The 110,861-nt window shown below is 67.9% G+C and carries 109 protein-coding genes, 1 tRNA gene and 1 riboswitch (2 of these 111 running past the window's edge); of the genes, 66 read left to right on the top strand and 44 right to left on the bottom strand.

Annotation, left to right across the window (positions count from 1 at the left end; genetic code table 11):
• Window positions 1-607 carry the 3' portion of a class I SAM-dependent methyltransferase gene (locus QTI20_RS05655; protein WP_286550983.1) on the top strand. The gene continues 353 nt to the left of window position 1, outside the view, so only the last 607 of its 960 coding nucleotides appear in the window; its start codon lies beyond the left edge, outside the window; it ends in the stop codon at window positions 605-607.
• A gap of 69 nt (window positions 608-676) precedes the next feature.
• Here the strand turns inward: QTI20_RS05655 and QTI20_RS05660 are convergent, their stop codons facing one another.
• Window positions 677-1,237 carry a C40 family peptidase gene (locus QTI20_RS05660; protein WP_219216609.1) on the bottom strand — a complete coding sequence of 187 codons (561 nt, stop codon included), beginning with the start codon at window positions 1,235-1,237 and terminating at the stop codon, window positions 677-679.
• 202 nt (window positions 1,238-1,439) lie between these two features.
• On the opposite strand from QTI20_RS05660, the gene QTI20_RS05665 reads away from it, so the two are divergent.
• The gene (locus QTI20_RS05665; protein ID WP_286549451.1) at window positions 1,440-2,567 is read left to right on the top strand and encodes a PQQ-dependent sugar dehydrogenase; all 1,128 of its coding nucleotides are present in this window, start codon (window positions 1,440-1,442) and stop codon (window positions 2,565-2,567) included.
• A 9-nt stretch (window positions 2,568-2,576) separates the two neighbouring features.
• On the opposite strand, the gene QTI20_RS05670 is transcribed toward QTI20_RS05665, so the two are convergent.
• Window positions 2,577-3,344, bottom strand: a complete 768-nt coding sequence (locus QTI20_RS05670; RefSeq protein ID WP_286549449.1) for an alpha/beta fold hydrolase — start codon at window positions 3,342-3,344, stop codon at window positions 2,577-2,579.
• A gap of 100 nt (window positions 3,345-3,444) precedes the next feature.
• Between QTI20_RS05670 and QTI20_RS05675 the strand changes: the two genes are divergently transcribed.
• From QTI20_RS05675 to QTI20_RS05710, 8 genes are all read left to right on the top strand, one after another.
• A complete protein-coding gene (locus tag QTI20_RS05675; protein ID WP_183027582.1) occupies window positions 3,445-4,050 on the top strand; it encodes an isochorismatase family protein in 606 nt (201 codons plus the stop codon).
• Between the two features lie 102 nt (window positions 4,051-4,152).
• Complete coding sequence (locus QTI20_RS05680; protein ID WP_286549445.1) at window positions 4,153-6,060, top strand: propionate--CoA ligase; 1,908 nt, start codon at window positions 4,153-4,155, stop codon at window positions 6,058-6,060.
• A 167-nt stretch (window positions 6,061-6,227) separates the two neighbouring features.
• Window positions 6,228-9,104: a 2-oxoglutarate dehydrogenase E1 component gene (locus QTI20_RS05685; RefSeq protein ID WP_286549444.1), complete on the top strand. Its 2,877-nt coding sequence runs from the start codon at window positions 6,228-6,230 to the stop codon at window positions 9,102-9,104.
• 54 nt (window positions 9,105-9,158) lie between these two features.
• Complete coding sequence (odhB, locus tag QTI20_RS05690) at window positions 9,159-10,421, top strand: 2-oxoglutarate dehydrogenase complex dihydrolipoyllysine-residue succinyltransferase (RefSeq protein WP_286549442.1); 1,263 nt, start codon at window positions 9,159-9,161, stop codon at window positions 10,419-10,421.
• Window positions 10,422-10,431: 10 nt separating this feature from the next.
• Entirely contained in the window at window positions 10,432-10,932 is a 501-nt protein-coding gene (locus QTI20_RS05695) for a hypothetical protein (RefSeq protein ID WP_286549440.1), read from the top strand.
• 3 nt (window positions 10,933-10,935) lie between these two features.
• Complete coding sequence (lpdA, locus tag QTI20_RS05700) at window positions 10,936-12,363, top strand: dihydrolipoyl dehydrogenase (protein WP_286549438.1); 1,428 nt, start codon at window positions 10,936-10,938, stop codon at window positions 12,361-12,363.
• Window positions 12,360-13,457 (top strand): cell division protein ZapE, encoded by a 1,098-nt coding sequence (gene zapE / locus QTI20_RS05705; protein WP_286549436.1) that lies wholly within the window; start codon window positions 12,360-12,362, stop codon window positions 13,455-13,457. Before lpdA ends, zapE begins: the two co-directional genes overlap by 4 nt.
• Window positions 13,454-14,101 (top strand): hypothetical protein, encoded by a 648-nt coding sequence (locus tag QTI20_RS05710; protein ID WP_286549434.1) that lies wholly within the window; start codon window positions 13,454-13,456, stop codon window positions 14,099-14,101. Before zapE ends, QTI20_RS05710 begins: the two co-directional genes overlap by 4 nt.
• Window positions 14,102-14,152: 51 nt before the next feature.
• Here the strand turns inward: QTI20_RS05710 and ilvD are convergent, their stop codons facing one another.
• Window positions 14,153-15,847: a dihydroxy-acid dehydratase gene (ilvD, locus tag QTI20_RS05715; RefSeq protein ID WP_286549432.1), complete on the bottom strand. Its 1,695-nt coding sequence runs from the start codon at window positions 15,845-15,847 to the stop codon at window positions 14,153-14,155.
• A 111-nt stretch (window positions 15,848-15,958) separates the two neighbouring features.
• Here ilvD and QTI20_RS05720 point away from each other — a divergent pair, with 111 nt between their 5' ends.
• Window positions 15,959-16,900, top strand: coding sequence for a LysR family transcriptional regulator (locus tag QTI20_RS05720; protein ID WP_286549431.1), 942 nt, complete (start codon window positions 15,959-15,961; stop codon window positions 16,898-16,900).
• Window positions 16,901-16,909: 9 nt separating this feature from the next.
• Here the strand turns inward: QTI20_RS05720 and QTI20_RS05725 are convergent, their stop codons facing one another.
• Entirely contained in the window at window positions 16,910-18,082 is a 1,173-nt protein-coding gene (locus tag QTI20_RS05725; RefSeq protein ID WP_286549428.1) for an MFS transporter, read from the bottom strand.
• Window positions 18,083-18,093: 11 nt separating this feature from the next.
• Window positions 18,094-19,104, bottom strand: coding sequence for a GlxA family transcriptional regulator (locus QTI20_RS05730; protein WP_286549426.1), 1,011 nt, complete (start codon window positions 19,102-19,104; stop codon window positions 18,094-18,096).
• A 132-nt stretch (window positions 19,105-19,236) separates the two neighbouring features.
• On the opposite strand from QTI20_RS05730, the gene lgt reads away from it, so the two are divergent.
• On the top strand, window positions 19,237-20,052 hold the full coding sequence (gene lgt / locus QTI20_RS05735; RefSeq protein ID WP_286549424.1) for a prolipoprotein diacylglyceryl transferase: 816 nt from the start codon (window positions 19,237-19,239) through the stop codon (window positions 20,050-20,052).
• A gap of 4 nt (window positions 20,053-20,056) precedes the next feature.
• On the opposite strand, the gene QTI20_RS05740 is transcribed toward lgt, so the two are convergent.
• Complete coding sequence (locus QTI20_RS05740) at window positions 20,057-20,965, bottom strand: pseudouridine synthase (RefSeq protein ID WP_286549422.1); 909 nt, start codon at window positions 20,963-20,965, stop codon at window positions 20,057-20,059.
• A 180-nt stretch (window positions 20,966-21,145) separates the two neighbouring features.
• Between QTI20_RS05740 and QTI20_RS05745 the strand changes: the two genes are divergently transcribed.
• The 5 genes from QTI20_RS05745 (at window position 21,146) to QTI20_RS05765 (ending at window position 26,711) form a co-directional block, all read left to right on the top strand.
• Entirely contained in the window at window positions 21,146-21,814 is a 669-nt protein-coding gene (locus tag QTI20_RS05745; protein WP_286549421.1) for a GntR family transcriptional regulator, read from the top strand.
• A complete protein-coding gene (locus QTI20_RS05750) occupies window positions 21,811-23,289 on the top strand; it encodes a malonyl-CoA decarboxylase (protein WP_286549417.1) in 1,479 nt (492 codons plus the stop codon). Before QTI20_RS05745 ends, QTI20_RS05750 begins: the two co-directional genes overlap by 4 nt.
• Window positions 23,290-23,374: 85 nt before the next feature.
• Window positions 23,375-24,361, top strand: a complete 987-nt coding sequence (locus QTI20_RS05755) for a Bug family tripartite tricarboxylate transporter substrate binding protein (protein ID WP_286549416.1) — start codon at window positions 23,375-23,377, stop codon at window positions 24,359-24,361.
• Between the two features lie 11 nt (window positions 24,362-24,372).
• On the top strand, window positions 24,373-25,167 hold the full coding sequence (locus QTI20_RS05760; RefSeq protein ID WP_286549414.1) for an enoyl-CoA hydratase/isomerase family protein: 795 nt from the start codon (window positions 24,373-24,375) through the stop codon (window positions 25,165-25,167).
• Window positions 25,164-26,711, top strand: coding sequence for a malonate--CoA ligase (locus tag QTI20_RS05765; protein ID WP_286549412.1), 1,548 nt, complete (start codon window positions 25,164-25,166; stop codon window positions 26,709-26,711). The genes QTI20_RS05760 and QTI20_RS05765 overlap by 4 nt, the downstream gene beginning before the upstream one ends.
• Window positions 26,712-26,714: 3 nt before the next feature.
• On the opposite strand, the gene QTI20_RS05770 is transcribed toward QTI20_RS05765, so the two are convergent.
• Together QTI20_RS05770 and QTI20_RS05775 are read right to left on the bottom strand one after the other, a co-directional pair.
• Window positions 26,715-27,827 carry a catalase family protein gene (locus QTI20_RS05770; RefSeq protein ID WP_286549410.1) on the bottom strand — a complete coding sequence of 371 codons (1,113 nt, stop codon included), beginning with the start codon at window positions 27,825-27,827 and terminating at the stop codon, window positions 26,715-26,717.
• Window positions 27,824-30,175 (bottom strand): FdhF/YdeP family oxidoreductase, encoded by a 2,352-nt coding sequence (locus tag QTI20_RS05775; protein ID WP_286549409.1) that lies wholly within the window; start codon window positions 30,173-30,175, stop codon window positions 27,824-27,826. The genes QTI20_RS05770 and QTI20_RS05775 overlap by 4 nt, the downstream gene beginning before the upstream one ends.
• 116 nt (window positions 30,176-30,291) lie before the next feature.
• Between QTI20_RS05775 and QTI20_RS05780 the strand changes: the two genes are divergently transcribed.
• Entirely contained in the window at window positions 30,292-30,609 is a 318-nt protein-coding gene (locus QTI20_RS05780) for a YnfA family protein (RefSeq protein WP_286549407.1), read from the top strand.
• A gap of 9 nt (window positions 30,610-30,618) precedes the next feature.
• Here the strand turns inward: QTI20_RS05780 and QTI20_RS05785 are convergent, their stop codons facing one another.
• The 11 genes from QTI20_RS05785 to ribD form a co-directional block, all read right to left on the bottom strand.
• A complete protein-coding gene (locus QTI20_RS05785) occupies window positions 30,619-31,044 on the bottom strand; it encodes a universal stress protein (protein WP_286549406.1) in 426 nt (141 codons plus the stop codon).
• Window positions 31,045-31,226: 182 nt separating this feature from the next.
• Window positions 31,227-32,222: a cell envelope integrity protein TolA gene (gene tolA / locus QTI20_RS05790; protein WP_286549404.1), complete on the bottom strand. Its 996-nt coding sequence runs from the start codon at window positions 32,220-32,222 to the stop codon at window positions 31,227-31,229.
• 3 nt (window positions 32,223-32,225) lie between these two features.
• Window positions 32,226-32,663, bottom strand: coding sequence for an ExbD/TolR family protein (locus tag QTI20_RS05795; protein WP_286549399.1), 438 nt, complete (start codon window positions 32,661-32,663; stop codon window positions 32,226-32,228).
• Window positions 32,664-32,688: 25 nt separating this feature from the next.
• Window positions 32,689-33,390: a protein TolQ gene (gene tolQ / locus QTI20_RS05800; RefSeq protein ID WP_219216662.1), complete on the bottom strand. Its 702-nt coding sequence runs from the start codon at window positions 33,388-33,390 to the stop codon at window positions 32,689-32,691.
• Window positions 33,387-33,824 carry a tol-pal system-associated acyl-CoA thioesterase gene (gene ybgC, locus QTI20_RS05805; protein ID WP_286549393.1) on the bottom strand — a complete coding sequence of 146 codons (438 nt, stop codon included), beginning with the start codon at window positions 33,822-33,824 and terminating at the stop codon, window positions 33,387-33,389. Before ybgC ends, tolQ begins: the two co-directional genes overlap by 4 nt.
• On the bottom strand, window positions 33,821-35,005 hold the full coding sequence (locus tag QTI20_RS05810; RefSeq protein WP_286549389.1) for a pyridoxal phosphate-dependent aminotransferase: 1,185 nt from the start codon (window positions 35,003-35,005) through the stop codon (window positions 33,821-33,823). Before QTI20_RS05810 ends, ybgC begins: the two co-directional genes overlap by 4 nt.
• A complete protein-coding gene (gene nusB / locus QTI20_RS05815) occupies window positions 35,002-35,538 on the bottom strand; it encodes a transcription antitermination factor NusB (RefSeq protein ID WP_286549386.1) in 537 nt (178 codons plus the stop codon). The genes QTI20_RS05810 and nusB overlap by 4 nt, the downstream gene beginning before the upstream one ends.
• Complete coding sequence (gene ribH / locus QTI20_RS05820; protein ID WP_286549383.1) at window positions 35,535-36,002, bottom strand: 6,7-dimethyl-8-ribityllumazine synthase; 468 nt, start codon at window positions 36,000-36,002, stop codon at window positions 35,535-35,537. The genes nusB and ribH overlap by 4 nt, the downstream gene beginning before the upstream one ends.
• A gap of 3 nt (window positions 36,003-36,005) precedes the next feature.
• A complete protein-coding gene (gene ribBA / locus QTI20_RS05825; RefSeq protein ID WP_286549381.1) occupies window positions 36,006-37,160 on the bottom strand; it encodes a bifunctional 3,4-dihydroxy-2-butanone-4-phosphate synthase/GTP cyclohydrolase II in 1,155 nt (384 codons plus the stop codon).
• 12 nt (window positions 37,161-37,172) lie between these two features.
• Window positions 37,173-37,814 carry a riboflavin synthase gene (locus tag QTI20_RS05830; protein WP_286549378.1) on the bottom strand — a complete coding sequence of 214 codons (642 nt, stop codon included), beginning with the start codon at window positions 37,812-37,814 and terminating at the stop codon, window positions 37,173-37,175.
• Window positions 37,815-37,878: 64 nt separating this feature from the next.
• Complete coding sequence (ribD, locus tag QTI20_RS05835; RefSeq protein WP_286549373.1) at window positions 37,879-39,009, bottom strand: bifunctional diaminohydroxyphosphoribosylaminopyrimidine deaminase/5-amino-6-(5-phosphoribosylamino)uracil reductase RibD; 1,131 nt, start codon at window positions 39,007-39,009, stop codon at window positions 37,879-37,881.
• A 171-nt stretch (window positions 39,010-39,180) separates the two neighbouring features.
• Between ribD and pilV the strand changes: the two genes are divergently transcribed.
• Genes pilV through QTI20_RS05865 form a run of 6 tightly spaced genes read left to right on the top strand, consistent with a single transcriptional unit; the run spans window position 39,181 to window position 46,223 of the window.
• The gene (gene pilV / locus QTI20_RS05840; protein ID WP_286549370.1) at window positions 39,181-39,765 is read left to right on the top strand and encodes a type IV pilus modification protein PilV; all 585 of its coding nucleotides are present in this window, start codon (window positions 39,181-39,183) and stop codon (window positions 39,763-39,765) included.
• Window positions 39,746-40,675 (top strand): PilW family protein, encoded by a 930-nt coding sequence (locus QTI20_RS05845; RefSeq protein WP_286549369.1) that lies wholly within the window; start codon window positions 39,746-39,748, stop codon window positions 40,673-40,675. The genes pilV and QTI20_RS05845 overlap by 20 nt, the downstream gene beginning before the upstream one ends.
• A complete protein-coding gene (locus QTI20_RS05850; protein WP_286549367.1) occupies window positions 40,672-41,304 on the top strand; it encodes a pilus assembly protein in 633 nt (210 codons plus the stop codon). Before QTI20_RS05845 ends, QTI20_RS05850 begins: the two co-directional genes overlap by 4 nt.
• Before the next feature lie 13 nt (window positions 41,305-41,317).
• Window positions 41,318-45,268: a pilus assembly protein gene (locus QTI20_RS05855; RefSeq protein ID WP_286549365.1), complete on the top strand. Its 3,951-nt coding sequence runs from the start codon at window positions 41,318-41,320 to the stop codon at window positions 45,266-45,268.
• Complete coding sequence (locus QTI20_RS05860; protein ID WP_286549363.1) at window positions 45,265-45,693, top strand: type IV pilin protein; 429 nt, start codon at window positions 45,265-45,267, stop codon at window positions 45,691-45,693. The genes QTI20_RS05855 and QTI20_RS05860 overlap by 4 nt, the downstream gene beginning before the upstream one ends.
• Window positions 45,690-46,223, top strand: a complete 534-nt coding sequence (locus tag QTI20_RS05865; protein ID WP_286549361.1) for a GspH/FimT family pseudopilin — start codon at window positions 45,690-45,692, stop codon at window positions 46,221-46,223. Before QTI20_RS05860 ends, QTI20_RS05865 begins: the two co-directional genes overlap by 4 nt.
• A gap of 10 nt (window positions 46,224-46,233) precedes the next feature.
• Here the strand turns inward: QTI20_RS05865 and nrdR are convergent, their stop codons facing one another.
• The 3 genes from nrdR to QTI20_RS05880 form a co-directional block, all read right to left on the bottom strand.
• A complete protein-coding gene (nrdR, locus tag QTI20_RS05870; protein WP_183025625.1) occupies window positions 46,234-46,677 on the bottom strand; it encodes a transcriptional regulator NrdR in 444 nt (147 codons plus the stop codon).
• A 26-nt stretch (window positions 46,678-46,703) separates the two neighbouring features.
• Window positions 46,704-47,948, bottom strand: a complete 1,245-nt coding sequence (gene glyA / locus QTI20_RS05875) for a serine hydroxymethyltransferase (protein ID WP_286549359.1) — start codon at window positions 47,946-47,948, stop codon at window positions 46,704-46,706.
• A gap of 52 nt (window positions 47,949-48,000) precedes the next feature.
• Window positions 48,001-48,126, bottom strand: a riboswitch (ZMP/ZTP riboswitch).
• A 41-nt stretch (window positions 48,127-48,167) separates the two neighbouring features.
• Window positions 48,168-49,007, bottom strand: coding sequence for a lytic transglycosylase domain-containing protein (locus QTI20_RS05880; RefSeq protein ID WP_183025627.1), 840 nt, complete (start codon window positions 49,005-49,007; stop codon window positions 48,168-48,170).
• 669 nt (window positions 49,008-49,676) lie between these two features.
• On the opposite strand from QTI20_RS05880, the gene QTI20_RS05885 reads away from it, so the two are divergent.
• A complete protein-coding gene (locus tag QTI20_RS05885; protein ID WP_286549355.1) occupies window positions 49,677-53,411 on the top strand; it encodes a DUF748 domain-containing protein in 3,735 nt (1,244 codons plus the stop codon).
• Between the two features lie 94 nt (window positions 53,412-53,505).
• A complete protein-coding gene (locus tag QTI20_RS05890) occupies window positions 53,506-56,361 on the top strand; it encodes a DUF349 domain-containing protein (protein WP_286549353.1) in 2,856 nt (951 codons plus the stop codon).
• A 56-nt stretch (window positions 56,362-56,417) separates the two neighbouring features.
• Here QTI20_RS05890 and QTI20_RS05895 read toward each other — a convergent pair whose 3' ends face one another.
• The 5 genes from QTI20_RS05895 to QTI20_RS05915 all read right to left on the bottom strand — a co-directional run bounded on the left by QTI20_RS05895 (window position 56,418) and on the right by QTI20_RS05915 (window position 59,802).
• A complete protein-coding gene (locus QTI20_RS05895) occupies window positions 56,418-57,209 on the bottom strand; it encodes a M90 family metallopeptidase (RefSeq protein WP_286549351.1) in 792 nt (263 codons plus the stop codon).
• A gap of 10 nt (window positions 57,210-57,219) precedes the next feature.
• A complete protein-coding gene (locus QTI20_RS05900; RefSeq protein ID WP_286549350.1) occupies window positions 57,220-57,990 on the bottom strand; it encodes a UDP-2,3-diacylglucosamine diphosphatase in 771 nt (256 codons plus the stop codon).
• A 19-nt stretch (window positions 57,991-58,009) separates the two neighbouring features.
• The gene (locus tag QTI20_RS05905) at window positions 58,010-58,522 is read right to left on the bottom strand and encodes a peptidylprolyl isomerase (RefSeq protein ID WP_286549348.1); all 513 of its coding nucleotides are present in this window, start codon (window positions 58,520-58,522) and stop codon (window positions 58,010-58,012) included.
• A 20-nt stretch (window positions 58,523-58,542) separates the two neighbouring features.
• Complete coding sequence (locus QTI20_RS05910; RefSeq protein WP_183025632.1) at window positions 58,543-59,103, bottom strand: peptidylprolyl isomerase; 561 nt, start codon at window positions 59,101-59,103, stop codon at window positions 58,543-58,545.
• 87 nt (window positions 59,104-59,190) lie between these two features.
• Window positions 59,191-59,802 (bottom strand): tetratricopeptide repeat protein, encoded by a 612-nt coding sequence (locus tag QTI20_RS05915; protein WP_183025633.1) that lies wholly within the window; start codon window positions 59,800-59,802, stop codon window positions 59,191-59,193.
• Between the two features lie 209 nt (window positions 59,803-60,011).
• Between QTI20_RS05915 and cysS the strand changes: the two genes are divergently transcribed.
• The 7 genes from cysS (at window position 60,012) to QTI20_RS05950 (ending at window position 66,984) form a co-directional block, all read left to right on the top strand.
• The gene (gene cysS / locus QTI20_RS05920) at window positions 60,012-61,388 is read left to right on the top strand and encodes a cysteine--tRNA ligase (RefSeq protein ID WP_286574158.1); all 1,377 of its coding nucleotides are present in this window, start codon (window positions 60,012-60,014) and stop codon (window positions 61,386-61,388) included.
• Window positions 61,389-61,402: 14 nt separating this feature from the next.
• On the top strand, window positions 61,403-62,053 hold the full coding sequence (locus QTI20_RS05925; protein WP_183025635.1) for a DNA-3-methyladenine glycosylase family protein: 651 nt from the start codon (window positions 61,403-61,405) through the stop codon (window positions 62,051-62,053).
• A 137-nt stretch (window positions 62,054-62,190) separates the two neighbouring features.
• Window positions 62,191-63,171 (top strand): acetyl-CoA carboxylase carboxyltransferase subunit alpha, encoded by a 981-nt coding sequence (locus QTI20_RS05930; RefSeq protein WP_183025636.1) that lies wholly within the window; start codon window positions 62,191-62,193, stop codon window positions 63,169-63,171.
• 35 nt (window positions 63,172-63,206) lie between these two features.
• Entirely contained in the window at window positions 63,207-64,178 is a 972-nt protein-coding gene (gene tilS, locus QTI20_RS05935) for a tRNA lysidine(34) synthetase TilS (protein WP_286549341.1), read from the top strand.
• A gap of 77 nt (window positions 64,179-64,255) precedes the next feature.
• Window positions 64,256-65,524 (top strand): aspartate kinase, encoded by a 1,269-nt coding sequence (locus QTI20_RS05940; RefSeq protein WP_286549339.1) that lies wholly within the window; start codon window positions 64,256-64,258, stop codon window positions 65,522-65,524.
• A 37-nt stretch (window positions 65,525-65,561) separates the two neighbouring features.
• Window positions 65,562-65,654: transfer RNA gene (locus tag QTI20_RS05945), tRNA-Ser, on the top strand.
• 163 nt (window positions 65,655-65,817) lie between these two features.
• Window positions 65,818-66,984 (top strand): tyrosine-type recombinase/integrase, encoded by a 1,167-nt coding sequence (locus QTI20_RS05950; protein WP_286549337.1) that lies wholly within the window; start codon window positions 65,818-65,820, stop codon window positions 66,982-66,984.
• A gap of 147 nt (window positions 66,985-67,131) precedes the next feature.
• Here QTI20_RS05950 and QTI20_RS05955 read toward each other — a convergent pair whose 3' ends face one another.
• From QTI20_RS05955 to QTI20_RS06030, 16 genes are all read right to left on the bottom strand, one after another.
• Window positions 67,132-67,632, bottom strand: coding sequence for a hypothetical protein (locus tag QTI20_RS05955; protein ID WP_286549335.1), 501 nt, complete (start codon window positions 67,630-67,632; stop codon window positions 67,132-67,134).
• The gene (locus tag QTI20_RS05960) at window positions 67,629-67,976 is read right to left on the bottom strand and encodes a hypothetical protein (RefSeq protein WP_286549333.1); all 348 of its coding nucleotides are present in this window, start codon (window positions 67,974-67,976) and stop codon (window positions 67,629-67,631) included. Before QTI20_RS05960 ends, QTI20_RS05955 begins: the two co-directional genes overlap by 4 nt.
• Complete coding sequence (locus tag QTI20_RS05965) at window positions 67,973-68,170, bottom strand: hypothetical protein (protein WP_286549332.1); 198 nt, start codon at window positions 68,168-68,170, stop codon at window positions 67,973-67,975. Before QTI20_RS05965 ends, QTI20_RS05960 begins: the two co-directional genes overlap by 4 nt.
• The gene (locus QTI20_RS05970) at window positions 68,167-69,111 is read right to left on the bottom strand and encodes a hypothetical protein (RefSeq protein WP_286549330.1); all 945 of its coding nucleotides are present in this window, start codon (window positions 69,109-69,111) and stop codon (window positions 68,167-68,169) included. Before QTI20_RS05970 ends, QTI20_RS05965 begins: the two co-directional genes overlap by 4 nt.
• Entirely contained in the window at window positions 69,108-69,617 is a 510-nt protein-coding gene (locus QTI20_RS05975) for a hypothetical protein (protein WP_286549328.1), read from the bottom strand. The genes QTI20_RS05970 and QTI20_RS05975 overlap by 4 nt, the downstream gene beginning before the upstream one ends.
• Window positions 69,614-71,713, bottom strand: coding sequence for a ParB/RepB/Spo0J family partition protein (locus tag QTI20_RS05980; RefSeq protein WP_286549327.1), 2,100 nt, complete (start codon window positions 71,711-71,713; stop codon window positions 69,614-69,616). Before QTI20_RS05980 ends, QTI20_RS05975 begins: the two co-directional genes overlap by 4 nt.
• 15 nt (window positions 71,714-71,728) lie before the next feature.
• Complete coding sequence (locus QTI20_RS05985; protein ID WP_286549325.1) at window positions 71,729-72,487, bottom strand: hypothetical protein; 759 nt, start codon at window positions 72,485-72,487, stop codon at window positions 71,729-71,731.
• A complete protein-coding gene (locus tag QTI20_RS05990) occupies window positions 72,484-72,867 on the bottom strand; it encodes a hypothetical protein (RefSeq protein WP_286549323.1) in 384 nt (127 codons plus the stop codon). Before QTI20_RS05990 ends, QTI20_RS05985 begins: the two co-directional genes overlap by 4 nt.
• Window positions 72,864-73,331, bottom strand: coding sequence for a hypothetical protein (locus QTI20_RS05995; protein WP_286549322.1), 468 nt, complete (start codon window positions 73,329-73,331; stop codon window positions 72,864-72,866). Before QTI20_RS05995 ends, QTI20_RS05990 begins: the two co-directional genes overlap by 4 nt.
• Before the next feature lie 8 nt (window positions 73,332-73,339).
• Window positions 73,340-73,687, bottom strand: coding sequence for a hypothetical protein (locus tag QTI20_RS06000; RefSeq protein ID WP_286549319.1), 348 nt, complete (start codon window positions 73,685-73,687; stop codon window positions 73,340-73,342).
• 41 nt (window positions 73,688-73,728) lie between these two features.
• A complete protein-coding gene (locus tag QTI20_RS06005) occupies window positions 73,729-73,977 on the bottom strand; it encodes a hypothetical protein (RefSeq protein ID WP_286549317.1) in 249 nt (82 codons plus the stop codon).
• Window positions 73,974-74,189, bottom strand: coding sequence for a hypothetical protein (locus QTI20_RS06010; RefSeq protein WP_286549316.1), 216 nt, complete (start codon window positions 74,187-74,189; stop codon window positions 73,974-73,976). The genes QTI20_RS06005 and QTI20_RS06010 overlap by 4 nt, the downstream gene beginning before the upstream one ends.
• Window positions 74,186-74,542 (bottom strand): hypothetical protein, encoded by a 357-nt coding sequence (locus QTI20_RS06015; RefSeq protein WP_286549315.1) that lies wholly within the window; start codon window positions 74,540-74,542, stop codon window positions 74,186-74,188. Before QTI20_RS06015 ends, QTI20_RS06010 begins: the two co-directional genes overlap by 4 nt.
• On the bottom strand, window positions 74,539-74,937 hold the full coding sequence (locus QTI20_RS06020; protein WP_286549314.1) for a P-loop NTPase family protein: 399 nt from the start codon (window positions 74,935-74,937) through the stop codon (window positions 74,539-74,541). Before QTI20_RS06020 ends, QTI20_RS06015 begins: the two co-directional genes overlap by 4 nt.
• On the bottom strand, window positions 74,934-75,353 hold the full coding sequence (locus QTI20_RS06025; RefSeq protein ID WP_286549313.1) for a hypothetical protein: 420 nt from the start codon (window positions 75,351-75,353) through the stop codon (window positions 74,934-74,936). Before QTI20_RS06025 ends, QTI20_RS06020 begins: the two co-directional genes overlap by 4 nt.
• Before the next feature lie 80 nt (window positions 75,354-75,433).
• Window positions 75,434-75,919 carry a hypothetical protein gene (locus QTI20_RS06030; protein ID WP_286574159.1) on the bottom strand — a complete coding sequence of 162 codons (486 nt, stop codon included), beginning with the start codon at window positions 75,917-75,919 and terminating at the stop codon, window positions 75,434-75,436.
• Between QTI20_RS06030 and QTI20_RS06035 the strand changes: the two genes are divergently transcribed.
• From QTI20_RS06035 to QTI20_RS06175, 29 genes are all read left to right on the top strand, one after another.
• Window positions 75,918-76,211 (top strand): transcriptional regulator, encoded by a 294-nt coding sequence (locus tag QTI20_RS06035; RefSeq protein WP_286549308.1) that lies wholly within the window; start codon window positions 75,918-75,920, stop codon window positions 76,209-76,211. The genes QTI20_RS06030 and QTI20_RS06035 overlap by 2 nt on opposite strands.
• 122 nt (window positions 76,212-76,333) lie before the next feature.
• Complete coding sequence (locus tag QTI20_RS06040; protein WP_286549307.1) at window positions 76,334-76,813, top strand: phage regulatory CII family protein; 480 nt, start codon at window positions 76,334-76,336, stop codon at window positions 76,811-76,813.
• 70 nt (window positions 76,814-76,883) lie between these two features.
• Window positions 76,884-79,274, top strand: a complete 2,391-nt coding sequence (locus QTI20_RS06045; protein WP_286549306.1) for a VapE domain-containing protein — start codon at window positions 76,884-76,886, stop codon at window positions 79,272-79,274.
• A gap of 361 nt (window positions 79,275-79,635) precedes the next feature.
• Complete coding sequence (locus tag QTI20_RS06050; RefSeq protein ID WP_286549305.1) at window positions 79,636-79,947, top strand: hypothetical protein; 312 nt, start codon at window positions 79,636-79,638, stop codon at window positions 79,945-79,947.
• The gene (locus QTI20_RS06055) at window positions 79,937-80,731 is read left to right on the top strand and encodes a hypothetical protein (RefSeq protein ID WP_286549302.1); all 795 of its coding nucleotides are present in this window, start codon (window positions 79,937-79,939) and stop codon (window positions 80,729-80,731) included. Before QTI20_RS06050 ends, QTI20_RS06055 begins: the two co-directional genes overlap by 11 nt.
• 403 nt (window positions 80,732-81,134) lie before the next feature.
• Window positions 81,135-81,644, top strand: a complete 510-nt coding sequence (locus QTI20_RS06060; protein ID WP_286549301.1) for a terminase small subunit — start codon at window positions 81,135-81,137, stop codon at window positions 81,642-81,644.
• Window positions 81,641-83,791, top strand: coding sequence for a phage terminase large subunit family protein (locus tag QTI20_RS06065; RefSeq protein ID WP_286549300.1), 2,151 nt, complete (start codon window positions 81,641-81,643; stop codon window positions 83,789-83,791). The genes QTI20_RS06060 and QTI20_RS06065 overlap by 4 nt, the downstream gene beginning before the upstream one ends.
• Entirely contained in the window at window positions 83,788-84,156 is a 369-nt protein-coding gene (locus QTI20_RS06070; protein WP_286549299.1) for a Mor transcription activator family protein, read from the top strand. Before QTI20_RS06065 ends, QTI20_RS06070 begins: the two co-directional genes overlap by 4 nt.
• 30 nt (window positions 84,157-84,186) lie before the next feature.
• The gene (locus tag QTI20_RS06075; protein WP_286549297.1) at window positions 84,187-84,414 is read left to right on the top strand and encodes a DUF6148 family protein; all 228 of its coding nucleotides are present in this window, start codon (window positions 84,187-84,189) and stop codon (window positions 84,412-84,414) included.
• Window positions 84,415-84,416: 2 nt separating this feature from the next.
• A complete protein-coding gene (locus QTI20_RS06080) occupies window positions 84,417-85,940 on the top strand; it encodes a phage portal protein (protein ID WP_286549296.1) in 1,524 nt (507 codons plus the stop codon).
• A gap of 71 nt (window positions 85,941-86,011) precedes the next feature.
• Window positions 86,012-88,102, top strand: a complete 2,091-nt coding sequence (locus tag QTI20_RS06085; protein ID WP_286549295.1) for a ClpP-like prohead protease/major capsid protein fusion protein — start codon at window positions 86,012-86,014, stop codon at window positions 88,100-88,102.
• Between the two features lie 65 nt (window positions 88,103-88,167).
• Window positions 88,168-88,491, top strand: coding sequence for a DUF2190 family protein (locus QTI20_RS06090; RefSeq protein WP_286549292.1), 324 nt, complete (start codon window positions 88,168-88,170; stop codon window positions 88,489-88,491).
• Window positions 88,492-88,498: 7 nt separating this feature from the next.
• A complete protein-coding gene (locus QTI20_RS06095) occupies window positions 88,499-88,816 on the top strand; it encodes a hypothetical protein (protein ID WP_286549290.1) in 318 nt (105 codons plus the stop codon).
• An 11-nt stretch (window positions 88,817-88,827) separates the two neighbouring features.
• Window positions 88,828-89,265 (top strand): hypothetical protein, encoded by a 438-nt coding sequence (locus QTI20_RS06100; protein WP_286549288.1) that lies wholly within the window; start codon window positions 88,828-88,830, stop codon window positions 89,263-89,265.
• A gap of 12 nt (window positions 89,266-89,277) precedes the next feature.
• Window positions 89,278-89,922, top strand: coding sequence for a phage tail tube protein (locus QTI20_RS06105; RefSeq protein WP_286549286.1), 645 nt, complete (start codon window positions 89,278-89,280; stop codon window positions 89,920-89,922).
• Window positions 89,923-89,924: 2 nt separating this feature from the next.
• Window positions 89,925-90,293 (top strand): hypothetical protein, encoded by a 369-nt coding sequence (locus tag QTI20_RS06110; RefSeq protein ID WP_286549284.1) that lies wholly within the window; start codon window positions 89,925-89,927, stop codon window positions 90,291-90,293.
• A gap of 345 nt (window positions 90,294-90,638) precedes the next feature.
• Window positions 90,639-92,786: a hypothetical protein gene (locus QTI20_RS06115; RefSeq protein ID WP_286549282.1), complete on the top strand. Its 2,148-nt coding sequence runs from the start codon at window positions 90,639-90,641 to the stop codon at window positions 92,784-92,786.
• Window positions 92,783-93,406, top strand: a complete 624-nt coding sequence (locus tag QTI20_RS06120; RefSeq protein ID WP_286549280.1) for a hypothetical protein — start codon at window positions 92,783-92,785, stop codon at window positions 93,404-93,406. The genes QTI20_RS06115 and QTI20_RS06120 overlap by 4 nt, the downstream gene beginning before the upstream one ends.
• Complete coding sequence (locus QTI20_RS06125) at window positions 93,403-94,017, top strand: hypothetical protein (RefSeq protein ID WP_286549279.1); 615 nt, start codon at window positions 93,403-93,405, stop codon at window positions 94,015-94,017. The genes QTI20_RS06120 and QTI20_RS06125 overlap by 4 nt, the downstream gene beginning before the upstream one ends.
• Window positions 94,014-94,433: a DUF6950 family protein gene (locus QTI20_RS06130; RefSeq protein ID WP_286549278.1), complete on the top strand. Its 420-nt coding sequence runs from the start codon at window positions 94,014-94,016 to the stop codon at window positions 94,431-94,433. Before QTI20_RS06125 ends, QTI20_RS06130 begins: the two co-directional genes overlap by 4 nt.
• Complete coding sequence (locus tag QTI20_RS06135; RefSeq protein ID WP_286549276.1) at window positions 94,421-98,143, top strand: phage tail tip fiber protein; 3,723 nt, start codon at window positions 94,421-94,423, stop codon at window positions 98,141-98,143. The genes QTI20_RS06130 and QTI20_RS06135 overlap by 13 nt, the downstream gene beginning before the upstream one ends.
• Complete coding sequence (locus tag QTI20_RS06140; protein ID WP_286549273.1) at window positions 98,143-98,739, top strand: hypothetical protein; 597 nt, start codon at window positions 98,143-98,145, stop codon at window positions 98,737-98,739. Before QTI20_RS06135 ends, QTI20_RS06140 begins: the two co-directional genes overlap by 1 nt.
• Window positions 98,740-98,742: 3 nt before the next feature.
• On the top strand, window positions 98,743-99,072 hold the full coding sequence (locus QTI20_RS06145) for a hypothetical protein (protein WP_286549271.1): 330 nt from the start codon (window positions 98,743-98,745) through the stop codon (window positions 99,070-99,072).
• A complete protein-coding gene (locus QTI20_RS06150; RefSeq protein WP_286549270.1) occupies window positions 99,069-103,163 on the top strand; it encodes an SGNH/GDSL hydrolase family protein in 4,095 nt (1,364 codons plus the stop codon). Before QTI20_RS06145 ends, QTI20_RS06150 begins: the two co-directional genes overlap by 4 nt.
• Window positions 103,164-103,305: 142 nt before the next feature.
• On the top strand, window positions 103,306-103,731 hold the full coding sequence (locus QTI20_RS06155; RefSeq protein ID WP_286549268.1) for a hypothetical protein: 426 nt from the start codon (window positions 103,306-103,308) through the stop codon (window positions 103,729-103,731).
• A complete protein-coding gene (locus tag QTI20_RS06160) occupies window positions 103,728-104,177 on the top strand; it encodes a hypothetical protein (RefSeq protein ID WP_183025681.1) in 450 nt (149 codons plus the stop codon). The genes QTI20_RS06155 and QTI20_RS06160 overlap by 4 nt, the downstream gene beginning before the upstream one ends.
• Window positions 104,174-104,638 carry a D-Ala-D-Ala carboxypeptidase family metallohydrolase gene (locus QTI20_RS06165; RefSeq protein ID WP_286549265.1) on the top strand — a complete coding sequence of 155 codons (465 nt, stop codon included), beginning with the start codon at window positions 104,174-104,176 and terminating at the stop codon, window positions 104,636-104,638. The genes QTI20_RS06160 and QTI20_RS06165 overlap by 4 nt, the downstream gene beginning before the upstream one ends.
• Window positions 104,635-104,976 carry a hypothetical protein gene (locus tag QTI20_RS06170; RefSeq protein WP_286549263.1) on the top strand — a complete coding sequence of 114 codons (342 nt, stop codon included), beginning with the start codon at window positions 104,635-104,637 and terminating at the stop codon, window positions 104,974-104,976. Before QTI20_RS06165 ends, QTI20_RS06170 begins: the two co-directional genes overlap by 4 nt.
• Window positions 104,973-105,329, top strand: coding sequence for a hypothetical protein (locus QTI20_RS06175; protein ID WP_353507259.1), 357 nt, complete (start codon window positions 104,973-104,975; stop codon window positions 105,327-105,329). Before QTI20_RS06170 ends, QTI20_RS06175 begins: the two co-directional genes overlap by 4 nt.
• Before the next feature lie 665 nt (window positions 105,330-105,994).
• On the opposite strand, the gene QTI20_RS06180 is transcribed toward QTI20_RS06175, so the two are convergent.
• The gene (locus QTI20_RS06180; protein WP_286549262.1) at window positions 105,995-106,486 is read right to left on the bottom strand and encodes a hypothetical protein; all 492 of its coding nucleotides are present in this window, start codon (window positions 106,484-106,486) and stop codon (window positions 105,995-105,997) included.
• A gap of 37 nt (window positions 106,487-106,523) precedes the next feature.
• On the opposite strand from QTI20_RS06180, the gene QTI20_RS06185 reads away from it, so the two are divergent.
• The 4 genes from QTI20_RS06185 to QTI20_RS06200 form a co-directional block, all read left to right on the top strand.
• Window positions 106,524-107,309 carry a hypothetical protein gene (locus QTI20_RS06185; RefSeq protein WP_286549260.1) on the top strand — a complete coding sequence of 262 codons (786 nt, stop codon included), beginning with the start codon at window positions 106,524-106,526 and terminating at the stop codon, window positions 107,307-107,309.
• Between the two features lie 498 nt (window positions 107,310-107,807).
• On the top strand, window positions 107,808-109,397 hold the full coding sequence (locus QTI20_RS06190) for an ABC transporter substrate-binding protein (protein ID WP_286549259.1): 1,590 nt from the start codon (window positions 107,808-107,810) through the stop codon (window positions 109,395-109,397).
• A complete protein-coding gene (locus tag QTI20_RS06195) occupies window positions 109,394-110,380 on the top strand; it encodes an ABC transporter permease (protein ID WP_286549257.1) in 987 nt (328 codons plus the stop codon). Before QTI20_RS06190 ends, QTI20_RS06195 begins: the two co-directional genes overlap by 4 nt.
• Window positions 110,377-110,861, top strand: partial view of an ABC transporter permease gene (locus QTI20_RS06200; protein ID WP_286549255.1) — the 5' portion only. The gene runs 352 nt beyond the window's last position; the window shows 485 of its 837 coding nt (coding positions 1-485); the start codon lies at window positions 110,377-110,379; its stop codon lies off the right edge, out of view. Before QTI20_RS06195 ends, QTI20_RS06200 begins: the two co-directional genes overlap by 4 nt.

Below are 110,861 nucleotides of genomic sequence, written 5' to 3' on the forward strand. Positions count from 1 at the left end.
GAACCACGGCCTGTTCCTGGACATGGCCGCGGGCCGCCAGTGGACACGCGCGCATGTCGCGCAGCGCGCGGCCGCCAACGCCGCGGCACGCGCGGCGGGCGGCTGGGCGCCGAGCCTGAAGGTGCTCAACCTCTTCGCCTACACCTGCGCCTTCTCGGTGGTCGCGCTGCAGGCCGGCGCGGACCAGGTGCTGAACATGGACATGAGCAGCCGCGCGCTGGCCGTCGGCCAGCAGAACCACCGGCTCAATGGCGTGCTGAAGGGGGCGAGCTTCCTCGGCCACGACATCTTCAAGAGCTGGGGCCGCATCGGCCGCGCCGGGCCCTACGACCTGGTGATCGCCGATCCGCCGAGCTACCAGAAGGGCAGCTTCGTCGCCACCAAGGACTACGCCCGGCTGCTGCGGCGTCTGCCGGAGCTGCTCGCGCCCGAGGGCCGTGTGCTGCTGTGCCTCAACGCGCCGGAACTGGGACCGGACTTCCTGCAGGCGCAGGTGGAGGCCTCGGCGCCGTCGCTGGCCTTCGTCGAGCGGCTGGCCAATCCCCCGGCGTTCGCCGATGCGGCGCCCGATCGGGCGCTCAAGGTGCTGCTCTACCGCGCGGGCTGAGCCCGTCGCCCCATGAAAAAACCCGCCGGCGGCGGGTTCCTTCATGGGAGAGCGGTGGGGGCGCCGGCCTTACTTGCCGGAAATGGCCGCCGTGGTCTCGGTTTGCGCTTCCTGGACCCGGCGGGCGCCGTCGAAGCGGCGTTGCCAGTAGCTGCCGTTCATGTCCTCGACCCGGACCTGGGCGCCGCTGCGCGGCGAATGGATGAACTTGCCTTCGCCGACATAGATGCCCACATGGCTGAAGGCGCGGCGCATGGTGTTGAAGAACACCAGGTCGCCGGGCTTGAGTTCGCTGCGGTCGATCTTCTCGGTGGCGGCGGCCTGTTCCTCGGCGCGGCGCGGCAGCAGGTGGCCGACGGTCTGGTTGTACATCGCGCGCACGAAGCCGCTGCAGTCGAAGCCGGTCTCGGCCGAGTTGCCGCCGCGGCGGTAGGGCACGCCCAGGAAGCCCACGGCCGTGACCACCAGGTCGGAGGTGCGGTCGACGACCGTCTGGCTGACGTGCTGGATGTGGCCCATCAGGCCCTTGTCCGTCAGCATGCGCTCCATGTCGTCCGAGCGGTCCTGCGGTGGGGCGGCGTGGGCCGCACTGGCCAACAGGAGGGAGGCGAGTAGGAGTGGAATTCGCATGGGCTCGTAGGATGGGGATGACAGCATGCGCCGTCAAATTCAGACGAAGTCGCGATTCTGCATGCAAATGGCTGTGGCGATTGGGGTTTTCGGCTTTTTTGGCCGACAAAAATGTAACGATGGACGCTCGGCGCGCCCTTGTGCGGTCGGCAGTACCTCTAAGGTTTTCGTATCTATGCGCAGCGCCCTCAAGGAGTCCCCGATGCATCCGAAGCAAAAAATTCCGGTCCTGAGCCTGCTGCCCGGCCTGCTGGCGCTGGCCGCCACCGGGGCCCTGGCCCAGTCCGAGGTCCGGGCGGAGCGCGTGGCCGCGGGCCTGCAGAACCCCTGGGCCGTGGCCTTCCTGCCCGAGGGGCGCTTTCTCGTCACCGAAAAGGCCGGGCGGATGCGCGTGGTCGGCGCCGACGGCCAGGTCGGCGCGCCGCTGGCCGGCCTGCCCGCCATCGCGGCCGGCGGGCAGGGCGGCCTGCTCGACGTGGTGACCGACAGCGGCTTCGCCGGCAACCGCACCGTCTATTTCTGCTTCTCCGAGCCCGAAGTCGGCGGCTCGGCCAACAGCACAGCGGTGGCTCGCGCGCAGCTGTCGGCCGACGGCGCCCGGCTCGAGGGCACGAAGGTGATCTTCAGCCAGCGGCCCAAGGTGGCGAGCAGCGCCCATTTCGGCTGCCGCATCGTCGAGGCCCGCGACGGCACGCTGTTCGTCACGCTGGGCGACCGCTTCAGCCGCAAGGAGGACGCGCAGAAACTGGACAACCACCTGGGCAAGGTGGTCCGGATCCAGAAGGACGGCATGGTGCCGCGCGACAACCCCTTCGTGAGCCGCGCGGGCGCGCTGCCCGAGATCTGGAGCTACGGCCACCGCAACGGCCAGGGTGCCACGCTGGCGCCCGACGGCCGCTTCTGGATGCACGAGCACGGCCCGCAGGGCGGCGACGAGATCAACGTGCCGCAGGCTGGCAGGAACCACGGCTGGCCCGTGATCACCTACGGCGAGAACTACGGCGGCGGCAAGATCGGCGACGGGCTGACGGCCAAGGAAGGCATGGAGCAGCCGCTGCACTACTGGGTGCCCTCGATCGCGCCCTCGGGCATGGCCTTCCTCACCAGCGACCGTTACGGCGCGGCGTGGAAGGGCAACCTGTTCGTCGGCTCGCTCAAGTTCGGCTACCTCGACCGCATCGAGCTCAAGGACGGCAAGGTGGTGGCCGAGCACAAGCTGCTGGAGGAAGGCCGGGCGCGCATCCGCGACGTGCGCCAGGGTCCCGACGGCTGGCTCTATGTGCTGACCGACGAGGCCGACGGCAAGCTGCTGCGCCTGCGGCCGCGCTGAGCCCCGGGCTCAGGGGGCGCAGCGCGGCAGCGGCAGGGCCGGCAGCAGCGCGGTCCAGAGCCGGCGCCACGGCGCCCAGTCGTGGCCCCCCTCGGTGGTGAGCACATGGTCGGCCGGCAGCACCTCGGCCAGCAGGCCGTCGGGGGCCGCGAAGCGGTCGGCCCGGCCGTAGCCCAGCCACAGCGGCGGCAGCGTATTCGTTGCGGGCGATGCGTAGCCCTGGAGCGCCGTCCACAAGGCCGTTTCGCGCCGCAGGCGGTCGTTGCCCGGCGGCACCGGCGCCGGCTGCCAGTGGCGCAGGCCGCCGGCCTTCGCCACCTCCTCGGCCATCGCCGGCTCGCCCAGGTAGGGCGCGAGCGCCACCAGGCCGGCGATCTCGCCGGGCCGTTCCTGGGCATAGACCAGTCCGCCGAAACCGCCCAGCGAGATGCCGACGAGCCAGATCGCGCGATAGCCGCGGGCCCGGGCCGGCGCGATCACGTCCTGCCGCAGGCGTTCGACGAAGGTGCCTTTCTCGTAATAGCCCAGGTGCGCATCGACGCGCAGCACGTCGACCGCGAGCCGCTGGTCCTGCACCGCGCGCACGAAGCCCTCGCGCTGGAACTCGTCGGGGTGCGAGTACACGCCGGGCAGCAGCACGAGCAGCGTGTCGGGGCGCAGCGCGCAGTTGCTGGGGTCGCTCAGGGTGTAGAGCGGCGCATCGGCCGAGCGCAGGCTGGCGCAACCGGCCAGCAGGCCGAGGGCGAGGATCGTGGCGAGCGGGCGGAAGCGCTTCATGGAGGATGGCGCGGGGGTCTGTCGACACCCCCCGCGATACGGTCTAATTCTGCGCTGCACGGGCCGAAGTCGCCCGTCCTGTTTTTCCGAAGGATTCCCCATGCTGCTCGACGTCTCCCTTTCCCAACTCGTGCTGGTCGACTACCAGGCGCGCCTGATGCCCGCGATCTTCGAGGCCGATGCCACGGCCGCCAATGCGGTGCGCCTGGGCAAGATCGCGCAACTGCTCGAGGTGCCGGTGTTCGGCACCGAGCAGAACCCGTCGAAGCTGGGCGAAAACCTGCCCGAGATCCGCGCGCTGTGCCAGCGCACGCTGGCCAAGATGCACTTCAGCGGCGTGGAGGAGGGCCTGGGCGAATGGCTGCGGCCACCGGCCAAGCCGCCGCAAGGCAACGCGCGCAGCCTGCCCAAGCACCTGCAGAAGCCCGCGGGCGGCGCCCAGGAAGAGCGCAACACCATCGTGATCGCCGGCTGCGAGGCGCACGTGTGCCTGCTGCAGACCGCGCTCGACCTGCTCGAGGACGAGTTCGAGGTCTGGGTCGTGACCGATGCCTGCAGCTCGCGCACCGAGCGCAACCGCGACGCGGCCTTCGACCGGCTGGCCGGCGCCGGCGCCGAGCTCGTGACCACCGAGATGGTGGGCTTCGAATGGCTGCGCACGGCCGAGCATCCGGCCTTCCGCGACTACCAGGCGCTGATCCGCTGAGCGGGAAGCGGGCAGGGCGGGTGTCAGGCTGCCGAAAGCCCGCCGAACCATGATGAATTCGGCCCCGCGCCATAAGCGGGGCGTCTCAGGAGACATACCGACATGCGTTCGTACAGCGACTTCTATTGCCGGTCCGTCGACGACAGCGAGGCCTTCTGGGCCGAGCAGGCGCGGCTGATCGACTGGCAGACCCCACCGCAACAGATCCTCGATGCGAGCCGTCCGCCCTTCGCGCGCTGGTTCGTGGGCGGCACCACCAACCTGTGCCACAACGCGATCGACCGCCACCTCGACGCGCGCGGCGACCAGCCGGCGCTGATCTGCGTCTCGACCGAGACCGGCCTGGAGCGCAGCTACAGCTTCCGCGAGCTGCACGCCGAGGTGCAGCGCACCGCGGCCAGCCTGCTGGCGCTGGGCGTCAAGCGCGGCGACCGCGTGCTGATCTACATGCCCATGATCGCCGAGGCCACCTTCGCGATGCTGGCCTGCGCGCGCATCGGCGCGGTCCATTGCGTGGTGTTCGGCGGCTTCGCCAGCGGCTCGCTGGCCTCGCGCATCGAGGATGCCGAGCCGACCGTGATCGTGAGCGCCGACGCGGGCTCGCGCGGCGGCAAGGTGCTGGCGTACAAGCCGCTGCTCGACGAGGCGATCCGGCTGTCGAAGCACAAGCCCGCGGCCGTGCTGCTGGCCGACCGCGGCCTGGCCGCCATGGACCTGGTGGCCGGCCGCGACCACCTGATGCGTGACCTGGCAACGCAGCACCGCGACGCGCTCGTGCCCTGCGCCTGGCTCGAGTCGACCGAGATCAGCTACACCATCTACACCAGCGGCACCACCGGCAAGCCCAAGGGCGTGCAGCGCGACACCGGCGGCTATGCGGTCGCGCTGGCCGCCAGCATGCCGCACATCTTCGACGCCCGGGCGGGCGAGACCTACTTCTGCACCAGCGACATCGGCTGGGTGGTGGGCCACAGCTACATCGTCTACGGCCCGCTGATCGCGGGCATGGCCACCATCCTCTACGAAGGCCTGCCCACGCAGGGCCTGGACCGCCAGCCCGACGGCGGCATCTGGTGGCAGCTGGTCGAGAAGTACAAGGTGACGGTGATGTTCAGCGCGCCGACCGCGGTGCGCGTGCTCAAGAAGCAGGACCCGGCGCTGCTGAAGAAATACGACCTGTCGAGCCTGCGCGCGCTGTTCCTGGCCGGCGAGCCGCTCGACGAGCCCACCGGCCGCTGGATCGGCGAGGGCCTGGGCGTGCCGATCATCGACAACTACTGGCAGACCGAATCCGGCTGGCCGATCATCACCATCGCCAACGGCGTCGAGAAGAAGCCCGGCAAGCTGGGCAGCCCGGGCGTGCCCATGTACGGCTGGCGGGTGAAGATCCTCGACGAGTCGACCGGCGAGGAACTGACCGCGCCCAACGAGAAGGGCGTGGTGGTGATCGAGGGACCGACGCCGCCCGGCTTCATGCAGACCATCTGGCGCGACGACGCGCGCTTCGTCAACACCTACTGGAAGACCGTGCCCGGCAAGACGGTCTATTCGACCTTCGACTGGGGCATCCGCGACGCCGACGGCTATTTCTTCATCCTCGGGCGCACCGACGACGTGATCAACGTCGCGGGCCACCGGCTCGGCACGCGCGAGATCGAGGAGGCGATCTCGGGCCATGCCAACGTCGCCGAGGTGGCGGTGGTCGGCGTGGCCGATGCGCTCAAGGGCCAGGTCGCGGTCGCCTTCGTGGTGCCGCGCAATGCGGATGGCGTCGACGGCGCGGGCGCGCTGGCCCTCGAGGGGCAGATCATGCAGCGCGTGGCCGAGCAGCTGGGCGCGCTGGCCCGGCCGGCGCGGGTGCACTTCGTGACCGGCCTGCCCAAGACGCGCAGCGGCAAGCTGCTGCGGCGCGCGATCCAGGCCGTTTGCGAGGGGCGCGACGCGGGCGACCTCACGACCATCGACGATCCCGCCACGTTGCAGCGCATCCGTCAACTGCTGCACCCCTAGAAGGGTTGCTCGGAGGCCACGGCTGTCATGAGGCTGACGTGGCACAATGCCAAGGTACTCAGGCCCTTCCCTAGCCACAGTCGCATCCGCCAATCGGTTCAGCCGTGTAGCGGAAGGTTTCTTAAACCAGCTAATGCTTCCTTCAGGGAAGCGAAAGTCAGCGGAATATGAGCGATTCCTCGACGTCCAACGTCTACCAAGCCTATCAAGGCAACACCTACCTCTTCGGCGGCAACGCGCCCTATGTCGAGGAGATGTACGAAAACTACCTCGCCAACCCCGGCAGCGTGCCCGACAACTGGCGCTCCTACTTCGACGCGCTGCAGCATGTGCCGGCCGCCGACGGCAGCAGCGCCCGCGACGTGGCGCACCAGCCCGTCATCAACGCCTTCGCCGAGCGCGCCAAGCAGGGCACGACCAAGGTCGTGCACGCCAGCGGCGCCGATTCCGAGCTGGGCCGCCAGCGCACCGCCGTCCAGCAGCTGATCGCCGCCTACCGCAACGTCGGCGCCCGCTGGGCCAATCTCGATCCGCTCAAGCGCACCGAGCGTCCCGCCATTCCTGAACTCGAGCCCTCGTTCTACGGCCTGCGCGATGCCGACCTCGAGACCGTGTTCAACACGAGCAACACCTTCTTCGGCAAGGACACCATGTCCTTGCGCGACCTGCTCAACGCGCTCAACGAAACGTACTGCGGCACCATCGGCGCCGAGTACATGTACACCACCGACCAGAACCACAAGCGCTGGTGGCAGCAGAAGCTCGAGAGCGCCCGGACCAACCCCAAGCTCAGCGGCGAACAGAAGAAGCACGTGCTCGAACGCCTGACGGCCGCCGAAGGCCTCGAGCGCTTCCTGCACACCAAGTACGTCGGCCAGAAGCGCTTCTCGCTCGAAGGCGGCGAAAGCTTCATCGTGGCGATGGACGAGCTGATCCAGGAAGCCGGCGCCAAGGGCGTGCAGGAAATCGTGATCGGCATGGCCCACCGCGGCCGCCTCAACGTGCTGGTCAACTCGCTGGGCAAGATGCCCGCCGACCTGTTCGCCGAGTTCGACCACACCGCGCCCGAAGACCTGCCCAGCGGCGACGTCAAGTACCACCAGGGCTTCAGCTCCGACGTGACCACGCGCGGCGGCCCGGTGCACCTGAGCCTGGCGTTCAACCCCTCCCACCTCGAGATCGTGAACCCGGTGGTCGAAGGGTCGGTGCGCGCCCGCATGGACCGCCGCGGCGATCCCCTGGGCAAGCAGGTGCTGCCGATCATCGTGCACGGTGACGCGGCCTTCGCCGGCCAGGGCGTCGTGATGGAAACGCTGGCGCTGGCCGAAACCCGCGGCTATTCCACGGGCGGCACGGTGCACATCGTGATCAACAACCAGATCGGCTTCACCACCAGCGACCCGCGCGACAGCCGCTCGACGCTGTACTGCTCGGACATCGTCAAGATGATCGAGGCCCCGGTGCTGCACGTGAACGGCGACGATCCCGAAGCCGTGGTGCTCGCCACCCAGCTCGCGCTCGAGTTCCGCATGGAATTCCAGAAGGACGTGGTGGTCGACATCATCTGCTTCCGCAAGCTGGGCCACAACGAGCAGGACACGCCGTCGCTCACGCAGCCGCTGATGTACAAGAAGATCGCGGCCCACCCCGGCACGCGCAAGCTGTACGCCGACAAGCTGGCCGCGCAAGGCCTGGGTGACACGCTGGGCGACGACATGGTCAAGGCGCAGCGCGCCGCCTTCGATGCCGGCAAGAACACCTCGGACCCGGTGCTGACCAACTTCAAGAGCAAGTACGCGGTCGACTGGAGCCCCTTCCTCAACAAGAAGTGGACCGATGCCGGCGACACCGCCATCCCCACCTCCGAGTGGAAGCGCCTGGCCGAACGCGTGACCTTCGTGCCCGAAGGCTTCACCGTGCACCCGCTGGTGAAGAAGGTGCTGGACGACCGCGCCGCCATGGGCCGCGGCGACGTCAACGTCGACTGGGGCATGGGCGAGCACATGGCCTTCGCCTCGCTGGTGGCCAGCGGCTACCCGGTGCGCCTGTCGGGCGAGGACTCGGGCCGCGGCACGTTCACGCACCGCCACGCCGTGCTGCACGACCAGAACCGCGAGAAGTTCGACACCGGCACCTACACGCCGCTGCAGAACGTGGCCGACAACCAGGCCCCGTTCGTGGTCATCGACTCGATCCTGTCCGAAGAAGCCGTGCTGGCCTTCGAATACGGCTACGCCTCGAACGACCCGAACACGCTGGTGATCTGGGAAGCCCAGTTCGGCGACTTCGTCAACGGCGCGCAGGTCGTGATCGACCAGTTCATCGCCTCGGGCGAAGTGAAGTGGGGCCGCATCAACGGCCTGACGCTGATGCTGCCGCACGGCTACGAAGGCCAGGGCCCCGAGCACAGCTCGGCGCGCCTGGAGCGCTTCATGCAGCTGTCGGCCGACACCAACATGCAGGTGGTGCAGCCCACCACGGCCAGCCAGATCTTCCACATCCTGCGCCGCCAGATGGTGCGCAACCTGCGCAAGCCGCTGATCATCCTCACGCCCAAGTCGCTGCTGCGCAACAAGGACGCGACCTCGCCGATCTCCGAGTTCACCAAGGGCGCGTTCCAGACGGTCATCCCCGACCACAAGGAACTCAAGGCCGACAAGGTCAAGCGCCTCGTGGCCTGCTCGGGCAAGGTCTACTACGACCTGGTGAAGAAGCGCGAGGAACGCGGCCAGGACGACACGGCCATCATCCGCGTCGAACAGCTCTATCCCTTCCCGCACAAGGCCTTCGCGGCCGAGATCAAGAAGTACCCGAACCTGGTCGACGTGGTCTGGTGCCAGGACGAGCCGCAGAACCAGGGCGCCTGGTTCTTCGTGCAACACTACATCCACGAGAACATGGCCGACGGCCAGAAGCTCGGCTACTCGGGCCGTGCCGCCTCGGCGTCGCCCGCGGTCGGCTACTCGCACCTGCACCAGGAGCAGCAGAAGGCCCTGGTCGAAGGCGCGTTCGGCAAGCTCAAGGGTTTTGTCCTCACGAAGTGAGCGCGCTCCTTCCTATCCATCCCACAAAAAGTACAAGTCGGAGCACTCTCCAAAATGTCTATCGTTGAAGTCAAAGTCCCCCAGTTGTCCGAATCCGTGGCCGAGGCCACCATGCTCACCTGGAAGAAGAAGCCGGGCGAGGCCGTCGCCGTCGATGAAATCCTGATCGAGATCGAGACCGACAAGGTGGTGCTGGAGGTGCCCGCACCCTCGGCCGGCGTGCTGTCCGAGATCATCCAGGGCGACGGCGCCACCGTCGTGGCCGACCAGCTGATCGCCAAGATCGACACCGAAGGCAAGGCCGGCGCGGCTGCACCCGCACCCGCCGCTGCGTCCGCACCCGCTGCCGCGGCACCCGCACCGGCGCAAGCCGCCGCGGCCGCCACCGGCGGTGCCAAGTCCGACGTCGCGATGCCCGCCGCCGCCAAGCTGCTGGCCGACAACAACCTGACCACCGGCGACGTGGCCGGCTCGGGCAAGGACGGCCGCGTGACCAAGGGCGACGTGCTCGGCGCCGTGGCCTCGGGCACGACCGCCAAGGCCCCGGCCGCCGCGCCGGCCGCCAAGCCCGCGCTGCAGCAGGTCGCCGCACCCGCGAGCCCCAAGGACCTGGGCGAGCGCCCCGAGCAGCGCGTGCCGATGAGCCGCCTGCGCGCGCGCATCGCCGAGCGTCTGCTGCAGTCGCAGTCGACCAACGCCATCCTGACCACCTTCAACGAAGTCAACATGGCCCCGGTCATGGAGATGCGCAAGAAGTTCCAGGACGCGTTCACCAAGGAACACGGCGTGAAGATCGGCTTCATGAGCTTCTTCGTGAAGGCCGCGGTGCATGCGCTCAAGAAGTACCCGGTGATCAACGCTTCGGTCGACGGCAACGACATCGTCTACCACGGCTACTTCGACATCGGCATCGCGGTCGGTTCGCCGCGCGGCCTGGTGGTGCCGATCCTGCGCAACGCCGACCAGATGAGCTTCGCCGAGATCGAGAAGAAGATCGCCGAGTTCGGCCAGAAGGCCAAGGACGGCAAGCTGGGCATCGAAGAGATGACCGGCGGCACCTTCTCCATCAGCAACGGCGGCACCTTCGGCTCGATGCTGTCGACGCCCATCATCAACCCGCCGCAGTCGGCGATCCTGGGCGTGCACGCGACCAAGGACCGCGCGGTGGTGGAGAACGGCCAGATCGTGATCCGCCCGATGAACTACCTGGCCATGAGCTACGACCACCGGATCATCGACGGCCGCGAAGCCGTGCTGGGCCTGGTCGCGATGAAGGAAGCGCTGGAAGATCCTTCGCGCCTGCTGTTCGACATCTGATTCGAACGCAATGCGCCGCCTGGCCGTTGTCATGCTCTGCGCGATCGGCGCCTCGGCTTCGGCCGGGGCGGTGGAGCGCGATGCGTGGAGCGGCCTCTACCGGCACGAATGGGTGGCCGACACGAAGGCCGCGCGCGAGCGCCCCGGGGCCGAGCCGTCGCAGCTGACGATCGCCCGTGCCCCCGATGCCGACCCCGCCGGGCTGGCCGAGCGCTACCAGGCGGACCTGGCCCGCTGGACCCTGGCCCAGGGCAGCGGCGGCGGCGAGAAGAGCGAGCCGCTGCGCCGCTTCCTGCCGCGTGAGTACGCCGAGTGGGGCTGGACGGCCCTGCACGAGGCCGGCCGCATGGAATGCCTGGACGGCGGCCATCTCTTCCTTTGCAAGACCGCACCCGACAGCACGGTTGCCTTCGGCCCCGAAGGCCCGAAGCAGGAAACCCTGCGCGTCAAGACGGGTGTCTTTGGAATCGCCCTGCATGCGGGCGCATTCGAACTCAAGAAACTGGACTGAAACATGAGCAAGCAATTCGACGTCATCGTCATCGGTGGTGGCCCCGGCGGCTACATCGCCGCCATCCGCGCGGCCCAACTGGGCTTCAACGTGGCCTGCGTCGACGAATGGAAGAACGCCAAGGGCGGCCCCGCGCTGGGCGGCACCTGCACCAACGTCGGCTGCATCCCCTCGAAGGCGCTGCTGCAGTCGTCGGAGCACTACGAGCACGCCGGCAAGCACTTCGCCGACCACGGCATCAACGTCAAGGGCCTGGAGCTCGACGTCGCCAAGATGCTGGCCCGCAAGGACCAGGTCGTGAAGCAGAACAACGACGGCATCACCTACCTGTTCAAGAAGAACAAGATCACCTCCTTCCATGGCCGCGCCTCCTTCGTGAAGGCGGCCGAGGGCGGCTACGAGATCAAGGTCGCGGGCGCGGCCGAGGAATCCATCGTCGGCAAGCACATCGTCGTGGCCACGGGCTCCAACGCCCGCGCGCTGCCCGGCACGCCCTTCGATGAGGAGAACATCCTGTCGAACGACGGCGCGCTGCGCGTCGGCGACGTGCCGAAGAAGCTCGCGCTGATCGGCTCGGGCGTGATCGGCCTGGAAATGGGCTCGGTCTGGCGCCGCCTCGGCTCGGACGTCACGGTGCTCGAAGGCCTGCCGACCTTCCTGGGCGCGGTCGACGAGCAGATCGCCAAGGAAGCCAAGAAGGCCTTCGACAAGCAGGGCCTGAAGATCGAACTCGGCGTCAAGGTCGGCGAGATCAAGTCGGGCAAGAAGGGTGTGAACGTCGCCTACACCAATGCCAAGGGCGAAGCGGTGTCGCTCGACGTCGACAAGCTGATCGTCTCGATCGGCCGCGTGCCCAACACCATCGGCCTGAACGCCGAAGCCGTGGGCCTGGCGCTGGACGAGCGCGGCGCGATCAACGTCGACGACGAGTGCAAGACCAACCTGCCCAACATCTGGGCGATCGGCGACGTGGTGCGCGGCCCGATGCTGGCGCACAAGGCGGAGGAAGAGGGCGTGGCGGTGGCCGAGCGCATCGCGGGCCAGCACGGGCACGTCAACTTCAACACCATCCCCTGGGTCATCTACACCTCGCCCGAGATCGCCTGGGTGGGCCAGACCGAGCAGCAGCTCAAGGCCTCGGGCCGCGCCTACAAGGCCGGCACCTTCCCCTTCCTGGCCAACGGCCGCGCGCGCGCGCTGGGCGACACCACCGGCATGGTCAAGTTCCTCGCCGATGCCGCCACCGACGAGATCCTGGGCGTGCACATGGTCGGCCCGCAGGTCAGCGAGCTGATCTCCGAAGCCGTGGTGGCGATGGAGTTCAAGGCCAGCGCCGAGGACATCGCCCGCATCTGCCACGCCCATCCCTCGCTGTCCGAAGCGACCAAGGAAGCGGCATTGGCGGTCGACAAGCGCACGCTGAACTTTTGAGCGTCAAGAAAGCCTACGAGGCCGAGCTCGCCGCTCGCGGCTTCCAGAGCGACCCCGCGCAGCTGCGCGCGGTGGACGCGCTGGAGCGCTGCGCCAGCGAGTGGGCCGATTACAAGGCGCAGCGCTCCAACGCGCTGAAGAAGCTGATCAACCGGCCGGAGGTGCCGCGCGGCGTCTACATGTACGGTGGCGTGGGCCGCGGCAAGAGCTTCCTCATGGATTGCTTCTTCAACGCGGTGCCGATCAAGCGCAAGACGCGGCTGCACTTCCACGAGTTCATGCGCGAGGTGCACCGCGAGCTGGCCGACCTGCAGGGCACGGTCAATCCGCTCGACGAACTCGGCCGGCGCATGTCCAAGCGCTTCAAGCTGATCTGCTTCGACGAGTTCCATGTGGCGGACATCACCGACGCCATGATCCTGCACCGGCTGCTGGCCGCGCTGTTCGACAACGGTGTGGGCTTCGTGACCACCTCCAACTTCAAGCCGGACGACCTGTATCCGGACGGGCTGCATCGCGACCGCATCCTGCCCGCGATCGCGCTGCTCAACGAGAAGCTGGAAGTCATCAGCGTGGACAACGGCACCGACTACCGGCACCGCACGCTGGAGCAGCTGCGGCTCTACCTCACGCCCAACGGGCCCGAGGCCGACGCCGAGATGACGCAGGCCTTCGACCGGCTGGCCGAGACCGCCGACGAAGACCCGGTGCTTCACATCGAGGCGCGCGAGATCCGTGCGCGGCGCAAGGCCGGCGGCGTGGTCTGGTTCGATTTCAGGACGCTGTGCGGCGGTCCGCGTTCGCAGAACGACTACCTCGAGATCGCGACCCAGTTCCATACCGTGCTGCTGTCCGACGTGCCGCAGATGACGGTGGCGCGGGCCTCTGAAGCACGCCGTTTCACCTGGCTGGTCGACGTGTTCTACGATCGGCGGGTCAAGTTCATCCTGTCGGCGGCGGTGGAGCCGGAGGCGTTGTACACCGAGGGCCCGCTGGCCCACGAGTTTCCGCGCACCGTTTCCCGGCTCACCGAGATGCACTCCGCCGAATTCCTCGCGCTCGAAAGGCGCGTGGTGGACACCCGACTCACATGAAGCTCCGTACCCTGTTCCTGTCGCTGCTGTTGGCCCTGGGCGCGCTGCCCGGCATGGCCCAGACCACCGCGGCCGACGGCAACGTGGACCTGGCGGCCGAGCGGGCCCGCCTGACGGCGGAGCGTGCGGCGATCGAGGCACGCGCGCAGAAGGAGCAGGCCGCCTGCTATCAGAGGTTCGCGGTCGAGGACTGCCTGATCGACAGCCGCCGCAAGCGCCGCACGCAGGAAGACGACATCAAGCGCCAGGAGGCGGCGCTCAGCGACATCGATCGCAAGCGCCGCGCCGCGGCCCAGCTCAGGCGCCTCGAAGAGGCCGGCCCGCGTCCACAGGACGATCCGGCCCAGCGCGAGCGCGCGCAGGCGGCACAGCAGGGGCGCGAACAGCGTGCCGCCGATCACGCCAAGACCCGCGACGAGGCGGCCGCGCAGGCCGAAGCCAATCGCCAGCGATTCGAGGCCAAGCAGCGCGCCCAGGCCGAGGAGCAGGCCAAGGCCGCCCGTGTGCAGGCCGCGGCACCGGAAGCCCGCGCGCGTTACGAGCGCAAGCTCGAGAAGGCCAAGGAACACCGCGAGGCCCGCGAGCGCAGCAATGCCGAGCGCGTCAAGCCGCGTTCCCCCTCGCTGCCCACGCCGCCGCCCTGATCAGGGCGACCCGCGGCGGGGGCCGGCAGCCAGGCTGCCGGCCAGAGCGGATCAGTACTTGTCCAGCACCGCGCCCGAGCTCGCGCTCGAGGCGTTGAAGGCGAACTTGGCCTGCACGCCGCGCGTGTAGCGCGGGGCCGGTGCCTTCCAGCCTTCGCGGCGCTTGGCGATCTCGGCTTCGGGCACGTTGAGCTCGAGCTTGAGTTCGTGCGCGTCGATGGTGATCGAGTCGCCCTCGTTGACGAAGGCGATGGTGCCGCCCGCATAGGCTTCGGGCGCCACGTGGCCCACCACCATGCCCCAGGTGCCGCCCGAGAAGCGGCCGTCGGTGATCAGGCCCACGCTCTCGCCCAGGCCGGCGCCGATCAGCGCACCCGTGGGCGCCAGCATCTCGGGCATGCCCGGACCGCCCTTGGGGCCCAGGTAGCGCAGCACCATCACGTCGCCGGCCACGATCTTGCCGGCCAGGATGGCTTCCAGCGCCGACTGCTCGTCGTCGAACACGCGCGCCGGGCCGGTGATGACCGGGTTCTTGAGGCCGGTGATCTTGGCGACCGCGCCTTCGGGCGAGAGGTTGCCCTTCAGGATGGCCAGGTGGCCTTCGCTGTACATCGGCTTGTCGATCGGCCGGATCACGTCCTGGTCGGCGCGCGGCACGTCGGGCACGTCCTTGAGGACCTCCTCGATGGTCTGGCCGCTGATGGTGATGCAGTCGCCGTGCAGCAGGCCGGCCTTGAGCAGCACCTTCATGACCTGCGGGATGCCGCCGGCCTGGTGCAGGTCGACCGCCAGGTACTTGCCCGAGGGCTTGAGGTCGCAGATCACCGGCACCTTCTTGCGCATGCGCTCGAAGTCGTCGATGGTCCAGTCGACGCCGGCCGTGTGGGCGATCGCGAGGAAGTGCAGCACCGCGTTGGTCGAGCCGCCGGTGGCCATGATCACGGCCACCGCGTTCTCGATCGCCTTCTTGGTCACGATGTCGCGCGGCTTCAGGTCCTTCTTGATGGCTTCGATCAGCACCTTGGCCGATTCCTTGGCCGAGTTCTGCTTCTCGTCGTGCGGGTTCGCCATGGTCGAGGAGTAGGGCAGCGACATGCCCAGGGCCTCGAAGGCGCTGGACATGGTGTTGGCCGTGTACATGCCGCCGCAGGAGCCGGTGCCGGGGATGGCGCGCTTCTCGATCTGCAGCAGGTCCTCGTCGCTCATGTTGCCGGCGGCGTTCTGGCCCACGGCCTCGAACACGCTCACGATGTTCAGGTCCTGGCCCTTGTACTTGCCGGGCAGGATGGTGCCGCCGTAGACATAGATGGCCGGCACGTTCGCGCGCAGCATGCCCATCATGCCGCCGGGCATGTTCTTGTCGCAGCCGCCGACCACCAGCACGCCGTCCATCCACTGGCCGCCGACGCAGGTCTCGATGCAGTCGGAGATGACCTCGCGGCTCACCAGCGAGAACTTCATGCCTTCGGTGCCCATGGCCATGCCGTCGGAGATCGTGGGCGTGCCGAAGACCTGGGCGTTGCCGCCGGCTTCCTCGATGCCTTCGATGGCCGCGTCGGCCAGCTTCTGCAGGCCCGAGTTGCAGGGCGTGATGGTGCTGTGGCCGTTGGCCACGCCGACCATCGGCTTCTTGAAGTCGGCTTCCTCGTAGCCCATCGCGTAGAACATCGAGCGGTTGGGCGCGCGCGACTTGCCTTCGACGATGTTGGCGCTGCGGCGGTTGATCTGGAGCGGTTTGTCGGCCATGGGTCTCTTCTCGTGGGTTGTCTTGTGGGGGGGGGGGCTCGAGGCCAAGTATCCGCGCTTTGACTGATTGGTTCCAATCCATTTTTGGAGCTTGATTGATATGCTCGGCATATGAATGAAGCCTTGATCGACCTGCGTGCCTGGCGCCAGTTCGTCGCCGTGGCCGAAGAACTGCATTTCGGCCGCGCGGCCCAGCGCCTGCACATGACCCAGCCGCCCGTGACCCAGGCCATCGCCCAGCTCGAGAAGACGCTGGGCATCGTGCTGTTCGACCGCACCCGGCGGCGCGTGGCGCTCACGCCCGCGGGCGAGGCGCTGCTGCCCGACGTGCGCGACATGCTCGAGCGCGCGCAGGCGCTTCCGGCCCGTGCGCGCGCCGCGGCCGCGGGCGAGGTGGGTCGGGTGCGGCTGGCCTTCGTCTCGACCATCGGCTTCGAGCGGCTGCCGGTATGGGTGCGCGAGTTCCGCGCGCTGTGCCCCGAAGTGGCGCTGGAGCTGGTCGAGGCCACCGGCGACGTGCAGCTCGAGGCCTTCGCGCGCGGCGAGCTCGATGCCGGCCTGATGCTGCATTCGCCCGGCTTCGCGCCGCCCGGCCTCGAGCGGCTGGTGGTCGCGCGCGAGCCGTTGGTGCTGGCGCTGCCGGCCCGGCATGCGCTGGCGCAGGTTTCGGCCCCCACGCTGGCCGAGGTGCTGGCCGAGCCGCTGGTGATCTTCCCGCGCCGCATCGTGCCCTCGCTGCACGACGCGATCTACGGGCTCTACCACGCGGTCGGCCGCACGCCCGTGGTGGCGCAGGAGGCGATCCAGATGCAGACCATCGTCAACCTGGTCTGGGGCGAACTGGGCGTGGCGTGGGTGCCGCAGAGCGTGCGGCAGTTCCGGCGCGAGGGCGTGGTGTACCGCGCGGCCGCCGAGTTCGCGCCGGCCGGACGCCAGCGTCGGTCCACGCCTTTCCCGGCCTGCGAGACCAGCCTGGTCTGGCCCGCGGCGCTCGACAACCCGGCCCTGGCGCGCTTCGTCGCCTTCGTGCGGGAGCGCGCGGGCGACGCCTGAGCCCGCGGCTCAGGCCGCGGCCTTAGGCTGCCCGCGGCCGGTCCACAGCAGGCCCGCCGCCACAGCCAGCAGCGGCAGCATCGCGAGGTTGATCGCCGGCCAGCCCAGGCCGTTGAGCAGCGCGCCCGACGCGAAGGACATCAGCGTGGCGGTGCTGCTGTTGGTGAGCTCCATCAGGGCCTGGGCCTGGCCCCGTTCCTGGGGCGCATGCGACTCGCCCAGCAGCGTGGTGCCGGCGATGATCATCAGGTTCCAGCCCACGCCCAGCAGGAAGGAGCTGGCGAAGAAGGGCGCGAAGGTGCTGCCGCCGAGGGCCACGCAGGCGCTCAGCGCGATGCAGGCCGCCCCCAGCGCAGCCACGCGCCGGCTGCCCCAGCGGTCGACCAGCCCGCCGGCAAAGAAGGCCGGCAGGAACATGCCGATCACATGCCACTGGATCACCTGCGCGGCCGACGCGAGCGAGAGGCCGCAGATCTCCATGGCCAGCGGCGTCGCGTTCATCGCCAGCACCATCAGCCCGTGGCCGATGGCCGTCATGCAGACGGCGGCCCGCAGCGCCGGGCGCCGCAGCAGGGCCGGCAGCGTCGACCAGCCGCCGCCGGCCGGCTGCGGCACGGCGCCTTCGCGCAGCCGCGACATGACGAGCAGCCCGATCGCGGCCAGCGCGGCGATCGCGAGGTAGGCGCCCGCGAAGGGCGTGGCCAGCGCGTCGCGCGACCAGAGCGCGATGGACGGCGCCAGCAGCGCGGCGCCGATGCCGCCGCCCACCACGCAGGCGGCCGCGCGGCCCTTCTGCGAAGCGTCGACGGCCTCGAGCGCCGCATAGCGGTAGTAGCCGGCCGAGGCCTGGTAGACGCCGATGCAGGCGATGCCCGCGCAGAACACGGCGAAACTGCCCAGCACCACGCCGGCCGCCGCCACGCCGCCGCCGGCGATGCCGAAGGCCGCGCCGCGCATGAGCCCGCGCCGGCGCCCGTGGCGCTGCATGAACATCGACAGCGGGCGCACGGCCGCGAGGTTGCCCAGCACCAGCAGCGCCAGCGGCAGGGTGGCCAGCACGGGCCAGGGCGCGAGCCGGGCGCCGACCAGCGAGGTCAGCGTGATGCCGATGATCGAGCACGACCAGTAGAGTGCCTGGCCGAAGAACAGCAGGCGCAGCGAGGCATTGCGGAGCAGCAGCATCGGGCGCGGGCTCAGTCGGCGCGAGGGGCGGTGCCGAAACGCTCCGCATAGGCCTGCGGGCTCACGGCGCGGTGCTTGTGGAAGCTGCGCCGCAGGTTCTCCGGGTGCGCGAAGCCGCACAGCCGCGCCACGGTCGCGATCGAGGCCTGCGCCTGGGCCAGCAGCGCGGAAGCCGCTTCGACCCGCACGCGTTCGACATAGCGGCCTGGTGCCATGCCCAGCTCGCGCTGGAACACGCGCGAGAGGGTGCGCGGCGGCATGCAGGCGCGATCGGCCATCGCCTGCAGCGAGAGGTCGCTGCCGATCTGGCCCGGGATCCATTCGAGCAGCGCGGCCAGGCGCGGCGCATGCAATGCCTCGGGCGCGAGCAGGTGGCTGAACTGCGCCTGGCCGCCGGGCCGGCGCATGAACATCACGAGCCGGCGCGCGACCGCCAGCGCGAGCGGCCGGCCCAGGTCCGCCTCGACCAGCGCCAGTGCGAGGTCGATGCCGGCCGTGACGCCGGCCGAGGTGAACAGGTGGCTGTCCTGCGGGCTGGTGCTGTCGTAGGTGTGCAGGCAGTCGGGCTCGATCCGTACCGCCGGATGGCGCCGCCGCAGCGTCTCGGTGCGCGACCAGTGGGTGGTGGCGCGGTGGCCGTCGAGCAGCCCGGCCGCGGCCAGCAGCAGCGCGCCCGAGCAGACCGAGCCCAGCCGCCGGACCTGCGGTTCGACGGCGCGCAGCCAGGCCAGCAGCGAACCGTCGCCCAACTGGGCATCGACGCCGTCGCCGCCGGGCACCAGCAGCGTGTCGAGGCCCGCGAGCGCCAGTTCGTCGCGCGCCGTGTCGGCGGTCAGCGCAAATCCCGCGGAGGTCAGCACCGGCCCGGCCGTCGCGCCCACCAGCTGCAAGACGTAGGCGGGCGGCAGGCCATGGCCCTTGCGCTCGGCGTTGGCCGAGGCGAAGACCTGCATCGGCCCGACGAGGTCCAGGCTCATGAGCTCGGGATAGAGCAGGCAGGCGATGCGGCGCGGCGTGTGCATGCGCCGAGTCTGGGCCGAAAGCGCCGTGGCCGCAATGACATCGAGCCCACGGATCTGGCCAATCTGCCGCGGTGGCCGGCGCGCCGGCAGGGTGTAGGCGAACCGTCACGGCGGCCACGGCACAATGCCCGCATGCTCATGTATCCGCAGATCAATCCGATCGCCCTCCAAATCGGGCCCGTCGCCATCCACTGGTACGGCCTGACCTACCTCGCCGCCTTCGCGCTCTTCTATTTCCTCGGCACCCGCCGGCTTCGGCACGAGCCCTTCCGCTCGCTGACCGGGCCCGGCCTCTGGAGCCGCAAGGACGTGGAGGACATCCTGTTCCTCGGCGTGATGGGCGTGATCGTCGGCGGCCGCCTGGGCTACTGCCTGTTCTACAAGCCCGGCTACTACCTCACGCATCCGCTGGAGATCCTCATGGTCTGGCAGGGCGGCATGAGCTTCCATGGCGGGCTGCTGGGCGTGATCGGCGCCATGGTGTGGTTCGCGCATTCGCGCGCCCGGCCGTTCTGGCAGGTGATGGACTTCGTCGCGCCCTGCGTGCCGACCGGCCTGGCCGCGGGCCGGGTGGGCAACTTCATCAATGGCGAACTCTGGGGCCGCTTCTCGAGCCCGGACCTGCCCTGGGGCATGGTGTTCCCGCAGAGCGGCTCGATGCTGCCGCGCCACCCGTCGCAGGTCTACCAGTTCCTGCTCGAAGGCCTGCTGCTGTTCGTGATCCTCTGGCTCTACGCCCGCAAGGAACGCGTGCAGAGCCGGGTCGCCGCGGTGTTCCTGATCGGCTACGGCGCGATGCGCTTCATCGCCGAGTACTTCCGCGAGCCCGACGACTTCCTCGGCCTGCTGGCGCTCAACATGAGCATGGGCCAGTGGCTGTGCGTGCCCATGATCGCCTTCGGCGTCTGGCTGTACCTGAGCGCACCGGCGCGCGCCGCGCGCCGCTGAACCTTCAACTGCCGAGCGACAGCGTGCTGCGGAACAGGCGCGCGTCGCCCGTCACCGGATCGGTGAAGCGCAGCGTCTGCGCCAGCAATTGCAGCGGATGGGCGTGGTCCTCGTCGCCTTCCGCGCGCAGCACCGGGTAGACCGGGTCGTTGACGATCGGCATGCCCAGCGCCGCGCAGTGCACGCGCAACTGGTGCTTGCGGCCCGTGACCGGCGACAGCCGCAGGCGCAGCCGGCCGCCGTCGAGCGCCGCGAGTTGCTCGATGCGGGTCTCGGAGTTCGCCTCGCCCGGCACCTCGCGCATGCGCATGAAGGCCAGGTCCTCGGCCAGCCGGCTGCGGTGCACCGCGGGCAGGGGCCGCGGCCCGGGGCCGTGCACGATGGCCTCGTAGGTCTTGTGCACCTCGCGTTCCGCGAAGATGCGCTGGTAGTGGCCGCGCGTGGCGGGCTCGACGCTGAACAGCACCAGGCCCGCGGTGCTGCGGTCGATGCGGTGCACCGGCGCCAGCGTGTCGATGCCGAGCCGGCGCTTGAGCCGCACCAGCAGGCTCTCCTGCAGGTACTTGCCGCCGGGCGTGACCGGCAGGAAGTGCGGCTTGTCGGCCACCACCAGCTGCGCGTCCTGGAACAGCAGCACCTCGTCGAAGGGCACGCGCGGCTCGTCCGGGATCTCGCGGTAGTAGTAGACGCGGCGGTGGGCCCGGTAGGGCAAGGTCCGCGTGACCGTCTCGCCGTGCTCGTCGATCACCTCGCCGGCGTCGATGCGCGCCAGCCAGGTGGCGGAGCCGACCGCGGGAAAGCGTTCCAGCAAAAAGTCCAGCACCGTCGGCCAGGCGCCCGGCGGCAGGCCGACGCAGCTGGGGCCGACGCCGTCGCGGGTCGGCAGGGGGAGGGGAGGAGCAGGGGCGCGCACGGCCTCGACTGTAGCCGTCCCGTGGGCGCGGGCCAGGGTTTCCACCGGCGCGCGGCCATTGCCAGCACGCGCTGTTGTTCCCATAATTACGCGTAATTATCGGAAATTACGGCGTGCAGGCAAGGTCACACTGAGCCGCCGTCCGCCCCCGCCGATCCACCCGCCAGGGCTATACACACCATGCGCATCGTTGCCAATTCGCTGCACGACGAAGTCGCCACATCGCTGCGGGAGGAGATCTTCGCGGGCACGCTGGCGCCGGGCAGCTTCCTCGACGAGGCCGCGCTGTGCGAGCGGCTGGCCATCTCGCGCACGCCGCTGCGCGAGGCCTTGAAGGTGCTCACGGCCGAGGGCCTGCTGCGCCACGAGCCGCGCCGCGGCTGCTTCGTGGCCGAGGTGACCGAGCGCGACCTCGACGAGATCTTTCCGGTGATCGCGCTGCTCGAGGGCCGCTGCGCCTGGGAGGCCGCGCGCAACGCGAGCGATGCCGACATCGCCACGCTCGAGTCGCTGCACGACAAGCTGGTCAAGCATGCCGCGGCCAAGCGGATCACCGCCTACTACGCGACCAACCTGGTGATCCACGAGGCCATCATCACGCTGGCCGACAACCGCTGGCTGGCCCAGACCATCGGCGACCTGCGCAAGATCCTCAAGCTCGCGCGGCTGCAGCAGCTCAACGCCCCGGGCCGGCTGGCGCAGAGCCTGTCGGAACACCTGGCCGTGTTCGCGGCGCTCAAGGCGCGCGACAGCGACGGCGCCGAGGCCGCGATGCGCACCCATCTCCACCGCCAGCGCGAAGCCCTGCGCGCCGTGGCGCTTCAACAGAAATCGAGGCTGGCTTCATGAATGCTTCCACCTGGCTCACGCGCAGCGTGTCGCGATTGCGCCCCGACGCCACGCCGGCCGCCGGCCCCGAAAAGGAGGCCGCACCGTCTTCCACCACGGCCCCGGCGAAGAAGAAGGCCGCGCTGCCGCCGCGCACCCTGAGCGAGCGCCTCGACGCCACCCTGCGCCGCCACGGCGAGGCGATGGCGCCGCGGGCGCTGCGGCGCGCGCTGACCGAGCTGCAATCGGTGGTCGACGCGCGCGTCAGCGAGGTCGAAGCCGGCCGGCGCGCCTGCGAGGTCATGCGCTGGTACGCCGAACTCGATGCCGCCGAGCGGCGCGACGTCTGGCTGCTGATCAGCGAACGCTTCGCGCCCGATGCCAAGAAGCTCAGCAGCGCCCGCGCGCGCCACGAGGCGGCGGCCGGCACCGCCGACGAAGGGCAGGCCGAGGTGCACCTGCGCCGCGCGCTGGCCTCGCCGCGCGCGCGCCTGCTGCAGCGCTTCACCATCGACCCCGACGGCATGCGCTTCCTGATCGACCTGCGGGCCGAGCTGCTGCCGCAGGTCAAGGGCGAGCGCCGCTTCGTGCCGCTCGATGCCGAACTCGAGCACCTGTTCTCGACTTGGTTCGACGTGGCCTTCCTCGACCTGCGCCGCATCAGCTGGGACTCGCCGGCCTCGCTGATCGAGAAGCTGATCCAGTACGAGGCGGTGCACGACATCAAGAGCTGGGCCGACGTGAAGAACCGGCTCGACAGCGACCGCCGCTGCTATGGCTTCTTCCATCCGCGGCTCCCCGACGTGCCGCTGATCTTCGTCGAGGTGGCGCTGGTCGACCACCTGAGCGACGGCATCGTGCCGCTGCTCGACGAGGCCGCGGCGCTGGCCACCGCGGACAAGGCCAGCACCGCGATCTTCTATTCGATCAGCAACACCCAGACCGGCCTGCGTGGCGTGAGCTTCGGCGATTCGCTGATCAAGCGCGTGGTCGAGACGCTGCAGGCCGAGTTCCCGCGGCTCAAGGTCTTCGCCACGCTGTCGCCGATCCCGGGCTTTCGCCCCTGGCTCGGCAAGCACGCGGCCGAGATGCTGCTGCGGCTCGACGACAAGCGCGCGCGCGCCCTGGGGCAGGCGCTGGGCTCGCTGCCGCCCACGCCGGAGCGCCTGCTGGCCGCGGCCGACGATGCGCTGGCGCTGGAGGCGAAATCGCCGGTGCGCCAGATGCTGATGCAATGCGCGGCCGAGTACCTGGGGCGCGCCACGGTCGAGGGCAAGCCGGTCGATCCGGTGGCGCGCTTCCACCTCGGCAACGGGGCGCGGGTCGAGCGGCTCAACTGGGCCGGCGACCCGTCGACCAAGGGCGTCAAGCAGGCCTACGGGCTCATGGTCAACTACCTCTACGATCTCAAGCGGCTCGACAAGCACCGGGCGCTGCTGGCGCAGGGCAAGGTGGCGGTCTCTGGCGATGTCGACAGCCTGTTCTTCAAGGCTTGAGCGCGCAGTTTTTCGACGGGCCGATTTCCACGGCGTGCCGACGGCCCCGGCACATGAGCGTTGCATAAAAACAGGAGACAAGACAATGAACCACAGCTTTCAGCGCCGCGACATGCTGCGCCTGGCCGCGGCGGCCGCGGCCGTCCTTGGCGGCGGCGCGCAGGCGCAATCCGGCTGGCCCTCCAAGCCGGTCACGCTGGTCGTGCCGTTCCCGGCCGGCGGCGGCACCGACGCCTTCGCGCGGCCCTTGTCGGCACAGTTCTCCAAGGGCACCGGCCAGACGCTGGTGATCGACAACCGCGGCGGCGCGGGCGGCACCTTGGGCGCGAGCGTCGCGGCCAAGCTGCCGCCGGACGGCTACGGCCTGTTCATGGGCGCGGTGCACCATGCGATCGCGCCCTCGATCTATCCCAAGCTCGACTACGACATCGAGAAGGACTTCGTGCCGCTGATGCTGCTGGCCAACGCGCCGCAGGTGGTGGTGGTCAACCCCAAGCGCGTGTCGCAGACCACCGTCCAGGAGTTCATCGCCTATGCCAAGCGCAACCCGGCCAAGATGAACTACGGCTCGGCCGGCGCCGGCACCTCGCACCACCTGGCGGGCGAGCTGTTCAAGCAGCAGACCGGCACCTTCATCACGCACATCCCCTACCGCGGCGCGGGCCCGATGCTGCAAGACCTGATCGCGGGCAACGTCGACGTCTGCTTCGACGGCCTGGGCTCGTCCTCGCAGCACATCAAGGGCGGGCGCATCAAGGCGCTGATGATGGCCGGCGCCAAGCGCAACCCGGCCTTCCCCGACGTGCCCTGCGCGGCCGAGGTGGGCCTGCCCGACTACACCGTGACCACCTGGTACGGCCTGTGGGCGCCCAAGGGCACGCCGGCCGAGGTGCAATCGCGCATCATCGAGGACATGAAGAAGGCCCTGGCCACCGACGAGCTCAGGACCATCTGGGCCGCCAACGGCTCGGAGATTCCCAACCTCACGAACGCGGCCTACGGCGGCTTCGTCAATGCCGAAATCAGGCGCTGGGCCGCGGTGGTCAAGGCCTCGGGCGCCAAACTGGAATAAGGAACCGAACCATGGCGGGTGAGATTCGCGTCGAGCGCGAGGGCGCGGTCGCCTTCGTGACGCTGGTGCATGCGGGGCGCCTGAACGCCATGTCGCGCGCGATGTGGCGCGAACTGCGCGCGGCCTTCGAGGGCCCTGCGTCCCTGTCGGCCGACGCCGCCCTGCGCTGCATCGTGCTGCGCGGGGAGGGTGGGGCCTTCTGCGCCGGCGGCGACATCTCGGAATACCCGTCCTTCCGCTTCGACACGGCCGCGCTGCGCGTCTTCCATGAAGACGAGGTCGGCGCCGCGCTCAAGGCGCTGCGCGGCTGCGAAGTGCCGATGCTCGCGCAGATCGAAGGCGCCTGCATGGGCGCCGGCCTCGAGATCGCGAGCTGCTGCGACATCCGGCTGGCCGGCGCCTCGGCGAAGTTCGGCGCGCCCATCGCCAAGCTCGGCTTCCCGATGGCGCCCTACGAGGCCGCGCTGGTGCACCGTGCGGTCGGCGACGCGCTGGCGCGCGACATGCTGCTGGCCGCGGGCGTGCACGGCGCGCCCCGGCTGAAGGAGGCCGGCTTCCTGCTCGAGGTGCTGCCCGACGCGGCCGTCGCCGACGCGGTGCGGGTGCATGCGCATCGCATCGCCGCACTCGCGCCCGAGGCCGCGCGCGCCCACAAACGCATGCTGGCCGCATTGGCCGGCGTCGACAGCGGCGGGGTCCAAGCCCTGCTGCCCACGGCCTACGATTACGCCGATTCCCCCGAACACCGCGAAGGCATCGCCGCCTTCCTTGCCAAACGTCCTCCTGTTTTCCGAGACCCCGCATGACGACCCACGCCAACCTCTTCGCCGCGCTGCGCGCCGCCTTCCCCGCCGACCTCGATGCGGTCGCGGTCGAGACCGACGACGGCCTGCTCTATTCCTGGCGCGACCTCGACCGCGCGAGCGCGATGATCGCCAACCTGTTCGCCGCGCTGGACCTGGAAGAGGGCGCGCGCATCGCGGTGCAGGTCGAGAAATCGGTCGAGGCGCTGATGCTCTACCTGGCTACGCTGCGCGCGGGCTATGTGTTCCTGCCGCTCAACACCGCCTACCGCGGGGCCGAGATCGAGTACTTCATCGGCAACGCCGAGCCGGCCGTGGTGGTGTGCAGCAGCGTCAACGCCGGCTGGGTCGGCCCGATCGCGCAGGCCGCGGGCACGCGCCATGTGTTCACGCTCGACGACGACCGCACCGGCACCTTGCTCGAGCTCGCTGCGCAGTGCAGCGACCGGCACACCGTGGCGCGCAAGCAAGACGACGACCTGGCCGCCATCCTCTACACCAGCGGCACCACCGGCCGCAGCAAGGGCGCGATGCTCACGCACCGCAACCTGCTGTCGAATGCCGAGGTGCTCAAGGACTACTGGGGCTGGACCGAAGGCGACGTGCTGATCCATGCGCTGCCCATCTTCCATGTCCACGGCCTGTTCGTCGCGATCCACGGCGCGCTGCTCAACGGCAGCAAGATGATCTGGCTCAACAAGTTCGACCCGAAGCGCGTGGTGGCGCGGCTGCCCGAGGCCACGGTCTTCATGGGCGTGCCCACGCTCTACGTACGCATGCTGGCCGAGCCCGGGCTCACGAAGAAGGCCTGCAAGCGCATGCGCCTGTTCATCGCGGGTTCGGCGCCGCTCTTGATCGAGACCTTCCACGCCTGGCAGCAGCGCACCGGCCACACCATCCTCGAGCGCTACGGCATGAGCGAGACCGCGATGCTCACCTCCAACCCCTACAGCGCGGTGCAGGGCGAGCGTCGCGGCGGCACGGTGGGCTTCGCGCTGCCGGGCGTGCAGCTGCGCGTGCGCATCGCCGACGAGAACGGCGACAGCCGCGAGGCCGGCACGGGCGAGATCGGCAACATCGAGGTCGACGGCCCCAACGTGTTCGCGGGCTACTGGCGCATGCCCGAGAAGACCAAGGAGGAGTTCACCGCCGACGGCTTCTTCAAGACCGGCGACGTGGGCCAGATCGACGGCCTGGGCTACATCACCATCGTCGGCCGCAGCAAGGACCTGATCATCAGCGGCGGCTACAACGTCTACCCGGCCGAGATCGAAGGCTTCATCAACGAACTGCCGGGCGTGGCCGAGAGCGCGGTGGTGGGCGTGCCCCATGCGGACTTCGGCGAGGTGGGCGTGGCCGTGGTCACAACCAGGCCCGGCGCGGTGATCGACGCGGACGCGATCGTGGCCGAGCTCAAGGCCAGGCTGGCCAACTTCAAGGTGCCCAAGCGCTGCTTCGTGGTGGGCGAACTGCCGCGCAACGCCATGGGCAAGGTGCAGAAGGCGCTGCTGCGCGAACAGCACAAGGGGCTGTTCGCGCGCGCCTGATCCTCAGTCGGGCAGCGCGCTCAGCGCGCGCGGCTCTTCGACCTGGGTCGCGTTGTGCTCGGAACGGTAGCGCGAGGCCATCGCATAGACGGCCTTGCGCACCCGCATCACCGAGCCGATGGGCCGGTGCGCGGCCAGGCCGTGCCAGGGGCTGAAGGACATGCCGTCGTCCACCGCCGCCGAGCGCGCGGCGCTCCAGGCCACCTGCGGACGGGCCACGATGCGCGCCACCGTGAGGTAGGGGCTCAGGTCCTCCGGCCATTGGACCGAGGCATCCTCGATCGGCATCTTCTCCAGATCGGTGCACAGCTGCACCCGCAGCTCCCAGGTGCCGCCATGGACGCCGAAATGCGCAACCACGGCGTCGCGCAGGGCGTTGGGCCGCTCGCCCAGGTCGACCGGCGCATCGGTCAGCGCCGTGAGTTCGGGCGACACCGGCACCAGCTGCAGCTTGCCCATGTAGGGGCCGAAGCGCATGGGCACCTGCGTGAAGAAGGTCTCGCCCAGGATGTTCGTCGCGGGATGGCCGCCCAGCGCCTTGAGCGTGCCGCTCTCGCCGCCGGCCTTCTCGATCAGGCTCTCGAGTCCGCGCAAGGTGGCCGACAGCGCCTTCTTGAGGCCCGGCGCCTTGTCGGTGCTGGCCGCCAGCAGCTTGAGCGTGCCCAGGAACTTCTTGGCCGTGGGCGCGCTGAACACGGGCCCGTTGACCATGAGGAAATCCTGCGTGACGTCGGCTTCGGAGCCGGGCAGGCGCTCGCCCGGCACGCCCACGATCTTCAGGCCCAGGCCGCGCGGCGTCGACACGCTGTCTTCCAGCAGGTCGCCGGGCACGGTCGACAGGCGCATCACGACCGGGTAGGTGGCGGGCGTCGCGAACACACCCTGCGCGAGCATCTCGGGCAGGCCGGCCGCGACCTGCAGCTCGCCGAACAGCAGGCCGTGGCTCTTCGCGTGCACGCTGCGGTAGGCATGGCCCTCGTCCTTGCGCACGGTCTCGTTGATCTCGTAGAGCGTCTCGTTGAGCGCCCGCTCGGTCTCGGCCTCGTCGTCCTCGAGCGCTTCGTATTCCGGCTGGTAGGGCAGCGGTGTGATGGGATGCGTGGTGGGGTCGCTCATGGCATTTCCTTTGAATCGTGGGTGAAAACTGGCGGGTGGCTGCCGGTGCGGCGCAGCCGGATCGGGATCGCCTTGAAGGCCGGCACCTGGCTGCCCTCGGCGTGGTGCGCGAGCGGCACCAGCGGATTGCATTCGGGGAAGTAGCCGGCCGCGCAGCCCGCGGGGATGTCGAAGGGCGTCACACGCAGGCCGGCCACTTCGCGCCTCACGCCGTCGTCCGTGGCCGTGCAGGCGGTGACGGTATCGCCCTCTGCCAGGCCCAGGCGCGCGATGTCGGCCGCATGCAGCAGCAGCACCTGGCGCGTGCCGTAGATGCCGCGGAAGCGGTCGTCGAGGCTGTAGATGGTGGTGTTGAACTGGTCGTCGCTGCGCATCGTCATGAGGCGCAGCACGTCCGGCGCGGTCTCGGGCGTGTCGGGGTCGGCCACCAGCGTGTCGGGCACGATGAACTGCGCCTTGCCGCTGGGCGTCTTCCAGATGCGCTCGCGCGCCGGGATCGGCCGGTGGAAGCCGCCGGGCGCGCGGAAGCGGCCGTTGAAGTCGCGGAAGATCTCGGGCCAGGTGGCCTCGATGGCGTCGCGCACGCGGCCGTAGTCGCCCGCCCAGGCGGCCCAGGGCACGTGGTCGCTGGGCCCGAGCGTGGCCTGCGCGATGCCCGCGATGATCGCGGCCTCGGAGCGCAGCGTGGCTTCGGCCGGTTCGGCCATGCCGTCGGAGGCGTGCATGAAGCCGGTGGAATCCTCCACCGACATCGTCTGCGCGCCGCCCGCCTGCCGGTCGATCTCGATGCGGCCCAGGCAGGGCAGCAGGTAGGCCACCTCGCCGTGCACCAGGTGACTGCGGTTGAGCTTGGTCGCGACCTGCACCGTGAGCCGCAGGCGGCGCCAGGCCGCCTCGACGCGCGCGGTGTCGGGCACCGCGCGCAGGAAGTTGCCGCCCAGGCCGACGAAGGCGCGCACCGAGCCGTCGAGCACGCCTTCGCAGGTGGCGACGGTGTTGCGCCCCTTGTCGCGCGGCGGCTCGAAGCGGTAGAGCGCGGCCAGCCGGTCCAGCGGCGCGAGCTCGGGCTTCTCGGTGATGCCCACGGTGCGCTGGCCCTGCACGTTGGAGTGGCCACGCACCGGGCAGATGCCCGCGCCGCGCCGGCCGATGTGCCCGCCCAGGAGCAGCAGGTTCGACACCATCTGCACGTTCATCACGCCCTTGCGGTGCTGGGTCAGGCCCATGCCGTAGATGCCGATCACGGCACGCGCGCGGGCATAGACCGCGGCCGCCTGTTCGAGCGCCGCGCGGGTGAGGCCCGATTCGGATTCGATCGCCTCCCATGGCGTCTCGCGCATGCGCGCGGCGAAGCCATCGAAGCCCTGCGTGTGCTCGGCGATGAAGTCCGCGTCGACCACGCGTGCGGCACCGCTGCGCCGCGCTTCGTCGTCGGCCGCGATCAGCGCCTTGCACAGCCCGCTGATGGCCGCGATGTCGCCGCCGATCTTCAGCTGCAGGTACTGCGTGCTGATGGCGGTCTGGGCCGGCGTGAGCATCTCGATCGGCGACTGGGGGTTGGCGAAGCTCAGCAGCCCGCGTTCCTTGAGAGGGTTGAAGCTCACGATCGGCACGCCGCGCTGCCGTGCCTCCTGCAGCTGGTGCAGCATGCGCGGGCTGTTCACGCCCACGTTCTGGCCGAAGAAGAAGATCGCGTCGGTCTGTTCGAAGTCGTCGAGCGTCACCGTCCCCACCGGCACGCCGATGGTCTGGGGCAGCGCCACCGAGGTGCTCTCGTGGCACATGTTGGAGCTGTCGGGCAGGTTGTTGTTGCCGTAGAGGCGGGCCAGCAACTGGTACATGTAGCTGGCTTCCAGCGAGGCACGGCCCGAGGCATAGAACACGGTCGACTTCGGGTCGACGGCCCGCAGCGCGCGCAGTTCGGCGCCGATGCCCGCATAGGCCTCGTCCCAGCTGACTTCGAGGTAGCGGTCGCTGGCCGCGTCCCAGCGCAGCGGCACCGTGAGCCGGCCGCCTTCCTCGAGCGCATGGTCGCTCCAGCTTTCGAGCGAGGTGAGAGTGTGGTCCTCGAAGAAGCCGGGCGGCATGCGCCTGGCGGTGAGCTCCCAGGCCGTGGCCTTGGCGCCGTTCTCGCAGAACTCGGCGCGGTGCGGCTTGGCGGGCTTGGCCCAGGCGCAGCTCACGCAGGCGAAGCCGCCGTGCTGGTTCTGCTTGAGCAGCGCCTTGGCGCCCTGGATCGGAATGCGTTCGCGCGCCAGCACGCCGGCCACGGCCTTGAGGGAGCCCCAGCCGCCGGCCGGATGTTCGTTGGGTTCGAAGGTGGGGGTGTCGCTCACGTCGCCGGCCATTTCGTGGAGCCGCGCGTTCGGCGGCCGATGGCCTGCAGTATTCGGACCGCCGCAAAGGCCCGCGTAGGGCAGTGCTGCCGCGCGGTGTCGGACGGGCCGCCACCGACAATGCGCGCATGAAAACCCTCGCGCTCTTCGTCGCCACCGCGCTGGCCGAAATCGTCGGCTGCTACCTGCCCTGGCTCTGGCTCAAGCAGGGCAGGTCGGTCTGGCTGCTGCTGCCCGCGGCGTTGAGCCTGGCGCTGTTCGCCTGGCTGCTCACGCTGCACGCCACGGCCGCGGGCCGCGTCTATGCGGCCTACGGCGGCGTCTACATCGGCGTGGCGATCGCCTGGCTCTGGGCCGTGGACGGGATCCGGCCCACGCCCTGGGACGTGGCCGGCGTGGTGGTGGCGCTGATGGGCATGGGCCTGATCATGTTCCAGCCCAAATGAGGGCCGGCCTCACTTGACCAGCAGCACCGACACCGGACTCTCGGCGATCACCTTGCTGGCCACCGAGCCCATGAGCGCGCGGCCGAACAGGCCGTGGCCATGCGTGCCCATGACGATCAGGCCGGCGCCGGCTTCCTTGGCCGCGGCGACGATTTCTTCTGGTGCATGGCCATGGCGTTCCTGCGTGGTGAACGCGCTCACGCCGTGCTCGGTCAAGGCTTTCTTCACCGGCTCGAAGACCTTGGCGGCTTCTTCGGCGTAGTAGCCATCGACGATCTCCTTGGCCACATGGCGCTTCACATTGCCCGGCAGGGCGGTGCAGACGTGCAGCACGACGAGTTCATGGCCTTCGACGAACATGGCGCGGTGCTCGGCGAGGTAGGCCAGGGCTTTCTGGGTGTAGGGGCTGCCATCGACGGCGACGAGGATTTTCATGGAGGTCCTTTCAAGGTCATGGAAGAGGTGCGACCGTGGGCACGGCCCCTCTGCGACATGTGACCACAGCCCGGTGCCTCCGGGTGCGCTTGCCCCCGGAGACGCTGCGGTCTTGACCTGGAGCGTAGGGCCCCGGCCGGCCCGCCGGCTTGACGCAGGTCAAGCCGCGGGGCCGGGCGTCCTCAGCGCTTGGGCTTGAGCTCGACGATCAGCGCGGGCGGCACCCGGCCGTCGACGTCGCGCGGCAGCTTTTCGGTCTTCTGCAGCGCGCGCAGTGCGGCCTGGTCCCAGGCGGGCAGGCCGCTGGACTTGACCAGCCGCGGCGTGCCGACGATGGTGCCGTCGGGCGCCAGCCGCACGTCGAACTCGGCGGCCGGGTTGCCGTTGACCAGTTCGGCATCCGGGAAGACCACGTTGGGCCGCACGGCCGCCGCCACCCGGCCGCCGTAGCTGCCCGAGGGGCCCGAGGACTTCAGCGCGTTGCCGGTCGCGTTGTCGTCGCCGCTGGCACCGGCCAGGCCCTGCATGCGCTTGAGCGTGGCGGCGCGGTCGGCCGCGGCCTGCTTGGCGGCATCGGCCTCCTTCTTCTTCGCCGCCTCGGCCTGCTGCTGCTGTTGCTGCTGCTTGGCCTCGGCTTCCTTCTTCTTGCGCGCGTCGGCCTGGGCCTTTTCCTGCGCTTCGCGGCGATCCTGCGCCTCTTCCTCGGCGCGGCGCTTGGCCTCGAGTTCCTTCTTTTCCTGGGCCGCCTTCTTCGCGGCTTCCATCTTCTTTTCCTGCTTGGCCCGTTCGATCTCCTGCTCGCGCTCCTTCTGCTCGCGCGCCTTCTTCTCGCGTTCGAGCGCGATGTCGGGCGGACGCGGAGCCGGGGCAGGCTCGGGCGCCTTCACCGCGGGCGGCGGTGGCGGCGGCGGGGGCGGCGGTGCCGGTGTCGGCACGGGGGCCGGCGCGGGCGGCGGCACCGGGGCCGGCGGCTGCGTGAGGCGCGGCGCGGCCTGCTGCACCGTGGTCGACCAGATCTCGGCCTCGACGGCATCGCTCTCGGCATCGCGCTTCCAGTGCACGCCCCAGGTCAGCGCGGCGATCAGCACGGCGTGCGCGGCCAGCGCGAAGGCAATGGCGCGCGGCGTGCCGCGTTGCGGCGGAGGGGCGAACTCGGGGCGGTCGGCGGCGAGCGACATGCCTTACTTCGCGCCCGTGGTCGTGACCGACAGGCCGACCCGCTCGACGCCCGCGCGCTTGAGCAGGTTCATGGCCTTGACCACGGTCTCGTACTTGACCGACTTGTCGGCGCTGATGACCACCGGGCGCTCGGCATCGCCGCCCTGCGCGGTCTTCACGGCGCTGCCGATCTGCGTGAACGGGATGGCGCTGCCGCCCGAGCCGCTGGACGGGTCCTTCTTGATCTGGATCTCGTCGTCGGTCTTGATGACGATCTCGATCGGCTTGTCGGGCTGCTTGTTGGCGCGGTCGACGCTGGGCAGGTTGATCACGCTGGGCGTGATCAGCGGCGCGGTCACCATGAAGATGATCAGCAGCACCAGCATGACGTCGATGAACGGGACCATGTTGATCTCGTTGATCGTGCGGCGGCCGCGGCCGCGGGAGGAGGTGGCGGGCATGGGCTCGGCTTCCGTTGACGGCGGCTCAGCGGCCGGCGCTCGAGGGCGCCGGCTGGGTCGACAGGTTGCGCTGCAGGATGTTCGAGAACTCCTCGATGAAGGTCTCGAGCGCGATCGCGGTCTTGTCGATCTCGCGGGCGAAGCGGTTGTAGCCGACCACCGCGGGGATGGCGGCGAACAGGCCGATGGCGGTGGCGACCAGCGCCTCGGCGATACCGGGCGCGACGGTGGCCAGCGTGACCTGCGTCAGCGCGGCCAGGCCGGTGAAGGCATGCATGATGCCCCAGACCGTGCCGAACAGGCCCACATAGGGCGAGACCGAGCCGACCGTGGCCAGGAAGGAGAGGTTGGATTCGGCCACGTCCAGCTCGCGCTGGAAGCTCGCCCGCATCGCGCGGCGCGCGCCGTCGAGCAGCGTGCCGGCGTCGGCCACATGGCGCTCGCGCAGTTTCTGGTACTCGCGCATGCCGGAGGCGAAGATGCGCTCCATCGGGCCGGCGAGCTTGGCGTTCTGGGCCGCCGAAGCGAAGAGTTCGTTGAGGCTGGTGCCCGACCAGAAGTCGCGCTCGAACTCGTCGTTGAGGGCGCGCATGCGCTTGAGCGCGAAGAACTTGCGGAAGATCGCCGCCCAGCTGGCGATCGAGATGCCGGCCAGCAGCAGCACCACGAGTTGCACCGGCAGGCTGGCATGGATCAGGAGGGTGAGGATCGAGAGGTCTTGGTTCATGGCGTGAGAGGTTGAGACATGGAGCCGCGATGGCGCTCGAGGGTTCCCGCAACATGGGCCGGAATGCGTGAGGGGCGCAATGTGAGGCCATCGACCCAGCCGATGCGGATCGTGCCTTCGCACAGCAAAGAGGGTTGCTCTTCTTTTGATAGCACGCGCTGGGCGATTATGGCCGACGCCGAGCCGGTCTGCCGGAGTTCGACCGTAACAAGCAGTTCGTCGTCGAGGCGCGCCGGCCGGTGGTACTTGAGCTGGGTCTCGCTCACCACGAACATCCCGCCGCTCTGTTCGCGCAGCGCGCGCTGCTCGATGCCCAGGTCGCGCAGCCACTCGGTGCGCGCGCGTTCCATGAACTTCAGGTAGTTGGCATAGAACACGATGCCGCCGGCATCGGTGTCCTCCCAGTAGATGCGGATCGGGAACTGGAAGCTCATCCGGCCAGCGTCTTGAGCCGCGCGATCGCTTCTTCGAGGTGCGCCATCGAGCTGGCGGTCGAGAAGCGCACGAAGCGCGCGGTCTCGGCGGTGCCGAAGTCGCGGCCTGGCGTGATCGCCACATGGGCGCGCTTCATCACCTCGAAGGCGAAGTCCCAGCTGCCCTCGATGCCCAGCTTGCGCGCGAACTCGGTGCAGTCGGCCCAGGCGTAGAAGGCGCCGTCGGGTTCGACCGGCACCGTGAGCCCCAGCGCGTTGAGCTGCGGAATGAACCAGTCGCGCCGGGCCTTGAACTCGGCGCGGCGGCGTTCGTACTCGGCGATGCTCTCGGGCTCGAAGCAGGCCAGGGCCGCGTACTGCGCCACGGTGCTCGCGCAGATGAACAGGTTCTGCGCCAGCCGTTCGACCGCGGGCACGATCGCATCGGGCACCACCAGCCAGCCGAGCCGCCAGCCGGTCATGTTGAAGTACTTGCTGAAGCTGTTGATGCTGATGACCTGGTCGTCGATGGCCAGTGCGGTCTGGCCGAAAGCGTCGTCGTGCGACAGGCCCAGGTAGATCTCGTCGATCAGCGTGATGCCGCCGCGGCGCGACACCACCTCGTGGATGCGGCGCAGTTCGTCGGGCGCGATCGAGGTGCCGGTCGGGTTCGAGGGCGAGGCCAGCAGCACGCCGCGCGTCCTGTCGGTCCAGGCGGCCTCGACCTTGGCCGCGCTGAGCTGAAAGCGCTCGGCCGCGGTGGTCGGCACCAGCACGGCGCGGCCGTCGGCAGCAGTCACGAAGTGGCGGTTGCAGGGGTAGCTGGGGTCGGGCAGCAGGATCTCGTCGCCGGCCTCGATCAGCGCCAGGCAGGCCAGCTGCAGCGCGGCCGAGGCGCCGGCGGTGATCACGATGCGGCGGGCCGGCACGTCGACGCCGAAGCGCTCGCGGTACCAGCCGCTGATGCGCTCGCGCAGCAGCTCGAGGCCGGTGGCCTGCGTGTACTGCGTGGCGCCCGCGCGCACGGCGCGCACCGCGGCTTCCTGCACCAGCGGCGGCGCGGTGAAGTCGGGCTCGCCGATGTTCAGGAAGATCATCGGCCGGTCGGTGTGGGCCACCTCGCGCGCCAGCGCGCTGGCGGCCTTGGCCACCTCCATCACATAGAAGGGCTCGATCTTTTCCGCGCGGCTCGAGATCCTCATGCGCGCGCTTTCCCCGATGCGCGGTCGGCTTCGACCTCGGCACTGCGCAGCGTGGGCGCCAGCCCGTTGAGCACCGCGTTCACGTACTTGTGGCCGTCGGTGCCGCCGAATTCCTTGGCCAGCTCGATGCACTCGTTGAGCACCACGCGCCAGGGCACGTCGAGGCAATGGCGGAATTCGTAGACGCCGATCCACATCACCGCGTGTTCGATCGGCGAGATCTCGCCGAACTTGCGGTCCAGCAGCGGCTGGATCATGGCGTCGAGTTCGGCTTCCTCGCGGATCGTGCCGTGCAGCAGCGCGTCGTAGTGCGCGGCGTCGGCCTTGTGGAAGCCCGCCAGGTCGCGCGTGAAGTGGTCGATCTCGGTCGCGTCGTTGCGGCCCACCAGGTGCTGGTAGAGCGCCTGCAGCGCGAATTCGCGCGAGCGGCTGCGGTTGGACTTGGCCGAGGCCTTGCGTGCGCCCGTGCTGGTGAGGCCGGTGCGCACCTGGCGCGGCTTGGCGTCTTGTTCGGGAGGAAGGTCTGCGGTCATGAGAGGGTGCTGGCCAGCAGCTGCGCCATTTCGACGGCGACGCGTGCCGCATCGCGGCCCTTGTCGGTCTGGCGGGCCACGGCTTGTTCCAGGTTTTCGGTGGTGAGGATCGCGTTGGCGATGGGCAGGTGGTGGTCGAGTGCGATGCGGCTCACGCTCGCGCCGGATTCGTTCGCCACGAGTTCGAAGTGGTAGGTCTCGCCGCGGATGATGCAGCCCAGCGCGACCAGCGCGTGGTAGCCGCCGCGCCGGGCCATGGCCTGCAGCGCCACCGGCACCTCGAGCGCGCCGGGCACGCGCACGTGGTCGATGTCGGCATCGGCCACGCCGAGCGCGGCGAGTTCGGCCAGGCAGGCTTCGGCCAGTGCGTCGGTGATGTCTTCGTTGAAGCGCGCCTGCACGATGCCGATGCGCAGCCCTTGTCCGTCGAGCGTCGGAAGCTCGCCCTTGTTTGCGTGAAGCACGTGTCAGTCCTTGTGGATGTAGCCGGTGATTTCGATGCCGTAGCCGGCCGCCATGCTGGGCATGCGGCGCGGCGTGCCCAGCAGTTGCATCTTGTGCACGCCGCATTCGCGCAGGATCTGCGCGCCCACGCCGTAGCTGCGCAGGTCCATGCGGCCGCGTTCGGGCGCCTGGGCCGGACGCGCGGTGCCGTCGAACTGGGCCAGCAGCTCGGCCGCGGATTCACCGCAGTTCAGCAGGATCGCGACGCCCTTGTCCTGCTTCGCGATGTAGGCCAGGCTGGCGTCGAGGCTCCAGGAATGCAGCGAGCGGTTGATCTCGAGCGCGTCGAGCACCGACAGCGGCTCGTGCACGCGCACGGCCACGGTCTCGTCGGCGCCCCAGCTGCCGCGCACCAGTGCCAGGTGCACGCCGTTGCTGGGCTTGTCCTGGAAGGCATGGGCGGTGAAGCGGCCCCAGGTGGTCTCGATCTCGCGGCAGCCGACCTTGTGGACCAGCGTCTCGGTGCGGCTGCGGTGCTCGATCAGCGCGGCGATGGTGCCGATCTTCAGGCCGTGCTCGGCCGCGAACAGCTGCAGGTCGGGCAGGCGCGCCATCGTGCCGTCTTCGTTCATCACTTCGCAGATCACCGAGGCGGGCGAGCAGCCGGCCATGGTGGCGAAGTCGCAGCCGGCTTCGGTGTGGCCGGCGCGCATCAGCACGCCGCCGTCGACCGCCTGCAGCGGGAAGATGTGGCCGGGCTGGACCAGGTCGGCCGCCACCGCATTGCGCGCCACCGCAGCCTGCACGGTGCGCGAGCGGTCGGCCGCGGAGATGCCGGTGGTCACGCCCTCGGCGGCTTCGATCGAGACCGTGAAGGCGGTCGAGTGCTGGGCACCGTTGCGCGCCACCATGGGCGGCAGGTTGAGGCGTTCGCACATCTCGCGCGACAGCGTGAGGCAGATCAGGCCGCGGGCGTAGCGCGCCATGAAGTTGATGGCTTCGGGCGTCACGTGGTCGGCCGCGAGCACGATGTCGCCCTCGTTCTCACGGTCTTCCTCGTCGACCAGGATGACCATGCGGCCGGCGGCCATGTCGGCGACGATTTCCTCGACCGAGGAGATGGGGGCGGGTGCCCGGCCGGTGCGGTTGCCCGCGATGGGGGTGACGGATGCGTTCATGGCGTGTGCGGTTCAGGAGGTTGCGGCCGGAAGCATCCCGGCCTGGAGCATGCGCTCGACATAGCGAGCGACGGTATCGATTTCGAGGTTCACGCGGCTGCCTTCGCGCAGGGTTCCGAGCGAGGTGTTTTCCACCGTGTGCGGGATCAGGTTGATGCTGATCTCGCTGCCGTCGACCGCATCGCTCACGCTGTTGACCGTGAGGCTCACGCCGTTCACGGTGATCGAGCCCTTGTAGGCCAGGAAGCGGGCCAGCGCCGGCGGCGCGAGCACGCGCAGCTCCCAGCTCTCGCCGACCGGCGCGAAGCGGCGCACCGTGCCGATGCCGTCGACATGGCCCGACACGATGTGGCCGCCCAGGCGGTCGCTGGCGCGCAGCGCCTTCTCAAGGTTGACCTGGGTGCTTTCTTCGGCCAGGCCGGCGGTCTTGTCCAGCGATTCGACGGAAATGTCGATGGTGAACTGCTGCTGCGCGGGATCGAGCGTGGTCACGGTCATGCAGGCGCCGTTGAGCGCGATGCTGTCGCCGAGGCCGACGTCATCGAGGTAGCCGGGCGGCGTGGCAATGCTGAGGCGCTTGCCGTGCGAGGAGGAGCTTCCGAGGTTGCGTACGGCGGCGATGCGCCCCACGCCGGTGATGATGCCGGTGAACATCCCCGCATTTTCGCAGAGAACGCGGGCCTTCGGCGGCGCGCGCCCGCGGCCGGGCGATTCGGCCTCAGAAAGCGTCCCGGCCGGCGACGCGGGCCACGATGCGCAGGTCGGGCCCGAAGCGTTCCACAGAGCGGAATTCGAGTGGCAGCGCGCCGCTCAGCGCGCTCAGCGGGCCGCCGGCGAAGGGCTGGCTGGCCATCTCGAGGCCGTCGCCGATTAGCTTGGGCGCCAGGTAGACCAGCAACTCGTCGACCCGGCCTTCGCGCAGCAGCGAGCCGTTGAGCTTGTGTCCGGCCTCGACGTGCAGTTCGTTGACCTCGCGCCGCGCCAGGTCGTGCAGCATCGCGCCCAGGTCGACCTTGCCGTCGGCGTTGGGCAGCTGGACGATGGTCGCGCCGCGCGCCGTCAAGGCCGCGGCCCGGTCGGCGTCGGGCTGCGCGGCGTAGATCCAGACCTGGCGGCCGGGCACGTCGAACAGCCTGGCGCCGGGCGGGGTCTGCAGCCGGCTGTCGACGATCACCAGGTGCGGCTGGCGCGGCGTCTCGACCAGCCGCACGTCCAGGCGCGGATCGTCGTCGATCACCGTACCGACGCCGGTCAGCACGGCGCTGGCGCGGGCGCGCCAGGCGTGGCCGTCGGCGCGGGCCTCGGCCGAGGTGATCCACTGGCTCACGCCGTTCGACAACGCGGTCTTGCCGTCGAGCGAGGCCGCGGTCTTGAGCCGCACCCAGGGCGTCTTGCGGACCATGCGGCTGAAGAAGCCGATGTTGAGCTCGCGCGTCGCCTCGGCCTCGGGGCCGACCTCGACCGCCACGCCGGCCGCGCGCAGCCGCTCGAAGCCCTGGCCCGCGACCAGCGGGTTCGGGTCGGCGATCGAGGCCACGACGCGGCCGATGCCGGCCGCGACCAGCGCATCGCAGCAGGGGCCCGTGCGGCCATGGTGGGCGCAGGGTTCGAGCGTCACATAGGCCGTGGCGCCGGCCACCGACAGCCCACGCGCCGCGGCGTCGCGCAGCGCCATCACCTCGGCATGCGGGCCGCCGGCGCGCTGGGTGTGGCCGCTGCCGATCACTTCGCCGGAAGGCGCGACCAGCACGCAGCCGACGCGCGGATTCGGATCGGTCAGCAGGCGGGCTTCGGAGGCCAGCCGCTGGGCATGCGCGATGTGTTGCGCGTCGAGGGAGGAGGAGGGCATGGGCAGAGTGTGGCGAGGGCGCGCGGCGCGCCGGCGAATCATACGAGTGGTCGCGCATGAGGGATGGACGGCGGCCCATGCGCGGGACGCCAAACCTAGACTGCTCGCACTTCGACGGACGCACGGGACACATCCGGCGCCGATCGCAGGCCTTCAGGGAGGCATCAAGACATGGCGTGTTCCAGGCGTCCGGCCGCGGGCTTTTCCCTGCTCGAGGTGCTGGTCTCGGTGATCGTGCTCGGCGTGGGGCTGCTGGGCACGGCGGGCCTGCTGCTGGGTTCGCTGCGCAGCGCCAACGAATCGGCCACCTTCGGCGCGGCGGTCGATCTGGCGCGCGACCTGTCGGAAAAGCTGCGCAACCAGCCGCAGCTCGCGGCGCGCAACCATGCGGCGAACCCCTACCTCCTCGCGCTCGGCGCCGACGATGCCGTCCCCGACGCCGATCCGGCCTGCGTGGGCGACCGTGCCTGCAACGCCGCGCAGCTGGCCGCCTGGGACCTCCACGAATGGGCCGGCCGCGTGCGCGCCGCGCTGCCCGAGGCGCGGCTCGTGGTCTGCTTCGACGACGCCTTCGCATCGGGCGACGAGGACGCCTGGGCCTGCAGCGGCAGCGGCCGCACCCTCGCGCTGAAGCTGGGCTGGGCGCCGCGCACCGGCCGCGGCGTAGAGGCCGAGGGCCGCGCGCGGGCGCCGCAACTGGTGCTGCAGGTGGTTCCAGGTCGCGGGGAGGATGGCCATGTGCCGGCCGGCTTCTGAGTCGCGCCAGCGTGGCGTCACGCTGGTGGAGCTGATGGTCGCGCTGGCCATCGCTGGGGTGCTGGTGCTCGCCGCGAGCACGGCCTTTCTCGCGGCCCGCAAGCTGTTCGACACCCAGGCCGAGGTCCAGCAGGTGCACGACACGATGCGTTACGCGCGCTACGTGTTGCAGAACGTGGTCCGGCAGGCCGGCTATGTCGACTACACGACCGATGCCGGCGACGGGACGCCGGCCGCGGCGCCGGCGGAGCTCGCGGACCTGCCGGTGTTCGGCGCGACCCGCGCGAGCGTCCCCGGCACGGGCGACAGCGCGGGTGTGCATGGCAGCGACCCCGTGGCGGCCAACGATTCGCTGCGCTTGCGCTTTTTCGGCCGCAACCTGCCTGGCGGCGAGGCGGTCGACACCACCACCATCGACTGTCTCGGCCAGCCGGTGAGCGGGAACGCGCGCGCCTGGAGCTTCTTCTACGTGGCACGCGCCGCCGACGGCGAGCCCGAGCTCTACTGCAAGCGGCGCGCGGTCGACGCGGACGCCGGTGAGCGCTTCCACGCCCAGCCCATCGCGCGCGGCGTGGAGCGTTTCAAGGTGGTGTTCGGCCACGATGCCGACGGCGACAGCGTGCCCGAGCGCTGGATCGATGCCCAGGCCATCGACGAACTCGCGCGGGCGACCGGCGTGGCGTCGACGGTCGAGTGGCGCAAGGTCGTCGCGGTGCGCGTGGGCCTGGTGGTGCGCGGTGCACGGACCCATGCCGACATCGCGAACACGGTCGGCGCGCGCGACGCGCTGATGCCGCTGGGCGCCGCGTTCGCGCGCGAGGCGTCCTTCGTGCCGCCCGCCGATGGCCGCTTGCGCGCCACCACAAGCTTCACGCTGATGCTGCGCAACGTGGTCCGGGCGCCGGCATGAACCGGCGCCGGCGTCACCTGCCGCACGGCTTTTCGCTGATCGTGGTGCTGCTCCTGCTGGGGACGGTCAGCCTGCTGGGCGTGGCGGCCGCGCGGCTGACGCTGGTCCAGGAGGCGATGGTCCGCAGCGACCGCGACACCGAGATTGCCCTGCAGGCCGCCGAGGCCGCGCTGGCCGATGCCGAGCGCGACGTGCTCGGGCCCAACACCGACGCCGCCGAGCGCCTGTGCCTGTTCCAGCACCAGGACGTCGCCGCCTTCGCCGCGGGCTGCGGCAGCGGCCGGGCGCTGGGCCTGTGCGCCGCGGCCGCGCCGGGCGAGACGCCCGCCTGGATCGCGGCCGACCTGTCGCCGGCCAGCGCCGTCGCCGTGCCCTACGGGCATTTCACCGGCCAGGCCTATGGGTCAGGCGACGACCGGGGCGCGGTGCCGGCCCACCTGCCGCGCTACATCGTCGAGGCGGTGCGCCACAACGGCGGCTGGGAGCCCCGGCGGCTGCAGGGCGCGGGCGCCGGCAGCCTCGGCCATGTGTTCCGCGTGACCGCGGTGGGCCACGGCGTCGACCCGCGCACGCAAGTGATGCTGCAGACCACCCTCTACAAACCCACGGTCAGCCCCGGCTGTCCATGAGCAGGGAGTTCCGATGTGCCTTCTTCGACGCCTCCTCGTCGCCTGTGGCGTGGGCCTGGCCTGCGCCGCGCAAGCCGAGGCGCCGCCACGCCCGCCCGAGGTGGCGCTGGCGGCCGAGCCGCTGTTCGCCCGCGCCGCGCGCGTGAAGCCGAACATGGTGCTCGACCTGTCGGTCGAATTCCCGACCACCGGCGCGGCCTACCGCGGCGCCTTCGACATCCGCACCACCTACGTCGGCTACTGGGACCCGCTGGGCTGCTACGACTACGCCGTGGCCGACGGCTATTTCCGGCGCAGCGCCGACGCACGCCAGGACGGCGAAGGCATCGCCTGTGCCGACCAGTGGAGCGGCAACATGCTCAATTGGGCCGCCTCCTCGGCCATCGACATGCTGCGCTATGCGATGACCGGCGGCGACCGGGTGGTCGACACCGCCAGCGCGACCGTGCTGCAGCGGGCCGTGCTGCGCGACGATTTCTACAACTCGGCCCGCTACTTCCCGGCCCGCACGCTCAGCGGGCAGCTCGACCGGCTCACGCCGCTGGTGGCGCGCGGCCAGGTGAAGGCCGGCGGCAGCCTGCGCATCGCCAGTTGCCGCAACCTGCTGTTCGTCGGCAGCGCGAGCACCGGCCAGTGCGGCGCGCCCGGCGCCAACCAGGCCCACGGGCCGGGCGGCGCGGCGCCGTACCTGGCGCGGGTGCAGGTCTGCGGCGGCACCGAGGGCATACGGCGCAGCGATCTCTGCTTCGGCTATCCCAGCGGCCATGCCAAACCCGTCGGCGCCATCCAGACCTATGCCGACCGGATGCGCTTCGCCGCCTTCGGCTACCTGATGGACAACCGCAATGCGCGCTACGGCGGCGTGCTGCGCGTGCCGATGAAGTTCGCCGGCCCGAGCGGGCAGGACGCCCGCTTCGAGAAGATTGCCAACGAGGCGGCCGAATGGGACGCCCGGACCGGCGTGTTCGTGCGCAACCCGCTGGCCGCGGAGGAGGGCCTGAGCGGCGTGGTGAACTACCTCAACCAGTTCGGACGCACCGGGCCGGTGGCCGGCAGCTACAAGGGGCTGGACCCGGTCGGCGAGCTGTACTACGAGTCGCTGCGCTACCTGCAGGGACAGCCGCCGTCGCCCCAGGCCACGGCGGGCATGACGCCGGCCATGAAGGACGGCTTCCCGGTCTACAACCAGACCCGCCACTGGGGCCTGGGCGAACGCGCGCGCTGGGATCCGGTGGTCGAGGGCTGCCAGCGCAACCACGTGCTGGCCATCGGCGACCTCTACACGCACCACGACCAGTCGCTGCCGGGCCTGCGCAACGACGGGCTCGACGGTTGGCCGGGCGGCTTCCGCAGCCCCGACCCCGCCCACCTGGAGCCCGACGCCGCCCAGTGGAGCCGCATCGTCGGCGCCTTCGAGAACGACGAGTCGCTGGCCTACACCCACCCCTCGGGCAAGGCCGGCCTGCGCACGCGCGGCAACGCGGATGGCCCGCGCGCCTTCGCCTTCCGCAGCGGGACCCCCATCGGCTCGCGCAGCATGGCCACGCTCGCCACGGGCGCCGACGCCGGCTCGCTGGCCTGGGCCGGGCTGGCCTACTGGGCGCGCACCCAGCGGATCCGCGACGACCATCCGGCGCTGCGCGTGAAGACCTACGCCATCGACGTCGACGAGCGGGGCGACGGCACGCTGCGCCAGGCCCAGCGGGGCAGCGCCTACTACCTGGCGGCCAAGTACGGCGGTTTCGACGACCGCAACGACGACGGCAACCCCTTCGTCACGGTCCGCGGCGCGGGCGACGACGAGGTGGTGTCGAACGCGGAGTGGGCCGCGGGCGTCGACGACGACGGTCTCCCGAAGCCCGCGAGCTACTTCCTCGCGAGCCAGCCGCGGGCCATGATCGCGGCGATCCGAGGCATCTTCCGCCATGCCGCTGCCGCCAGCGGCAGCACCGCGGGCGGCGCGGTGGCGAGCGACCGCGTCACCCGCGGCGGCACGCAGCTCTACGTGCCGCAGCTCGACAGCAGCAACGGGTCCGGCTCGCTGCTGGCCTACCCGCTGCGCTACGACCCCGACCAGGGCGGGCTGAGCCCGGGCGCGACGCCCACCTGGGACGCGGGCGAGCGGCTCAGCGGCAATCCGGCCGCGGTGCCGCCGCTGGCACCCCGCGATCCCGCGAGCCGGCGCATCTTCACCCAGCGCGGCAGCGGGCAGGGCGTCGAGTTCCTGTGGCGCGAGCTGCGCAGCGACGCCGTGCTGGCCGCGGCCCTGGACCGGGCGCCGTTCGCGCCCGACGGCGAGGCCGACGGCCTGGGCGAGGCCCGGGTCGCCTACCTGCGCGGCGAGCGCAGTCGCGAGGCCGAAGGCGCTGGCGGGGGCGGCGTCTTCCGCGCGCGCGGCTCGGTGATGGGCGACGTCGTCAACGCCACGCCGTTGTGGGTCGGCCCGCCCAGTGCCGCGCTGCAGGGGCCGGGCTATGCGGACTTCCTGGCCGCGCACCGGGGGCGGCGGGCCGCGGTGTACGTCGGCGCCAACGACGGCATGCTGCATGCCTTTGCAGCCGACGACGGCAGCGAGCTCTTCGCCTATGTGCCGCGCGCGGTGTCGGCCAGGCTCGCGGCCTACACCGCGCCCGCCTATGTGCACCAGCCTTTCGTCGACGGCAGTCCGGCCGCGGGCGAGGTCCAGGATGCCGATGGCACCTGGCGGACGATGCTGGTGTCGGGCCTGGGCGGCGGCGCGCGCGGCGTGTTCGCGCTCGACGTGAGCCGGCCCGAGCAGTTCTCCGCATCGCAGGTGCGCTGGGAATTCACCGACGCGGACGATCCCGACATCGGCCACGTGACGCAGGCGCCGCGCTTGCTGCGCCTGCGCACGGCGGCGGCGCAGCGGGGCCGGCCGGCCGCCTACCGCTGGTTCGCGGTGCTGCCCTCGGGCTTCAACAACGGCCATCCACGCGGCGCCGGCGCGCTGTTCCTGCTGGCGCTCGACAAGGCGCCCGGCGAGGCCTGGGCCCTGGGGCGCAACTACCACAAGATCGTGCTGCCGCCGCCGGCCGAGCACACGCTGCCCAACGCCCTCGGCCCGGTCGGCGACCAGGCGGGCGCGGACGGTGCCACCCGCGCGCTCTACGCCGGCGACACCCAGGGCAATGTGTGGAAGTTCGACTTCGCGCAGGACGCACCCTGGACGGCCGCCAACGCGCTGGCCTTCGCCGGCGCGCCGCTGATGGTCGCGTGGGACGCGGCGGGCCGGCGCCAGCCCATCACCGTCGCGCCGGAGGTCGGCCGAGGGCCCGGCGGCGGGGCGATCCTGCTGTTCGGCACCGGGAAGTTCGTCGAGCCCGACGATCTGGGCAGCCGTGCCGCGCAGTCGATCTATGCGGTCCAGGACAGCGGGTCGCCCCTGCCGGACGAGGGCGCCCGCACGCAGCTGCAGGGCCGCCGCGTGGCGGCCGAAGGCACGCGCTTCACGGTCACGGGCGATGCCTTCGCTTTCGGTCCCTACGCCGCGGGCGGCGCCTCGCGACGCGGCTGGTACTTCGACCTGCCGGACGCCGAGGCGCGGGGCGAGCGCCAGGTGTCACGCATGGTGCTGAGCGACGGCTACCTGTTCTTCAACACGCTGATCCCCCACCCCGACGCCTGCGGCGCGGGCGGTGGCGGCCACAGCTGCGCGGTGAATGCGATGACCGGCCTGTCGGAGGGCCCGACCTGCATCCCCTCGACGGTCGGCATGCCCGGCGCGCCGCTGGTGCTGCAGGCGGGCGATGGCGCCTTCAGCCGGACCGACGCCTTCGGGCGCCGCACCGACACGCGCAAGCTCGAGGTCGTCAGCATCGGCACCGGGACGGGCAGCGGCCCGGCCGTGTCCATCGACCGGCCGCTCGCCGGCGGCAAGGTCAGCCGCGTGGCGGGGCGCCTGAACTGGCGCCGGGTGCTCGACTTCAAGGAGCTGAAGCCATGAGGCGCGGCACCGCCGCCACGGTCCGGGGCTTCACGATGATCGAGCTGATGATCGCCCTGGTCGTCATTGCCATCCTCGCGGCAATCGCCTATCCCTCCTACCTCGACGCGGTGCGCAAGGGCTGGCGTGCCGAGGCGCGCGCCGCGCTGCTGCAGGAGATGCAGCAGCAGGAACGTTTCTACACCCAGCGCGCACGCTACCGCGACACGGTCTTCGCCAGCGACTCGGGCCTGGGCGCGGGTGCCGGCCGCTACACGCTGACCCTCGACCCCTGCGAAGGGCAGCCCGATGCGCGGCGCTGCATCCGGCTGCAGGCTTCGCTGCGGAGCGGCTTCTCCGACCCGCAGGTCCGCTCGCTCTGGCTGGACAGCCGGGGCGAGAAGGGCTGCAGCGGCACGGCATCGCCGCGTGCGTGCTGGCCATGACCAGGCCCACGCGCGGCGACGGGGGTTTCACGATGGTCGAAATGCTGGTGGTGCTGGTGCTGCTCGCCGTGCTGGCGATGCTGGCCGTCCCGGGCTTTCGCGGCCTGCTGCTGAACCAGCGGCTGGCGGCCGGCACCGGCGACTTCCTCGCCGCGCTGAGCCTGGCGCGCACCGAGGCGCTACGGCGCTCGCAGAGCGTCAGCGTGGTGCCGCTGGAGCGCGACTGGGGCAGCGGCTGGCAGGTGCAGGTCCGGCAGGGCGGCGAGACCACGAGCCTGCGGCGCTTCGAGCCCTTGCGCGAAGGGGTGGCGGTCGACACGCTGGGGAACGGCTTCGACCGCGCGGTCCGCTACGACGCCAACGGCTTCGCCGGCGGCAGCAAGGGCATCAACGCGCTGGGCTGCCTGACCCTCAGGGCCGAGACCGGGCGGCGCCGTTCGATCGTGATCCCGGCGTCGGGCCGGCCCAAGCTGTGCGACCCCGACAAGGCCGGCGATTGCGGCCTGGGGCGCTGCGGCAGCCAGCGCTGACAACGAGGACTCAGATGTCCCGCAGCAGCTGCCGGAACTCGTCCACGTCCTCGAAGCTGCGGTAGACCGAGGCGAAGCGCACGTAGGCCACCTTGTCGAGCTTCTTGAGTTCGCGCATCACGAGTTCGCCGACCTTGGTCGAGTCGATCTCGCGCAGGCCGCTGGACAGCAGGCGCTGGTCGATGCGCAGCAGCGCGCCGTCGATCTGCTCGATGCTCACCGGCCGCTTGCGCAGCGCCAGCATCATCGAGGCGCGCACCTTCTTGGAGTCGAAGTCGGCGCGGCTGCCGTCCTTCTTGACCACGACCGGGAAGTTGACGTCCGGCCGTTCGTAGGTGGTGAAGCGCTTGTCGCAGTCGCCGCACTGGCGACGGCGGCGCACGAAGTCGCCGTCTTCCGAAACCCGGGTCTCGACGACCTGGGTCTCGGCATGGCCGCAGAACGGACACTTCATGCTGCGGGCGGCCTAGGCGGAACAGCTCAACGGTAGACCGGGAACCGGCTCGTCAGCGCGTGCACCTTGGCGCGCACGGCATCGATGTTCGCCGCATCGCGCGGGTTCTCGAGCACGTCCGCCACCAGGTTGGCCGTCAGGCGCGCTTCCTCGTCCTTGAAGCCGCGCGTGGTCATGGCCGGCGTGCCGATGCGCACGCCGCTGGTCACCATCGGCTTCTCGGGATCGTTGGGGATCGCGTTCTTGTTGATCGTCATGTGGGCCGCGCCCAGCACCGCTTCGGCTTCCTTGCCGGTGATGCCCTTGGCGCGCAGGTCGACCAGCATCACGTGGCTTTCGGTGCGTCCGCTCACGATGCGCAGGCCGCGTGCGGTCAGCGTCTCGGCCACGATCTGGGCGTTCTTGACCACCTGTTGCTGGTAGGCCTTGAACTCGGGCGTCATGGCTTCCTTGAACGCGACCGCCTTGGCGGCGATCACGTGCATCAGCGGGCCACCCTGCAGGCCGGGGAAGATCGCGCTGTTGATCGCCTTCTCGTGCTGCGACTTCATCAGGATGATGCCGCCGCGCGGGCCGCGCAGGCTCTTGTGGGTGGTCGAGGTCACGATGTCGGCATGCGGCACCGGGTTGGGGTACACGCCCGCGGCCACCAGGCCGGCGTAGTGGGCGATGTCGACCATGAAGATCGCGCCGACGTCCTTGGCCACCTTGGCGAAGCGCTCGAAGTCGATGTGCAGCGAGTAGGCCGAGGCGCCCGCGATGATCAGCTTGGGCTTGTGCTCGTGCGCCTTGCGCTCCATCGCGTCGTAGTCGATGGCTTCGTTGGCGTCCAGGCCGTAGCTCACCACGTTGAACCACTTGCCGCTCATGTTCAGCGGCATGCCGTGGGTCAGGTGGCCGCCTTCGGCCAGGCTCATGCCCATGATGGTGTCGCCGGGCTTGAGGAAGGCCAGCATCACGGCTTCGTTGGCCGAGGCGCCGCAATGGGGCTGTACGTTGGCGGCGTCGGCGCCGAAGATCTGCTTGACGCGGTCGATGGCCAGCTGCTCGGCCACGTCCACATGCTCGCAACCGCCGTAGTAGCGCTTGCCCGGGTAGCCTTCGGCGTACTTGTTGGTGAGCTGCGAGCCCTGGGCCTGCATCACGGCCGGCGAGGCGTAGTTCTCGCTGGCGATCAGTTCGATGTGGTGTTCCTGGCGTGCGTTCTCGGCTTGGATCGCAGCCCAGATTTCGGGGTCGGTCTGTTCGACCAGGATGTCGCGGTGGTACATGGCAGTCCTTTGAAGACGGTGGTCCTTGTCTGTTCTTCTGAGATGAAACAACAAGGGCTGCCCAGGCGAACGGCTGATCGCCCGGAGGCCGGGCGGCACGCTTCCCAGTGGTATTCCACGTCAGCGCCATCCGCAGCAAGAAGAGGGATGGCACCTATCGCCAGTCGCGTACCTCGCGAGTGTAGCCCAGCGTCGCCGGCCGGGCCGGCGCAGGGCCGATCAGGAGGCCGCGAGCAGCGCCACCTTCTGCGGCGGCGCGACCTCGGGCTTGGCGGCCGGGGCCGGCGCCACGATCGGGATCGGCTGGGTACGGGTGGCCGCGGGCGGCGTCACCGGCAGCGAGCGGCCGTCGGCCACCAGGCGCAGCCGCTCGTGTTCGGCCATCACCTTGCCGGTGTAGCCACCGTCGTCGTCGAGGTTGGCCGCGCCCACGTAGTAGCGCAGGCCGGCTTCCAGCGAGCCGGCGCGGGCGATGCATTCCTGCAGCACCTTCACGCCGACGCGCATGTTGGTGATCGGGTCGAAGGCGGTGAGCGTGCCGCCCGCGCTCTCGTACTTGTCGACGTGCACCCGGGTCATGACCTGCATCAGGCCCTGCGCACCGACCTGGCTCTGCGCGAAGGGGTTGAAGCTGGACTCGACCGCCATGATCGCGAGGATCAGCGTGGGATCGAGCTTGGTGCGCTGGCCCAGCTGGTAGGCCTCGGCCACCAGCACGCTCAGCGGCTCGGCCGCGACGCGGTACTTCTTGCTCAGCCAGAAGGCCACCGCGGCCTGCTGCTTGGGCAGGTCCTTGGGGCTGGCCGCGGTCGTGCGGTCGATCGCGTTCGGCTCGAGTGCCGTGGCTTCCGGTGCGGGCTTGCGCGACTCCAGCCAGCTCATGAGGTGGACTTCGCCGCTTTCGCGCAAGTCCGGCCGGGCCATCAATGCGAGCACCACGAACACCGTGGCCAGGCCCAGCAGGGCGAAGCCGTTGTGCGTGATCTCGAAAAAGCCGTCGACCACGTCGGACCCGAATGTCCGTAGCCCGCGGGCTGTGGCCTCCAACGCCTTGTTCATCGTTTTCCTTTCTGTGCGGCGCCTGAAAGCTCTGGGCCCTGGGGGGCGGCGGAGAATTCAAACGACAGCGCTTGGATTGGTACGTACCAGGTCAGCGCGAGGAGGGAAGTGCGCTGCAGCCTGATGAGCCGAAGCAGGTTCGGCGGCGGAAAGAGAGAAGACCCGGCGCGGCGGTATGGGGCGCGGGGCGACGGCGGATTCTAGGAGTGGCCAAATACCTGGTCAAGCATAAGGATATCAGTTGTTATGCTTTCATGATTGAAAGAAACGCTGACTTTCGGCTTATTTGTCGTGCTAAGCGATGGACAAACGGTGTTGCCTGACGTGCCGCGAAGGCCTAATCTGACGCTGCCCGAGCTGATCGGGCATCGCCGACATCCCGGACATCCGGTGCAAGCCCAACGGTCCGGCGACGAGGCAACAACGGCGGCAATCTCTTGCTGCCAGCGACGGCGGAACCATTCAACTTCCGCCCGAGCGCCCAGATGGCATGGGTCTTGTGCCCGCCATCGAGCCCGGTGCGAGACAGCAAGTCCTGCACCGGGCTTTCTCGTTGCGCCGAGGCGTTCGCGGCCGAAAGTGCGACATGCTGCGCACTGCCGTTTCGTACCCGCTGTTTCAGGATGTGCGTGCGTCGCGGGCGACAGCCAATTGCGGCACACTCGCGCGATGAATGCCGCTTCGTTGAAACAGAACAAATGGGTGCGACGGTTCGGCGTCGCGGTGCTGGCGGTGTTGGTGCTCTGGGCCGTGGCCTGGCTGGCGGTGCCGCCCATCGCCAAGAGCCAGTTGCAGCGCATCGCGTCCGAGAAACTGGGACGCCAGGTAACGGTCGGCAAGATCGATTTCAAGCCGTGGACGCTCGAGCTGGCGCTGAACGATCTCCGCATCGCCTCGGCCGACGGCAGCCAGCCGCAGCTGGCGATCCGCCGCATCTATGTCGATGCCGAACTGCAGTCGCTGCTGCGCCTGGCGCCGGTGATCGATGCGGTCAGCGTCGAGGCGCCCGAGGTGCACCTGACGCACCTGGCAGACGGCAAGTACGACATCGACGACATCCTCGCCAAGCTGGCGAGCGAACCGGCCAAGCCCGCGAGCGATCCGGCGCGCTTCGCGGTCTACAACATCAGCGTGTCCGGCGGCAGCGTGGACTTCGACGACCGCACCGTCGGCCGCAAGCACGAACTGCGCGACCTGGTGCTCAAGGTGCCCTTCCTGAGCAACCTGGATTCGAAGCGTGACATCAAGACCGAGCCCAAGCTGGCCTTCACGCTCAACGGCAGCGCCTTCGACTCGGCCGCCTTCACGACGCCCTTCGCCGAGAGCCGCAAGACCGATGCGCAGCTGCGCTTCAAGGACCTGGACCTCGCGCCCTACCTGGGCTACATCCCGGCCGGCCTGCCGGTCCAGTTGAAGGCCGGCACGCTCGACGCCGACCTGAAGATCGATTTCGAGCGCGCGGCCACCGCCGGCCTGCAGATCACCGGCACGGTGGAGGCGCACAAGGCCCGCGTGGCCGATGCCCGCGGGCGCGAGCTGCTGGGCTTCGACGCGCTCAAGCTGGGGCTGACCGACGTGCGGCCGCTCGAAGGCGTGATCCATCTGGGCGAGGTCGCGCTGAGCGGCCCGCAGCTGGTGGTGGCACGCGATGCGGCCGGCCAGCTGAACCTGCTGGCCACCGATCCGGCGACCGGCGCGACCCAGAAGGTGGCGCCGCCCAAGGCCGCGGCCAGCGGCGCCGCGGCCGCGCCGGCGGCCGAGAAGAACCCCCTGCGGGTGCAGGTCGACAAGGTGCTGCTGACCGGCGGCCAGATCGGCTGGCGCGACGAGACGACGAAACCGGCCGCCGCGGTCGATGTGAGCCAGCTCGCGATCGAGGCCACCGGCATCGCCTGGCCGATGGACAAGCCCACGCGTTTCAGCGGCTCGACGCTGGTGGCGGGCGCTGCGCTCAAGTTCTCGGGCGAGGCCACCGACAAGGCTGCGACCGTCCAGACCGAGGTCACGGCGTTGCCGCTGTCGCTGGCCGCGCCCTACCTGGCACAGAGCCTGGAACCGACCCTCGACGGCAAGCTCAGCGGCCAGATCGACGTGGCCTGGGCCGCGCCCGCGGCGCTCAAGTTCAAGGCCCGGCGCCTCGCGGCCGACGGCCTGGCCCTGACCCAGGCCAAGACGGCGCTGGTGAGCGTGGGCCGCTTCGAGCTGGTCGATGCCGAGGCCGACATGACCCAGCACACGCTGGCCATCGCCTCCTTCACCGCCACCAACCCGAAGCTGCGCATCGAGCGCGACAACGAGAAGCGCTGGATGTTCGAGCGCTGGCTCAAGACGCCGCCGGCTGCAGGTTCGAAGGAGAGCAGCGCCCGCGTGGCCGCGCCCAAGCCGGAAGCGGCATCGACGCCGCAGCCGGGCGCCAACACCCAGCCCTGGCGCCTGAGCATCGGCACGCTGGCCGTCGACGGCGGTGCGGTCTCGTACGCCGACAAGGCCGGCTCGGCGCCGGTCGCGGTCGAGATCACGGCCTTGAAGCTCAATGTGCAGAAGGTCCAGCCCAACACCGCGACCGTCTCGCCGGTGCAGCTGTCGGGCCGCATCGGCGCCGGCCGGGCCGACCCGGGCCGCTTCGACTACAAGGGCAACGTGGTGCTGCAGCCGCTGTCGGCCGAGGGCCGGCTCGAGGTCAGCGCCTTCCCGGCCCATGCCTTCAAGGCCTACTACGCCGAAGCGCTCAACATCGACATCCGCCGCGCCTTCGCCAGCTACCGCGGCACGGTGCGCTACGCCACCCAGCCGGCGGGCATGAACCTGCAGCTGGCGGGCGACACCTCGGTCGAGGACTTCCGCGCCAACAGCGCCTCGCTGACCCAGTCCGATTCGCCCGGCCTCGAACGCAGCAACAACCAGTTGCTGAGCTGGAAGGCGCTGAGCCTGCGCGGTTTGCAGGTGGCGATGGTGCCCAAGGCGCCGCTGTCGGTCGACGTGCGCGAAACCACGCTGACCGATTTCTTCGCCCGCGTGATCGTCGATCCCACGGGCCGGCTCAACCTGCAGAACCTCACGAAGAAGTCGCAGCAGGACGCCGATGCCGCGGCGGCCAAGGTGGCGGCCGCACCCGAAGCCGCCACGCAGCGCCGGAGCGGTGGCGTCACGGTCACGACGGCGACCGTTCCGACGGCCGATGGCGCCGCGCCCGCGTCCGACGCAGGCGGGCCGGCGCCGCTGATCCGCTTCGGCCCGATGAGTCTGGTCAACGGCAAGATCGACTTCACCGACCTGTTCGTCAAGCCCAACTACTCGGCCGACCTCAGCGAGCTGACCGGCAAGCTCAGCGCCTTCGCCTCCGACAAGGCCGGGCTCGCCGATCTCGAATTGCGCGGCAAGGCGCAGCAGACCGCGGCGCTCGAGATCGCCGGCAAGATCAACCCGCTGGTCAAGCCGCTGGAGCTCGACATCACGGCCAAGATGCGCGACCTCGACCTGGCGCCGCTGACCCCGTACTCGGTGCGCTACGCGGGCCACGGCATCGAGCGCGGCAAGCTGAGCATGGACGTCAACTACAAGATCACGCCCGAGGGGCGCCTCACGGCCGCGAACAAGCTGGTGCTCAACCAGCTGCAGTTCGGCGAGGAAGTGAAGGGCGCGCCCAACAGCCTGCCGGTGCGGCTGGCCGTGGCGCTGCTGTCCGACCGCAACGGCGTGATCGACGTCGACCTGCCGATCAGCGGCTCGCTCAACGATCCGCAGTTCAGCATCGGCTCGCTGATCTTCAAGGCCATCGGCAACCTGATCGTCAAGGCCGTGACCGCGCCCTTCAGCCTGCTGACCGGCGGCTTCGGCGGCGGCGGGGCGGGAGAAGCCAGCGCCATCGCCTTCGACGCCGGCAGCGCCGCGCTGTCGCCCGCAGCCAAGGAGAACCTCGACAAGGTCGCCAAGGCGCTGACCGACCGGCCGGCGCTGCAGCTGACCGTGGTCGGCACCGCCGGCCTCGAGCAGGAGCGCGACGCGGCCAAGCGCCAGCGCCTGCGCCAGATGCTGCAGGCCGAGAAGCGGCGGGCCGCCGCGCGCTCGGGCGAGGATGCAGCCGAAGTGGCGCCGCTGACCGACGCCGAGTACCCGGCCTTGCTCACCGCGGTCTACAAGCGCGCCGACATCACCAAGCCTCGGAATATGATCGGGCTTGCCAAAGACCTGCCGGTGCCGCAAATGGAAGATCTGTTGCTCGCCGGCATCACCGTGAACGAAGAGACCATTCGTCAGCTCGCCGTCGAACGCGGCGCCGTGGTCCGCGATTACCTGCTGGCCAAGCAGTTGCCGAGTGAACGCCTGTTCCTCGGCGCGGTGCGCACGAACCCCTCCGATGCCGGCTGGAAACCCGGCGCCGAACTGAATCTGGCGAGCCGTTGACCGGATCGAGCGCCGGTCTGTGAAAATGGCGGGGTGCGCCGGCTTTTGCCGGCGCCTTGGCTTTCCTCCTATCCGATAAAACGATCAGCGCGCAGTGACCTCTACCTCCTCCAAGCACCAAGACCTCCAGTCCCTCGATACGCTCACCGGCGGCGCCTTCACCGCGCCCACCTCCGGAGAGCGCGCGCAGCGCATCCGCGAGTGGCTGGCGACGAGCCCCTCGCCCGAGCAGATGCAGGAGGTGTTCAAGGAATTGAGCGGCCGCGACAAGGGCGCCGCGCGCCTGCTGCGTGAAAAGCTCGACGAGATCAAGCGCGCCAAGGGCCAGGAAGCGATCGCCGCCGAATGGGCCCAGAAGGCCGAGGCGCTGCTGGCCCAGTCCAAGCTCAACATCGCCGACGCGCTGGCCTGGCAGCGCGATGCCGCCAAGGCGGGCGCGCCGCTGTCGCGCGAGCCGCTGGCCGGCTTCAAGGTGCAACTGGCCGAACGGGTCAAGGGCATCGAGGACCTGCAGCACCGTGCGCAGGTCCAGCGCGAGGCCGCCGTGCTGCTCGCGCAACGCTTCGAAGTGCTCTCGACCAAGGGCTGGCGCGATGCGCAGGCCGCCGAGGAAGCGCTCAAGGCCGACGTCACGCATTGGCAGCAGCAGGCCAGCGAACTGACCGCCGACGCCAACTGGAGCAGCCTGGACGCCAAGTTCGCGCCCCAGCTCGAGGCCTCCAAGGCCCAGCTGATGGTCGTCTCCGACTCCTTCCATGGCGCGCTGGCGCAGGCCGCCGCGGCCGCCGCGGATGCGGCCGCGCCGCTGCCGCCGGTGCCGGTCTGGGCCGACGAACTGCGCGCCGCGCGCGGCCTGCCGACCGAAGCCTCGGTGGTGGCCGCGGCCGCCGCGCCGGCCAAGCCCGCCGGCCCCAAGGTCGACCCCGAGAAGCGCGCCGCGGCCCAGGCCACGGTCGAAGCCGCCCTGGCCAAGCTCGAGCAGGAAACCGCCGAAGGCCACGGCAAGGCCAGCGCCGGTGCCGCCGCCGCGTTGCGCGCGGTGCTCAAGGAGCACGGCAAGCTGGTCGAGGCGCCGCTCGAAGCCCGCGTGCATGCCGCGCTGGTGGCCGCCGGCGAACTCGAAGGCTGGCAGCGCTGGAGCGCCGACAAGGTGCGCGAAGAGCTGGTGGCCAAGGCCGAAGGCCTGCTCAAGCGGCCCGAAGGCCAGGCGCTGGGCGGCCGCAAGATGCAGGAATCGCTGCGCACGCTGCGCGAGCAGTGGAAGCAGGCCGACCAGGGCGGCGTGCCGAACCACGCGCTCTGGAAGCGTTTCGACGAAGCCTGCAACGAAGCCCACAAGGTGGTCGAGGCCTGGCTCGAGAAGGTGCGTGCCGACGCGGCCGAGCACCGCGCGCACCGCGTGGCGCTGATCGAGGAGGTCAAGGCCTGGGCGGTCGAACATGCCGCGGGCAGCGACCTCAAGGCGCACAACCGCGCGCTGCACCAGTTCGCCGACCGCTGGCGCGATGCCGGCCATGTGGGCGAGAAGGTGTTCGCCGAACTGCAGCCGCTGTGGAACGAAGCCTTCGGCGCCGCCCGCGTGCCGCTGGAAAGCGCCCAGGCTGCGAGCGTCGAACGCCGCCAGGCCATGATCGCCGAAGCCACCGAGCTGGGCGCCCAGCCCATGCTGCGCATCGATGCCGTCAAGGCGCTGCAGCAACGCTGGCAGGCCGAGGCGCAAGGCGTGCCGCTCGACCGCCGCCATGAACAGAAGCTGTGGGACGCCTTCCGCGCGCCCATCGACGAAGCCTTCAACCGCAAGACCACCGAGCGCGAAAAGGCGTCGGCGGCCATGAGCGAACACGACCGCTACGTGCTCGACGCCTCGAAGGCGCTGGACGCCGCCAACGCCACCGGCGACGTGCAGAAGATCCGCGCCGCCGTGGCGCAGCTCGAAGCCGCGATCCGCGGCGAGGCACGGCCGCCCGCGCCGGCGCCGGCCCGGAACAGCGCCGACGGCCCGGCCGTGGGTGCGACCGAAGTCGTGGCCCCTGGCCAGGCTGCGGCCGAGTTCAGCGAAGGTGCGCAGATCCAGCCGGTGCCGGGCGAGAACGACGCGCCTGCCGCATCGACCGAGGCCGACGAGTCCGCCGAGGTGGCGGCCAGCCCCGCCGCGGCCGGCGACCTGATCGCCCCCGTGGGCAGCGCCGATGCCAGCGCGCTGGCCGACGAGGGCGACAACGCCGCCGCCGCCGTGCCCGCGGCAGCGCCGAAGCCCGCCCCCAAACCGGTGGTGGCCGCGCGCCGCGGCGATGACCGTCCGGGCAGCCGCAAGGCCGAGCCCGCGGCACCGGCCGGCCGCTTCGGCGACCGCCGCGACAGCCGCAGCGGCCCGGGTGGCCGTCCCAACGACCGCGGACCGCGTCCCGGTGCGCCGGGTGGCGATCGCGGTGACCGCGGTGCCCCGGGCGGCCGTTTCGGCGACCGTCCCCCGCGCTTCGAGGACCGCGGCCCGCGCCTGGGCGATGCGGCCTTCCGTGCCCAGCGCGAAGCGCTGGAGCGCGCCGACCTCGCGCTGCGCAAGCTGGCGGCGCAGGCCCATGGCGAGGCGCTGACGCACCTGCTGGGTGCCTGGGAAAAGCGCGACGCGGCCCAGCTGCCCAGCGTGCAGGAACTCGGTCGCGCGGTGACGCCGACGGTGCGCACGGCCTGGACGCAAGCCGTCGCCAAGCCCGCCGCGGGCGACGCCGGCGAAGCGCTGCTGCGCCTCGAAATGGCGGCCGAAGTGCCGACGCCCGCCGATCAGCTCGACGCGCGCCGTGCGCTGCAGTTGAAGCTGCTGACCAAGCGTGGCGACCCCACGCCCGCGCAGACCTGGGGCGAGGACGCCGGCAAGGTGCTGGCTTCGGCCCACGATGCCGCCACGGCACGCCGGCTGCAGAACGCGCTCAAGGCGCTGCTGCGCAAGTAAGGCCTGCCGCTGTGAAAAAGGCGCCCCGCGGGGCGCCTTTTGTTTGGGGGATGCGGTCAGGGCCGTGCAGGCAGAAAGAACGCATCGAAGAGCTGCAGCACTTCGGGGAAATCGCGGCCGAAATGGGCGCGGTTGACGAAATAGGCCTCGCAAGCCACGGCGAAGAATTCGCTGAGCGATGTGGCGCCGTAGGGGTCGAGCCAGGTCGGCTCGCCACCGAAGCGTTCGGCCACGATGACCTGCTCCCGGAAATTGTCGTAGGCGGGTTGGACCGCGTTCATCCAAACCGCATGGGCCTCACGGGCGCTCGAGGTGCCCGCAAAACCCGCGGGCAGGGTGGGGCAGCCGTCGGCCCCGCCGTCGCGCATGTCGATCTTGTGGGCGAATTCGTGGATCACCACGTTGTAGCCCTGGTCGGCCGTGAGGCTGCCGGCCAGCACGTCCTGCCAGCTGAGCATCACCGGCCCGCGCTCCATGGCCTCGCCGGCCACGACTTCCTCGTACTCGTGCACCACGCCGGCCTCGTCCATGGTCTTGCGCTGCGCGACCACTTCCGAGGGGTGGATCACGATGCCGACGAAGTCCTCGTACCAGTCGAGGCCGCCGCGCAGGTGCAGCACCGGCAGCACGGCCTGCGCGGCGACGGCCAGCGCCACCTCGTCGGTGATCACGAAGCCGTGGGCGCCGTGAAATTCCTTGTCGCGCAGGAACTCGGCGGCCATCGCGCGCAGCCGCGCGGCGTCCGCGGTGGCGGGCTGGACCAGGAAGGGGTAGCGCGCCAGCGTGGCCTGCCAGGCGGCATTGGGGATGGCGGGGGCGGCACGCAGGCCGCGGAGCCACTTGAACATCGCGCGGCCGTCAGCGCACGTCGACGCGCCGGGCGCCGGCGGCCGACAGGCACAGCACCTGCGCGCGCGGCGGGTGCGCGGCGGCATCCCAATCGCTCAGCACGATGCGCCGCAAGCCGTCGCCCAGCGCGTGCTCGGCCGGCTTGTGCGTGTGGCCGTGGACCAGCGTGTGCGCATCGGCACGCTGCAGCCATTCGCGGGCCGCGTCGGTGTCGACATCGGCCCAGACCATGCCGGGCGTGGCCTTGCGCGCCTCGCTCTGCGTGCGCATCGAACGCGCCAGCGCGCGCCGCTCCTCGAGCGGGCGGGCGAGGAAGGACCGCTGCCAGGCCGTGTCGCGCACCTGGGCGCGGAACTTCAGGTAGTCGGTGTCTTCCAGGCACAGCAGGTCGCCGTGGCTCAGCAGCCAGCGCTGGCCGTGCAGCACCAGCACCGTCGGGTCGTCGAGCAGCGTCAGGCCGCACTGCGCGGCAAAGGCCGGGCCGACCAGGAAGTCGCGGTTGCCGTGCATGAAGAAGACCGGGCGGCGCGCGGCCGCCTCGCGCAGCAGCTCGGCGCATCGCGCCTCGAAGCCGGGGAGGGCGGTGGCGTCGTCGCCGATCCAGACCTCGAACAGGTCGCCGAGGATGAACAGCGCGTCGGCCGGCGTGGTCTGGAGGTAGCCGCGCCACGCATCGAAGGTGGCGGGTTCGTCCGCCTGCAGGTGCAGGTCGGACAGGAGGTCGACGGTGCGCCACGCGGCGGGCGCGACGAGTTCGGCGAAAGCCGCCTGGTCACTCATGCCGCGCGGCGCCGGGCCGTCATTCGACCGTGACGGTGGCCTTCTCGATGACCACGTCTTCGAGCGGCACGTCGTCGTGGAAGCCCTTGCGGCCGGTCTTCACGGCCTTGATCTTGTCGACCACGTCGGTGCCCGCGATCACCTTGCCGAACACGGCATAGCCCCAGCCCTGGGCCGAGGGGGCGGTGTGGTTCAGGAAGGCGTTGTCGGCGATGTTGATGAAGAACTGCGCGGTGGCCGAGTGGGGCGCGCTGGTGCGGGCCATGGCGACCGTGTACTTGTCGTTCTTCAGGCCGTTGTTGGCCTCGTTCTCGATCTCGGCCGCGGTGGGCTTCTGCGTCATGCCGGGCTCGAAGCCGCCGCCCTGGACCATGAAGCCCGGGATCACGCGGTGGAACACCGTGTTGTCGTAGTGGCCCTTCTTCACGTAGGCGAGGAAGTTCTCGACCGACTTCGGCGCCTTGGCGCGATCGAGTTCGAGGGTGATGGTGCCTTGGCCCTTGATGCTGAGTTCGACCTGGGGATTGCTCATTGGAAAGCTCCTTTTTCGCTTTACTTCGCCACGACGGTGGCGGACTGGATGGTGATGGGTTCGACCGGCACGTTCTGCATGCCGCCCTTGTTGCCCGTCTGCGCCACGCGGATCTTGTCGACCGTTTCGGTGCCCGAGACGACCTTGCCGAACACGGTGTAGCCGTGGCCGTCGGGGTTGGGGGCGTCGAGCATGGCGTTGTCCTTCACGTTGATGAAGAACTGCGCGGTGGCGGAGTTCGGGTCGCCGGTGCGGGCCATGGCGATGGTGTACTTGGCGTTCTTCAGGCCGTTGGAGGCTTCGAGCGGCACGGGCGCGCGCGTGGGCTTCTGCCGCATGTCGGCGGTGAAGCCGCCGCCCTGGATCATGAAGCCGTCGATGACGCGGTGGAACACCGTGCCGTCGTAGTGCTTGTCCTTCACGTACTGCAGGAAATTGGCCACCGTCTTGGGGGCCTTCTCGGGGGCGAGTTCGACCACGATGTCACCGGCCGAGGTGGCCAGCTTGACGCGCGGCGCGGCGGCCGTCTGGGCCCAGGCGGCACCGGTCACGAGCAGCGTGGCCGCGAGGGTCAGCGCCATGCGGCGCGAGGAAGATGGGAATTTCAAGAAAAGATCTCGCTTTCTGAAAAGGAAAGGGGCGGGGTGGCCATGCCGCCCGCCGGCGGCTTACTTGCTGCGCGCCGGCTTGTGCGCGGGCAGCGGGGCCGGTGCGGGCGGCAGGGCCGCGGCGGCAGGTGCGTTGAGGAAGATCTGGCGGATCAGCGCGAGCTTGGGCGCCGCGCTGGCGTTGGTCGATGCCAGCTGCTGCGCGCGTCCGTACGACTGGGCCGCGAGACGCGCATAGACGTCGCCCAGGTTCTCGTGCGCGGTGGCGTAGTTCGGGTTGAGCCGCAGCGCGGTTTCGAGCGCGTCGCGCGCCTTGTCGAACTGGCTCTGCTGCGCGTAGAGCGCCGCGAGGTTGTTGTAGGGCTCGGGCAGTTCCGGGAAGTCCTGCGTGAGCTGCGTGAACGCAGTGACGGCCTCGGCGGTCTTGCCCTGCTCGGTGAGGATCACGCCGCGCAGGAAGCGCATCTGCGGATCGCGCGGCTTGCCGGCGATGTAGGTGTCGGCCTTGGCCAGGGCTTCGGGGGCCTTGCCCTGGCGCAGCAGCTGGTTCACGTCCGAGTAGTCGTCGGCCAGCGCGGCGGTCGACGCGGCGGCGATCAGCAGCGCGCCCAGCAGGCGCAACGCGGGGCGGAAGGACAGGGCGGGAGAAAGGAGGGGTACGGCGTGCTTCATGAGGCTCGGGAAGAAGGTCTGGCGCGGGCTTCGAGAATCGACCCGGAAGATGCCCGGCAGGGGCCGTTTATACTGGGCACGATTGTAGCCGAGGGGCCGCGTCCAACCCCTCGTGCCACAGTCCCCCCATCCCTGATTAAAAACGTTGTTCGCCCGCACCCGTCGTCAGCCTGCGCGGGTGGGTCGCACATCGACGCTTTCCGAATTCCATGAGTCTGCGCATCTACAACACGCTCTCGCGTGAACTGGAGGAGTTTTCCCCGTTGCAACCCGGCCACGTGCGCATGTACGTGTGCGGCATGACGGTCTACGACCTGTGCCACATCGGCCATGCGCGGATGATGATGGCCTTCGACGTGGTGCAACGCTGGCTGCGCGCGAGCGACCTGCAGGTCACCTATGTGCGCAACATCACCGACATCGACGACAAGATCATCGACCGGGCGGTCAAGCGCGGCATCACGATCCGCGCGCTGACCGACGAGATGATCGCGCTGATGCACGAGGACATCGCGGCGCTGGGCATCGAGCCGCCAGCCGTCGAGCCGCGCGCCACCGACTACGTGCCGCAGATGCTGGGCCTGATCGAGGCGCTGGAGCGCAAGGGCCTGGCCTACCGCTCGCCGACTGGCGACGTGAACTACGCGGTGCGCAAGTTCCCGGGCTACGGCAAGCTGTCGGGCAAGTCGCTCGACGAGCTGCATGCGGGCGAGCGCGTGGCGGTGCTCGACGGCAAGCAGGACCCACTCGACTTCGTGCTCTGGAAGGCCTCGAAGCCCACCGAGCCGACCGAGGTGCAATGGGACAGCGCCTTCGGCAAGGGCCGGCCCGGCTGGCACATCGAGTGCTCGGCCATGAGCTGCGCGACGCTGGGCGAGACCTTCGACATCCACGGCGGCGGCGCCGACCTGCAGTTCCCGCACCACGAGAACGAGATCGCGCAGAGCGAAGGCGCGAGCGGCCAGCCGCTGGCGAAGCTCTGGATGCACAACGGCTTCGTGCGCGTGGACAACGAGAAGATGTCCAAGAGCCTGGGCAACTTTTTCACCATTCGCGAGGTGCTGCAGAAGTACGACCGCGAGACGCTGCGCTTCTTCCTCGTGCGCACCCATTACCGCAGCCCGCTCAACTACAGCGACGCCCATCTGGACGATGCGCGCAACGCGCTCAAGCGCCTGTACACCGCGCTCGACCTGGTCGCGCCCGCGCCGGTGGCGATCGACTGGACGCATCCGCAGGCCGCCGCCTTCCAGGCCGCGATGGACGAGGACTTCGGCACGCCCGGCGCCATCGCGGTGCTGTTCGAGCTGGCCACGGCCGTCAACAGCACGCGCTCGGCGGAAACGGCCGGGCTGCTCAAGGCGCTGGCCGGCACGCTGGGGCTGCTGCAGGGCGATCCGCAAGCCTTCCTGCAGGCCGGCAGCACGCTCGACGACGCGGCGATCCAGGCGCTGATCGCGCAGCGCGCCGCGGCCAAGGCCGCCAGGGATTTCGCCGAGGCCGACCGCATCCGCGACGCGCTGCTCGGCCAGGGCATCGTGCTCAAGGATTCGCCCACCGGCACCACCTGGGCCGCGGCCCAGTGAAGGACTCGACTGCGATGTCTCCCGTCATTTCCGCGCCGGTCAAGATCATCACGCCCGACTACTGGGAGGAAGCCTGCAGGCACCTGGCCAAGAAGGACCGCGTGATGAAGCGGCTGATCCCGCAGTTCGGCGACGCCTGCCTCGAGTCGCGCGGCGATGCCTTCGTCACGCTGGCGCGCAGCATCGTCGGCCAGCAGATCTCGGTGAAGGCCGCGCAGCAGGTCTGGGACCGCTTCGAGACCCTGCCGCGCAAGATGACGCCGGCCAACGTGCTCAAGCTCAAGGTCGACGACATGCGCGCCGCGGGCCTGTCGGCGCGCAAGATCGAGTACCTGGTCGACCTCGCGATCCATTTCGATTCGGGTGCGGTCCACATCGACGCCTGGAAGGACATGACCGACGAGATGATCATCTCGGAGCTGGTCGCGATCCGCGGCATCGGCCGCTGGACGGCCGAGATGTTCCTGATCTTCCACCTGATGCGCCCCAACGTGATGCCGCTGGACGACGCCGGCCTGATCAGCGGCGTGAGCCAGAACTACTTTTCGGGCGAACCGGTGAGCCGCAGCGACCTGCGCGAGGTGGGCGTGGCCTGGGCCCCTTACTGCAGCGTGGCGACTTGGTATATTTGGCGATCGCTCGACCCCGTACCGGTCGCGTACTGAACATGACACACCCCCTGGCCTCGCGCACGACGCGTCGACACGCCCGGCCCCTCGGAGGCCCGGCCATGCGGGCTGCGCGGTCTTCCGCCAGCACCGTGGTCCGGCCCCGACCCCATTGACCCCCACAGGAGAAGACGTTGGCAAAACGAACCTTCCTCGACTTCGAGCAGCCCATCGCTGAACTCGAAGGCAAGATCGAAGAACTGCGCTATGTGCAGACCGAATCCGCGGTCGATATCTCCGAAGAGATCGACCAGCTGAGCAAGAAGAGCCAGCAGCTCACCAAGGACATCTACAGCGAGCTCTCGCCCTGGAAGATCACCAAGATCGCCCGGCACCCCGAGCGCCCCTACACGCTGGACTACGTCAACGAGATCTTCACCGACTTCGTCGAACTGCACGGCGACCGCCATTTCTCGGACGACCTGTCGATCGTGGGCGGCCTGGCGCGCTTCAACGGCACGCCCTGCATGGTGATCGGCCACCAGAAGGGCCGCGACACCAAGGAGCGCACCGCGCGCAACTTCGGCATGAGCAAGCCCGAGGGCTACCGCAAGGCCCTGCGCCTGATGAAGACCGCCGAGAAGTTCAAGCTGCCGGTGTTCACCTTCGTCGACACCCCCGGCGCCTACCCCGGCATCGACGCCGAGGAGCGCGGCCAGTCCGAGGCCATCGGCCGCAACATTTTCGAGATGGCGCAGCTCGAGGTGCCGATCATCGTCACCATCATCGGCGAGGGCGGCTCCGGCGGCGCGCTGGCGATCTCGGTGGGCGACCAGCTGGTGATGCTGCAGTACTCGATCTATTCGGTGATCAGCCCCGAGGGCTGCGCATCGATCCTCTGGAAGACCAGCGAGAAGGCACAGGAAGCGGCCGACGCGCTGGGCATCACGGCGCACCGGCTCAAGGCGCTGGGCCTGGTCGACAAGATCGTGAACGAGCCCGTGGGCGGCGCGCACCGCGACCACAAGCAGATGGCCGCCTTCCTCAAGCGCGCGCTCAACGACGCCTTCCGCCAGGTCGGCGACCTCAAGGTCAAGGAACTGCTCGAGCGCCGCTACGAGCGCCTGCAGAGCTACGGCCGCTTCTCGGACACCAAGGCCGAGAGCACGCGCTGACGCGCCGCGGGCCGCTGCCGGCCTGCCTCCTTCCGATGGACAACCCCGCCGCACACGCGCTCGCCTCGTGGGCGGCGCCCTTGCCGCTGGGCGTGGCCTACAGCGGCGGCGCCGACTCGACCGCGCTGCTGCATGCCGCCGCTGCGCGTTGGCCCGGTCAGGTGCATGCCTTGCACGTGCACCACGGGCTGCAGGCGGCTGCCGATGGCTTCGAGCGCCATTGCGAGGCGGCCTGCCATGCCCTGGGCGTGCCCTTGCACGTCGCGCGCATCGATGCGCGCCATGCGTCGGGCGACAGCCCCGAGGACGCCGCGCGCCGCGCGCGTTACGCGACGCTGGCGCAACTGGCGCAGGCCCAGGGCCTGCAGCACGTGGCGCTGGCCCAGCATGCCGACGACCAGGTCGAGACCCTGCTGATCGCGCTCGGCCGCGGCGCAGGCCTCGACGGCCTGGCCGCGATGCCGCGCGAGATGACACGCCATGGCGTGCAGTTTCATCGGCCGCTGCTCGAGGTGCGCGCGGACGCGTTGCGCGCATGGCTGGCGACCGCGCAGGTGGGCTTCGTCGACGACCCCAGCAACGCCGATGCGCGCTACACGCGCAACCGCATCCGCCATCAACTGATGCCCGCGCTGGCCCAGGCGCTGCCGCAGTTCCGCGAGACCTTCGCGCGCTCGGCGCGCAACGCGGCCCGGGCCTCGGCACTGCTGGTCGAACTGGCCGAGCTCGACCTGGCCGCGGCCGGCGCGCCGCCGCGCATCGCCGCGCTGCAGGCCCTGCCGCGCGAGCGTCGCGCCAATGCGCTGCGGCGCTGGCTGCGGCGCGATCACCAGGCCGTGCCCAGCGAGGCGCAGCTGCAGCAGCTGCTCGACCAGGTCGAGGCCTGCCGCACGCGGGGCCATCGCATCCACCTCAAGGTGGCCGGCGGCTTCGTCGCGCGCGAGGGCGAGGGGCTGCGTTGGTACAATGCCCCGCCTTCGCCGGCGCTTGATGCCTCCTCGCTCTGAGTGGGCCTGGCGGCGAGTGCAGTCTCCGGCCACCGACGACTTCGCGGTGCCCGTTTTACTTCTCCTTGATTTCACCCATGGCATTGATCGTTCACAAATACGGCGGTACGTCGATGGGCTCGACCGAGCGCATCAAGAACGTCGCCAAGCGCGTCGCCAAGTGGGCGCGCGCCGGCCACCAGATGGTGGTGGTCCCCAGCGCCATGAGCGGCGAGACCAACCGCCTGCTCGGCCTGGCCAAAGAGCTGGCCTCCGGCAAGGCCGATTCGCAGTACGAGCGCGAGCTCGACATGCTGGCCTCGACCGGCGAGCAGGCCTCGTCGGCATTGCTGGCCATCGCGCTGCAGGCCGAGGGCGTGCAGTCGGTCAGCTACGCCGGCTGGCAGGTCGCGGTGCGCACCGACAACTCCTACACCAAGGCCCGCATCGAGAGCATCGACGACGCCCGCGTGCGCGCCGACCTCGAGGCCGGCAAGGTGGTGGTCATCACCGGCTTCCAGGGCGTGGACGACAACGGCAACATCACGACGCTGGGCCGCGGCGGCAGCGACACCTCGGCCGTGGCCATCGCCGCGGCGATGAAGGCGGCCGAATGCCTGATCTACACCGACGTCGACGGTGTCTACACCACCGACCCGCGCGTCGAACCCGATGCGCGCCGCCTGCTGACCGTGAGCTTCGAAGAGATGCTCGAGATGGCCAGCCTGGGCTCCAAGGTGCTGCAGATCCGCTCGGTGGAATTCGCCGGCAAATACAAGGTCCCGCTGCGCGTGCTGTCGAGCTTCACGCCCTGGGACATCGACATCAATGAAGAAGCCAAATCCGGCACGCTGATCACTTTCGAGGAAGACCTGAACATGGAACAAGCCGTCGTATCCGGCATCGCGTTCAACCGCGACGAGGCGAAGATCTCGGTGCTGGGCGTGCCCGACAAGCCGGGCATCGCGTACCACATCCTCGGCGCAGTGGCCGATGCGAACATCGAAGTCGACGTGATCATCCAGAACCTGAGCAAGGACGGCAAGACCGATTTCAGCTTCACGGTGAACCGCAACGACTACGCCAAGGCCACCGACCTGCTCAAGGCCAAGGTGCTGCCGACGCTGGGCGCCGCCGAGATCGTCGGCGACACCAAGATCTGCAAGGTCAGCATCGTGGGCATCGGCATGCGCAGCCACGTGGGCGTCGCGAGCAAGATGTTCCGCGTGCTGAGCGAAGAGGGCATCAACATCCAGATGATCTCGACCAGCGAAATCAAGACCTCCGTCGTGATCGACGAGAAGTACATGGAACTCGCCGTGCGCGCCTTGCACAAAGCTTTCGATCTTGATCAGCCCGCGGCCTGAAAACGCCTCAAACGCTGGCATAATCTAGGCTTCCAAAGGAACTGTGACCGAGTGGCCGAAGGTGCTCCCCTGCTAAGGGAGTATGGGGTGTAGAGCCTCATCGAGGGTTCGAATCCCTCCGGTTCCGCCAATTAGCGCCAAGAAGCCCGCACCTAAGCGGGCTTTTTCGCATCTAAACCCATGCAGAATGCGGACTTAGACGCGCTGAACCCTCCCGAATCGCACACGCTCACACCCAAGTCCACGGGTAGCGCGTAGGTAAGCGAGTAGGTACGGCGAAAACAGATCCGCCGATGCCTACAAATACTCTCACTGACGCCCAATGCAAACGCGCTGCCGCACCAGACGGTCCGCGCAAGTTTTTCGATGGCCACGGACTGCACCTTTTGGTCACTCCGGCGGGTACTAAAACATGGCGAATGTCGTACCGCCTCGAGAAGAAACCTCAGACCGCAACCTTCGGTGCCTACCCCCTGGTGAGCCTGGCCGACGCGCGCGAAAAGCGCGACGAGATCCGCCGCAAGCTGAAGAACGGCGAGAGTCCGAAGAAGGTCAAGAAGGTGGCCGGCGTGACGTTCCAGAAGGCCTGGGAGGCCTATTGGGAGGGCCGTCAAGACGTCTCCACTGGATACCGCACCAACGCCCTGCGCGCACTCGAGATGCACCTTGGTCCGAAGCTGGGAGAGCTACCGGTCGGTAGCATCACGCGTGAGCTGCTGTTGACCGAGCTGATGAAGATGAATGCGGCCGGAGCGTTCGTGTACGTGCGCAAGGTCCGCATGTGGGCTGGCCAGGTGTTCGATTGGGCGGTGGAGCATGGGCACAGCTCGGTGAACCCGGCTGCGGCCATCCGGCCCGAAAAAGCATTCGGACGTGAAGAGGTCGAGTCGCACGCGGCGCTCGAGCTCAACCAGGTGCCGGAGCTGATCACGCGCCTGTCTCTCGAGCGCGAGCTCATCTCGGTGCTGGCCTGCAAGTTCCTTGCGCTCACGTGGGTGCGGACCAAAGAGATGCGGTTCGCAAAGTGGGACCAGTTCGATGGTGACCTGTGGCGCGTGCCGAGCGGCACGATGAAAAAGCGCCGCGACCACCTGGTGCCGCTGTCGACGCAGGCGCTCGAGGTCCTGGCCAAGATGAGGGCGCGCCAGAACGGCGACTATGTGTTCCCGGCTGACCATCGCAACGACCGGCCGCTCAGTGAGAACTCGGTGCTGTATCTGCTGCACCGGATGGGCTACGAGGGAAAGATGACCGGGCACGGTTGGCGCACCGTGGGGTCGACCTGGGCGAACGAGCAGGGCTTCAACGGCGATGCCATCGAGCGGCAGCTCGCCCACGCACCTGACGACGAGGTGCGGGCGGTCTACAACAGAGCTATCTACCTGCCTGAGAGGCGGAAGATGCTGCAGGACTGGGCAGACTGGTTGCTACCAGGCTCAGCCCCGCCTTCCGAAGCGTAGAGAGCTTCCAGCCGCGCGTGCGTGCGCTGAGGTCGACGTCGGGCTTCGGTAGCTTGTCGTCCTTCATCCAGCGCCGCAGCGTCTCGCTGGTGACGCCGCCGAGGGCCGCGCAGAGATCCTTGCGCCAGATGATGCGATCGGGCTCGGTCATGCGGCCACTCCTTCTTTCAAAAATCGAACGTCGATGATCTGGCCGCCAGCCTGGCGCACGCGCATCTTGGCCAGGTCGACGGCGCGCGTCACTTCACGGGTGCTTAGCTGCTCGAGCTGGTATTCGTGCAACCTGACCGCTTCGACAATGTCGTCGAGCTCTTGGTAGTAGAGGGCCGTCGCATGCCAGGCGCCCGTGGCCATGGCACGCTTGCGGATCTCGGCGAGGGCGAGCTCGGCGCTCTGCAGGTGCTCGGCGAGACCGCGTACAACGCCCTGTGCCTCGATCGACAACGCGATCTCGACCGAGCTGGCCAGCGTTGACCATTGCAGCTCGCTGGCCACGCCCTCGCGTAGCGCCTTCAGCGATCGATGAACCGGCGCCATCATTCGCTCCAACTCACCTGGCGTGAGCGTGGTGGCTCGGTTGATGACGACGCTGATCATGTTGGTGGCCGGCTGGAAGCGCACGCGGCGGGGAGGGCGGCCGCGGCTCAAGATGGTCTCCCTTCCTGCACACCCGCAGGCGCTCGCAGCACCTCTGCCGACTTCCAGCGGTTGGCGCGTTGTAGGCTGGTCAGGGCTATGGAGAACTCGTTCCAGAACTTGATCGCTTCGCGTTCTGTGGCCCGATAGTGGCAATCCGGAGGCATATACAGCGGGCAACCTTCGTTCGCCAGGCCGTCCTGCGGCCCGATGGGCTCGCTCGTTTGGCACATGATGACCTTGGTGGCTGGGCCGTCGTCTGTTTCGCTATACCGCCAGAGCTCGGGCTGTCCGCCGCAGCAAGGGCAGAGCTCCAGGCCGTCCGGAGCTATGAGCTTCTTGTAGTCGTCTCTCACGATGCCACCTTCTTCGCTGCTCTGGATGCCTCAGTGGCGGCGACCTGGTGCTGGCACGGGCGTGAGTGTCCACAGGACTTGTCGCCCACGATGACTGCACTACACATGGCCCGGCCGCCATGCAGCACACCATTCACAGCGCAGGCCGGACGGTCCTGTGGGATTGCGGGCGCGAGGTTGAAGGTCTTCTTCATGCCAGCTCTCCGCGCGCACCCGGTGCGTGTGCTCGCTGCTCGGCCTGGCTGTGTTGCGCGCCCTGCATGTACTCGTAGCGGTCCAGGCTGGCGAAGAACCTGAGCGCCATGGCGGCGGTTTGCGTGGCTTCCTTCCGCACGTTCTCGCGGCTGGTCTTGTGCGGTTCGTACACCAGCTGGAGCACGTCCTTGCCCAGCTCGCCAAACTCTTCGGCGAGCACGCCCATTGCATGCAGCGGGTCCGTGGGCCACGTGGGGAACTTCGCGGTGGCCCGCTCCAGCTCGGCGAACACCTCGGCGAACCTAGCTGCCGGCTCTGCCGCATCTGCCTGGGGCATCTTTTCCGGCCATGGGGCGAGGAACTCAACGACCTCGGCCACGAGCTTGGCGATCACGCTGTTGTCCACGTAGCCAATCTTCGGACGGCAGGACATGAGCGTGCCCACGGTCATGCTCAGCAGGTCGCATGCCTTCTCCAGTGCCGCATCCGGGGCATAGCCGTTCAATAGATCCCAGCATTGCCTCCGGGCGAGTTCAGCTTCTCGCCGCTGATCTGGCGTGAGCTGGCGCTCCGACCGGGTGCGGTCATGAAAGCGCTGTGCGGCCTCAATGACGAGCTTCGAGGAGACGCCTTTGCCGAAGGTCCCGCCGTCGACGCGGGCCGCCTTGTCGAGCAATGGCCACTGCACGCAGCAGGTGCCGTTCGGGCGAGGGTCGAGGCCGAGGCGGGTACGCAGCCGTGAGACGTCTTCGTGGTCGCGGGCATACCAGTCTTCTGCGACCGCAGCTTCGTACCGCTCGGTTATGGCCGCGGCGATCGGGTTGTTGGCCAGCCACCGAGCGTCGCCGTGCACCATGGTGCGCAGCCATTCGATGTGCTGGGCTTCCCATTGACGCGCCTCGCGCCAGGCGTGAAAGCGAGCGATTAACTTCTGGATCATGGTGAGGTCCTGTCGCGGTGGATGTGAGCGGCACGGATCGCGATCGCGTCGGCCAGGGCGTTATGGGGGCACTTCGACTCGCCGTCCAGGTCGCGGCGGATCTCGAGCGTGAGTGGAGGCGTCTCGAGGCGCACGCCTGGCCCGGTGATCAGCAGCTGGCAGAAGTGCGAGATGTCGTCCGGCCAGTCCGCGACGATGTGAATGGCGGGGTAGCGCGCAAGCCAGGCAGACAGCTTCTCCTGCACCGTTGCTCGCGGCCGCGCTGGTTTGCCGATGATCGGCATGACGTTCACCGCGACCCATGGCACAGGGTTATCGCAGCCGAGCGACTCGTAGAAGGTGAGGCCCTGCTCGTCGACCAATGCGATCGAGATCAGTTCACCGCCCATGCCATTGAACTCGGTGTCGATCCAGAGGCGGGTGGGTTGGTCGACGGGCCAGAACCGTCGATCCGAATGCTCTGACTTGAGGGCGTCAACATGCCCTGAGGTGTGGATGAGGTTCATGGCCGTGCCTCCTTCGGGAACGGCCATGCCGCGCGCGGATCCAGTCCGGCTGGCTCTGGCCACAATGCGGCCGCGAGGCACTCCACGGCAGCGGGGGGCAGGGTCGCCGTGGAGCGGTCATCAAACACGATCCGCAGCTGGCCATTGGAGAAAATTCGCGTGACCGCTCCTTCCAGCCCGTGCGTCGGCTCCTTTTCGTCAACTACGCGAATTCGGTCCGCGACTTGCATGATCCTCGCGGCGACCTCTCCAGCCGGCTCAGACGCCCCTGCTGGCTCAGCATCGAGTGCTTGCAGCGCGGCAGCGATGCTCGCGCTTGCCTCCTCGGGCGTCGTCTTCGCCTTCGCCGCTCGCGCCGCAGGCTTCGATTTTTTTGCACCTCCTTTCGCACTTTCCTCCGGCTGCGCAGCCAGTTGGTCGCGGGCGGGAGCTTCTGCGCCTCGCTCGGCGCGGATCTCGGCCTGCACCTTCGCCTTGATCTCGTCGATGCTGATGCCCAATTGGGCCGCCAGGTCCTCAATCATCGATGCGGAAGGGTCGGGTGTGCGTTTTCCGTCCTCCAGCGTCCAGCGAGGGATAGCGTCGCTCTGCAATAGCGCCAGAATGACCTTGAAGCCGACTTCGTTGTCGTCGGTCGAGCGGATCATGCTAGCGAGAAGGTCGTCGTCGGCCTCTTCCAGGCCGAGTGCGAGTGCAGCGTCGGCGTCGGAGCATCGCTGATCGGCGCCGGAGATCTCAAGAAAGATGCGGCGCATCATGGTGGCGGTGAGCGCGCGGACTTCGCCGGCTTCTATGCGCGGTCGAATGGCCGCAATCGCGGCGAGGCGCCAGCGCTTTTGATATTCGCCTTCAACGCGTTTTCGCTCTTCCTCTGCCGCATATGCAGCCTCGGCCTTGCGATCTTTCGGAGCCTGCGAAGGATCCCGTTCACGGGCCTTCGCATTGCCCGCGAATTCGTCGGGCAGCACTTCGACCAGCTGGCCAGTTTCGGGCGTGACCAGCAAGGCGACCTTCTTCAGTTCTTTGGCAGTGAGCATCTCGCGGAGGGGCCGGCCGCCGGGAAGTCGTTCTTCGAGTGAGGTATAGCCCTTCATCATCGAGTGCGGCCCGTACGGCATAGCTGCCTTTGCCTCACGTCCATCGATGATCTCCATACCCTTGGCGCGCGCGATTGCGATCAGGCTTTCAGTGTGCGCGCCTTCTTTGGTTCGGAAGCACGTCGGATCGATGCACAAGTCGGGCCCATCGACGTCTGCGAACAGATCTGGGTGCGCGCCGGTGCGCTTCGTGCAGCTGTTGCAATCGCCGGCGGCCGGCACCAGGCTCGCGTCGATGATCGAGAACTTCGCGGCCGACAGCTTCAGCATGACGTTCTGTTGCACCCAACTCTGCAGCGCACGGTAGCTAAGCCGCGGCGAGCCCTGATGGTCTTTCTCGGTCGCGGCCTCGAGGGCCTTGACCTGCAGCTTTTCGTCGGGGATGCGTGCGATCAGCAGCGCCTTGCTGCCGTCGATATCGCCATTGCGCAGCGCCTCGCGCGGGCCGGGCGTGAGCTCTAGCAGTTTGAGGCGGCCGTAGACATAGGCGCGGCTCTTGCCGATGCGCTCGCCGACCTTCTCCTTCAGCAGCCCGGTCTCGTCGCAGAGCCGCTGATAACCCTCGGCCTCCTCGAGCTCGGTGAGGTCGTCGCGCTGCAGGTTCTCGACGATCTGGATCTCGAGCACCGCCGAGTCGCTCAGCTGCCGGATCATCGCGGGGATCGTCTTCTGCTGCGCGAGCTTGCTGGCCCGGTACCGGCGCTCGCCCGACACGATCTCGTGCGTGGGCAGCGGGTTGCCATCGCCACGGTTGCGGAACGTGTCATCCAGGCGCGAAGGCGGCAGCGGTCGCACGAGGATGGGTTGGTGCACGCCGCTGGCCTTGATGCTCTCGACCAGGTCGTGCATCTTCGCTTCGTTGAAGGTCTTGCGCGGGTTGGTGAGGCTGGGCGCGACCAGAGCGAGATCGAGCATCGCGAACAGCTCGACGGCCGCATCGGCGTCGGGCTGTTCTGCAATCGCGGCGCCGTCGCCGGCGGAGAATTCTTTGAGGGACATGGGGTACTCCGAAGGTCAGGGCCGCGCACGGCCGAGTGGGTTGAAGGGGGCAGGGATGGAATAGAGGGCGCGGCTTAGCGCCTGGGCGGCCTTCTCGATCTCCTGGCCGAGGTCCAGCGCCTGGCACTTGAGTTCGTCTAGAGCCGCTGCGAGCGCTCGGGCGTGGGCGGAGATGCGCTGCAGCTCGGCAGCTGTTTTGCTGGCGGACGGTTCCGGCGCTGCGGACACCTTGGCGTGTGCTGGCGCCGCCGCCGGCGGCACGAACCCGGGCAGGGAGATCGCATGCTGGCCATTCACGTGCACGCGCTGCAGCACCTCCTTTTCGATCGGTGTGCTAAAGCTCGCTAGGACCTGTTTGACCGGGAGGCCGAACTGATCGGAGATCTCGCGGTGCGTGAAGTACTTCGGCGCGCCTGGTGCGCGGAGAGCTGTCAGGACGCGAGAGGGAACGCTGTTCGCCCGCGGCTGCCATTCCGCCGCGACACGGCCGGTCGGCGTAAGCTGGGCAGCAGGCGGGCGTTTGGCGGCGGCTTGGGGGGGTGCTGGTGGCGGAACCGGGGCAACCCGGTGCATCAGGGCTACGGGCTGCCTTTCGAGCATGCTGGGAAGGGATACCCGCGCTCCGCCAGGGGCGACCTGCGTGTCGCCCATCCGGCTCGGCAGCGCGAGCGCGTCGTAGGCGCCAGGCCGGGGCGAGCGCGTCGCCAGCTCGGCGCCGGTGTAGATCTCGCGCGATGGAGACATGCGCGGGCCTGCGACCGTCGGCTTCGTCATGCCTTGCTCCTTGGAATTGCGTCAGCCCATGGGCAATCCGGCTGGTGCGGCGCCCACGCACCCACCGCGCACAATCGGCACCCCGCGCAGTAGGCGAGCTCGTCGGCGTTGGGCCCACGCCTGGCAGGCGACTTGCGGCGCTGCATCCGGCGATAGAACGCCATGCTGGCGACGATCCCGAAGGGTCCGCCTGCGAGGTAGGCTGCGACCTCGAGGCCGCTCGCGTCGGGGGCAAGCTTGAAGAGGACCAAGTTGCACGCGCCGATCGCGAGGCTGTTAAAGAAAGCTCCGACGTGATGGCCGTTGTTGACCAGCTGGCTTTGCAGGCCCAGCGCAAACACGAGGCCGAACGTGCTGGCCAGGAGATAGATGGCGCTCAAGATTGCCTCTCCTGGCCGGCCGAGACGTAGGGCGGGCGGTACGCATCGTCGCGTGAGGCCAGGTGCTTCTTGATGGCGGAAGCGTCGACTGGATCGATTGCCGTGACTACGTTGATGGTCGGCGCACCGCGGCCGATGTGCACGCGGTCGATGTTCACGCCGTCCATGGCGGAGCGAATCAGAACCTCTCGGCCAAGCGCGCGCTTCGCACGGTCCCGGATCTCCTGGGTCACGGCGAGGCCGAACTGCTCTACGTGCAGAAGATCGAGTGCCAAGGCGACCAGCGGCACCTCGGCCGGGTCGTAGATAACCTCGGCACCGCGCTTGAATGCGGTGCCGAGGAGCTCCATGGCCAGCCCTTGGGCCAAGGTGATGCCAACGCCGACGATGGGGCGATCGGCGTCCGTGCGCACGCTGACGTGGCCATGCGGCAGGTCGACGATGGTGATGGTGATGGATGCCATCGGGTCTTTCAGTGGGAAGGGGTGATCGCCACCGACAGCACATGCGGAAACACCGTCAGCATGTCGATCAAGGTGGTGCGGAAGGAGACGTGCGTGCCGCGCTTCAGGGCAGCGGCTGAGGCCTCCGCTTCCTTGCGCTTGTTCTCGGGAAAAGCCTGCTCGACGTGAATACGCCGGTGCAGAAGGTTCGAGCCGATCGGCGTCAGGTCGAGGCAGAGCACGGGGCGGGTGTGCGTGCCGTCGGCATCGAGCTGGTTGCGGATCACCGCGTGACTTGCCAGGCGGCCGTGGATCTCGATGACCAGGTCATCGCTGGCCTGCAGCGAGTTCGACGCATCGTCGGGAGCGTCGAACATGTCAGCCGGCACCGTCAGTGCAGACGTCTGTACTGCCGCGCTCATGAGCCGACCCCCGGGATCTTCATGCCGGAGAGGCCGAGGGCGATGCCGGTCAGGGCGAACACACTGACGACGAACATCGCGAGGAGGGCGTTCCAGACCCCCGCCATGCATGAGAGAGCGTCCGAACTGTCCTCAGGCTGGTCCACATCGTCCTGCTGCCCGCGCAGCACCTGCTCGGCGCGTACCGCTTCCTCATAGGTGCGTGCCAGGCTCTCGGCAACCCATGGATCAAGGTCGGGCTTCATCGGCGAGCCCTCCGCGCTTCCATGCGTTCGTCCCACAGCGCCTGCTCGAGGCGATCTTCGGCCTTGAAGGCAAGGGCTTCATCACGGGCGAGGGCCTGCGCGCGCGCTTCCGCGACCGTAGGGGCTTCTGGGTCGGTAGCGGCGGCGAGGGCCGCGATCACAAGCGCAGCGATGGCGCCGATCAGCCAGCGTGCGATAAGCGCGTTGATCATGATGTGCTCCCGCCGTTGAGCACGTAGCGCGGTTCTTGCAGCAGGACGCGGATGCCGGTGCCCCAGGTGCGCAGCACCTCGCGGCGCCCATGCTCCACCTGCGTACGCTCGATCACACGCACGATCTCCCCGCGTTGCATCGGCGTGACCCTTGCGGGGCTGATGCCAAAGCGGCGGGCGGCAGCTTCGGCATGGCGTCGCTCAATGTCGCGATAGCGGCATTCGACGGAGATGATCGGTGCTTCGCTTAGGGTGCAGAGCTGGCACGTCCGGCCGCTGGTGTACTTGCGCAGCTTGACCGCGCCCAACAGGAGCGAGAGGTCCTTTGCGCGGATGGTGGCGACTTTGGTCATTGAGCAACCCCTCCGGCGCAACGGCTGGAAACGAACTCCCGGGTGTCCCAGATCGCTCGTGCGCGGAGCGCGTCAATGCCAGCCGGCAGCGTGAAATGGACCACGCGGTCGTCTTTCATTCGGTGTGGCACCGTCAACCTGATGCCGGGTGCGCCAGGAAGCGCGTGGCTGATCATCACGACCCGAGCCAGACCGAAGTCCTCGAGCAGCAGATCGATGCGCCCGTGGTACTGGTCCTCGAGGTCCCACGCATCGACCTCGAGCGCCCGCAGATCGGTCTTCTTGAGCAGCGTCTTGGCGAACTGCTGGGCATAGATGGACTTGCCCGTGCCCTGTTCGCCGACCAAGTGCCACACGTCGACATTGACGGGGCGGTGCGAAGCGACGGTGCTCATACCGACAACGCAGCGTCAAGGGCCAGGGCGTCAATCGCGCGGTTGATCTCCCGCGCGGTCGCTGCGAATTCGCGTGCTGCCGGGTGGTCCGGAAGCGACGAGGTTTCGCGTGGAACAACTACGACAGGCGCGTCTTTCGCGCTGCCGATGCTGATCGTCCCAGCCCGCAGGGCACGGTCGGCGTGCGTGACCTGCATTGCCTGCCATGGGCACGTGGTGCCTTGGCGATAGAACGCCTGGCGCCGCGTGCCCTTGGTGCGGATCCAGATTTCGACCGTGCTGGCCGAGAGGGGGTGCGCTTCAGGGGCTGCCTGCGCGCGCTCGAGAGCCGGTTGAGCGGCGGGAGAAAGTGATGGCATGTCGGCCTCCGTCGTGTTGACGAGGTCGATTATTTCCCCTTTGGGGAATTCATGCAATCCCCTTTGGGGAAATTATGAGGCGACTCTAAGTTCCACTTTCCCCTTCTGGTTCAGGGTCATGGAAGCGAGACTCGTTGCTAGCCGTGCGTTCCGTTGGGCGCTTGGGGATCGACGGACGGTTTAGTAAGCGCATCAAGGAGCCGCATTGCGGTCGCGCGGTCGGCTTCGGGGATCTTGTCGAAAAGGCTCAAAATCCGGCGGCCATTGTCTGAGGCAGCCAACTCGTAGTCCTCAGGCGTATCCATCCAGCCTCTCTCCAATTTCAGGGTCTCTTCAATGGCCCGTGCCATTTCATCGCCCATTTGGTAGGGCTTACCGCCTCTCTCGTGGCGGATGTTTCCGTTGGCAATGCGGGTGAGTTTCGCCGCGTCATTGCGCGCGTATCCCAGGGCTTGGCACAGGTCGGCCATCGAACCGTGGGTGGAGACCAGCTGATTGAGCCTGGCTCGCCGGATCTCGGATGCTGTTTTCATCCGAAGTATTACATTCCCCATAGGGAAAACGCGAAATTCCCCGAAGGGTCTTGCTTTCGTTTCCCCATTGGGGAATACAATGGCTTCCATGAGCTTACAAACTTGGTTGGAAGAGAAGCGCGGACGCGGCGCGGCGCTGGCGAAGCACCTTCGCATTCCGTCGTCGATGGTCACCAAGATGGCGAAGGGAATCAAGGCGGTCCCCCTCGATCAATGCCCCTACATCGAGGACTTCACTCGCCGCGCGGTGACGTGCGAAGAGCTTCGTCCCGATCGAGTGGAGTTCTTCCTGAAGCTCAGCCAGCGGATCGCAAGCGAAGCCGTTCCGCAGTGCAACACCACCGAAGCGAAGACGCCTTCCCTCGACGAGAGGCTCGCTTAGATGAAGCCTCAGCTTGGTCTTGCGCGCTGCGGTGACATGCGCCTCTTTATGTTGTTCTGCCATGCATCGAGTGTCGGCAGCACGTTCGCGCTTGGATATAGCGCTTTTCATCCGGAACGGGTATGAACATCCTTGACACGGTGCGGCGCATGGCGCGCAGCTATCCGGGCGGCGTTGACGCTGTGGCTCTACGACTCGGTAAGTCGCCTTCGACTCTTGAGAAAGAGCTTCGAGGAGCGCCGGGGTACAAGCTGGGTGCGGAGGACGCTCTCGAGATATCGCGTTTCTGCGTCGAGCTGAAGACCGACGACTGCCTTTCGTATGCGCAGCTCGTGGCGATGGGCACAGAAGCGACCCTCGTTCCGCTGCCAACGGGTGCCCCAGGCAGCGTGAAGGTGTGCATGCGGGCCGTGTCCCAGGCCTCGAAAGAGGCTTGCGACATGCTCGGCGAGGCCTCAGCGTCGTTGGACGACGACTACGTCAACGACAACGAACTGCGGCGCATCGATGGCGCCTGCATGGAACTGGTGACCTCGGTGCTCACCATGCGCAGGGTGATGGCCGAGAACAATTTGGCTGGCCCACCAGCGCGGACGGCATGAGCGTCGTTGGCCTTTCGCACCAGGCGCTGCAACCAGCGACCCTGGCGTTTATCTCTGCGCCGCGCGTCGAATGAACGAGGCGCCCGAGTTCCCCTTGGTAGCTGCGCCCTTGTGGGCGGAGATCCCTCAATCGCTCGCGACCCGGCAGCAATGGGTGCTGTGGAAGTTCGAGCACAAGGAGGGGGCGAAGAAGCCGCAGAAGATGCCGTACTACGTTGGCGGTGGCAAGCGCGCTGGAGAGCAGGGCAGCGACCGCGATCGCCAGCGGCTCGCAACCCTGCCCGTCGTACGAAAGCGCTTTGAGGCTGGCGGCTGGACCGGCGTCGGTCTCGCCTTCCTCCCCGACGATGGCTTGATAGGCATTGACCTGGATGGCCAGCAAGAGCCCGACGGTAGTTGGTCAGACCGATGCAAGAACATCGTCGGCGCCTGCGACAGCTTCACAGAGATCTCGCCGAGCGGGAAGGGCGTGCACATCATCGTCGAGGGATCGACGAAGACGAACAAGGACAACGGCATCGGCGTCGAGGTCTTCTGCGGCAGCCAGTACTTCACGATCACTGCCAATCGATTCCCCAATACCCCCGCTGAGGTGCAGCCGATCGACGAGATCGCGTTGAGACGTCTGCACAAGACGATCGACGACGCCAAGGCCGCGGCGAAGGCTGCCAAGCAGGCACCTCCAAAGCCTGCGCGAACTTCACCTGCCGCGCAGCCAGCTGGTGAGGGCGTGGACGACTTCCAGCGGGTCAAGGAAGCCGCAATGGCGAACTTCGGCGCGTGGGTGCCTGTGCTTTTCCCGAGCGCAGTCGCCGTCGGGTCGAAGTACCGCATCACCTCCAAGTCCCTCGGTCGAGATCTGCAGGAAGATCTGTCGATCGCGCCCGAGGGCATATGCGACTTCGGCGTGGCCGACATGGGCGACCCTAAGCAGGGCGCGCGCACGCCGATCGACTTGGTGATGGAGTGGCTCCCGGCAGAGAAGCCAGCCGATGCGCTGAAGTGGCTCGCCCCGCTTGTCGGCGTCGAGCTCACCAAGCCCAAGCGGGCCGGCAAAAATCAAAATCGCGACCCTGAGGCTCGCGCTGGCGGGCAGGGGGGCGGGGGTGAGGGACCTCCGCCTGGCGCTGTGCCGCCGTTGGACGACGACGATGGCGAGGCCTACGACATTGTCATGTCGAAGCTGGTGAAGGGCCGCGGCGGCCGGCCAGACGACTGTCGCGAGAACGTGCTGTATTGCATGCTCAACGACCCGGCCCTGCGCGGCCTGATCAAGAAGAACGATTTCAGCCAGCTCCTCGAGCGCAGCAAGGACGCGCCATGGGGGCGCCCAGCAGGCGAGTGGGACGACGAAGACGATCTGATGCTGGGCGAATACCTGCTTCGGCGATTCGGCCTCGGCATCAAGGGCAAGGGCACTTTGCGCGATGGCGTACTGATGGCCGCGCGCCTCAGCAAGTACAACCCGATCGTCGACTGGATCCATGCCGAGAAATGGGACGAAGTGCCGCGCATCGACCACTGGCTTGCGGACGTCTTCGAGGTCGAGGACCGGCCGTACACGCGGCTGATCGGCCGCTGCTTCATGATGGGCCTGGTCAAACGCGCGATCCAGCCTGGTTGCAAGTTCGACTACATGCTGATCCTGAAGGGTGAGCAGGGTTTGTCAAAATCCGGCGCCTTCCGCGCGCTGGCCTACCCGTACTTCACCGACAACGCGATCCGCATCGGCGACAAGGACAGCCAGATGGCCATGCAGCTCGCCTGGATCGTCGAGTCGGCCGAGCTGGAGTCGCTGAACAAGTCGGAGACGACGTTGATCAAGCAGTTCCTCTCAGCTCAGGAGGACTGGTACCGGCCGCCGTATGGCTCACAGATGGTCAAGCAGCCGCGGCACAGCGTCAACGTCGGCACGACCAACGCCGACACCTTCCTGAAGGACGCCACGGGTGACCGCCGCTTTTGGCCGCTCGAGGTCAAGGTGGTGCATCTCGACATCCTGACGCAGCAGCGCTCGCAGCTGCTGGCCGAGGCGCTGCATCGGCTCAATGAGGGCGAGCAGTATTGGCCCACCAGGCAGGAAGAGAAGGACCTGGTGTTCCCGGAGCAGGAGCCCTTCAAGCGCTCGGATCCATGGGAGGACAACCTCGACGAGTACGTCAATGCCGACCACGGCACGCTGGCGACCGACGTGCCTCGCCGCGACCGTGAGTTCTTCCCCAGCACCGAGCTCTACGACAAGGCACTCAACATCAAGGCGGACCGTATCGACGGCAACGGCCAGATGGATACCCGCATCGTCAACTGCATGCGGCAGCTGGGCTTCAAGCGGCACCGCGAGACCACTGGCAAGCGCCGGCGGGGCTACCTGCGCCTGCCGCCTGCAACACCGGTCCAGACGCCCGCGCAAGCCGGTATGCCGCCCGACGACCACGAGGAGGGCGATGACCTCCCGTTCTGACATCAACGTGCGCCTGGCTGGATGCCACGCGGATCGGTCTCGCCCCGTGCATGCGTCTGCGCGCACGGTCCTGACGCCACCGCCGTCCACCCTCGTCCACCCTCCGTCCATCGGGGGGTGGACGGCGCAAGCCGTTGATTCCATTGCGTTTTTCGCAATCGGTCCAGCCGTCCACCCTCCGCCTCGATTTCCTTCACACGTAGGCGCGTGCGCAGACAGGCGGGCGCGTGTCCGCGCGCGCTCGCGGGCGCAGCTCACCCACACCTGTTGGTCGGGTTGGACGGCTGGACCAACTCAACAGCCATGCGGGTTTCAGCCGTCCAACCTCCGTCCAGCAGGCCCAATCGAAAGGACCGATCCGATGAATCAGCCAGCGAAGCAGCCCGGCATGCGTGAGCGCATGCCCGATACGGCGCAGTGGATCGATGCGCGTCGCCTCGAGTGGGGCAAGGCTCACGTGGACGACTGCCTGCGCCGGGCCACCGTCGACAAAGAGCCTGGGCATTTCTATGCCATCGAGCGTGGCCACGTCGCCGGCACGCCGTTTGCCGCCGATCACGAGGTCGCAGAGATGCAGCGCTATGCCGTGCTGCATGCGTGCACCTTCGCCGCATTCATGCGGGAGCCCGCGCCAGTGCAGACGTCTGCACAAGGGGGCAGCCATGCGAATTGACGTGCGCGACAACTTTCCCGCGGCGCAGGCCGCGATGCGCGCAAACGGCAAACAGGCACGCTTCGCCACGGCGGTAGCCCTCACGCGCACCGGCTCTGACGTGCGTGCAGACGAGAAGGTCGGTATGCAGACCCGCTTCGATCGGCCGACGGCGTTCACGCTGAACTCCCTGTTCCTGAAGCCGGCGACGAGGGAGGACCTGACGGCACGCGTCTGGGTGAAGGACAGTGAGCGGCCGAGTCACTACCTGCTGCCGCAGATCATGGGCGGTGCCCGACAGCAAAAGCGCTTCGAGCAGCTGCTCGTGCAGCGTGGCGTGATGCGCGCGGGTGAGCGCGCTGTGCCTGGTGCGGGCGCCATCATCGACAGCCACGGCAACATGGCACGCAGCCAGATCACCAAGATCCTCAGCCAGCTGCAGGCGTTCAACATGGCTGGCTTCGACGCCAACGCGACGAACAGCAAGCGCAGCGTTTCCAAGCGGCAGCGCGAGGCCTACTTCTTCAGCACCGGGCCTGGCACCCATCCCTACGGCCGCCGCTCCTGGAAGCGCGGTCGCATGAAGCAGCACCTGGCGCGCGGCATCTGGTCGCGTATCTCGTTCGGTGCGATGTCGTCTGCTGTGCTGCCGGTGCTGCTGTTCGTCGACCGGGCGGCGTACAGCAAGCGTCTGCCCTTCGAGGAGATCTCCCAACGCACCATCGCGCGTGTGTTCCCGGGGCACTTCGATCGAGAGATGGCGAAGGCTCTGGCCACGGCCAAGCCGGTCAGGGGGGCAGCTTGATGGCTCGCATGTGGCTACAGATCAAGCGCTGGGCCTGCGCCCATCACTGCTACGTCGAGGACATCAGAAGGGTCTCGCCGAGCAGCGTGCGGTGCGTCTGCGCCAAGTGCGGGCAGACCCTCGACGCGCCCTATGGCATCGCGCTCAAAGCCCGCCTGATGCAGCGGTCGGGGACCACCCGATGACGCGCCCGTGTCCGCGATGTCCTTTCGGATTGCCCCGGGGGGTGGCTTTGGCTGCAAATCGCCTGATTTGTTGCGTCAAAGCGACGTTTCTGCCTTCCAGCACCGTTTTGGTGCGTTTTCGACCCCCCTGTCAAGGGTCCTCCCGGCAAGGCCTCGATACGGGTAATTCGGGGCGCGTTCATTTTCTAGTTCACCCACTTTGCATAGGGTAAGTAAGCATGTCGATCAAGGGTCAGGAACAGATCGCGGCGCTCTTCGGCGTGTCGCCCAAGACCATCACGGAGTGGCAGGTGATCGGCTTTCCCGTGGCGGTGCAGGGCGGGCCCGGCGTCGCGAGCGAGTACGACGCGCCGTCATGCATCGCCTGGCTCGTGGATCGCGAAGTGCGCAAGGTGCGCGCTGAGTCCCCGAAGGATCGGCTGTCGCGGCTACAGGGCGACAAAATCGAACAAGAGATGCTGCGCGAGCGTGGCCTGCTCATCCCCGCGGATCAGATCGAACCGCTGTGGGCGAGCGCGGTGCTGGCTGCTCGCGAGTTTCTCCGCGGTGAGCCGCCGCGTCTGGCTTCGCTGTCGATCGGTCTCGACAAGCCTGCGGTCGAGCAGCTGCTGCGCGCATCCTTCGATGATTGCTTGAAGCAGCTGTCCGATTGGCGCGCACCTGGCGAAGACGACGATGACGACCCCGAAGCAGAAGATCGTGGTGACGAAGAGGACGACGGCTCGTGAGATACGGCCCATCGATCCCCGACAACCCCGACGTGTGGGCAGGACGCGCGCTGCGCGCGATGTTCGCGCGCGTGTGGCGCAGGCTCAAGCCGCCGCCCCGCATCGACGGCGCGCAGTGGTCGACGAAGTACCGCGTGCTGAGCAACGAAGAGTCGGCGCTCAAAGGCCGCTTCAGTTGGGCCGTTTCGCCCGCGCTTCGCGAGATCGCTGCGATGGCCACTCAGCCATCGGTGCGAAAGATCGTTGTTCAGAAGAGCGCGCAGGTCGGCTACACCGCTGGCATCGTCTGCAACATCATCGGCTACCACATCCACTATCGGCCCAGCGTCATCGTTGCCGCGTTTCCGCGCACCCAAGCCGCCAAGGACTTCGCCGCCGAGAAGCTCGACCCCATGATCCTGAGCACCAAGGTGCTGAGCCGGCGGATCATCATCAAGAGCAGGGCCCACGGCAACAGCACGCTGCGCAAGCGCTTCGCGGGCGGGCTGATCAAGCTGGTCGGCACCAACAGCCCAAGCGACGTGAAGTCGACCAGCGCGCGCCTGGTCATCGTCGAGGAGCCTGACGACGCAGCGTCTGATGTGCGGGGGCAGGGCAGCTCGGTCAAGCTGCTCGAGGAGCGGGCCAAGACCTATCCCGATCACCTGATCCTGATTGGCGGAACGCCCACGGCGAAAGACGCGAGCGTGGTCGAGGACGAGATGCGGAAGACCGACAAGCGGTACTTCCACGTCCCCTGCCACGGGTGCGGCGATAGCCATGTGCCGGCCTGGGAGAACGTCACAATTCCCGAGGACCTCGACGCACCATTGCACGAGGTCTATGGTCGCCATCAGCACGCGCGAGCCTTTTACGCCTGTCCGCATTGCGGGGAGCTCTGGTCAGAGGAGCAGCGGATCGCCAACATCCGGCGAGCCGAGCGCGATGGTGGCGGGTGGGTCGCAACGCAGGCGAGCGAGACGCCGGGCTACTACCTGAACGAGCTGCTCAGCACTTTCGACGGCTCGCGAGTGCCGGTCCTGGCCCGTAAGTACCTCGAGGCGAAAGCGAACCTCGACAAGGGCGATGCGGGCGACATGATCGCCTTCACCAACAGCACGCTGGGATTGACTTGGGAGTATCGGGGCGAGCTGCCCGAGGAAGAGACCCTGCGCGCGCGCGCCATGAAATACGCCGAATGGTCATGCCCCGTCGGCGGCCTGGTGCCATTGATGACGGTCGACGTGCAGCATGACCGCCTGGCCGTCACCGTCTGGGTCGTCGGCCGCGGCGAAGAGATGTGGCTTGCCTACTGGGGCGAGCTCTTCGGCAAAACGGTGGTGCCCTACGATGGCGCTTGGCTTGAGCTCGAGCAGCTCATGGCCAGGCGCGTGCGCCACTCGACGGGTGCTGGTTTGCCGCTGACCGCAGTGGCGATCGACAGTTCCGACGGCCAGACGAGCGACGCGGTGTATGCGTTCGTGCGCAAGCATGACCGCAGCAACCGCCACGTCTTCGCGATCAAGGGCGCCCCTGACGCGGTCGGCCGTGTTGAGATCTGGTCGCCACCGAAGAAGATTGATCCGAACGTCCGCTCGACGAAAGCGGCGCGCGCCGGTATCAGCATCAGCATCATCGGTACCGCCAAGGCGAAGGACCTGATCCTGGGCTGGTCTGAACAGGCAGGTCGGGTCCGCCTCGAGGGCGAGGGCCCGGCGCGCATGCATTGGTATGAAGGCGTGCGGGACGACTTCTATGAGCAGCTCCTCAGCGAAATCAAGATCCCTGGCCGGGTGAACAAGAACGTGCGCGAATGGAAGCCGCGCACCGATCGCCGCAATGAGGCGCTCGACTGCACCGTCTATGCCGTGTGGCTCTCTCGGGCTCTTCGGCTTCATCTACGCAAGCCTGCCCAGTGGGACATGGCAGAGAGCCAGGTCCGTCAGGCACCGCTGTTAGAAGAGGGCGATGACGGGGTCTACAGCCCTCCGAGTACGACGGCCGGCACGCCCGCAGGCCAGACGGCCGCAGCCACTACCGAGCAACCTTCACCGTTCCAGCCTCCGGCGCCGCAAGTGCCCGTGCGGCCAACCCCTCCCGCGCGCCCGCACGCTGTGCCGCGCGCTCCTAGTTCTTTTGCCTCCGACGATTGGAGTGACCGCCTGTGAACAAGCCCCAAAACAACATGACCCTCGGGCAGACCGAGGACGCTGCAGTGCAGCTTGAGAACGAGTTCACGAGCATCGTCCGGGAGGAGATCGGGATGCACGAGGGCATGGCCGCGATGTTCGCGCAAGCCCTGGTGCGCGGTCTGCGCCGAAAGCTCGGTGGCCAGGACATCTACGTTCCAGCGCCTGACCGCTCCGAGCGCGACGCCGCGATCCGCCGGCTGTTCGATGGCAGCAACCTCGCCGATGTGATGCGAACGCATAACGTCAGCCGCAGCACGGTCTATCGCGTCACCGGTCGGCGCGACCCGCAGTCGGTGCGCATCGGCATGGGATCTGCAAAAAGTCCCATTTCACCCCTTTGAATGGGACGAGACCGTGCGTAGCTTCCAGCCATGACCAACGCCCAAATCATGCTCACCAAATACCTCGAAGCCGAGGTAGCTGTTCTCAGTGGCAAGTCGATCGCCTTTAACGGGCGAACGCTTACGAATGAGAACCTCACCGAGATCCGGAGGGGGCGAAAAGAGTGGGAGGCTCGCGTGGCCTCAGAGAGCGGTCGGGGTTGCGGCTTGGGCGGGCTGTCGTTTTCGGTGGCGCGATTCGATGGCGAGCGAGGTTGAGCATGAACATCATTGATCGACTCGTCGCTCAGCTCGACCCAGTACGTGGTCTGAGGCGGGCCCAGCACCGCCAAGCCCTCGCGTTCTACGAAGGTGCGAGGCCCACGAAGCAGCGGATGCGGCGCTCCGACAACAGCAGCCCCAACGCGCTGGTCGGTGGGAGCGCCGCACAGCTGCGCGCCCATGCGCGCTTCCTCGAGCGTAACCACGACATCTCGCGCGGCGCACTTCGCGTCATGGTCAACAACATCGTGGGTGCAGCAGGCATCGGTGTGGAGCCCATTCCGAGGAGACTCGACGGCACTATTCACACCGAATACGCGACCGCATTGCGGGCGGCCTACAAGGCACGGCAGAAGGCCCCCGAGGTCACGGGCCGATATCGCGGCCCGCTCGCACAGCGGCTCGTGGCCTATACCTGGTTGCGCGATGGAGAATGCTTCGCCCAACAGCTGATCGGTCCTGTGCCGTTCCTGGAGCACGGCTCGCCGGTGCCTTACTCGCTCGAGATCTTCGAGCCTGACTTCGTGCCGATGGAGTTCGACGACTTGTCGAAGGGCATTCGACAGGGGATCCAGGCCAACGCCTGGGGGAAGGCGACCGGCTACTGGGTCCACAAGACCGATCCGCGCGAGATGCTCAATTTCTCGGATACCTCGAGCCTGAAGATGATTCCTGCAAACCGCATGCTTCATGCGGCCACACTGGATCGTTTGCACCAGCGACGCGGCGTTTCGGAGTTCGCGAGCGTCCTGACCCGCCTCGAGGACCTGAAGGACTACGAGGAGAGCGAGCGCATCGCTGCAAAGGTTGCGGCATCGCTTACTGCCTTTGTGAAACGCGTCGACAAGGATGCGGGCTACTCGCCAAACGTAGATGCGACGGGCCAACCAATCCCGCGCGATCTTCGTATGCAGCCGGGCATGATCATCGACTCGCTCGAAGTGAACGAGGAAATCGGAATGATCGACAGCAATCGACCCAATCCGAACTTGGTCACGTGGCGCTCCGGCCAGCTCAAGGCGTTTGCTGCCGGTGTCGGCGCAAGCTACTCGAGCGTCAGCCGCGACTACGGCGGGACGTACAGCGCGCAGCGGCAGGAACTGGTCGAGCAATGGGTGCACTATGCAGTGCTGGCCGACGAGTTCGTTGGGATGTGGGTGCAGCCGGATTACGAGACATTCGTACAGGTCGCGCATCTGAGCTCGGTGGTGCCGATGCCGTCCGACGTCATGCCGGGCACGGCTGACGACGCGCTGTACATCGGTCAGAGCATGCCCTGGATCGATCCGGTGAAAGAGGCCGACGCGTGGGAGAAGCTTGTAAAGGCGGGCTTTGCCAGCGAGACCGAGGTGATCCGCAAACGCGGCGGCAATCCGCTCGACGTGCTCGACCAGGTCGAGACCTTCCGCGCCGATGCGGCGAAGCGCGGCCTGGTGTTTTCTAGCAACGCAGCGAACGTGCCTGGCGCACCTATCGCAGAGGCATCCATCCCCGCTGACCTTGACGAAGACGCTTCGAAATAGTCCCATTTCTTCCCTAGAAACGGGACAACCCTTTCCAGACACTGAGGCCTCTCAATCGAGGACCTCAGTTCATGAAGCAATCAACCTGGTACGCCATCCGCCGCAAGACAGCAATGGCGGCCGCCGTGGTGGGCGCGCTCGCTGCAGCGGAGATCTACATCTACGGCGACATCGGCGAGAGCTGGTACGAAGAGACGACCTCGGCCGCCACGTTCGTTCGCGAGTTGCAGGATCTCGACGTCGAGGCGATCACGATCCGGGTGAACAGCATGGGTGGCTCAGTGCCCGACGGCTTCGCCATCTACAACGCGATCCGTCGCCATAAGGCCACCGTCACCATCGAGGTCGACGGCGTCGCCTTCTCAATCGCCAGCCTGATCGCCATGGCCGGCGACAAGGTGCACATGGCCAGCAACGCAATGCTGATGGTGCACGCCCCGTGGCAGTACGCGGCTGGCAACAGCGTCGAGCTCCGCGACCTTGCTGACCAGCTCGACACCTGGGCTGCGGCGATGTCCACCAGCTACGCCGCACGCACCGGCGACCAGGCCGGAATGCTCGCATTGCTGACCGACGGCAAAGACCATTTCTACACGGCCGAGGAAGCCCTCGCCATGAAGTTCATCGACGGCATCACCGATGCGATGCCTGTCTCGGCAAGCGCCTCGGCGATGCCGCTCAACCGTTACCGCTCGCTGCCGGCAAACGTGCCGGCAGCGGGTCCATCCGCGGCAGCTGCCGCACTTTCCGCTGAAGAGGAATCTATGAAGAAACTCCGTACCCCCCTGCTGCTCTCCGCCGTCGGCGCTGCAGCAGCCGGCGCGGGCGGCGGCGGAACCGCCGCTCCTGCCGTTCCGGCCGCTCCCGTTGCTGCTGCCGTCGACCAGGCGTCGATCCTGGCTGCCGACAAGGTCCGTCGAGATGGCATCCGCGCCAGCTTCGCACCGTTCGCGTCGCGTCCCGGTGTCGACACGCTGCGCATCGCATGCGAAGACGATCACGGCATGACGGTGCAAGCCGCTGGCCAGAAGCTGCTCGCCGAGCTCGCCAAGGGTTCGACGCCGGTGGCAGGCGCCCACGTCATCACGATGGACGACGAGGCCGACAAGCAGAAGCGCGGCGCCACGCAGGCTCTGCTGGCCCGAGCCGGTTACGAAAAGATCGAGGGCGCGAACCCGTACCGCGGCTACACCTTGGCCGAGATGGCTCGCGCCAGCCTGACCCGTGCCGGCTTCCGCAGCGAGGGCATGGACAAGATGCAGTTCGTCGGTGCCGCCTTCACGCACAGCACGAGCGACTTCCCGCTGCTGCTGGCCAACGTCGCGAGCAAGGCGCTGATGAAGGGCTACCTCGAAGCCGAAGAGACCTTCCAGCTCTGGACTCGCGCCGGCAGCCTGCCCGACTTCAAGCCGGGCAACCGCGTCGACCTGAACGCGTTCCCCAGCCTGCGCAAGGTGGCCGAGGGTGCCGAGTACAAGTACGCGACGATGGGCGAGCGCGGCAACACCGTGGTGCTCGCCACCTACGGCGAGCTCTTCAGCATCACGCGCCAGGCCATCATCAACGACGACCTCGACGCCTTCACTCGCGTTCCACGCCTGATGGGCCGTGCTGCCATCCGTACCGTGGGCGACCTGGTGTACGCGATCCTGACGGCCAACCCGCCCATGCCCGATGGCAAGCCGTTGTTCCACGCGGATCACGGCAACCTGCTGGCCGCTTCCGGCATCAACACTGCCAGCGTCGACGCAATGCAGTCGGCCATGGCGCTGCAAAAGCAGGGCGCCACGGCGCTCAACATCGGCACGAAGTACCTGATCGTGCCGCGAGCGCTCAAGGGCATTGCCAACGTGGTCCGCGCCAGCGAGTTCGAAGTGGGCGCAGCGGCCAAGAACAACTCCGTACCGAACAGCGTGCGCGAGACGTTCGAGGTGGTCTCCGACGCCCGTCTGGACGCTGCGTCGACGACGGCCTGGTACGGCGCTGCCGACCAAAACAGCGCCGACACGGTCGAAGTGAACTACCTCGACGGCAACGACCAGCCGTACCTCGAGCAGAAAAACGGCTGGAACGTCGACGGCACCGAGTTCAAGGTGCGCATCGATGCCGGCGTGTCGCCGCTCGACTGGCGCACCCTGGCCAAGAACCCCGGCCAGGCCTAACTCGTACGGGCGGACTGCGAGTCCGCCTTGTTCCCCCATCTGTCACACATCCTGAGGAATTCACCATGAAGAACTTCATCCAAGAGGGCGCCGTCCTCGACTACTCGCCGGCCGGCGCGGTGGCAGGCGGCGCCGTCGTCGTCATGGGCGTGCGCGTCGGTGTCGTCGTCGCCGACATTCCCGCCGGCGGCCTCGGCGCCGTGCGCGTCAAGGGCGTTGTCGAACTCGCCAAGCTGGCCGCCGACACGCCTGCACAGGGCGCGCTGCTGTACTGGGATGCCGCCAACAGCCGGCTGACCACCACGGCCGCCGGCAGCGTCCTGGCCGGCTACGCGGCGAAGGCCGCCGGCAACGGCGCCACGACCGTCTGGCTTCACCTCAACGCCTGAGCCTCCTGTGCTCGCCGCTTTCGCGCTCCTCGAGTCCCGCGCCAACGCCGCGGTGGTCGCATCCCTGTCCAACAGGCTTGTGACCGTCGGAGCATTTGCCTTCACTGCGATCTTCGAAGATGCCGGAACGGTGGCGCTCAGCGGCCTGGTCGAGACGGTCGAGCCTCGGCTGATGGGCGTGACCGATGTAGCCCGCGCCGCGCTCCCGCACGATGCGTTGCTGACGATCGTGCATCCCGTGTCCCTTGCGGCCGTGCAATTGAAGTTCGTCAGGTCTGAGCCCGATGGCTCGGGCTTCCACACCCTTTATCTGCGAAAGCCCTGAGGATGTCTCACGTGCAGCAGCAGATCCTGGACGAGCTGGAAGCCGTGCTGAAGGCGGCGGCAACGGACGCGGGGCTGCATGTCTATCTTGACCGGGCAGATCCCCTGCGCCCCGACCTGTTGCCCGCGCTGCTCATCGCTGAAGCACCTCAGGGTGAGGAAATCGACGCGCAGACGGTGCGCGGTCTCGAGCAGCGCATCTACAGCGTGCTGATCACGTGCGTCGTCGCGGACGAAGGCGACTCCGCCCGGCTGGCTCGCGAGCTCGGGCGGCAGGTCGAGACGGCGCTTACATCGCGCACTGCCCAGCTTCCGAAAGCGGGCAGGGCGCAGATCGCAGCAGCTCGTATGACTTCGGACAGCGAAGGCGACTGCAACATGGCCCAGCGCGAGCAGCTCTGGCGCTTCACCTATTCCACCCGGCGCGGTGCGCCGGGCGACCCCTTGTAACCGGAGCTCCTCATGTCCATCCAAATCTGGTCTGACGTCGACGTCGACGTTCAAAGCGTCGCAGCTGCAGCGAAGCCAATCACTGTCATCACCAAGGCCAATCCGGCGGTGGCCACCGTTGAAGATCACGATCTGATCGCCGGCGAGGTCGTACTGCTCCGCGTGAAGGGGCTGGGCGAGCTCGACTATGCGGTGGCGCGAGTCGGCGCGGTCACCGCAGATACGCTCGTTCTGCTCGGCATCGACACCACCGACTTCAGTGGCGCCTTCGTATCCGGCTCGGTGTCGAAGATCACCTTCGGCGTCAGCGCTGAGACGATCACGGACGTGACGCCCAGCGGCGGAGAGGCCGCCAAGGTCGCCATCACGACCATCCACAGGAAGCCCGACTTCAACGCGATCGGGAAGGAGACTCCTTTGTCGTACGCGCTCGGTTCGCTGTGGGACATCGAGGATCCGGCCCTGATCGCGTTCAAGGCCGCCTCTCGCGCGAAGAAGGTGATCGCCGTGCGCTTCGGCTTTCCCGATGGCACGCAGATCCTCTTCGCGGGCTTGCCCAGCACCAAGCTCGCACCTGGTGGGGCTGCAGGCGCCGCGGTGACCACGCCGGTCAGCCTGGAAGTGCGTGGCTTGCTGACTGCCTACCCGGGAGTTTGACCATGGCTGTTTCTCGCGAAGACGTGAGCGTCCCAGGGTTGCCCGAAGAGGAGGTGCCTTTCCCGCCCTTCAACGGCGATGTCCTGGTGCGCGGCCTCCTCATGTCCCGGCGCCTTGCCAATGATCGGCTGCACGTCGCGGCGCTGAGGCCTCTAGAGGGCGAGAGCGAAGAGCAGGCACACGCGCGTGCCGGCAGCCAGATCGTCACCCGGATGCTGCACCACTCCGTAGTGGACGCCGGCGGCACGCCGCTGTGCAGCGAAGAAGAGTGGGACCGCCTCGGCGCGCTGCATCGAATCGACGTCTTCCGCGTCTTCAACGTCGCAATGCGTCTCTCGGGTCATGACCTGGAACTCGCGACAAAAAACTGATTGCCCAGCCCACGCTGCGATTCGCTCACGAATTGGCGCTGGAGCTGGGCTGGAGTGTTCATGAGTTGGGCGAGCGGATGTCCGCTGAGGAGTTTGGTCAATGGCAGGTCATGTTTGCGAGGGAGGAGCTGACAGCGCGTGCGCGGCACTTTCGCCATGCGCAGCAGCTGGCCGCTGTGATGCAGGGCGCCAGCACGCGACGCGACCATGCGCCGTGGGTAGCAGCCCACTTCCTTGGCCCGGATCCGTGGGCGCCGCCTCCGCCGCCCGTACCGCCCGCCAGCTCGAGCGCCAGCATCCTGAGGCAGGTGAAGGTGCTCAATCGCCGTTTGCGAAGGTGAACGCGTGAGCACTAAAGCAGAAATAGTCCTCGCCGCGACCGACCGATCGGCTGCGGCGTTTGCAGCGGTCAGCCGGCACTTCGATAACCTGCAGGCAAAGGCGAAAGCGATAAAGGGCGGCCTGGCCGGAGTCGGATCCGCCCTCGGCGCAGGCTTGGTCGTGGCGCAAGGTCGCGGCCTGATCGACATGCTCGACGGCCTCGACGACATGAGCGAGAAGACCGGCATCTCGGTCGAGAAGCTCAGCGAGCTCCGCTATGCGGGCGAGGTCGCAGGCACCCCGATCGAGGCGCTCAGCGGTGGCTTCTCCCGCCTGGCCAAAATGATGGGTGAGGCCGCCGGCGGAAACAAGGAAGCCGTCTCAACCTTCAAAGCACTCGGCGTCGAGTTCAAGAATGCCGACGGCACACTGCGCAGCACGGACGACGTCCTGGGCGATCTCGCCGATCGATTTGCGACCTACGAGGATGGAGCTGCAAAGGCAACGCTCGCTCAGAAGATCTTCGGGAAGAGCGGGGCTGAAATGCTGCCGCTGCTCAACCTGGGTCGAAAGGGAATTGCGGATCTTCGCACCGAAGCCGAGCAGCTGGGCGCGATCTACGGCGGCGCTCTTGCGAAAGAGGCCGCAGATTTCAACGACAACCTGAAGCGCCTCGAGCTGGCCTCGCAGGCTGCCGCCATCTCCATCGGCGGCCCGCTGCTGAAATCCCTGAGCAGCCTGCTCAACCAGTACATTGAGATCAAGAAGCTGGGCGCAGTTGGCCTGGTGATCAAGGACATCGGCCTCGGCGCTCTTGATCCGAATTTCTCAAAGATGTCCATGAACGCCGGCGCGGACATCAAGAAGCTTACGGCCGAGCGCGCGCAGCTCCAACGCGACATCGATGAGTCCTTCGGAAAGAACGTCGGCGGCCCGAACGCGGTCGCGATGGCGAACAAGGCCCGCCAGTTCGACCTCGACAACCTCAATCGCTACATCGAGATCGCGAAGGCCCGCCAGCGCGTCGAAGCTCTTTCCAATGCCGATCCGAACGATTCAAACGACGCGGTCTCTCGGCGGTTTCAGCGGGAAAGCCCCAAGGTTGCTGCGCCGATCCTCGCGTCGGGTGGTGCAGGCGCAAAGGCCAAGGATCCTGAGGCCGATGCGAAGCGCTACCTCGAGACCCTCGAGAAGCAGGTCGAGAAGGCCAAGGATCTCAGCCAGGTCGAGATCACGCTGGCCGAGATCCGGCGCACCCGTGCCGAGGGGAAGACCTTCAGCGACGAAGACAAGCAGCGCGCGCTGATTGCCGCGGCGACCATCGACATCGAGAAAGAGCGCGACGAGAACAAGAAGGCGGCGCTCTCCGCGCAGCAGGAAGGCCAACGCCGCTTGCTCGCGATGCAAGACGATGAACGCCGGATCATCGAGGCGACGCGGACACCGCTCGAGAGCTACAACGCCGCGCTCGAGCATCTCAACAAGTTGCGCACCGAAGGGTTTCTGCAAGGCGACGCCTACGGCCGCGCCATCGCAGCAGAAGCCACCAAGTATGGCGAGGCGAAGGCCCAACTCGACGAGCTCACCAAGCACACCGACGAGTTCTCTAAGCAGGCCGCGGAGAACGTCCAGGGCGCGCTGGGCTCCGGCCTGGCCGACGTGCTCGACGGGGAGTTCGACAACATCGGCAAGAACTTCCAGAAGATGCTCAATCGGATGGTCGCCGAAGCGGCGGCAGCCCAGATTGCCCGCTCGATGTTCGGCGACATGGTTTCCGGCGGCTCGGGCTCGGGCTGGTTCGGGTCGGCCCTAAGCGGCTTCGGTGCGCTGTTCGGCGGCGGTTCCGGGTACAGCGCCGCAAATCAAGCCGGCCTTGACGGTTTGATCACCGGCCTCAGCGGCGTACCGAAGTTCGATGTCGGCACGAACTACGTGCCCCGCGACATGCTCGCCATGATCCACGAAGGCGAGGCCATCGTGCCCAAGGCCTACAACCACGGCGACGTGGGGTCGCCAGCGGGCGGCATGACCTATGCCCCCAGCTACGCCATCCAGATCGATGCGCGCTCCGACAAGGGCGAGATCTACGCCGGTGTGCAGCGCATGCTGAATCAGAACAACAAGGCGCAGTACGAGATTTTCCAGCGCATGAAGATTGCCCCCCAGTCATGAGCATCATCCAGATCCCGGAAGACCTGTCGATCATGCGGCAGGACTTCGGCGTAAAGAACTTCGACCTGACCTCGGAGGGCGGCGACACAGGCTCAGTGCAGACGTCTGTACTGGGACCGCCGCGATTCACCTGTTCCATCGTGAGCAACGATCGCGAGGAAGAGGACGCCGCCGCCGCCTGGCGTGTGCTGATGCTGGCACTCAGGGGCCGCATCAACCACCTGGCGGTCTACGACATCGCCCGCCCACACCCGCGTGGCTCGGCCCGTGGCGTGTGGATCACGGCAGGCGGGGGCGCCGGCGTCAACTCGCTGGCCATCAGCATCGGAGCCGACCAAGCGGGAGCGACGTTGCTCGCCGGCGACTACATCGGCGTCAATCAGGCGTCCGTCGGCCGCCAGTTGCTGCACGTTCAAGCCGACGCGATCGCCAATGCCGGGGGCGTGATGATCGTTACTTTCGAGCCTGTGCTGCGGCTCGCTGTCGCAGCGGGTTCTGCGGTCGTGTGGGATCGCCCCACGTGCCTCATGAAGCGGACCACGAGCGAGACCTCATGGTCGCAGCACGGCGGCGAGCTGCAGGGGGGCTTCAGCCTGGACCTCATGGAGGCTTGGCAGTGAGCATCGCTACCAATTCCGGCTTCAACGCCGTTGCGTCCTCTCCGGTCCTCGCTGAGATGGCGCTCGTCGAGCTGTTCTGCCGCTTCGGCACGCCCCGATACACCACCTGGCCTATGAATGTCGAGGCGCGCGGCCACATCTGGCAGGGCGTAGGCAACCTCGGTTCGATCGGGGAGGTTCACGAGAGCGAGGACGGGGCGGAAGAGAAGCTCAACCTGACGCTGTCGGCCGTTGATCTGGGCACTCGCGCGCTGGCACTCGGGGACCCCAACGACTACCAGGACCGCCCCATGCGGTTGTATGTCGCGATGGTGAACGTCAACACCTACCAACTGAGCGGTGAGCCGGTCATGCGCTTCGCCGGCGTGATGGACACGCTCGACGCTCAGCGCGATGGCACGTCCGGGACCATCACTCTCAAGTGCCGCACGGCCTCTTACGACCGACGCAACAACCCTTCAGCGCTCCGAATGAACAATGCACAGCACCAGGCACGCCATCCGGGTGAGCGTGGTTTCGAGTACCTGACCTCGCTCATTGGCAATCAGGCTGTCTGGGTGTCCAAGCGCCTCCAGGCTGAGCTCAATGCACGTCTGAGGGCGAAGGGATGACGGGGGCCAATCTCGACGCCTTCATTGCTGAGCGTCGCTCGCGCCCCTTCGAGTACTTCCATCACGACTGCGTGCTGATCGCTGCTGAATGGGTGATCGCGAAGACTGGCACCGATCCGCTGAGCGACCTGCGTGCAGCGGGTGGCATCTACGACCGACGCAACCTGCTCACGGCGCTGCGGCTCGTACGTTCTTCCGGCGGCTTCGAAGCCGTGGCCAGCGCGCGACTCGGTGCTGCGCATGCTGGCCTGATGGCGCAGCGCGGCGACGTCGTGCTCGCACGAAGCGGTCGCAGGGTGGGGCGGGTCAGCGGGTACAGCTTCGGGATCTGCACCGGCTCGCACCTGGTGGTGCCCGGTGACGATCGCCTCGAGTTCCTGCCTCTGACCGCGGGGGTCGCATCGTGGCGCCTTTGATTCTTCGCGCCCTTGTACTTACCGGCCTGCTGGGCTTCTGCGGGGCGGTGTCGGCTGAGCCGGTGACGGCTGCGATCGCCGCGTGGTGGGCTGCTGCGACTGTCGCGCAGATTGCCATGGTGGCGCTCTACGTGGTGTCGGTGGCCAACACCATCTATGGGTCGATTCAGACGAAGAAGAGGGCGAAGGCCGCTGCGCAACGGGCGGCCGAGCAGGAAGCTGCGAACCTGCGAGATCGCACCGCGCTGATCATCCAGGCGGAGTCGCCCTTCGTCACGATCTACGGCTCGCCGGCGCCGGTGGGCGGCACCGTGCCGGCGGTGTTCACGAGCGGCCAGCACGAGCAGTTCTCTCATTTCATCTTCCTGATTGCGTCCCACGAGTGCGCAGGCGTGGATGCGATCTATATCGGTGGTGAGCACGTCGGGAACTTGGACCCGCAGGGCTATGCGGACGGCGCGAATTTCCAGCTCGATGAGGGCGTGAGACGCCTCGAGATCAAGGAGTTCGAGCTCGCCGAGTTCTCACGGGAGACCGAGGGCGGCACTGAGATTTATCCGGATGGCTACTGGATCCTGCCGCTGCGGCTGGACGTAGATGGCTTTGATCTGCAGGGGATCACAGACCTCAATGGCAACCCGCTTACCGGCGTGGTGCTCGGGCAATTGCCGAACTCGTTCGGTGGGCGTGCACTTGTCGGCCAGAAGGGTGTCAAGGGCCGCGTCTCCTACTGGGTCAACGGCCCCGGCGCTGCCCTCAACGTCCAGATCCACACCTCGCCAGGTGGTGTGGACACAGCCGATGCCTTCTTCCGTGCCGCGAGGCCGGACCTCTGGACCGAGGCGCACAAATTCAGCGGTTATACCTACCTCGCGGTCACCGTCAATAAGCTCCTCGAGCGCTTCCAGGGCGGCATACCCGAGATCACGGTGAAGGTCCGTGGGAAGCCCGTCTACGACTTCCGAACCGGCACCATCGCCTACAGCCGGAACAACGCGCTTTGCCTCGCAGACTTCATCCAGTCCGAGGTCGGCTATGGCGCCGCGCTGGAGCACATCAACGTCGAGGACGTGATCAGCTCCGCCAACATCTGCGATACGTTCGTCTATGCCGCGGCCGATGTGGATGCAGACCCCGCAAGCTACGGCGGCTCGCGGGCCCGCTACCTGTGCGACGGCATGTTCCGCAGCGATCAGGATCGGGATGCGACGCGCCAGCAGATCGAAGACTCGATGGCCGGCTTCAGCCTGGAGTCGGGTGGGGTCTGGCGCATCTTGGCGGGCGCGTGGACCACGCCCGTCATGGCACTCACCGACGACGACATGATCGCGCCGAGCTCGGTGGTCCAGACTGCGAACCCTGGCACCGCTCGCTATAACGGCGTCCGCGGCACCTACGTCAATGCAACGCGGAACGGCGTCACCGAAGACTTCACGCCGTACTTCAACACGACGTTCTTGGATCTCGACGAGAAGGAGAAGGTGCGCGATCTGGTCCTGTCCTTCACAGGCGACCATGTTCGCACGCAGCAGCTGGCCCGCGTCGTCGTCGAGCAGAGCCGGGGCGGCTTCGTGCTGCAGATCCATCCGTCGCGTAAGGCATGGCACCTGCAGCCAGGCGATCGCATCGTTCTGAGTGACCGGCTCAATGGTTTCGAGAATAAGCCGTTCCGGGTGCAGGACTGGACGTACAGCCCTGCATCGCCGCTCTCCCTGCAGGTGGTCGAGGACGAAGAGTCTTTCTACGACCTGGCCGACGAGACACGGGCGGACCCTTCGCCAAACACGAGCCTGCCCAGCCCTTTCATCAAGCCGGGCCCGCCGCTCGATCTGGTCGCAATCAGCGGCGAAAGCCAGATGGTCCAGCAGGACGGCGTCATGGTGGTGCGCGTGCATGTGTCGTGGGCACAGTCGCCCGATGCGATGGTGCTGCAGGCTGGGACGACGCGTCTGCAGTGGCGACTCGCTGACGGCGGCCTGGCGTGGCAGACGGTCGACCTGCCGGGCGATGCGACAGAGTTTTATCTGCTCGGCCTCGAGGTGCACAACGCCTACGTTATCCGCGTGCAGTTCCTGACCGCCTATGCCAGCAGCAACTGGTCGGTGATTCAGCATGAGGTGCACGGCCTCGAAGGGCCGCCTGACAGCGTGCTGGGCCTGCGCGTCGAGCCCGAGCTCACGGGCATCTTCGCGTACTGGCAGGAGCCGGAGGGCATCGACCTGCTGGGCTGGTCGGCGACGCAGCTGCGCCGCGGGCCGAGCTGGGAGCTGGCCGAGGGCAACATCCTGTTCGACGGCCGCGCCGCGAGCGCGAACCTCGGCTGGTTTCCCGCAGGTAGCCAGGCCGTCTGGGCCGCCCACCACAACACCATCGACCAATGGTCGGAACCGGTGTTCAAGACGATCGAGATCGAACCGCCGGCCCAGTCTGACCCGCACGGCACAGTGAACAACCGCAACACGGTCGCGCTGCTTTGGCAGGACTGCAAGACCACGCAGCCGATCGCGCACTACGAGATCCGGATCGGGGAGACCTGGGAGACGTCCACGGTTGTCACCCAGATCCTCGCGCTCAGCTGGAGCGGCGTGCAGCCTAAGTTCGGCGAGCACCGCTACTGGGTGACGGCCGTCGACGTCGCTGGCAACCGCGGTGCGCCGGGCTACACCTACGCCGTCACGTTGGGATCGCTCGACAGCGTGATCGGCAACCTGCGCGGTGTCGTGCAGGCCTCGCTCGACGAGATTGCAGCGCTGCAGGCGCAGGGCCTGCTCTTCGCCGACAAGCAGTTCGTGGCCGTGCACTCGAAGGTCAACCAGAACCAGGCGGTGGTGAGCAGCCAGCTGTCGACCTTCGCCGATGAGCAGGGCGCCCTTGCATCGCGCGTCGACATCGTGGCGGCGATCACCGACCTGAACACTGCTGCGATCGTCGATGAGCGCGAGGCCCGCACCACTCAGTACAGCGCCATGGCCTCGCTGATCACCACGGTGCAGTCGAGCGTGGGCAGCCTGTCGGCGACGGTCGAGGTGCAGAGCAACACGCTGGCCAGCCTCAATGGCAACGTCGCCGCCCAGCACATGATCCGCACCGAGGTGATCACCGCCCTGGGCAAGCGCGCCATGGCTGGCCTGTCGCTCGGCGTCTCGAGCAGTGGCGGTGGCGCGGCCACCCAGTCGGAGGCCATCGTTTTCGCCGATCGGTTCTATGTGGTGGCCGACGTCAATGCGACCGCCCTGGATGCGCCGTTCCGCGTCGAGGGCGGCATAGTCTTTATCAACGTCGCCAAGATCAAGGACGCGGACATTGGCACGCTGAAGGTGGCCGGCTTCGCCCTGGGCATCTCCCTGTCGGCCGACGGTCTCTCTGCTGCGGGCGTGTCGTTCACTGTGCCGGCCGGCCAGGTCTGGCGCGCATCCGCGCTGGCGGTCGGCGGTAACTCCGACGAGCTTCCTGAAGCGCGCTTCGAGGCCCAGCTCTCGGTCACCGGCGCTTCGGCGATCGCGCGCGCGCGGTCGACTATCACACGGGAAGGCGCTGGCACTGAAGGAGGGGCCAGCTACTTGTTCCAGTCGCCCACCCTCTGCAACGGCAGCCTGGTCGACTACGGACCCGGAACCCATTCCATCCTTGCCACCTGGGGAACCTCGCCGGTCATCTCGACCAGCGCACCGGTGATCCTCATGGTGGAGATCCAGAAGCGAGGCGCCTGATGAGCGAGACCGCAACCCCTCCGGGCTCGTGGCCCTTCTGTGCGCTCGACGCCAACGGCCGTGTCGTGATGCGTGGGCAGACCATGGCCATGCCCCAATTCCCGGGCTTGACGGTGCTCGCGCAAGAGGCACCGCCGGACGTCTATCGCGGTGCCGACGGCTGGGTGCAGATGCCCCTGCAGCCCAGCGAGCATCACACCTTCGATTGGACCGCCAAGGTGTGGGTCGACCGCTCCCTTGAGCAGCTCCGCACCGCCAAGCTGGCCGAGATCAATCGCAGCTTCAGCACCGAGTCGGCTGCACTGATCGCAGGGTATCCGGTCGAGGAGCGCCAGACCTGGGCCGCGCAGGAAGCCGAGGCGCTGGCCTGGGCCGCCGACCACGAGACACCCACGCCGTACCTCGATGGCATCGCCTCTGCGCGCGGCATCGACCCCGCTGACATGCGCGCGAGAACCTTCGACGCGGTCAAGACCTTCCGAACCGAATCGCAGTGGCTTGTCGGCACCCGCCAGGCCCTGCGCGATGCCATCCAGAACCCCGACGCCACGCGCGAGCAGATCGCGGCCGTGGCGTGGCCCACCTTTCAGGAGTAGCCCATGCCCGAAATCATTGCCCTCGAGAAGCCAATCACCGATGCCGAGACCGGCGCCGTGGCCACGTATCACGTCGTCACCCACTACGGCTGCATGCTGTCCAACGACACCAGCAGCGTGGTGCTCGCCGGCTACGTCTCGCGAGAAGCGCACCAGGCGAAAAAGCGACCGATCATGCATTCGGCTGCCCAGCTGCAGCTGCGCCCGACCGGCGATTGCGCGGCCTGGCCTGCATGGTTCTGCCAGCGCCTGCTCGAGAGCGTGAAGCCGGGCGATGCGCTGGCCGGCGCCACGCCGGTGTTCGCGGGCGAAGACGGCGAGGTGCAGGCATGAGCGAAGGCACCTGGTATCGCACTGGCCTGGTCTCCCTGGCCAACGGATCCGACTTGGTCGCCGGCGTCGGCACCGAATTCATTGCCAACGTGCTGCCCGGCGCGATCTTCTTCGCGCCCGAAGGGCTGTACGAGGTTGAGCGCGCCGTGAGCGACACGCAGCTGAAGCTGGTCAAGGCCTATGCCGGGCCCACGGTCGCCGGCGCTGAGTTCGCCATCGCGCCGACGCAGGGCGCCGTCGTGCAGGCCACGAAGCAGCTGCAAGCCTTTCTATCGGAACTCGGCGAGCTGAAGCAGGCATGGGAGAGCGGCGAGCTCGACCCCAAGGGCCTGGCCACCAAGGGCGTCAAGAATTCGGTTGAAGATCTGCCCGCGATCGGAAACACGCCCGGCGATGCGTGGTTGGTCGACGGCGTGCTCTACATGTGGACCGGCTCGGCGTGGAGCAATCAGGGCTCGACGGTTACCACGCCCGAACTTGAGGCAGTGCGCGACCAAGCCATTGCGGCAAAGGACACGTCGCAGGCCATCGCCGTGGCGTTCGGTGATGTCGCCGGCGCGGTAGGTGCCGCGACGACGCAGGCTGACATTTCCACCGGCCAAGCCGTCGCGGCCAAGGCGGCGGCGCTTGCAGCCGCTGCCGCCCAGACGGGTGCGGCGACATCGCGCGACGCGGCTCAGCTCTACGCCGGCATCTACCCGACCACGGCCGCAGGCCTGGCCGCAACCGGCAGCACGGCCAACAAGTTCTTCAGCACCCCCGTGCCTGGCAGCGTCGATGCGCTGATCCTCTGGGAGAACGTGGGGGGCGTGGCGACCGAGCGCACCCGCTTTGCGTCTTCGGACGCAGTGCGAAAGCCGGTGTGGACGGGCAAGAGGAGCGCATGGGTCGATCCGTTCTTCCGCCGCAGCACGCCTGGTGTGAACGTCGGCAGCCGCAAGCAGTGGATGTCGCTCGATGGTGCGAACTACCCGTGGACGCTGGTCGCCAACCCTGTCTTCAACGGCAAGGCCATCCGCCGCAGCTTGGTGAGCAACGTGCAGCTGAGCGGCCCGGTGCTTTGGTACTCGGACATCGGCGCGGCGCCAGGCGACACGGTGACGGTTTGCGCGCTGTTCGTCGGAACCGGCGGTGTGGTGCAGATGCCGACGCGCAGCTACACCGCGGGCAACGTCGCCGCCGAAGGGCAGGCCAACGCGACGACCGAAGCGGGCGCGGGCACCATCACGACGACGGCACAGCCGCAGCTGCTGCGCCGCACCTTCGTGATTCCTGCCACTGGCGACTTCCTGTTCCTCTACCCGTACTCAAACACGCCGTCGACGTCGTTCGACATCGTGAGCCTCTGGATGTTCAAGGGAGATGCTGCCGGCCCGGTCTGGCCGCCCATGGCTGACGATGCCGGCCTCGAGGCCAGCGTCACGGCGTTGGCTGAGAAGAGCGCCGCGACGGATGCCTCGCTCCTGAACGTCATCCCCTCGGTCGCATATGCGATCGGCTCAAAGACGGCGGTCACCGCCTCGGCGACCTCCATCGTCGGTGCGCTCACGGGGCCGTCCACGGCCGCCCGTGATCTGCCTTTCCGCGGTTGGGGCAACCTGTTCACGCCCTCGGGCGTGTCGTTTAACGCCATTCGCGTCAAGACGCTGAGCCGGGTGGCGGGTGTCGCCGAGAGCAGCCGTGCGAGCAAGCTCTGCGTTGTGGTCCGAACAGGCGCGACGCCGGCTGGTGGTGACTCCACAGTCGTGGCCGTGGGCAGCGCACTTGTCAATCCAGCCGACGAGACCCTCAAGGACGTCATCATCGTCCTGAAGCACCCGACAACAGGGGCGGTGCGCATGCTGAGCGACGCTGACTTCGGCGCGCAGTACTTCATCGCCGTCTATGCCGAGAACGCGGTGGGTGGGGCTGCGGCGATGGGCGAGCCCCGAGGCACGAACGCCAACGTGGTTTCGACCTCGCAGACCTACTACACGATCCTTCCCTACGACCCGAAAACTGCGGCTTATTTGGCCGGGTCGCCAGGGGCGGGATCGGCGGCAGGTTTTGAGCACCTGGCGCTGACCAATCCGGTCGAGGTGATCAACTATTTTCCGTCGGCGCCATTCGTTGAAGCGGCGGTTGATCCCACGTTGCCGCCCCGCATCAAGTCGCTGGAGGACTCCGTCAAGGCACCCGTGGCCTACGCCTTCGACACCACCACGGCAGTGACAGCAACCGCCACCGACGTAGTGATCGCGGGCTCGACCTTCTCGTCTCAACCCCGCGATCTGCCTTTCTCGGGTTGGGGCGAGGTCTTCACCCCGGGCGGCGTTTCCTTCAATGCCGTGCGCATCAAGGCGCTGACGCGGGCCGCGGCCGCAGCGGCGAAGTGGCGCACCCTGAATGTGATGGTGCGCACCGCCGTGGGGGGCAACCCACAGACCAATGGCACGGTGGTGGCCGTCGGCAGCATCGTGGTGAAGGAAGATGCCAACGACCTGGCCGACATCACCATCCTTCTGCGTGACCCGTCGACTGGCGCGGTAAAGACGCTCAGCGATGCCAGCTTCACCGACGGCAAGTACTTCATCGGCGTCTATGCGCGCACCGCGGCCGGCGCTCAGGCCGCAATGGGTGAGCCGCGCGGCACCCTGAGCAACTCGGCCCTGTCGAGCTGGTACACGACCTCGAACGCGCCGCTGACGGCCGGCTGGGCGATCTTCGGCTCGGGCAGCGTGCGCATCGGCTTCCAGCACCTGATGCTCACAAACCCCGCCGAGGTGTCGGTCGTCTCCCCGACGACGGCCCTCGTGGCAGCGGTGGCCGCATCGATCGTGCCCCCCACGACCGCCCTCGACATCGTGGTGCCGCCCCACGTCTACGGCGTGGTCGGCAGCGAGTGCAACGTGTATCTGGACAACCTGTTCTTCGACAGCGCGCGCGACTACTTCCTCGATGTCACCTCGGCCGTGGGCAATGGCCAGCAGCAGGAGGAGCGTTGGACCTGGACGCCCGCCGCGGCCCAGGCCACCGGATCGCTGACGTTCGCCGTGCATGAGAAGCGCACCGGCGCGCTGCTGGTCAGCAAGAGCACCATCGCGCGTGCCGCCGCGCTCAATGCCGGCGCCGGCGTGACCCAGAAGGTGCTGCGGCTCGGCGACAGCCTGGTCAACGCTGGCGTCGTGGGCCAGACGCTTCTCGATCGCGCCGCGGCCGACGTGATGAAGATCGAGTTGCTCGGCACCCGCGGCACCGGCCTCAACCGGCACGAGGGCCGCGGCGGCTGGTCGATAGCCGACTATTCGACCGCCGGGCGCACCAACTACAGCTTCACCGTCTCCGGCGTCACGACGGCCCCGGCGATCAACTCCACTACCTACACCAACAACGGCAACACCTACACCGTGCAGGAGGTCGCGCTGACCGGTGGCGCCGGCACCATCATCTGCAGCGTCGACCCTCTCAACGGGGCACCCACCGCCAGTGGGGTGCTCACCAAGGGTGCAGGCGCGGGAGACGTCACGATCGCCTTCAGTGCCTTCTCCACGGTGCCCGGCAATCCCTTCTGGCGCGGCGGCGCGCTGAATTTCGGGCAGTACCTGACCGACTTTGGCGTCGCCGTGCCGGATTGGGTGTTTCCGAGCCTGGGCATCAACGACGTCTTCAGCGTCACGTCCGATGCCCTGGCCATTGCAACGGCCACCAGCGCCTTCACGAACTTGGATGCGCTGCTGGCCAGCATCAAGGCTGCCGGGCCCGGCATCCGCATCGGCCTCGTGATTCCGACGCCCCCGGCGGCCAGCCAGGACGCATTCGGTTATGCCTATGGCACCGGCCAGCCCCGCTTCCGGGACAAGCGCAACATCATGTTCTGGGTGCAGCAGCTGATCGCTAAGTACGCGGGCCAGGAGGCGAATCGGATCCACCTGGTGCCGTCGAACGTGGCGCTGGACACGGTCAGCAACTATCCACTCGCCGCCGCGGCTCCGGTCAACAGCAGGAACGCCGCCGTGCAGGTCCAGCGCCAGAACAATGGTGTGCACCCGGCCACGAGCGGATACCAGCAGCTAGGTGATGCGGAGTTTGCGTTCCTGAAGTACCACGCCTAGGCGCTGCTCTCGAAAGTCCCATTTCTTCCCTAGAAACGGGACGCCGTCACTCCGAGACTTGGCCTTCAAACCGAAGGCCTCACCACGTGATCTCACCCCCACTCAAACCCGCTTCGGCGGGTTTTTTATTGCCTGGAGCACCATGAAGACGCACTTCTCCTGGATGGTCCGCTTCTACGTGAGCAGCTCATGCCTTGTCACCGCGGTGATCGCAATGCTTGATCCGTGGAGCCAGCACCGGGAAATCATGGCGCAGGACGGGCTAAATGGTCTCGTCGCCTTCACGCTCCTTGGAGCTGTTGCGATCCTCGGGCTCCTTGACGTGCTGGTGAACGACTGGCTTCCTGAGCGCTTCTCCGTCCGTTGGACGCATCGGCATCGGCACATCGTCTTCATGGGCCTCGCGCTATCGCAGTGCGCCATGGCCTTCGTCGAGGTGAGGGCGGACGAGGTACGGCCCGTGGTGGCGCGCTACCTCCTCGATGCGTTCGTGGCCCTGCTGGTCGCCTGCATCGGCGTTTATTGCCATTACTGGGAAAACCAGGACGCCCGGGAGGTTCGGAAGTGAGCCCCCTGCGCATCCTTGCCATTCTGAAATTTTTGCTCCTGTGCTGCTGGCCGCCGGCGGCGTGGGCCGCGAAGCTGACCTTCGACCAGGCGCTCGCCCAGATCACGCTGCGCGAGTCGCTGTTGCTGTGCGTGTTGATGACGCTCGCCGGCGTGACGGCACTCTTGTTTCGCATCAGCAACCAGGTCAACGCCGGCATCGACGGCGATGTACCGATGAAGCCTATCCGCAACCTTCCGCTGCTGGTCAGCGCACACATGTGCGGCTCGTGGCTCGCTGGCATTTGCGCGTTCTTCCTCGCATCGCACTTCGACATGCCCGGGCTGATGGTCGGCTTCTTCGTTCCCATGGTGAGCTTTGGCGGCGCGAAGTCGCTCGAGCTTATGTACAACAAGTTCGTGGCGGACCGGATGGCCACACGGGCAGCAGCTGGAGGCAGCACATGAAACTGACCGCACATTTTTCCCTTGAGGAATTCACGGCGAGCGAGACCGCGGCGCGCCGCGGCATCGACAACTCGCTGCCCGCCGCCTTGCAGTCGGCGGCAGTGCAGACGTGTGAACTGATGGAGCGGATCCGAGCCGAGCTCGCCCGCCTGGCTGGCCGCGAGATTCCGATCATTGTCACCAGTGCCTATCGGTCGCCCGCATTGAACGAGGCGATCGGCAGCGGCAGCGGCAGCGATCACTTGCGCGCGATGGCTGTCGACTTCAAGGCGCCGGCATTCGGCACGCCCTACGACGTCGCGAAGGCGCTGGCGCCGAAGGTGAGCGAGCTGGGCATTGGCCAGCTGATCCACGAGTTCGGATCCTGGATCCACGTCAGCACGCGGCGGCCGGCGAAGGACGTGAACCGCATCATCACGATCAGCAACGCAGGCACGGTCGCAGGGGTGCAACGGGTATGAACCCCGTGTTGATCGCGTTCCTCATCAGCCTGGCCAGCAACGCGGCACTCGGTTGGGCCTGGCTGGGAGCCCGCGACGACGTGACAGCCCTCACTGGCCAGCGGGACGAGGCCCGCGCCGACGCGTCAGCCTGCAGCGATGCCACGGAAGCTTTGCGCGAGCAAGCCGACAAGCGCGCGGCAGAGGCAAAGAAGGCCACGGCCGCGGCGCGGGCGGCGGCCGCAGACAAGCAGAGCAAGGCGCAGGCAATCCTATCCACCCCTCCAAGCGTGCCGGGTAACGACTGCGCCAGTGCTCGAGATCGGGCCGATGACTGGCTGCACGGGAGGGCGCGATGAAGCGCGTGGCGTTGCTTTGTGCGCTGCTGCTGGCCGGCTGCGCGTCGACGTCACACCAGGTGAAGGTGCCGGTGCCCATCGAATGCCGTGTCGACGAGCCTGCGCGGCCCGCCATGCCCTCTGATGCGCTCACACCAGGGGTAGACCTCGATCGCTTCGTCGCAGCCCTCACAGCTGAGATTGAGATCCGCGAGGGCTACGAGGGCGAATTGCTGGCCGCGTTGCGGTCATGCACATCGCTGCTTACATCCGCAAGCAGCACGGGTTTCCGCGTTAGCTATCGGAGAATGCGGCAGTTCCCGTACTCGCACCGGATGGCCATCGCATCGCCGTTTGAACAGGGGACGCTATAGGTCTCGAATCCGGGACCTTGAGCAGTCAATGCGGCCCTTGGCAAATTCGAGCAAGCTTGCGTCTTTGCAAGCAGCTCAGCTTGATAGGCTGACTTCCCGTTAGAGCCGCCCTCCGGGGCGACGACACTAGAGGACACCGCACCGCTGCCCATCGCAGGCGCTAGGTTTACAGACCCTGCGCCGACAAACTCACTACGCAGGTTTTCCAACATCGTCTGGATCGTCTGGTTGTGACTTTGCGTCATGTCATGAACACGCTCGAAGCCAGAGCCCGGATTCGTGACGATCTCTGCTCTGCCAAACACTTTCACCCCGTTTGGCTGCTCAATGAGAGTGAAGTGCAATCGATTTTCAGGGACCGAGTCGTATCGAGACCCGAAGAGCACATTTGCCGTTGTGTCCGTGGAGCGTTGCGTTGCCACAATTTGGTACTCCGTCACAGACTTTAGTGTCAACCCGCGCGACGCCACGCGCTCAACGATCCGGTCGGCCAACTGCTTCCGAGTCACTGATTCGATGACGACTTCAGGATTCCCTGATGGGGTTGTCAGGGGCGGTCGAGGCGCAGCACAAGCCGTGAGGAAGGCCAAGGCAGCGAGCAACAGATAGCGCATTCGATCTCCTCAATTGTTAGAGCGCCGAATATAGGGCACTCCCTCGAAATCTCACCTGCGTCGGCGCGCGTATGTGCCATCCATGGTCGAGCCGATCTTCTGGGTCCTCCTACGCTCCTCGGCTGCCTCCTGTTCCCGACGGGTGAATGCTCTCGCATGCGCCGCAGTGACGTCACTGGGTTTATGTTTGTCGAGGTGAATGGGTACACACCACCAGGTCTGAGGGTAGTCGTTGCTCTTGATGTTCTTGATGCCTCGACTGGTCGGAATGATCTCGGTGCCGGTGATCAGGATGCCGTCCTTCTCGATCTTGAGGAGCCGCGCTTGGTCTAGTACCGGGATCACGTAGGTCGCGCCGTCCGCGGCCAGCAATTGCGCCTTCATGATCTTGTATTGGCCGCGCAGCAACCGAATGCCGTAGCGCAGCTCGCCTGTCACTCGCAACAGACGGATGTCATCGGGGTGGAGCGGCTCGCCCCCGCGGCGGATTCGATAAACGGCGCAGAACACTGTACAAGCATACAGTATTGGGCGAGTTTGCACGTTATGCTCAGGTCCTCAACAACGGTGGAGATGGCTCATGGGTGTGCCTGATGTAACGCAACTCCTCGACCACAAGTGGGTGATCTCGGCTGTATCGCTCGTGATCGGCGGGTTGATATCCAACCTGATTGGAGTTTTGCGCTCGCGTGTCCGCGTGCTCGAGTACTCCGTCGCCCATGATCGAGTTGCGATCGCTGCCAACGACCTGATTTTCGGGACGGTCCAAGTGAGTTGGAACGGGCAGGATGTGACCAACCTCTCGTTCAGCAGAGTGCTTCTCACCAATGGCACCGGAAAGGATCTTGCGGATTTGTCGCTCAAAGCATACGCCGGCCAGGGGACCACGCTGCTGACACAACAGCCAGGAATCATGGGTTTATCCGACGTGTTGCCCTTCACTGCATCGTACGAGGCCGCGTTGAAGGTTTCTCCTGGCGAAGGACCGACCGACGCACAGCGCGCCCTCTATCACCGCGAGCGTCGATACACGGTGCCGGTCTTTAACCGAGGTCAGACCATCGAGTTGAGGTATCTCACGATGACCGGGCCGAACGTGGGCCCCAGTGTGTGGCTCGATATGCAGCACGTCGGCCTAAAGTTGGTCCACCGTGAACTCGTACCACTGGTACATGGTGTGCCGCTCAAACTGGCACTCGCGATTGGCTTGGTGTCTGTCGGCATCATCTACGCGCTATCCAGTCTGTTCATCCAGGAGTCTTGGGCGGCCGCGGGAATTTGTCTGCTGGCCGGCCTCTCTGCCCAACTGCTGGGCGCGGCGATCTTCAAGGCGTTCCGCGGCGTGACGAGGGTCGTGCTTCGGTAGGTCGGTGGGCCAATGGATGCATCGAGCGTTCGAATCCCAAGCGGAAGTCACAACTCTTTTGTAGGTAGTTCTGTAGGCAGATGAAGAAAAAAGGGGCTGCAGGCCGCATAGATGCTTGATTCATGCCTCCCTCCGGTTCCGCCAGGATGCTGAAGCCCCGTTGATCGATCGATCCACGGGGCTTTTTTTCGTCGGTCCCTTTCGTTGAGCGCTGCAGATTCGTTCGGCGAGCGCCGTCATCGTCCCCGATCGGTGACATTCGACAGCCGTGCGCTCACGGCGCTTCCCGCCACCGTTCGAGGTCGGTGGCCGCGAGCGCAACGGTCGGCGTCATGGGTTCTGCCTGCGCGAGCATGACGCGCGCCGAGCGCATGGCTTGCGCTTGCGTGAGGGCACCGGACCCCTCAGGGACCGCATATCGACATGCGTTTTTCTCCCTTGCCCCGGCCGCGGCAAATCTCGACGATCGACGCTTCGCCGTTCATTTCTCGCGTCCCCATGTCTCTTCAACAACAGCTCCGTCCAGGAAGCGTCCTGCGGATCCTGATCCTGGCGGTGGCCTCGCTCGCAGGTGCTGCCCACGCCCAGCAAGGCGGCACCCTCAACCTCATCGTCCAGCCGGAGCCGATCTCCATCAATCCCGGTGTCAATCGCCTGGGGCCCGCGACCTTCGTCGGCAGCAAGATCTACGACTCGCTGCTGGGCTACACGCAAAAGGACGTCGCACCGGTCCCGCGCCTGGCGCAGAGCTGGAGCATCTCCCCGGACGGACTGACCTACACCTTCAAGCTGCGGCCCAACGTGGTCTGGCACGACGGCAAGCCCTTCACCTCCAAGGACGTGGCCTTCAGCATCGGCGAATTCCTGCCGGCGATGTACGCCAACTCTCGCCACCTGCGCGAGGAGATCGCGCGCATCGAGACGCCCGACAGCCTGACGATCACGGTCGTGCTCAAGGCGCCGTCGCCGGCCTACATCCGCACCTTCAACCTGCCGATCCTGCCCGCCCACAAGTACGTGGGCGTCACCGATTTCCGCAATGCGCCCGCCAACGCCGAGTTCGTCGGCACGGGGCCCTTCAAGTTCGCCGAGTGGAAGAAGGGCAGCTTCATCCGCCTGGTGCGCAACGAGAACTACTGGGACAAGGGCAAGCCGCACCTGGATGCGGTGCTGTTCCAGATCATCCCCGATGCGAACTCGCGCGCCATCGCCTTCGAGACGGGCAAGGTGGATGTGCTGCGCGCGGGCGACGTGGAGAACTTCGACATCAAGCGCCTGGCCGCGCTGCCCGGCGTCAGCCTGCGCGAGGACGGCTGGGAGTACCTGCAGCCCGTCGGCTATGTGCACCTGAACAACCGCATTCCGCAGCTCGCCAATCTCAAGGTGCGGCAGGCGATCGTGCATGCGATCGACCGCGACTTCATCATCAACACGATCTTCTCGGGCTTCGGCAAGCCGATCAACGGGCCGCTGTCGCGCCTGTCGCCGTACAAGGATGCGAGCGTGGAGACCCCATACCCCTTCGATCCCAAGCGGGCCGCCAGGCTGCTGGACGAGGCGGGGTATCCGGCCGGTGCCAACGGCGTGCGCTTCGAACTGCGCCTGGTGCCCTTGCCCTATGGCGAGCTGTGGTCGCGCCAGGCGGAGTACCTGCGCGAAGCCCTGGGGGCCGTGGGCATCAAGGTCAACATCGTCTCCACCGACGTGGCGGGCTGGTACAAGCGCCTGGTCAGCTTCGACTACGACATCGCGCAGAACTTCGTCTACACCACGCCGGATCCGGCCATCACGCCGACCTTCACCTACAAGACCCTCAAGGGCAACGACACCGGCTCGACGGGCGGCAACGTCAACGGCTACTCCAACGCCGAAGTGGACGCCTTGCTCGAGAAGGGCGCGCACGAGCGGGACGAGGCCAAGCGCCGGCAGATCTATTCCAAGGTGCAGCAGATCGTCTCCCGTGAAGTGCCCATGGTCTGGACGCACGACATCGTGTTCCCCACGCTCTACCGCAGCAAGGTCAAGAACCTGATCACGTCGGCCCTGGGCACCGACGACAACTTCGCGACCGTCGAGCTCGGCAAATGAACGCCGCGGCGGCCGTGGCGGCGCGGCTGGGCAAGGCGGCCCTGACCCTCCTGGCGGTGGTCGTCGTCAGCTTCCTGCTGATCCGGCTGGCGCCTGGCGATCCGGCGCAGATGCTGGCCGGCGACTCGGGCTCGGCGGATGCCGCCTTCGTGGCGGAGATACGCCGGGACTTGGGTCTGGACCAGGGGCTGGACGTGCAATTGAGCCGCTACCTGAAGGCGGTGCTGCGCCTGGACTTCGGCGTGTCCTACCGCGAGAAGCGGCCGGTCGCCGACATGGTGCTGGAGCGCCTGCCCTCGACGCTGCTGCTCACGACGTCGGCGCTCGTCTTCTCGATCGTGGCGGGCATCGCCCTGGGGGCCCTGGCGGCGCGCAGGCCCGGTTCGCTGCTGGACGGCGCCATCACGGCCGTGTCGGTCACCTTCTTCGCCATGCCCATGTTCTGGGTCGGGCTCATGTTCATCATCGTCTTCGCGGTGCGCCTGGGGTGGCTCCCCTCCTATGGGATGCTGGATGCCAGCGCCGAGGCGCAGGGCGGATGGACTGCGCTGGCCGACCTGCTCAAGCACATGGTGCTGCCCGTGCTGACCTTGGGGCTCTACTACATGTCCATCCTTGCGCGGGTCAGCCGGGCCGCCTTGCTGCAGGTGGCCGGGGCCGATTTCATCCGCACCGCCCGGGCCAAGGGGCTGTCGCCGGGCCTGATCTGGCGCGACCACCTGTTTCGCAACGCCTTGCTGCCCATCCTCACCGTGGTCGCATTGCAGGCGGCGCAGCTGGTCGGCGGCTCGGTGCTGGTGGAAACCGTGTTCGCGTGGCCGGGCATCGGGCGCTTCGCCTTCGAGGCCCTGATGACACGCGACTACAACGTGCTGCTGGCCGTGTTCATCCTCACGTCCTTCGGCGTCATCGTCGTCAACCTGCTGGCGGACATGCTCTACCAGGCCATCGACCCGCGCATCGACCGGGCCAGCGCGACATGAGCCGGCGTCCTGCACATCCCCTGCTGCGGCCGCTGGTGCTGTTCGGCTTCGCGGTGCTCGCGCTGCTCCTGTGCTGCGTGGTGCTTGCGGACTGGCTGTACCCCGGCAACCCCTGGCGCATGGTCGCGCAGCCCAACCTTCCACCGCTGTCGCCGGGCTTCCCCGCGGGCACCGACATGCTGGGCCGCGACCTGGCCGCCGGGCTGGTGCATGGCTCGCGCGCCACGCTGGCGGTGGCCTTCAGCGTGGTCGCCATCGCGATCGGCGTGGGCGTGCTGCTGGGCCTGGCCGCGGGCTACCTGGGCGGGAGCGTGGACGCTTCGATCATGCTCGCCACCGAATTCTTTCAGTCCATCCCCGGCCTGCTGCTGACCATCATCATCGTCGCCATCCTGTCCGCGACGCCCGCGCACATCGTCTTCTCCATCGCGTTGATCGCGTGGCCGCCGATCGTGCGCGTGGTGCGGGCCGAGGTGCTGAC

This window comes from Variovorax sp. J2P1-31 (assembly GCF_030317215.1).
Lineage (GTDB): Bacteria > Pseudomonadota > Gammaproteobacteria > Burkholderiales > Burkholderiaceae_C > Variovorax.

What these genes read in the sequence shown, in the direction of transcription:
- QTI20_RS05660 (WP_219216609.1), bottom strand. Translation starts at nt 1,237, where the DNA reads ATGCGAATTCCACTCCTACTCGCCTCCCTCCTGTTGGCCAGTGCGGCC.
- QTI20_RS05665 (WP_286549451.1), top strand. Translation starts at nt 1,440, where the DNA reads ATGCATCCGAAGCAAAAAATTCCGGTCCTGAGCCTGCTGCCCGGCCTG.
- QTI20_RS05670 (WP_286549449.1), bottom strand. Translation starts at nt 3,344, where the DNA reads ATGAAGCGCTTCCGCCCGCTCGCCACGATCCTCGCCCTCGGCCTGCTG.
- QTI20_RS05675 (WP_183027582.1), top strand. Translation starts at nt 3,445, where the DNA reads ATGCTGCTCGACGTCTCCCTTTCCCAACTCGTGCTGGTCGACTACCAG.
- QTI20_RS05680 (WP_286549445.1), top strand. Translation starts at nt 4,153, where the DNA reads ATGCGTTCGTACAGCGACTTCTATTGCCGGTCCGTCGACGACAGCGAG.
- QTI20_RS05685 (WP_286549444.1), top strand. Translation starts at nt 6,228, where the DNA reads ATGAGCGATTCCTCGACGTCCAACGTCTACCAAGCCTATCAAGGCAAC.
- odhB (WP_286549442.1), top strand. Translation starts at nt 9,159, where the DNA reads ATGTCTATCGTTGAAGTCAAAGTCCCCCAGTTGTCCGAATCCGTGGCC.
- QTI20_RS05695 (WP_286549440.1), top strand. Translation starts at nt 10,432, where the DNA reads ATGCGCCGCCTGGCCGTTGTCATGCTCTGCGCGATCGGCGCCTCGGCT.
- lpdA (WP_286549438.1), top strand. Translation starts at nt 10,936, where the DNA reads ATGAGCAAGCAATTCGACGTCATCGTCATCGGTGGTGGCCCCGGCGGC.
- QTI20_RS05710 (WP_286549434.1), top strand. Translation starts at nt 13,454, where the DNA reads ATGAAGCTCCGTACCCTGTTCCTGTCGCTGCTGTTGGCCCTGGGCGCG.
- ilvD (WP_286549432.1), bottom strand. Translation starts at nt 15,847, where the DNA reads ATGGCCGACAAACCGCTCCAGATCAACCGCCGCAGCGCCAACATCGTC.
- QTI20_RS05720 (WP_286549431.1), top strand. Translation starts at nt 15,959, where the DNA reads ATGAATGAAGCCTTGATCGACCTGCGTGCCTGGCGCCAGTTCGTCGCC.
- QTI20_RS05725 (WP_286549428.1), bottom strand. Translation starts at nt 18,082, where the DNA reads ATGCTGCTGCTCCGCAATGCCTCGCTGCGCCTGCTGTTCTTCGGCCAG.
- QTI20_RS05730 (WP_286549426.1), bottom strand. Translation starts at nt 19,104, where the DNA reads ATGCACACGCCGCGCCGCATCGCCTGCCTGCTCTATCCCGAGCTCATG.
- lgt (WP_286549424.1), top strand. Translation starts at nt 19,237, where the DNA reads ATGCTCATGTATCCGCAGATCAATCCGATCGCCCTCCAAATCGGGCCC.
- QTI20_RS05745 (WP_286549421.1), top strand. Translation starts at nt 21,146, where the DNA reads ATGCGCATCGTTGCCAATTCGCTGCACGACGAAGTCGCCACATCGCTG.
- QTI20_RS05750 (WP_286549417.1), top strand. Translation starts at nt 21,811, where the DNA reads ATGAATGCTTCCACCTGGCTCACGCGCAGCGTGTCGCGATTGCGCCCC.
- QTI20_RS05755 (WP_286549416.1), top strand. Translation starts at nt 23,375, where the DNA reads ATGAACCACAGCTTTCAGCGCCGCGACATGCTGCGCCTGGCCGCGGCG.
- QTI20_RS05760 (WP_286549414.1), top strand. Translation starts at nt 24,373, where the DNA reads ATGGCGGGTGAGATTCGCGTCGAGCGCGAGGGCGCGGTCGCCTTCGTG.
- QTI20_RS05765 (WP_286549412.1), top strand. Translation starts at nt 25,164, where the DNA reads ATGACGACCCACGCCAACCTCTTCGCCGCGCTGCGCGCCGCCTTCCCC.
- QTI20_RS05770 (WP_286549410.1), bottom strand. Translation starts at nt 27,827, where the DNA reads ATGAGCGACCCCACCACGCATCCCATCACACCGCTGCCCTACCAGCCG.
- QTI20_RS05775 (WP_286549409.1), bottom strand. Translation starts at nt 30,175, where the DNA reads ATGGCCGGCGACGTGAGCGACACCCCCACCTTCGAACCCAACGAACAT.
- QTI20_RS05780 (WP_286549407.1), top strand. Translation starts at nt 30,292, where the DNA reads ATGAAAACCCTCGCGCTCTTCGTCGCCACCGCGCTGGCCGAAATCGTC.
- QTI20_RS05785 (WP_286549406.1), bottom strand. Translation starts at nt 31,044, where the DNA reads ATGAAAATCCTCGTCGCCGTCGATGGCAGCCCCTACACCCAGAAAGCC.
- tolA (WP_286549404.1), bottom strand. Translation starts at nt 32,222, where the DNA reads ATGTCGCTCGCCGCCGACCGCCCCGAGTTCGCCCCTCCGCCGCAACGC.
- QTI20_RS05795 (WP_286549399.1), bottom strand. Translation starts at nt 32,663, where the DNA reads ATGCCCGCCACCTCCTCCCGCGGCCGCGGCCGCCGCACGATCAACGAG.
- tolQ (WP_219216662.1), bottom strand. Translation starts at nt 33,390, where the DNA reads ATGAACCAAGACCTCTCGATCCTCACCCTCCTGATCCATGCCAGCCTG.
- ybgC (WP_286549393.1), bottom strand. Translation starts at nt 33,824, where the DNA reads ATGAGCTTCCAGTTCCCGATCCGCATCTACTGGGAGGACACCGATGCC.
- QTI20_RS05810 (WP_286549389.1), bottom strand. Translation starts at nt 35,005, where the DNA reads ATGAGGATCTCGAGCCGCGCGGAAAAGATCGAGCCCTTCTATGTGATG.
- nusB (WP_286549386.1), bottom strand. Translation starts at nt 35,538, where the DNA reads ATGACCGCAGACCTTCCTCCCGAACAAGACGCCAAGCCGCGCCAGGTG.
- ribBA (WP_286549381.1), bottom strand. Translation starts at nt 37,160, where the DNA reads ATGAACGCATCCGTCACCCCCATCGCGGGCAACCGCACCGGCCGGGCA.
- QTI20_RS05830 (WP_286549378.1), bottom strand. Translation starts at nt 37,814, where the DNA reads ATGTTCACCGGCATCATCACCGGCGTGGGGCGCATCGCCGCCGTACGC.
- ribD (WP_286549373.1), bottom strand. Translation starts at nt 39,009, where the DNA reads ATGCCCTCCTCCTCCCTCGACGCGCAACACATCGCGCATGCCCAGCGG.
- pilV (WP_286549370.1), top strand. Translation starts at nt 39,181, where the DNA reads ATGGCGTGTTCCAGGCGTCCGGCCGCGGGCTTTTCCCTGCTCGAGGTG.
- QTI20_RS05845 (WP_286549369.1), top strand. Translation starts at nt 39,746, where the DNA reads ATGTGCCGGCCGGCTTCTGAGTCGCGCCAGCGTGGCGTCACGCTGGTG.
- QTI20_RS05850 (WP_286549367.1), top strand. Translation starts at nt 40,672, where the DNA reads ATGAACCGGCGCCGGCGTCACCTGCCGCACGGCTTTTCGCTGATCGTG.
- QTI20_RS05855 (WP_286549365.1), top strand. Translation starts at nt 41,318, where the DNA reads ATGTGCCTTCTTCGACGCCTCCTCGTCGCCTGTGGCGTGGGCCTGGCC.
- QTI20_RS05860 (WP_286549363.1), top strand. Translation starts at nt 45,265, where the DNA reads ATGAGGCGCGGCACCGCCGCCACGGTCCGGGGCTTCACGATGATCGAG.
- QTI20_RS05865 (WP_286549361.1), top strand. Translation starts at nt 45,690, where the DNA reads ATGACCAGGCCCACGCGCGGCGACGGGGGTTTCACGATGGTCGAAATG.
- nrdR (WP_183025625.1), bottom strand. Translation starts at nt 46,677, where the DNA reads ATGAAGTGTCCGTTCTGCGGCCATGCCGAGACCCAGGTCGTCGAGACC.
- glyA (WP_286549359.1), bottom strand. Translation starts at nt 47,948, where the DNA reads ATGTACCACCGCGACATCCTGGTCGAACAGACCGACCCCGAAATCTGG.
- QTI20_RS05880 (WP_183025627.1), bottom strand. Translation starts at nt 49,007, where the DNA reads ATGAACAAGGCGTTGGAGGCCACAGCCCGCGGGCTACGGACATTCGGG.
- QTI20_RS05885 (WP_286549355.1), top strand. Translation starts at nt 49,677, where the DNA reads ATGAATGCCGCTTCGTTGAAACAGAACAAATGGGTGCGACGGTTCGGC.
- QTI20_RS05895 (WP_286549351.1), bottom strand. Translation starts at nt 57,209, where the DNA reads ATGTTCAAGTGGCTCCGCGGCCTGCGTGCCGCCCCCGCCATCCCCAAT.
- QTI20_RS05900 (WP_286549350.1), bottom strand. Translation starts at nt 57,990, where the DNA reads ATGAGTGACCAGGCGGCTTTCGCCGAACTCGTCGCGCCCGCCGCGTGG.
- QTI20_RS05905 (WP_286549348.1), bottom strand. Translation starts at nt 58,522, where the DNA reads ATGAGCAATCCCCAGGTCGAACTCAGCATCAAGGGCCAAGGCACCATC.
- QTI20_RS05910 (WP_183025632.1), bottom strand. Translation starts at nt 59,103, where the DNA reads ATGGCGCTGACCCTCGCGGCCACGCTGCTCGTGACCGGTGCCGCCTGG.
- QTI20_RS05915 (WP_183025633.1), bottom strand. Translation starts at nt 59,802, where the DNA reads ATGAAGCACGCCGTACCCCTCCTTTCTCCCGCCCTGTCCTTCCGCCCC.
- cysS (WP_286574158.1), top strand. Translation starts at nt 60,012, where the DNA reads ATGAGTCTGCGCATCTACAACACGCTCTCGCGTGAACTGGAGGAGTTT.
- QTI20_RS05925 (WP_183025635.1), top strand. Translation starts at nt 61,403, where the DNA reads ATGTCTCCCGTCATTTCCGCGCCGGTCAAGATCATCACGCCCGACTAC.
- tilS (WP_286549341.1), top strand. Translation starts at nt 63,207, where the DNA reads ATGGACAACCCCGCCGCACACGCGCTCGCCTCGTGGGCGGCGCCCTTG.
- QTI20_RS05940 (WP_286549339.1), top strand. Translation starts at nt 64,256, where the DNA reads ATGGCATTGATCGTTCACAAATACGGCGGTACGTCGATGGGCTCGACC.
- QTI20_RS05950 (WP_286549337.1), top strand. Translation starts at nt 65,818, where the DNA reads ATGCCTACAAATACTCTCACTGACGCCCAATGCAAACGCGCTGCCGCA.
- QTI20_RS05965 (WP_286549332.1), bottom strand. Translation starts at nt 68,170, where the DNA reads ATGAAGAAGACCTTCAACCTCGCGCCCGCAATCCCACAGGACCGTCCG.
- QTI20_RS05970 (WP_286549330.1), bottom strand. Translation starts at nt 69,111, where the DNA reads ATGATCCAGAAGTTAATCGCTCGCTTTCACGCCTGGCGCGAGGCGCGT.
- QTI20_RS05975 (WP_286549328.1), bottom strand. Translation starts at nt 69,617, where the DNA reads ATGAACCTCATCCACACCTCAGGGCATGTTGACGCCCTCAAGTCAGAG.
- QTI20_RS05980 (WP_286549327.1), bottom strand. Translation starts at nt 71,713, where the DNA reads ATGTCCCTCAAAGAATTCTCCGCCGGCGACGGCGCCGCGATTGCAGAA.
- QTI20_RS05985 (WP_286549325.1), bottom strand. Translation starts at nt 72,487, where the DNA reads ATGACGAAGCCGACGGTCGCAGGCCCGCGCATGTCTCCATCGCGCGAG.
- QTI20_RS05995 (WP_286549322.1), bottom strand. Translation starts at nt 73,331, where the DNA reads ATGGCATCCATCACCATCACCATCGTCGACCTGCCGCATGGCCACGTC.
- QTI20_RS06000 (WP_286549319.1), bottom strand. Translation starts at nt 73,687, where the DNA reads ATGTTCGACGCTCCCGACGATGCGTCGAACTCGCTGCAGGCCAGCGAT.
- QTI20_RS06005 (WP_286549317.1), bottom strand. Translation starts at nt 73,977, where the DNA reads ATGAAGCCCGACCTTGATCCATGGGTTGCCGAGAGCCTGGCACGCACC.
- QTI20_RS06010 (WP_286549316.1), bottom strand. Translation starts at nt 74,189, where the DNA reads ATGATCAACGCGCTTATCGCACGCTGGCTGATCGGCGCCATCGCTGCG.
- QTI20_RS06015 (WP_286549315.1), bottom strand. Translation starts at nt 74,542, where the DNA reads ATGACCAAAGTCGCCACCATCCGCGCAAAGGACCTCTCGCTCCTGTTG.
- QTI20_RS06020 (WP_286549314.1), bottom strand. Translation starts at nt 74,937, where the DNA reads ATGAGCACCGTCGCTTCGCACCGCCCCGTCAATGTCGACGTGTGGCAC.
- QTI20_RS06035 (WP_286549308.1), top strand. Translation starts at nt 75,918, where the DNA reads ATGAGCTTACAAACTTGGTTGGAAGAGAAGCGCGGACGCGGCGCGGCG.
- QTI20_RS06030 (WP_286574159.1), bottom strand. Translation starts at nt 75,919, where the DNA reads ATGGAAGCCATTGTATTCCCCAATGGGGAAACGAAAGCAAGACCCTTC.
- QTI20_RS06040 (WP_286549307.1), top strand. Translation starts at nt 76,334, where the DNA reads ATGAACATCCTTGACACGGTGCGGCGCATGGCGCGCAGCTATCCGGGC.
- QTI20_RS06045 (WP_286549306.1), top strand. Translation starts at nt 76,884, where the DNA reads ATGAACGAGGCGCCCGAGTTCCCCTTGGTAGCTGCGCCCTTGTGGGCG.
- QTI20_RS06050 (WP_286549305.1), top strand. Translation starts at nt 79,636, where the DNA reads ATGAATCAGCCAGCGAAGCAGCCCGGCATGCGTGAGCGCATGCCCGAT.
- QTI20_RS06055 (WP_286549302.1), top strand. Translation starts at nt 79,937, where the DNA reads ATGCGAATTGACGTGCGCGACAACTTTCCCGCGGCGCAGGCCGCGATG.
- QTI20_RS06060 (WP_286549301.1), top strand. Translation starts at nt 81,135, where the DNA reads ATGTCGATCAAGGGTCAGGAACAGATCGCGGCGCTCTTCGGCGTGTCG.
- QTI20_RS06075 (WP_286549297.1), top strand. Translation starts at nt 84,187, where the DNA reads ATGACCAACGCCCAAATCATGCTCACCAAATACCTCGAAGCCGAGGTA.
- QTI20_RS06080 (WP_286549296.1), top strand. Translation starts at nt 84,417, where the DNA reads ATGAACATCATTGATCGACTCGTCGCTCAGCTCGACCCAGTACGTGGT.
- QTI20_RS06085 (WP_286549295.1), top strand. Translation starts at nt 86,012, where the DNA reads ATGAAGCAATCAACCTGGTACGCCATCCGCCGCAAGACAGCAATGGCG.
- QTI20_RS06090 (WP_286549292.1), top strand. Translation starts at nt 88,168, where the DNA reads ATGAAGAACTTCATCCAAGAGGGCGCCGTCCTCGACTACTCGCCGGCC.
- QTI20_RS06105 (WP_286549286.1), top strand. Translation starts at nt 89,278, where the DNA reads ATGTCCATCCAAATCTGGTCTGACGTCGACGTCGACGTTCAAAGCGTC.
- QTI20_RS06110 (WP_286549284.1), top strand. Translation starts at nt 89,925, where the DNA reads ATGGCTGTTTCTCGCGAAGACGTGAGCGTCCCAGGGTTGCCCGAAGAG.
- QTI20_RS06120 (WP_286549280.1), top strand. Translation starts at nt 92,783, where the DNA reads ATGAGCATCATCCAGATCCCGGAAGACCTGTCGATCATGCGGCAGGAC.
- QTI20_RS06130 (WP_286549278.1), top strand. Translation starts at nt 94,014, where the DNA reads ATGACGGGGGCCAATCTCGACGCCTTCATTGCTGAGCGTCGCTCGCGC.
- QTI20_RS06140 (WP_286549273.1), top strand. Translation starts at nt 98,143, where the DNA reads ATGAGCGAGACCGCAACCCCTCCGGGCTCGTGGCCCTTCTGTGCGCTC.
- QTI20_RS06145 (WP_286549271.1), top strand. Translation starts at nt 98,743, where the DNA reads ATGCCCGAAATCATTGCCCTCGAGAAGCCAATCACCGATGCCGAGACC.
- QTI20_RS06150 (WP_286549270.1), top strand. Translation starts at nt 99,069, where the DNA reads ATGAGCGAAGGCACCTGGTATCGCACTGGCCTGGTCTCCCTGGCCAAC.
- QTI20_RS06155 (WP_286549268.1), top strand. Translation starts at nt 103,306, where the DNA reads ATGAAGACGCACTTCTCCTGGATGGTCCGCTTCTACGTGAGCAGCTCA.
- QTI20_RS06165 (WP_286549265.1), top strand. Translation starts at nt 104,174, where the DNA reads ATGAAACTGACCGCACATTTTTCCCTTGAGGAATTCACGGCGAGCGAG.
- QTI20_RS06170 (WP_286549263.1), top strand. Translation starts at nt 104,635, where the DNA reads ATGAACCCCGTGTTGATCGCGTTCCTCATCAGCCTGGCCAGCAACGCG.
- QTI20_RS06175 (WP_353507259.1), top strand. Translation starts at nt 104,973, where the DNA reads ATGAAGCGCGTGGCGTTGCTTTGTGCGCTGCTGCTGGCCGGCTGCGCG.
- QTI20_RS06185 (WP_286549260.1), top strand. Translation starts at nt 106,524, where the DNA reads ATGGGTGTGCCTGATGTAACGCAACTCCTCGACCACAAGTGGGTGATC.
- QTI20_RS06190 (WP_286549259.1), top strand. Translation starts at nt 107,808, where the DNA reads ATGTCTCTTCAACAACAGCTCCGTCCAGGAAGCGTCCTGCGGATCCTG.
- QTI20_RS06195 (WP_286549257.1), top strand. Translation starts at nt 109,394, where the DNA reads ATGAACGCCGCGGCGGCCGTGGCGGCGCGGCTGGGCAAGGCGGCCCTG.